Origin of the sequence: Streptomyces paludis, from assembly GCF_003344965.1 — a bacterium.
GTDB classification, from domain to species: Bacteria; Actinomycetota; Actinomycetes; order Streptomycetales; family Streptomycetaceae; genus Streptomyces; species Streptomyces paludis.
Genome location: NZ_CP031194.1, coordinates 3,786,754 through 3,899,684 on the forward strand (window position 1 = coordinate 3,786,754; position 112,931 = coordinate 3,899,684).

The following is a 112,931-nucleotide window of genomic DNA, read 5'->3' on the forward strand; positions in this document are numbered from 1 at the left end:
TCGACCACCGCAGACCTGGCAGCGCTGGAGCAGCATGCACCGCCGTTGCCGTACCGGATGGACATAGGCCCACCGCGGCGCGCCCACCGGCCGCCCGTCACGATCGAGCTGCTGTGGGATACGCGCCCAGAGCACGCCGCGTACATCCCGGTCCTCCCGGCTTTCCCAGAGATACCGGATGCCGAGGCGGCCCGGCCTCACAACGAGCTGTGCTGTAGGGGCAAGCTCTTCGGAAGGCTCTTCCCCGTGGCGGAGGGTGATGTACGGGATCGTCATCCGCGAGCGCGGTAACGCCTCAGCCATGAGCGCTTTCCTCCTGGTGGGAGTCGATTCGGGCGAGCATCTCGCGGGCGGCTCCGGCGAGCCGTACGACGATTCCGTACGTAGGGGGGATCACCTCACAGCGGCGGAGCAGATCCGTTGCCGCCAGGGAGAGTTCGTACGCGGTCGGCCATCCGTGGACGGCGGGGGACTGCACGAACGGAATGAGGTGCTGCACGTACCGGCGCATCGTGAGGAAAAGGGTCTCCAGCTCCTCCGGGTCCACCGCGAGCGCCTTGCCCCCAAGGACCACGCTGCTGGCGTGCCGGATCTCGTCAAGCGTCGGCTCCGGCTCCGGCTCGGTGAGGAGAACACGACGGAGCCCCTCCAGCAGCCGCCGGAGCAGTACCTCATCGTCCGCCGCCCGGGACGTCCGGTGGGGCGGCCTCAGGTTGAGCATCGTCGGCAAGCCGTCGTCGGGAAGGCTGCGCGCCCGTTGCGCGCCGGCGAGAGCGTCGGTTACGGGCATCAGGCTGCCGCCGGCCGTACCGGGAGTTCACACCATGTGGCCGTCCCGTCCTTGGTGACACCCCACTGGCCGCCGCACTCGCCGACGAGGTAGTCCACGATCAGGAGTCCGCGGCCCGACGTGGCGCCCCAGCCGGGATCACCCGTCCGGGGAAGGTCCGCCGAGCCGTCCCAGACCTCCAGCCATATGGAGCCCCAGGTACGCCACATCCGCAGCCGAACCTCGTTGCCCGCCCCGTACTTGACGGCGTTCGTCACCAGCTCGCTGACCAGGATCCCCACGGCATCCGTCAGGTGGGACAGTCCCCACTGGGCGATCTGCTGCGTGCACGTCCGCCGCATGTCGCCCGGAAGCTGGGCGTCCTCCGCCGTCATGCCCTCGCTGCCAACGTGAGCCGTTCCACAGACCAGGTCGCACCCCCGAAGAACCCCCGTGCGGGCGGCCTGTTCGCGCAGGTGCGCCCTGTAATGGTGGGTCAGGGACATGGTGGTCCTCCGCAGAAAATGGGGGTACGGCAGACAGCCGGCATCCCTCATCCGGGGCCGGTCTCGCATCGGAGTCCGCTTTTCGCGTTGACTCAACTACCCTCATGCATGTGCGACTTACTGTGCAAGCGCATCGGCTGGCGCACAGAAATTGGCAATTGCCTGAGTACCAACAGGGTCTTGTCCGAGGGGGTACAGAGGGTGGGACACTCGGGGACACGACCCGCGCCAACACCACACAGAAGGCTTGTTGAACACCCACAGGAAGGAACCGCAAGGTGGCAGCGCGGAGAGGGCCGACGTACCGTCGGCGAGAACTGGGCAAGGAACTTCGCAAGCTCAGGGAGAAGCGCGGACTGACGATCCAGGAAGCCGCGGCCCATCTGGGGTTCTCGCACACGAAGCTGGCGCGCGTGGAAATAGGAGAGAACGATCTACCGAGGGTGAGCGACCTCGAAGGATTGATGGATCTCTACGGGCTCGATGCCAAGGACGACCGGGAGACCCTGCTCCAGCTGCACCGCGAGTCGCTGAGCAAGGAGCCGTGGACTCCGTACAAGCACTTCATGCCATCGAAGATGCCGACGTACCGAGGACTTGAGCTGGACTCCAACGTCATGCGGTCGTTTCAACCCCACGTCGTCTTCGGGCTCTTGCAGACCGAAAATTACTCGCGCGCTCTGTATCTGAGTGCTAAGCCAGTGGATGAGACCACCACCGAGTATGTGGAGACGAATGTCCAGCTGCGGATGGAGCGCAAGGAGCTGATCACCCGAACCGACAACCCGCTGGAGCTGCGTGTGATCATGGATGAGGCGGCCGTGCGGTGCATGGTCGGCGGGCCTGATGTGATGCGCGAGCAGTACGACGAGATCATCGACCTGGCCCGTCTGGAGAACGTGACCGTCCAGATCCTCCCGCACCGAGTGCTGAGCTACAGGGCCGAAAGTAACTTCGCGATCCTCGGATTTCCCGACGACCTGGCACCGATCGTTCAGGTGGACATGCCCAACACGATCTCCGTCTCGGACGACACCCGCGATGTGCAGGCATACACCCGCCGTTTCGACGCCATGCGGGAGAGCGCTTCGGCGCCGGCCGAGACAGCCAGTCTCCTGAACCAACTAGCAAGAGAGTGGACATAGCCATCAACACACACCCGGCTGCGTCAGCCGAAGCAGCAATCTGGTTCAAGTCCTCCTACAGCAACGCCACGGGCGGATCGTGCGTGGAAGTCGCGGACCTCACAGCCGCGGTCGGCATCCGAGACTCGAAGGACACGTCCAGAACCCCTGTGGTGGTTCCCATGGCCGCATGGGCCGCCTTCGTGGATCTGGTCGCCGCAGACTGATCCGTACAAACCGAGCGGGGCCCTCCTCACCCTTAGAGAGGAGGGCCCCGTTCCGTCATTCCTGCCACACCAGCCTCGCGCATAATCATCCGAGTGGCCAGAGCCCGCCGTGACGGCGGTGAGCAAGGCCATGGTGAGCATGCGCATGGTGGTGTGCCGGTGCCACGTCCACCACTTGCGTACTTCCTGCTCGTTCAATCCGGCAGCGGCTGGGGGCAACATCATCGAGACCGGCGCCGACTTTTACCGCCTCGCCACCACCTGCGCCCGCGCCGAGCAGCAAGTCGCTGCTGGCTGATCACCGAGGTGGGGCCGTTCGCTGGTGCCGCCCTCAGCTCTAGCTCTTGCCGAGGTTCCCGAAGACGCGCGACACCCACTGATCGAGCTGGGTGCCGAAGGCCGCTGCGGATGTGATGTCGAACGCCGGTATCGGTCCGCCGTCGTCGAGGCCGTCGAAGTAGTCCACGTCAGCCCAGCCGCCCCGGAACAGCACCACGGACAGCCCGGCGTCCCCCAGGTCGGAGACGAGCACGCCGACGGAGTCAGGATCACGCACGAGAGTTCTGTCAATCTCAAACCGCTGAGGCCACGGCGCAGTTTCGTCCCGCCATGTCACCTGCCCCACCTTGAGACCGGCCGCCAGCCATCGAGCAGCCCGCTCAGCGATTACTGCGGCTGCCTGATCAAGATCGATGACGCGCTCCATGAGCGGATCATGCCCCACTCCCACGCACCGTTCCACTGACTTCCACACGCCCTCCGGTCGGACCGCACACCACCGAGCCGACTCCGGTGCTCTCAATTCTCAGCGACATCTTCAGAGGGTCCTGCCATCAACCGCTCTCGGAAGCTGTCCGTTGGCATCGAACCCAGTCGTTTTGCCATCGAACCGAGCCCTGCCGAATCCGGCATGCCCCGCCCGCCAAGAGCTGACGATCTATAGACCGCTACGTCGTTGCTATAGACAACCCAGATCTCAGTCCGCAACGCTACCTATAGCAATCGATAGAGACCACATAGAGTGCTGTGGAAGGTTCTTGTGCGAATCACCATTGAAGGCGCGAGCGAGGAGTTCGAGCGCAAACTGCTCGACCTGCTCGCCGAGCATCGAAACGAACTGGCCGTCTCCATCGACACCGCATGGGACGTCGACAGGGCGATGGGCTTCCTGAACACACTCAATGAGGATGCCCGCCTGTTCGTGCGTCTGGTCGTAGAGTCCGACGGCCATCTGGAAGCCACCGTGCTGCGCGAGGCATTCCCGCGCGGGCTACGCGGCCCCACCGTGGCCCTGACCTACGCCCTCAAGCGCGGCGTCAAGCACGGTTGGTGGCCCGAAGGCACCGAGGCGCCGGTCACTGTGGTCTACGGCGGCGGCCCACAGGACGGATGGCGGCAGGCATCGGCCTACGGGATGTCCGGTGAGGTTCTGCCCGTCTTCCGCGCCGCCCTCGCCCGCTACAACGCCACCACATCCCGGCCCCCTTGGGACGAGGAGGCACCGTCCGCGTTCGCCTTGCATCCAGGCTGGGCAGCCGACGCTGACGCACCGAGGGCGCTGTACGACGATCCGCCGACCGCACCCAACTTCCCGGACGAAAGAGCAAGATGAACGGGGGTTGCGCGGCTAACCCCCACCTGCCGCATAGTCGGCGCGGCCCGTCGCAGCGGCGGGCCGTACCCGACTCGCAGGAGTGATGCCGCCATGTCCGCGCTCTTCGACAAGTTCCTGATTCCGACTGCAGTGGGTCTGATCGTCACCACTCTCGCCACCGCAGTCGGCTGGCTCTATCGGCGTCGCCGGACCGCCCCGACACCTCCCCGCGTGCTGCGCCGCTTCAGTCTGCTGGGCACCATCGGCGCCGACGGCACTCCTCTGCACTTCGAGACCACCCGGGCCCCCGGCAGCGTCATCACCCGCCGGGTCGGCAGCCTGTCCCAACGCTTCGAGCTGACCGATGCCCCGCTCGGCGACGGCACGTACGCCGCCGAACCCCTCGACCATCTGTAGGACGACCAGAGCATGGAGTGTGTGACCGCAAGCGCCCTCGGGCTGGGCCGCCCACCAGCACTTTCACCGCACGCGACTAGGTCCACAACCACAGCCAGCCGGAACGGCTGTGTTCGCTGTCAAACGACTGGATTGGATGTCAGAGGACAGAAGCCACTGACAAACGCTCTCCGGTCTCACCCACGCAGGCATTCAATCCGACCTGGCAGCGGACGAGTTCGCCGGTCATCGCGTGGCCCCTGGGGGCCGAACCTCACCAGCGGTCAGGACGAAACTCAGACTCGCGGAGCTGTGCCGCTCCCGGGGCGGTTCGGGGCGTTACGGGGATGTGGCCCTGCCGGGCTCAGCGGACGGCGACCAGGACGCTGTCGTCGCCGCACTGCCAAACGGTGGTGGCGGTGGTGAAGCCGGCTTCGTACAGGAGGCGGATCTGTTCGGCGGTGGTCAGGTCGTGGGGCTCGGTGAAGGTGCGGTCCGCGATCGGGGAACGGGAGCGGGCTTGAGCAAGGGGTGCCAGTTCCGGGGCGGACAGGACGGTCCTCCACCAGTTGTCCCAGTCCTCGCAGCCGTGGCGCCCCGTGCGGTGCGCGCGCCGCGCGCGCAACTGGCGGGCGAGTTGGAGCAGAGCGGGGTCAGCGGTGGGAGCGCGGTTGTCGGCGTCGACCAGGATCCCTCCGGGGCGCAGGCGCTCGGCCAGGGTGCGGTAGAGCGCGCTGAGTTCGTCGGGAGTCAGCCAGTGCAGGGCGGTGGAGGAGACCGCCGCGTCCCAGGACGCGTGTGGGCCCACCTCGTCGGCCCACACGGGCGTGGTGAGGTCGCGGTACAGGAGCCGCGCGGTGGTGCCGGTGACGGCCTCCTCGGCGAGGCCCAGGAGGAGTGGATCGGCGTCCACGCCGACGACGTCGGCGTGCGGGAAGGCGTGGGCGAGGCGGGCGGTGAGTGATCCGGTGCCGCAGCCCAGGTCCACCAGGCGAGGCTTGGGCGCTTGGGGCTGTTCGAGGTGCCAGCCAACGGTGTCGACGACGACCTGGAAGCGCTCCTCCCGGTCGGGGCTGTAGCGCTCCTGCTGACGGTCCCACCGCCGGAGCCAGGTACGGGCGGTCTCACCGAGCATGTTCGCCTCTTCCCATTCGTGGGCGTGCGGTCCGGCTGTTCACCGCGGCCAGACACATGACTCACCGGCGCATGCGAAGGAAAGGGTCGCAGACCGTACGCGGCCCTGAGTAGTAGGCAGTAGGCGACGAGTTTCGAACGGGTCAGATGCGACTGCCTCGTGAACATGTATGCCCGTGGCCACCCGAGTCCCCGACGCGTCAGCCAACGTTCGTCCCGTCACGACGCCTGGCGCGCACTCCCGGCGCGCCGGCCGAAACCCAGGTACATCCAGTACGAGGGCCCGGGCCGGCACGCCGAGAGCACACACCGTACGCCGCTCCCTATCGGGAAAGCGCTGCCTGACGCGGGACTAGATCGCCGGAGGCTCGGAGCTAATGAGATCCGTGCATCGTGAAACGTGCAGGTGAGGTGGGCTGGTGTGCGGGCGAGTTGCCGTGCTCGTGCCGGTCGGCGGCGGGTGTCCATAGTGAAGATCGTCTGCCCTGTCGGCTGAGGCGGTTCTCGGGTTCCGCTGCGCTCGTCTCGGGACCGCTCCTACGATCCGTGACCGGAGCGGTACGCGGTGAGATCGCGGGAGGGTGCAGGGTATGGGAGACCTGGAGCGGATCACCGCTCGCCGGAGCGAACTGGACTCGCTCGCCGAGGAGTTGGCCAGGCAGCAGCATGAAGTCCAGGCCGAGCGGGAGGAACTGCTGGTCGCCGAGCGGGTCCTGAACCGGCTGGCCGAGCAGGACCGGGCCGAAGCGGAAAGCGCCGTGGCCTCCTCCCCGGCGCCCGCCCGGGTGGCGGGAAGGGCGGTCCTGCTGATCCCGCACCGCGGCGAGGGCCTCGACGAGGCCGCACTGCCCGGCGATTACTGCAAGATCCTGGCGATCGTACGGGCCGCGGACCGGCCGGTGCAGGTCAGGACGGTGGGCGAGGAACTGGGACTTGATACGGCAGTGCGCGGGAAGCTGGAACCGCTGCGCGCGAAGATGACCAGGCTCGCCGATCGCGGCTGGCTGCACAAACGGCCCGACGGACGGTTCACCGCACGCCGGTAGCCACACCGGGACGGAGAGTCGGGGCGTAACCGGCGTGCCCCGACGGCAGTTGACGTGTTTCGTGAAGAACAACACCAGCCCCGTCGAGGGCCCTGACGGCCTTGTCTACACCGCCCGCCTGCCGCTGTCGAGCGCCACCCTGAACTACCTCGCCACCGTGATACGCGGCCACTTGAAGAAGATCGGTTCGCGGTGGCGGGCCCTGCCCGCGGGGAAGATCGCCGGCATCGTGCTGGCGGTGCTGCGCTGTGACCAGCGGCCCGGTGACCTCGCCGGCGGGAACGCAGTGCACCGCACCACCATCACCCGGTGGGTGCGGGAGGCCGTCGGCCTGCTCGCCGCCCGCGCCCCGCGCCTGGACCGCGCACTCAAGAAGATCGCCCGAACGGGTGGCGGGGTGGTTCTGCTCGACGGCACCCTGATACGGACCCGGCGGCGCACCGGCACGGCGAACCGGAAGAACTACTCCGGCAAGCACAAATGCCATGGCCTGCTGGTGATCGCGCTCACCGACGACCGGGGCCGCCTGCTGTGGCTCTCGGCGGCCCGCCCCGAACGATCTTCGGAGATCACCGCCTGCCGCCACGACCAGCTCACCGCGAAACTGCGGGCGGCCGGGCTCGGCGCCATCGCCGACCTGGGCTTCGTCGGCCTCGACGACAGCGGCCCGGACACCGACCCGACGGTGATCACCGGCTACAAGGCCGCCCGTAACCGGCCCCTGACCCGAGGGCAGAAACTGTCCAACAAGGCACTGGCCGCTGTCCGGGCGCCGGTCGAGCACGGCTTCGCCCATCTCAAGAACTGGCGGGTCCTCGGCAAGGTCCGCACCGACCCGAAGTGGGCGACCATCCTGGTCAGGGCCCTGCTGGTCCTGACGAACCGCGAAGTCTCCCGATGACCGACGATCTTCACCGAAGTCATCCACCCGCGACCGGCACGAGTATCGCGAACCCCGCGCACACCAGACCCGCGACCTGCAACTTCACGATGCACACTGCTCAATGGTGACGGGCTCCGTTCCGTACGTGGCCATCGCGTCACGGTGGGTCGGCCGTCGCGGTTCTGCCTTTGCATAGTTCGGATCGTCCGTGAAAGGCGCCCACTCGGATAGATTCTGTCCTGTGTGCTCCGCGAAAATCTCCTCCGCGCGAGCCACGGGCAGAGGCATCGTGCCGTACGGCTGTACCGAGAACCCGGTACGGACTTGACCGTACAGGTGCAGCTGATCGACAGCAGCCACTCCGGCGTCGAAGTCCGGCACATCGTCTGGAGGCAGGAGGCCGAACGCGTCGTCCGACCATTCCCAACCGAGGTCGAGCAGGACGGTCTGTGCCTCTGTCTGTTGCCAATCGCTTCGGGCGACCAGTCCGTGATCGGGGTCCATCGAGAAGACCATGTTGGGGTTCTTCATCATCGAGCGCCCCCCTCGACTCGTCCCGCCGGCCCCGGCACTGTGGCGTGTTGCTGAGCAGTAGTGGGCCAGGCTGCGAGCTGGAAGCGCGCAGGACGGTCCTCGTGCTTGCCGACGCGGCATTCGTCGCCCGCCTTGCCCAGGGTCTTGTTCATCCGGGTCAGGAACCGGTCGTACTGCTCGTGCCAGATCACGGACGAGCCCGCCTCCGTATACGCGTCTCCTCTGGCGAAGGCCAAGGCAGAGATTTCATACGCCAGGCCCTCGTGCTGAGACCAGCAAGGCGGAATGACGTCCTGCGGTTGCCAGGCGTACCGCCCGTTCAGCCATCGGCACACGGAGTCCAGCCACGCTGGCATCGGCTCGGTCAGCTCCGCAGTCAGGGCTCCCAGGTCCCATGGGGCGGGGCCGTCCATTACGGCTGTCTTCGTGCTCCGTGCCGCGATGTATTCCAGGATCAGTGCGGGTGGCTCGGGAAACGGCTCGAAGGCGGAAAGGGTGTTATTCATGCGGTAGTTGCTCCTTCGCGCTTTGCCCACGCGGCGGCGTGGGCCTCGATCTGGTTTCTCCTGTCCGCGGTTTGCCGGGCTCGCTCCGCTTCGTTGGCGACTCGCAGCTCGCGAACGTGGCCCTCGATCTCGGTCCACGACTCCCACGTCCACATGCCGTCGAGTCTGGTGACGATCGGCGGGAGGTTGTCGGCGAGGACGAGGGCGTGGCCCTCGGGCAGGCCCCTGATCTCGTCTCCTCGAAGGACGGGTTCGAGCGCCATGTGCGTAGCCGTCGAGTGGCCACCGCGGTCCCCGCCGGACGTGGTTTTCGTCGTGCGCTCCCGTTCGACCTGACCGCACAGGTCGGACATGCCCTTCAGGAAGTCGGGGTCCTTGTCCCCGGGCAGGACGATGACGTTGTTGGTGAAGGCCGCCAGCTCCTTGGCGGTGTCCTCACCGAAGCGGGCACGAGCCGACGCCCACGCCTGGAGGCCGTAGACGACCGTGATGCCACGGCCCCGGCCGTCGGCCACGCGCTGGCGGAGGCTGGGAATCGGCGCGATGTTCGGCGCCTCGTCCAGGGCCGCGAGGAGAGGCGGGTCGAGTCGGCCGGCCGGGGAGGCGAGGGCGTGTGCCTCCGCGAGGTCCAGAAGGTCTTCGGCTATCGCGGTGGTCAGCGGCGCGACGCTGTTCACCTCCGAGTCCTTGCCGAGCAGGTAGAGGGTGCCCCCGGAGTCGAGGAACGCGCCGAAGTCCGTGGGGTCCTCTCCGTCTCCCTGGAGGGCGTTGATCACCGACTGGTGCATGAAGGGTTCGAGAGCGGCATCGAGGGTGCTGGCCGTGTTGCCGACGGTGCGGCTGTCGCCGGTGGTGGCCGTGCGAAGCGTGTCCGCCCAGCCGGGGCCGGCGCCCGGATGAGCGTTGAGGATGCCGAGAGGAGCCGGGTCGGTCAGCTTGCGGGCCCACCGCAGCACCCAGTCGAGAGACGCTCCGTCGAGGGCCGCGGCGTGGAAGAAGGCAGCGAGGATCTTGGAAGCCTGCCCCTTGTAGAAGGCGCTGCCCTCACTGGACTGAGCCGCACCGTTGGGGGTGCGCGAGCCCGCGACGAACGCTTTGGCCCTCATCATCGCGACTTCCGTTTCGGATGCGCCGTTGATCGGCGTCCACCGGAAACGCGGGAGGCTCGGAGCGATGTGCTGCGGGTCGAAGACCGCGACGGGACGGCCGTCCCGTCGGCGCGCGTCGAGGGTCAGTGCGACCAGATCGGGCTTGGTCGAGGTGGCGAGGACCGGTCCGGCCCAGTTGCGGACGAGCGGGGCGAAGAACCGCAGGGTTTTTCCGCTGCCCATGGGGCCGATGACCCGGCATGCCTAGTCGGCACGGGACCACAGCTCGACGCCCTTGGGGCGTTGCGAGGTTCCCAGCGAATAGCCGAAGTCGTGAGGATCGAGGGGGTGGCGCATGACGTGCTCCGGAACGATGAGGGGCGAGGAAGGAGAGAGCGGAGGGGTGGGTCAGCGTTCGGCGGACCGGTTCTTCGTGAGGTCCACCGCCGGGATACGGGTGAGCTGGTCCCCGCTCTGGGTGAGGGATGGACGGATCTCCGTGGCCTTCAGGACCGCCCTGGCAGACAGATGGCGCTTGAGCTGTGCCTTGGTGGCGAATCCGGCGTTGCGGCGGGCCCGGTTGGTCAGATGCCAGACCGTGGCCAGGGCCACCGCGCACACAGCGGTCAGCGCGTACAGGACCAGGGACGTCCCGCCGGGCATGACGTCCACTACCCGGTCCTCCGGGCGACGCGGGCCGCGAGGTAGCGCATCCGCCGGCCGCAGAGCCGGGACAGCGATGCGTCCGGCCCGGCACAGCGCGGCGGGGCCGTGTGGAAGGCGCTGTGCAGGTCTTCCGCCGCGCGCCAGATGTGGGTGACGGCCGTACGGACGCGGCCACCGGCAGCCGAGTATTCGCCGTGGTCCAGCGCGGTGGCCAGCGCCTTTGTGCGGCGGGCGAGAGCGAGGGCATCCGCGTGCAGCTGGTCGATCTGCTGCCGTACCGCGCGCTCGTCGCCCTGGAGGGCGGTCTTTTCGGTGGTGGTGGCGGAGAGGCTGCGATGGTTGTTCATGCGGTGTCCGGGGAGGTGCTGGTCAGGTCGGTCATCGAGCCGGAGGAGAAGCACAGGTGCTGTTCGGCTTCGACCAGGAGGTGCTGGACGCCGGGGTAGATGACCTCTCCGACCTTCCACAGCGCGATTCCCCGTCGCAGACGCGTGATGTGCTCCGCTGTCCAGGACGGCAGGCCCAGCCGGGCCACGGTGGCTTCCGCCTCGGATTTCTTCTGGGAGTAGATGACGATGGTGTCGGCCATTTTCAGGGCTGCTTGGGTCTCCGGGCTGTCGTCGATGTCCGACAGGTGGTGGACGATGAAGATGCAGCTCAGCCCGTAGCCACGGGCGAACTTCAGGAACTTCTCCAGCAGGCTGGCCAGTTGGGGAGTTCCGAGGACGTGCCATGCCTCTTCGCAGACGAGGATGCGCTTGCGCTGGGTGTAGCGGCGGCAGCCCGATGACGGATTCGGGCCCAGCTCCCAGGCGCCGGAGTTCGCGTCGACCACGATGCGTTCGTGCAGGCTCGGCTCCGTACCGCACTCGCACAGCGGGCGCAGCCAGACCTCTTCGAGGAAGACGCTGATGACGGCCACGAGGATGGTCATTGCGACGCCGCCGGACGGGACTTTGGTCAGGTCGAAGACGATCATGTCGGCGTCCAGGTCGACACCGAGGCTGGTCGGTCCGTCGAGCATGCCGGTGAGGTCGCCGGTCGCGTCCTGTTCGCTTCCGCAGAGCCGGTCCAGTACGTACGACGCCTCCAGGCCGTCGCCGAGGAGTTCGTCCCGCGTCCGCTGCTTCGCTGTCGCGTCGGATTCCTCCGGTGACCGGAGCGCGGCGGCGACGTCCGCGAGGACCGGCGTACGGCCGAGACCGCTCGCCCGCCGGTGGGCCCGGCGGATGGCGATACGCAGGGCGGAGCCGGCGAACTCGTCCAGGGGCTTGTCGAGGCCGAGTTCTACGATCGTCCGTACCAGCTCGATCTGGCGCTTGCCCGCGATGGCGGGGTCCATCGGGTTGATGCAGGAGGCTGCGGGTCCGCCGCCCGGGGTGAACTTCACCGGGGCCTTGCCGGTCAGCGAGCGGCCGAGCGCGGCCCACTCGCCCTCTTCCCGTTCCTTCTGCTCCTTGGTGTCGAGCACGACGACCTGACGGCCGAGGCGGATCTGCCGGGCGGTGTAGGTCTTGGTGAGCGCCGATTTTCCCCGGCCGGTGTCGCCCATCACGATCATGTTTCCGCCGGGCAGGCCGTCGCCGAAGGCCGAGAACGGGCAGTAGATGAACGCCTTCCCGCTGTACAGCTCCCGGCCGATGATCGCGCCCGCGGTGCCGAGAGTCGGCGGCGCGATGGGCAGGTAGAGGGCCTGGCTGGTGGTGGTTTCGGTGTGGAGGGGGCGCCGTACGGTCTCGTGCACCGGTGTGAGCGGCGTGAGCGGGGTGAAGTCGAGCAGGTTGGTCGTCGTCACTTGATGCCTCCGGCGAAGGGGAGTGTGGTGGCGAAGGCCCGCGCGTGTTCGAGGTCGAGCCACTCGATGCGCAGGTGGGCGTTGCGGGCGCGGGAGGCGGTCGTACGTTTCGTACGGTCCAAAGCCTCCCGGCTGCGCGCCGAGACGGTGAGGTAGCCGACGACGGCGGAGCCGGCCGCGCCCGAGGTGGCCAGGGCCATGCCGCGCGAGCCGGTGGCGGTGGCGGCGATCATGTCGCGCGGGTCGACGTTCTTGCCGCGGCGGCGGTCGCGCAGCAGCTCGGCCTGGTTGTTGGTGTCCTCGGCGAGCATGCGTTCCACGGCCTTGTCGTTCGGCTCCAGGGCCTGGGTGATCGCGATCGTCCTGATGACGTCGGGCATTCCGATCAGCAGCGGGGAGAGGAAGTCGGGTCCGACGGGGGTGGTCGGCCAAGCGGTGACGGCGGCCGTCGCGTGGTACCAGCTCTCGGTGGATCCGGCGGCGCGCGTCGCGACGTACTCCCCGTTCCGGACGTCGACGTTGCGCGGGAACGCGTGCGCCTGCGGGAGGCCGGTGTCCCAGATGGCGTGGTCGGGGTCGTACGTGTTGCGGATGAACGCGGTCATCCGGCCCTCGTCCAGCGGGGCGATCACGGAGAGGTCGGCGTCCTCGCAGCGGGCCCACAGCTCTTCCAGGTACGCGGCCATCGCGGCGGCGATACCGTCGTCACCGGCGCCCCGGGCCGCGCCGTCCGCCGCGAGGTCGCGGGTGAACTTGGCGTGGATGGTGACGTAGTAGCGGTGTTCCTCGGCCGAGGTGGAGATGGCGTTGGCGAGTGTGTCGTACGAGTCCTTGAGCCATGGCGGGACGTCGGCCGTGGCCGCGGACTCGTCGCGCTGGGCGATGAACCGCTGGTGGGCGTGCGGGTCGCTCTTCATCTGGCGGGCGAGGACCTGGATCCGCTTGACGGGGTGCTCTTCGACGTTGCCGAAGGCGTCGAGCAGTTCGCCCCACCGCTCCAGCGCGACGACCTGCTCGCCAACTTCCTTGCCGCCGAGGCCGGGTGAGGCGATTTCCAGGGTGGCGGTGACGCAGCGGGCTTCGGGCTGGAGTACGACGACGGCGTGCCGGCCGCGTACGGTCACCGGCACCCACGTCATCCCGGCGATGCCCTCCGGCGCGGTGAGGGCGCCGTCCGGCGGCGTACCGTCGCGGCGCACACCGGCCTCGACGGCGGGGGACACCCACACGCCGCCGGTACGGGCGAGCGCGCGGCGGTGGTAGCGCTTGATCCGCCACCAGCGGTAGACGGTACGGCGCTGGGACGTGCCGCGCGGGCGGTACGGGGCGTAGACGACGAGGAGCGCGAGGACGACGGGCAGGACGAGGCCGGCGGTGGCGAGCGCCGTGGCGCCGCTGAAGGCGTAGCCGAGCAGGATGCCGGTGGCCGCGCCGCCGCCGAGGAGGACTTGTTCGCCGAGGTCGCGGCGGCCGACCAGGCCGGTGGGGCGGTGCTTTCCGAACTGGTATGTGCGAGCGGACATGGGCGGGTCACTGGTCCTTGCTGGGGTTCGGCGGTGATGGCGGGCCCGGCGCGATCGATGGCCCTGAGCTGGGAGGGGAAGTGGGGCTGTTACCGCCGACGACCGGACCCGATCCGGCGCCTTGGCCGCGAGCTACGGTCGGTGCCGCGGTGTCCCCGCCCTGCTTCGGCTCGGGACCGCCGGTCGCGGCGTCGGGACCCTGGGCTCCGGGGGCGCTCGTGGCCTTGTCCTTCGCCAGGTCGACACCCGCCTTGACGGCGGCGGTGACCGGTTCGGCCGCAGCGACGGCACCGCTTCCGGCGGCTCCCGCACCAGCGCCTGCACCAGCTCCGGCTCCGGTTCCTGCTCCGGCTGCCTTGGTGCTCGCCGTACCGGCCTGCCCACCGACGGTGGCGGACGGCGACGCCGCCTTGCCACCCGCCGAGGGAGCCACCCCCGTACCGCCGGCCGACCTTCCGCCGCCCACCAACGCGTCCTGTACGTGCATGCCGAGAGCGCGGTTCGTGTGTGCGGCCGGGCCGTCGACCACGGAGGCCGGGCCGGAGGACTGGGCGCTCTTCCGGTCGTGGTGGAGCTGCGCCATCTCATCCCCGAAGGCGGGGACCCACTTGTAGAGCGTGGCGGAGGCGAACACCGCGAGCAGCAGGATCAGCGCCCCGACGAGCGTCTGCGAGACGGCGTCGGACATGCTGCCCGTCGAGTCGCTGAGGATCGCGCCACCCAGGCCGAGCAGGGCGAACAGGACGGGTTTGGTGAGTCCGATCGCGAAGATCGCCCCGATCCACTTCTTGCTCTTGCCCCACAGGTCCTTGTCGACCAGCCCCGCGTTCACGAGCGGCCCGAGCGCGACGGCCACGTAGATCGCGGCGCTGCGGATCAGCAGCTCGATCCACATCAGCAGCGCACCGCACAGCATGATCAGGTTGACGACCAGGAGCTGGCCGACGCCGTCCTTCGGATTGGCGGCCAGGACCTTGAGCAGGTTCTCCAGGAAGGGTCTGAAGTTGTCGGTCGCGTACGGCTCGAAGACGGCGGTGACCTCGTCGATCGCCTGCATCAGCAGGGCGATGGCCCCCGGCGTCAGCGCGTTGACCACGAACTGGAGGACCAGGAAACCGACCGCCTCACCCACCGCCGTCGTCAGCGCGACCCCGCGCACCGCCCGCTTGGCCACGGCGATCAGCCACAGAGCCACCGTGATCAGCGAGGAGGCCGCGAAGATGAGCGCGTACTGCTTGAGGAAGGCGCCGCTGGTCAGGTCGATCTTCGTCGTGCCCTGCATCAGCTCCAGCATCTTCCGCAGGAACCAGATGTTCGCCTCGGTGAGCTTCTGGAGCAGGAACCCCAACGGGTCCGTGGCGAAGTCGACGGCCGCCTTCGCCTCGCACACCATGGGGATGTAGCAGAACGGATTGGCCGAGGCGGACGGTACGAAGACGAACCCGAAGAACACGACGACCCCGACCACACTCCCGAGGCGCCGCCCCCACCGATAACCGGTGTCGTTACGGAAGCGCGGGCGCATCGCCGGCACCTCCCACGGACGCGAAGCTCGCAGCCGACGCCGCCTGCTCCTCCGCGGGCGGGGCGGGCACCAAGGGCTCCGACGGTGTGACCGCGAGCGTCTTCCAAGTCCCGTCTGCCCGGGTGAGTTCCACCGTCATACGGAGGAAGGCGACCTGCGGGCGTTGCGTCTCGTCCGTACCCGCGACGCCACCGACGGACGCCGTCCACAGCTCGACGCTCGCGGCCCGGCCGGAGTACGACACGGACCGCGTCGCCAGGACAGCGGTCCGCGTGACGAGCACGCCACCGTCCACGGTCCGGCCGTCCGCGCCGAGCGCACGGTTCTCAACGACCAACCGCGCGGTCGCGTCGGCTTCGGACGTGACCGTCCCCAGCACACTGCGGGCGGCCGTGGCATTCAGCATCCGGTGCCGCCAGCCGCTGTCCGTAAAGAAGCGCGGATCGCCGTAGAGCATCGCGGCGCTGGTCGCCGCTGCGCGCGCTCCCCGCTCAGTGTGTACGTACGCGGCGGGGAAACCATCCGTGCCCACCGAGCCGCTCAGGACCGGGTCAGCGGCACCGGCCGGTACGTAGTCGACGAAGTCCCGCGCGACGTTGGACGCCTGCCGGGTATCGATCGGAGCGACTAGCCCGCCGGTAGCCGAACTACCCTGCATCTTCCAGTCGTTGTCCTCCCAGGTCAGGGTGAGTGTGACCGTCTGGAAGGCCGCGCGCGGTGTCGCGTGCCCGGCCGCACTGCCACGTACGGTGGTTATCCACAGACGGACTGTGGCCTTGTGGATATCGAATCCCAGCACCCGCGCGGAGAGCACACCGGTACGCGCGATCGCCCGCTGGAGATCGACCTTGGCGTTGTCACCGCGCAGCTCACCGAGCACCCGGCCAGCCCTGCGATCGGCCTCCCTGGCCGCTGCCGAGGCGACACTGCTCACGCCCATGACCGCCACCGCGCGATGCCGGAAGCTTCTGTCACTGAGGAAGCGCGAACTCCCCATAATGACCGCGTAATTCGCCGCAGCGGCCTTGGCGCCGGCCTCCGTACGGGGATAGCCGACAGGCACGCCGTGGACGAGACGGCCCCGGCTTTCAACGGCCTTCGGCGCCACGTGTCCTGGGGAGGAGACGGCGGAAGGTGGTGTCACCGTGTCGTGGTGGGAGAGGCTCAGGATCAGCCCGGTCGCGGTCGCGGCGGCGACCGCGCCGGCCGCGAGGCCCCAGAGCTTCGCTCGGAATCGACCAGGCATGGGTCACACCCCCATGCCGTAGGTGATGCCGACGATCGTGCCGAGGGAGGCCACGAGGAAGATGCAGGCCAGACCGCCGACCATCATGCCCTTGCCCCGCGAGCTGTCCATGGTGGAGTGCCCTTCGCCGAACCACCCCTTGCTCTTCCCGATCCCGGCGAGGAAGGCGCCGACCCCGATGGCGAGAACGATGGCGGCGAGCACACCGAGTAGGACCTTCGCGGTGTTCCCGAGCTTCCCGAACGGGCCCCAGTCCGGCTTGACGCCGGTGACGACGTCTGCGCCTGCCGCGAGAGTGGTGTGAAGGGATGGATCGGCAGCAGCAGAGATGAGGGCGTGCATGAAGGTTCCTTCGTTGTGAAATGAGGAGAAACGGACTACGGGCGAGGGGGCGCGCTCAGCCGACGTGGCGCATCGCGACGATCTGCGGCGTCCAGTAACTGAGGGGCTTGATCCGTACGACGGCCCCGGTGTGCGGTGCGTCGATGACCTCGCCGTTGCCGATGTACATCCCGACGTGCTCGGGGCCGGCACTGCCCAGGCCGCTTCTGCGCAAGGACATCCACCAGCCCACCAGCGGCGAACCCCGCCGCCCGAGCACCGGCATCCACGTATGCCCGATCCCGGCCATCCCGAGCGTCGTGCTCCGCGTACGCCGAGGTGAACGAACGCGCCGCACGGTCAACGGCGTCAGGCAGGGTGTTTTTCGGACCCGAACCTCTCGCTGAAGCTCCGGCAGTTGATGAACCGGTTTGCGGTGGGTGACGGGCACGCGAGTCCGTGGCGGCCGTGGTGCCAGCAGTTGGGTTGGCACAGCCGGTGGCCATCACGAACTGGGCAGCCAGAGCGCCAGCCGTGATTGACATGCGGATGAAGCGGGTGCAGCGGGGCATGCGGAAACCACGACCTTGGTGCAGGGGGAAACGAATAAGTGCGTAGCCGGCTACGAGGCGCGAAATCAAAGGTCGCTGCGGCTGGCATCGGCGCATCGCCGGATGGCCTGAGTGGGAATGATGGGCTTCTTGGGTGTACTACTCTCAGATGAGGGCGTCACCCCACGGTTAAGCGCGCATTGCTGTCGCCGATTTACTGCGTAGGTAGGTATTTTCGTGTGTCGAGTTGTCGATGCTGAGAATATTCTGGGTTGAGCTGAGAGTGACAACGTTGGATCGCCGAAGGTGTTCGACGTGTTGAAATCTTGGCACGAGGCTGCGGACAACTCGAATCAACGCGAATTTGGGAACTTCTTTCCAGAATGGAAGGTTTTCCTGGATTCGCGATCGGGAGAGCCGGGCGCTTAGCGATGGCGTGTCGTGATACGGGCTGCTTCCGGGCAGTGGCCCGTGCGCAGGCGAGCCGTAGTTGCCATTTAACTAGGGCTGATGAGGATCGGCGGGTCTTGAGCGGATGGTCAGTCCTGGAAGTTGCAGATAGCGGTCCAGTCGACCGTGCCGTCCCCAGCGTTCTTGTACTTCTCCTGGCACGCCCGCTTGTCGTTGCTGCCTACGGGCTCATCGTCGGTGAGCGAGCCGATAAACACGCTGATTACGACAGCGGCGGCCAGCAGAATTCCGCACACCGCCTTCACTGACCAGACCCTCGGTGGTCGTACATGCGGTGGCGTCGTCTTCTTTACCGGCCGCTGCCCTGTGGGCTTCACTGCGGTGGGCTCGGATGCCTCCACGACGGTCACTGTCGGCTGCTCTCCGGGAGCGCGCAGTGTGATGGTGACGGCCTGGCCCTCCAGGCGGAACATCTTCGCGATGCCGTCCCGCTGCTTCACTGCCTGGCTTACTGTTCTGTACCGCCATTCGCGCATCTTCTTGCCCGGTACGTAGCAACGGACCACGTAGTCGTCGTTGTCCATGGGCTCCCCCTGCGTTCTGGGTGATGCTGAAACAACCGCCCGCTGGGGCTGGGCTAAAGAAGGCCGCCCGTGATCAGTCCCAGCCAGGGGGCCGCCTCGCGACCGCCGAAGATCGGTGGCATTTTGACCTTGGGCTGAGGAATCGGCTTGTTGATCTCTGCGATGCTCGCCAGTACGCGCTCGCCGGCGGCGCGGCGTTCCGCTGTGGTGAGCGGTGAGAAGCGCCCCTGCGGGTCGTTCCGCGTGAGATGCCTTGACCGCGATGCCACGTGTCCCCCTGCGCGCTGAAGTGTGGCGGCAGGCTACTGGCCGGGCCGCGTGCCGGTCGATAGCATCAACGTGTCCTCGGCTGATCTGGTATGAAGCGTCGGCCCGCCCGCACTCCCCGGGTCGGTAACGGACTCGTCACTCTTCTGCCGTTGTCGAAGCCCCGGTGCGAGGGTGTAGCGATGCGATCACGCTCGGCACTGGCGGCCACGGCCGCGCTCATGGCAGCTCTCGCTCTGGCCAGCTGCGGCGGCTCTCCGGAGGCGAAGCCGACCGACGACTATACGTACGTCCCGCCCGACGAGGAGTACGTCACCGACGATGTGGAGGAACCCGTCGTGGATGAGAACGACGAGGAGGAACTCGTCGTGGACGTGCCGGACGAAGAAGAGCCGGACTTCGAGGGTGGCGGCGAAGGCGGGCCGACCGAGGATGTCTTCCCGAAGCGTCCTGTACGGCAGACCGATGCGGGCGTCATCGCGACCAAGGAGGCTTGGGGCGAGGGCTGGCCGTGGAAGGCATCCGACGTCGTGATGGGGTGCAGTGACGCGATCAGCGGCGGTGCCTATCTGGACGCCGGCGGGAAGAAGTACCTGCTGTCCGGCACTATCGCCCGACCCGGATTCGTAGACGGGAACGCGCTAGGCGACCTGTGGAATCAGGGCGACACGGATGTGCTGGTTGAGTGGCAGGACGCGGCGGACAGGCTCTGCCCGGATGGCGCGTGATGGCCGTGCTGCGGTGGGGCGCGGCCGAACCGCTACGCCGCACCCGGTGGTCCGCCGCATCGAGCGTACGCCCCAGCTCCACCAGCTGCGCCCCCGGCCAGGTTCGCCGGCCATCCGTCACCGGGACGGGCGCGGCGTAGTCGGCGAGACCATGCTCGCAGGTGACGAACCCGCCTCGTCTCCGACGTGGTGGAGCGTCAGTATGCCGCCGTACCAAGGGCATCGGCGCGGCCTCACGCCGTGGCGGTGCTCGGCACCGAGGACGCGGGCAACGCGCCATGCGGCTTCGGCGGCGACGTCGGCGATCTGCTGCCGGTGGTGGGCGCGCAGCTGCGGGTTCGTAAATGACCCAAGGGTATGAACTCGATGCCTTCCTAGCTTTGTATGTTCATATTCGGGCGATGTGCTCTATTGCGACTCTCAGCCATGGAGCCGCAGGTCCAGCCAAGAGGATTGGAGCGCACACGTTGTATGACAGCACTACCTCAAGAACGCCTGATCGAAAGGAAACGTTGTTCAGGAGTGCGTGGTCGAACGGCAGCCAGCGGGGTGGCGAGCCCTCGGGGTGGATGCGAAGCCCGTCGGAGGTTAGTACGACTCGGGCCGGTGCGTGGTCGCGCCAGCGTTCCTGAGCTTCGGCCTCGGCTTCGTGGCGGCGCCGGTTGTTGAGTCGGTGGTTGGGGACCCAGCGGCGGCCAAAGGTCGGGTGGTCCTTGAAGTAGCCGGCGGGCGCGTGCGGGTAGACGATCTCGGTGCCGTAGTAGCGGGCCGTGGTGCACAGGACGTCCGCGTAAGCCGTCTCGCCGTCGTCGAGGGCCAGATCGGGTACGTGGATCGGGGTGAGCTCGCCGCCGGTCTGGAGGTGGTGTTGGAGTTGGGACGCCGCCTGTTCCGCTTCGGAGTGGGCGGCTTCGGCCATCCGCTTCTTGTTCTGTCGGCGGAGCCGCACAGTCGTTCCTTCCGTACTGACCAAAGACCTCCTCACGGCCGCGCCCAGTACGCACAAAGCGACGCGGCGGCCGTGAGGGACAGGTACACGATGTGATCACCAGAGCGAGTTGGCAGCGGTGCCGGTGGGGGCTGGTCTCCGCCCCCCTTTCTCCTCCTCTTTGAGACGTGCGAGCAGCTCGCCCAGGCGGTCGTTGCTGATGGGCTGGCGGGCGCGGACCGCTTCCTGGACAGCGGATCTGCTGATCCGTCCGGCCCGCTGGGACGCCGCCCGTGTGATGGGCAGCAGCTCCCGTAGCCAGTCGTCGTCGGTCTGCCGGTCCGAGGGACCGTCCCCGCTGTCCGAGACGGGTGTCTCGACCTTGTCCGCAAGGAAGTCGTTGTCCGCGTCGCGTGGTTCGAGCGTGCCGTTCGCTCTCCTCTCCAGAGGGGGAAGCGGGGAGTTGTCCGTGTCCTCCCGGACCGGTCCCGGACCGATGGCGGACCGGTCCTGGACGGACGACTCGGCCGTCCGTGCCATCAGGATGTAGAGGTGTACGGAGCCCGCCAGCGCCAGTGGCGCGAGCGTCGAGAGGACGCCGACGACGCCGTCCCCGAGGTGCAGTGCGGACCGTCCGGCGTCCGGTCCGCGGTTCAGGGTGATCGCGTGGAGCGCGTTCGCCCAGAGGCTGGCACCGGTGGCCGTCAGGAAGAGGAACCAGGCGTACAGGCGTGCGCCGAAGTGGCGGTTCCGTAGCAGTACGAGTGCCCGCACTCCGTATGCGATGAACCCATCGATGAAGACCGGGAAGAGGTACGAGAGCGATTCGCGCGCGTGGATGGCGACGGCGATCTGGCGGAGCGCGTCGTACGAGAAGGCGAAGCCGGCGGAGCCGAGCAGGATGATCGCGGCGCCGTCCCACAGGGTCATGCCGCGGAGGCTGCTCCGGTCCTGCTGGCCCTCCCGATCCTCCCCGTGCTCCACGCGCGGCGAAGGCGCCGTCCGTATGTGGGCGCGGGACATCAGAGGACACCGCCGTTGCGCGGGTTGATGAACTGCCAGGCGGGCGTCTGGGAGAGGAGCTGTCCGAGCTGTTCCAGTGACGTCACGTCGTGCATGTGCTGGCTGGGGCAGCTCACGCACGACACGCGCAGTACGAGCCGCTCCGTGCCGCCCTGGTCCGTGAAGTACAGCTCCAGGTGCTGGCCGCCCACTGTGTCGAGAGACGCGACCGCTTGCAGGTGTTCCTCGAAGGAGAGGAGCCCCAGAACCTCCCAGCCGAGCGTCGTCGCCTCGGCGCCGAGGACGTGGCGTGCGTACCGGGAAGCGGCGGCCACCGACCTTGGCCCCCAGGTACGGAAGGCGTCCTCGCGCGCGGCGGTGCGCCGTTCCTCGGCGGTGGTGAGCTGCTCGGCCGCGGCGAGCATGAGGGGGTGGGGCATCGGGGGGCCTTCCGGGTAGCAAGTGGTGCGGTGTACGTCGCCGTCGGCGGGGTCGGGCGGTTGGCCAGGCGCATGAGGACATCGGCGTGGCACGGCGCGTCGAGGGGGCAGGGGCATACGAGGTCGAGGCCGCGAAGGGCGCGGGCGAAGAGGTCGGCGTAGTGGCGACCGACCGGGCCCCGGAGCGTGGCGGCGTAGAGGTCGACGGTCTCCGCCTCGTCCATTGGGCCGCCGAGCAGGGAGGGGCCGGTGTCGCCGGGCCGGAACGGGTTCGCGTACAGGCTGCGGGGCCCACGTACGCGCAGGGCGTCGGCAGGTCGGCGGCATTGCGTGCCGAACCGTGTCGTCGTACGGGCATCATGCCGCCCTCCCGCCGCGCCGCCGGTCGCCGCCGATCATCGGGACGAGGGCGGTCAGCATCTCGGCCAGCCGGCTTGCCACGCGGGCGCCGACGAAATCGGTCAGGTCCGGGCCTTCGGCGTTACGGGCGGGCAGATTGGACGTGATGATCGTCGGAAGGCAGTGGTTGTAGCGGTAGTTGATGAGCCGGTAAGTGACCTCTTCCGTCCACTCGGACGTCTTCGCGGTCCCCAAGTCGTCCAGCAGGAGGAACCGCACCTCGCTGAGCCGCCGCAGCTCCCGCTCGGCGGCGCCCATGACCTGGGACGGCCGCAGGCTTCCGTACATGTCGGCGCTGTTCACGGTGATCACCTCGAAGCGGTCCGGGCCTCCCGCCGCGATACGGCGGAGTGCTCCGTACGCCTGATGGGTCTTGCCGGTGCCCGTGAGGCCGGTGAGCAGCAGCGCTCCTGCGGACGCGGTGTCGGCGAGGGCGCGGTCCGCCCACGCGGTGACCTCCGGCAGCGTCGCTTCGGCGGTGCGGAAGCGGGGCGGTGTGGCGGTCTGCCAGCGGTTCAGGGCGTACTCGGCGCGGGCGCGGCGGTGCCAGTCCGGGTCTCCGGGGTTCTCCTCCCGGGGGTGATCGCCGTCGGGTGCGAGCGGGATCCCCTTCGAGGCGAGGATGCGTTCGAGGGCGCGCATTGATCGGGCGCCGCCCACGCGTTCGGGCTTGGCCATGATCAGAATCCGTTCTCGTACGCGCTTGGCTTTGCCGTGTTCTGAAAGGGCGCCCACCCGCCGGACTGGCGGCGCAGGGGGACGACGTTGTCCTTCCCCGGCAGGTTGGAACCGGCAGCGGGAGTAGGACTCTGGGCCGGGAGATCGGCCCAGATACGCAGCAGATAGCGGGCGGACTGGGGCGGCCGAGCCGTATTCCAGCGACGGGCGACCAACTCGACCAGCCGATCGTGTCCCCAAGTCGCGGCGAGAGCTGTTACCCGGGCCCATTCGGATTCGGTGAGGCGCCATCCGACGAGCAGTCCGGCGCTCGTTATCGCCTTGACGAGGCCGCTGGCGCCTTCCGGTACGTCAACCGGATCCAGGTCGGACAAGCTTGCTTGCTTTTTGGTGGTGGTAGTACTCCCGTAGGGAGTACTACCACCACGCGTACGCGAGGAAGAAACTTCCTGATCTCGCCGCCGTGAGTTCCCACTTGAAGCCGGGTGAGGGTCGTTCTGGGAAGAAGATTCCCGGACCTCTGTTCCGTCTTCGTGGCCTGCGACGAGCAGAATGGTGTAGCTGTTGGGGTTGTCGCTACCTCCGCCTCGCTCGTAGCTGATTTCACCGAGAGCGGTCAGATCTCCGAGGCACTTGGTTATGGCGCGCGTTGTAAGCCGGGTGCTCTCTGATATGTCGTCCAGGGTCAAGCTGACCTTGCCCCGGTGATCTGCTTTCCGGGCGAGGGCGAGCATCACCAGGCGTGATCCCCTGCGTGATTTCGAGGACGACCAGACCAGATCCGTTGCTGTGTCGCTCATGAGTCGGCCCTGCCGGATGAGGCGATGTAGCGGGCCGACGCCATACCGAAGGAGGAGTCGTCCTCCGGCACATAGCCGTTCTGGGACGGCTCAGGAGTGCGGTAGAGGGCTCTGCTGGGGAGATGGAAGTCATGAGCCCGACGCCAGTCGGCCGTACGCGAGAAGCACCGCCGAATCAGGTGTGCGGCACCTTCCTCGGACTCCCGATCCACCAGAACGCGATGGAAATCCGGCCCGTAGAAATGGGTAACAGCTTGCTCTGCCGGAAAGACGCGTACCAGGACTGCCGTCGGCGCGATCGCTCTGATGGCATCGCTGAGATCGGCGCATGGCGAAGCCGCCGAAGGATTCTGAGACATGGGAGAACTCCCGTGAAGCGCAAGGAATTCCTTGCGTGAAGAATGGTTGCCCAGATCGGGCAGGAGATTCAGGCGGCGTCAGCAGCGGGCGAGGCGGGCGCGCCGGACGCGGAGGCCGAGGAGGAAGCCGGCGCGGAGCGCTTCCGGTGTCGCCGGGCGAGCTTCAGCAGGTAGGCGTGCGTGACACCGAGCCCCCGGGCCACGAGGGCCGGGTCCAGCGACGGATCGGCCGCGAAGCGCGCCACCACCGCTTCCCGCTCGACCTTGCCGAGGGCCGCGGTCGCACCGCCAAGGGCACGGGATACGGCATCGTCATCCACGCGTTGCTGCCACGCGGACCTCAGCGCCGAACGCTCGGAGGCCAGCAGCCCCGCCCGAATGCCGAACTCCTCGTCGTGCTGGAGCGAATCGACCAGGCACCGGGCGGCCACGGCCAGAGGGCAGGCCGCGCACAGGTTGAGCGGGCGGTTCAGCGACACGCCCAGCTTGGCCCTCACCTCGCCAGGCTCTTCGTACGGGCCGTCTCCCGGCGGGACGAACATTTCCGTATCGTGCCCGTCGCATTGAGCTTCTTCCGCCCAGTGCTTTCCGGGAATCTGTCTCGCCGTCTTGATAAGGGGCGACCAGTTGCCTTGGCTCGCGTCCTGAATCAGGCTGTATATGTCTGTTCTCATTTTGGCTCACGATGTGCGGCACTCAGACAAGATGTGCTTGCTTACGAGCGCGGAAGGAGGAATCAGAGACGCGTCCGCGAACGCTTGGAGGGCTGTAGCGGCATAATCGCTGTCTGCCCCTCCTTCGCGTCGGTCCTGCCCGGCTGCACGAAATGCATATCGGAAATGGACCGAAGGTCGTCCTCGGTGAACTGAACGAACTTCCCGAGCTTCCGGTGAGGAAGCGTGGAGATCCGTTCGCGCAGCCACTTCTCCGGGATATTCAGCCGCTCGGCCGCTTCGCCGTACCCGATGTGAAGGCGGTTGTCCCGAGGCTCCGGGCTCCGGCCCAGCAGGGCGTCGAAGTCACCGGCCCGCGCGAGCAGGCTCGCCACGGCGGCGAGCCCCTGCCATGCGGCGGGTCCCAGGTCGGCCGGGGGTACGTCCGCCGGGGCTATCGCCGTCGCCGCCATCACGCTTCCAGCCCGTGGAGCTTGGCCGTCCGCAGGTCGAACGCGTGGCCGCCAGAAGCCGCCCAACCGGCATGCGGGAACGAACGGATGATCCAGCGCGCGATGGTCAGGACCTTGGCCCGGGGGATACGAAGGACGAGCCCGCGCTCGTTCACGGCAGTGAGCCGCAGATGCGGCCACAGGGTCCGCGGACCCAAGAGGCGCACCTGAACGATGGCGGCATCCGGGAGCATCGACGCCAGCTGTTCGGCCAGCCGCTCCGCTGGGGCACAAACGGGCGGTACGGAAGTGCGCGGCGTGGAAGCGCGCGGTGCGGGTGTGGGCCGCGTGGCAGCCTTCGGGTTGCAGTCCGCAATGGGGGACATGCGACACTCCTCTACGTGGTACGCCACTCCACCAGTGCCCTGCAAGGACCGTGGAATGGCTGTTCAAGTGACGTCCGCGCCCCCTGCAAGGGGTCGGACATCGCGAGCTGTCCGGCGTCCGGGAGGTGCGAACTCTCGGACGCCGATGGCGTTTTAGGGGTTCTCCGAGCCCGAGGCCCAGAGGTGGCGAAGCCACAGAAGCGTGCGAAGCCCCTGTCTTTTCGCTAAAATGAAACTATCGCAAGCAGTAGAAAAAATCAACAGATCGATGTTTCTTCGGTTCGCATAAAAAACGAGGGTCCTGATGCCTGCTCGACGCTTCGACAGAAGCCGCGTGCGCTCGGTACGACGAGCCGCCGAGATCGCGCAGACCGACGTGGCCGCAGCCGTTGGAGTGGGCGACTCGACGGTTGCTGGCTGGGAACTCGGATCATCGGCACCGGATCAGGAGAAACTGCCCGCTCTGGCCCGGGTGCTCGGACACGACCTGGACGACCTCTTCCCGCGCGCCGGCCTTCCTGACCTCACCGATCTCCGGTGCGACGCCGGCCTCTACCGGTACGAGATGTCCAAGGTGATCGGGACGAAGAGCGACGGCCCGGTAGCGGGCGCGGAGCGAGGGGAACGGCCGCTCAGAGACCGGTACGTCTTCGCCGTGGCGAGCGCCTACGGCGTGACCGAGGACGAGCTGAAACGCGCGCAGGAACGGTCTCTCGCCAAGGCACGGAACGAGCAGCCGGCGGAAGCGGAGCAGGGGGAAGAAGCGCAGGCGGCCGAGGCACCTCCCCGCACCCTCGCCGAGAAGATCACGCTGATCCTGGAACGCTCGTACCCGGGGCAGAAATCACCGGGCGACACGGAGATCGCCGAGGCGATCAACGCCCACGCCGGCTCGCGGGTCATCTCCGCGCAGGGCGTGGCGGATCTTCGTACCGGTGCCGAGGAAGAAGCGGCGCCGGTCGTGCTTGAGGGCCTGGCCGCCTTCTTCGGCCTGTCCCCTCTCTACTTCCAGCCGAACGACGCCGTGGCGCGGCAGGTCTATGAGGGACTTCTGCTCATGTCGGCGGCGAAGAAGGGGACAGTCGGACGGGTCAGGGCCCGCGGCGTGGGTACGGAGGGGCTGCCGCCGAACGTCCTGTCCATCCTCAACGACCTCGCGACAGAGCTGGCCAAGGTAGAGCCAGAGACGAGTGACTGAAAGAGCTATCGGCCTGGACAGCTTCCTTTCGATCGCGCGCCAAGAGAGTGTTGAGCTGCTCCCTCCGGCTGATGTGCCCGGATCGTGGCGGCTGCTCTGTGGACCGGCGAGGAGTCGCCGACGGATCTGATCCCTCTCATGCCGTCGCAGAGTCGGGTACGGTGTCTGCCCCAGACCCGACTCTGCGTCACCCGGCGGGTGGTCGACGGTGCTCGCGCAGTTGTGCCGGACGAGGGCATCGCGTCACGCGCACCGGCGTTGAAGCGCTGCGAGCCAGCCGGGTTGGTTGATCACGCGCCACGCGGCCATCCGCTCGGCGATCGCGGTTCAGTCCGTCTCGGGTTTCCATCGGTCGGTGACGCGGATGGCCGAGATGGAGCCGACGAGCCAGACGGCGAAGGCGATCACGGCAATGGTGAGGGTCAGGGAGGCGAGGACGGAGGTGGAGAGAGTGGCCCCGACGATGGGGTTGGTGAGTGGGGTGGCGAGCCATGCGTTGGTCAGCAGGCCGAGACCGGCTGCGAGGAGGAGCGGTAGCAGCAGAGTCCAGGCGGCGGTGGCCAGGAAGATGCGGCGTCGGCCCGTGAGTACCCCGAGAGGTGCGATGGAGCGGCTGAAGCGCTGGAATTCGGCGAGGCTGTTGAGGCTCAGGGCAAGGGCCATTGCCGCGATACCGGCCATGCCGAAGAGGGCGACCCAGGCGCCGCGGCTGGCCCGGTTCACGGTTCCGTTGAGCCAGCTCCCTCCCGGGATCTCAGCGTTCGGGGTCGGTGAAAGTTGGGTGAAGGCGGCCCGGCGGATCTGGTCCACGGGCAGCGGTTTTCCGCGCGCGTCGAGCAGGACGAGGTAACGGCCGTCACCGGTTGCCGGAGCGGTGGCGACGGGGCCCACGCGCAGTGCGATGTCTGTCCCGCCGGAGAACCAGTTGGCGAGTTCGCTCAGCCGCGGGTCGGGGTCCATGACGCCGAACGGTGCTGGGTGATCGCATGAGCGTTTGATGGCTTTGAGTGCTGCGCAGGAAGCCTGAACGGAAACTGTGGCGCGGTTGTTGTCGTCGATCCGGCCCGTCATCGAGTAGGCCCGCACACTTGACGGGAGCTCGGCCAGGAACGCGCGGGTGCGGTCGCCGGGGTCCGGCTGAGTCAGTGTGTAGACGGTGTCGCCGAGCCGGTCGGCCGAGGCGCGGGCCGCCGCGTACTCGGAACTCAGACGGCTGCTGTGGAGCTGCACCTGGCCGACCAGGCCGATCGCGATGACCAGTCCCGCCACCAGCCGGACGGTGATGCCGGGGTTCCCGGCCATCCAGCGTCCGGCCACGAGAGTGCCGGACATCCCGGTGCGGCGACCGATCCGGCTGAGGGCCCGGCCGATCAGGCCGATGAGCAGGCCGATCACGGACGGCAGCGTGGCCATGGTCAGCGCGACACCGGCGCTGTAGATCAGCAGGAACAGGAAGGTGTTGCCGTTGGACAGCGGCTCGGGTCCCTGGACGGTGAAGAGGACCGCGAAGGGGAACACTGTCGGCCACCACCGGGGCAACCGGCCGCCGGCGGCCCGCAGGCCCGTCCCGCCGTCCCGTCGGACACGGTGCAGGACCGAGGCCGTCAGGACCACCACGCCGAACGAGGCCAGCGCCCCGATCAGCCAGGCAGCGGTGCTTCGGGCCACGTCCGCGCTCGACACGGTGTAGCCGGTGAGCGGCAGAGTTACGTTGATGTGCGAGGCCCAAAGGGCCGGAGCGACTCCCAGCGCCGTTCCGAGGAAAGCGGGCAACAGCGTCTCGCCGCAGTTGACCAGGGTCCGCGCGGTCCACGAGGCACCGAGCGCGTCGAGGAGTACGGTCCGACGCCGGCGGGCCTCCGCCCCCATCCGGACGGCGACCACCATCAGACCGATCGCGGGCAGAACCAGAAGGCCCAGCACCGTCGTTGCCAGAACCTTCAGCGATTCGACATTCAGGTTGTTCCCGAACATTGTGCCCGGCGCACCGTAACCATTGACGGTGAATGCCTTTTCCCGGTCGATGAATCGGTCGTCGGCCGGCCGGACGTACGCGAGGAGCTCGTCGGGATCAGCCAGCCCGTTCTCGGCGATCCGGCCCGAGGCCCGGCCGTAACGCGTCAGGACTCCGTGGGAGGCGCCTCGCTCGGCGAGCGCGGGGGAGAGCACCGACTGCCCCGGGCGTGGCCATGTGCGCAGGCCAGGAGGCAGAGGCGCGCTTTCCGACAGCGGCGCGATGTAGATGACGGAATACTGCTCCTGCGCGATTTCGTCGAAGGACGCCTGCCAGAGCGCGACGGCGGGCTGCGACGGGTCGCTGTCATGGACGATCGGATTGCGCGCTGTACTGCGCTGCTCACGGCCGTCGTATGCGGCGGTGGAGAGGACCAGGGCCGTCAAGGCCAGTGTGAGGGTGGCGGCGGCACAGACCAGTGCGACAAACCGGAGCCCTCCGCCACGGACCGAACGTCCCGCATGCCAGCCGACCGTCATCAACTGACGTGTCAGAGAACGTTCTTTCACGAGGCACTCACCGAAGTCTGGAGCCGCCCGGCCTCCAGCAGCAGCGTGCGGTCCGCCCGGGCGGCGACAGACGCGTCGTGCGTGACGACCAGCAGCGCGCACCGGCGCTGCTCCGGGAGTGAGAACAGCAGGTCGGCGACTGTCTCCCGGTTCACCGAGTCCAGCGCCCCGGTCGGCTCGTCCGCCAGCAGGAGGGCCGGCTCGTTGACCAGCGCGCGTGCCACCGCCGTACGTTGACGCTCACCACCCGACAAGTGGGCCGTCGGGGACCCGTCCGCCGGGACCCCCAGTTCCTGCAGCAGCCGGGCGGCCCGCTCGTAGCCCTCCCGGCGCGGCACTCCCGCCAGCAGAGCGGCCAGCGCCACGTTCTCCAACGGCGTGAGTTCGGCGAGCAGTTCGCCGAACTGAAAGACCATCCCCACGTTCGCGCGGCGGTGTTGCGCCAAGGCGCGACCTCGCATCGGGACGATGTCGCGACCCGCGATCCGGACCGTTCCCGCGTGCGGTTTGGTCAGCCCCAGCAGGCACATCAGCAGCGTGCTCTTCCCGCTTCCGCTGGCGCCCGTCACCGCGACCGACTCACCGTAGGAGACACTCAGGTTGATGTCGTCCAGAAGAGCACGGTCCGGCAACGCGTAGCTGAGCGATTCGACCGCCACGGCGCTTTCGGAAGCTGTGGCGGAGGATGGCGCAGACGGGGTCGGCGGCGGAACGGTCACAGCGGGCCTCTCGACGGCAAGTGGAGCAGAGTAAACGTGAGGCCGACCCAGCCGGGCCGGCCTCACATCGTCATACAGTCGTCACAGGGACAAGACGTCCGTGGTCAGACGTCAGGCCACCCATTTTCCGCAGGTGTCGGGGGCGGACTGCTCCTGCCGGCAGGCACGGAGCTGGTAGATGGCCGTACTACCCGTGGAACTGACCACGGTGCCGGCGCCGCTCTTGTTCCAGAGGTTCTTGGTCACGCCCGGCTCGGACTTGCGGTAGTACTCCCCCTTCGCGGCACGGCTGTCCGCCTTGGTGTCCTCAACGTTCGCCGTCAGGTTGGAATTTGAGGTGTAGGCCTTCGAGCCCTCGGTGGTCGCCGTCAGCGCGAACGCCGGGGCGCTGCCGCAGAGCGCCGCGATCCCGGCCACGGTGCAGGCGGCCTTCGTAAGAGTGCGCATTGGTGTATCCCCTCCCTGAAAAGCCCGAGCGGGCTTCCCTGGAGTCGAGCCCGGCGTTCCCCTGTGACAACCGAGCGTGATCAACCGACTCCGGTGAGATTGAAACAAAGCGATGTTCGATCAAGCAACATCATTTCGATAGCTTGGCTGAAAGGTAGATCCCTTATAATCCCCCAGCCCTCCCCGGTTGGTGTGTTTTGGGTGCATTGCAGGTATTTTTCTGCGAGGGGACGGGGCTGGGGGTTCGCTCCTTTGCTGAAATGAAGCGTGATGGGAATGGCGGCCCTTGTTAGGGTATTCATGTATTTGCAATGAATCTCTCCGGGTGGTTTGCGAAGGCTTGAAATGATCTCTCAGTACCTACGGTGTGGGGCATCCCTGCATGCAACAGCTCCCTGTTTCTGGCATTTGGCCTGCCGGGAACAGGGAGCCGTGGAGCCCTCTGTGGTGCATGTCAGGTGTGAGGAGAACCGTCGGTGAGGGCTCGCGGCACCCACCCACCTGGTGCTGATCCTGTTCGACGACTACTGCCAGGCTGACGGCTCACTTGACTCGTAGCGCCGCCCCGCCGCGAACACCGCCTCGACCGCCTTCAGCGCGTCAAGATCGGCAAGCGGATCCCCATCGACCAGGAGCAGATCTGCCCGGTAGCCGGGAGCGATCCGCCCCGCAGTCCCGCCCAGTCCCAGCGCGTCGGCCGCGTCGGCGGTCGCCATGTCGATGATCTTCGCGTTCGGCAGGCCCAGGTGGGCATAGAACGACAGGGCCGGGACCAGCCCGTCGAAGCCGGCGCGCTGGACCCCGGCGTCGGTGCCGGCGATGAGTTTGGCGCCCGCCTCCGCCATCTGCCGCACCAGATCGAACATCGCTTCCGCCCGCTCGGCGCCGAAGAGACGCGGGAGCATCTGCCAGTGCGGGCTGACGGCCGGGCAGACGGCGATGCCGCGGTCGATGATCTGCTTCAGTACGTCCTGCCGGAGGTTGAGGCCGTCGCTCGTCATCCAGGTGCAGTGTTCGAGCGTGTCCACGCCTGCTTCGACAGCCGTGGCGATGCCGTCCGTTCCGTGCGCGTGGGCGGCCACGGGGACGCCGGCCCGGTGAGCCTCGTCCACGAGGGCCGCCAGCTCCTCCCGGGAGAACTGGCTCTGCCAGCTCCTCGGCCCCTCCTTGGTCAGCCCGCCGCCGGTGACCATCGCCTTGATCACGGTGGCCCCCGCCGCGAGGTTGCGGCGGACGAGTTCGCGGACTTCGGCCTCGCCGGAGACCTCGCCGCCGAGGAAGTGGCAGTGCCCGCCGGGCGGAGTCGCGGGCGTGCCCGCCGACACGATCCGGGGGCCGGGCGTACGGCCGTCGGCGACCTCGCCGGCCAGCCGCAGCGCGAGGCCGCCGCGGTCGCCGAGGTCGCGGGCCGTCGTGACACCGCTGCGCAGTAGCTGTCCCGCGCGACGCCGCATGTCCTGGAGCAACGTTTCGTCGGTCGACTCCTGGAGCGTGGCAACGGGGTCCGCCCCACCATCGAACGCCAGGTGCACATGGGCGTCGATCAGTCCGGGCAGGACGGTTCCCGAGAACGCGAAGCGGGGCACCTCGGCGCCCGCCCGTTCCTCGATCTGGGCTCGGGGGCCAACCGCGGCGATCGAGTCGCCGTCGATGAGGACCGCGCCGTCGTCCAGATAGGTCCCGGAGCCGACAAGCACCCGGTCACCAGTGATCAGCAGCATCTCGTCTCCTTCGGTTCCTTCGGTGTCTTCGTCATCGCTGTCTACGCGGCGGGCCGGAGGGCGTCCGACACCGCGATCAGTTGCCGTACGTCCGACTTCCGGTCGCTCCCCAGAGCCATCGCCAGCGGCACCGCCCGGCGCGGCGCCGGATCCCCCTGCCCGATCCTGGCCACGGCCTCGCGGAGCCGGCCCGCCAGCTCGGCGGAGTCGAGGTCGAGGAGCGCGCCGTCCTCCTCGTCGACCACGTACGGACTGATATCGACCAGACCGTCACGACATTCCACTATCCGACGGTGATAGCGGCGGTGCACGCCACGCGCCCGCCACCGATCCCGGGTGGCAGGGGAGGCTGGCCGCAGCACGATTTCGGGGTACGCCTCGGACAGCAACCGCCACAGCGGAGCCAGTCGGCGGTGGTCACGTCGATGCCGCAGCCAGAGCCGCGTGGAGGCGATCCTCGCGCGGGCTCCGGAGTAGGTGATGCCCGCGACGAAGAGCAGGATGGACACCATCAGCAGCACCGCGACCCCCTCCATGAGCGGCTGCGGTACGGTCCGCCCGGCCCACCGGATGACGACGATCACGGCACGAACCGCGCAGGCCACCGCCATCGCGTCGAGGCCGACGGCCGCCATCCAGAGCCCCGTCGAGTGCGGGCGCCGCGACATCCGCGCGTACCGGCGCGTCCACCAACCGGCCATGCCCAGGGCGTACATGAGGTAGAGGCCGGCGCCGCCGTAGAAGAAGGCGATCTGCGGGACCGTCATGTCCGCCGTGCTGAACGAACCGGCGAACACGCTGTGCGGAACCGTCTCCGCTGCCACGGTGATCGCCACCGCCACTCCCGCGACGACCAGGGCCTCCCATCGCGCCCGCCGCCGCCCGGTCCGGCCGTCGGCCGAGTACAGGTAGAAGCACATCAAGAAGTAGACGGTGAGGAGCAGGAGCACGTTCTGGAGCAGCTTCGCCGCCCCGTGCCCAGCCACGGTGTCGACGCCGGACGCGCCGCCCGGCATGGCCAGGGGGTACGAGAGCGCGGCGCAGACCAGGCACAGGGTGACCGAACGGAGAGGTGCGTCGTGCGGGGACCGCGTCAGCTGGTAGAGCTTCCAAACGACAGCAGCCGCGAGTCCCAGGAGGAGCAGTTGCACGGATTACAGCCATCCCCGCCGGTCACCGAGGGCTGACTCGACCCGGCGGAGCGAGGGATCCTCCGACATCGGGGTGACACCGTCGAGGACCGACGACCACTCCAGGATGATCGTGGCCACCAGCTCGACCTCGCACTCCTCCCCGTCCTCGTACGAACAGCGCCGGGCGACCCGGCGGATCATCTCGGGATCGAGCACGGGGATCATGGTGGCCCAGCCCTCGACGAAGTCGTCGGCGGGCTCGTGGTCGTCAGCGACGTCTTCGCTCTCGGGCTCATCCTCGGACACGAGAATGTGCCCCACCTCGTGCAGGATGATGTGCTCCTGGTGCAGGCGTGTGGTCTCCCGCTGGTACAGGATCACGTCCATATCGGCGACGTCGACCCAGAGTCCGGAGGGCCCCGGCTTCTCCAGCGGCGCCGCCCGAAGAACAATCGGCCGGCCGCGCCTCTCACCGAGCGCCCGGCACAACTCCTCGACGTCCAGCGGGGGATGGATACCGAGGTCTTGCAGCTCCCGCCGGATCCGGCGATGCAGGTCCTTCTCCACCGTACGATTCGCGGCAGTCCGCCACCGGCCCAACCGGCCCCGGCTCACTTCGCCCCGCGCGGGAGCCTTGGGTGCAGCGGCCTCGCGGCCACTCTTCCCGGACCACATGAGAAATCCCCTTCGTACCGGCTGGTGTTCGTTCTCCCCCGAACCGGGCGACAGCCGCGCCCCGTGACGATGACGGTCAGTTCCCGCGCCGAAAGAGGAGGCGCGAGCGCAGCGTCCATATCTCCTCGCGTGCCCGAGATATTGCGGGCGCGAACGGCAATGAAGTGCCACCGAGTGGTCTCGGCAGCGCTTTCAGGAACCTCGTTGGACAGTACGTGAAGTCCCAGGACAAGGCGTGGCGGGAAAGGGATGGTAGGCCCCACGTGGCGGGTAGCCCTAACGATGCATCAAATAGCTATAAAGCGGCATCTATGTGTCTTGACCATGCCGCTGAGCTGGTGATTCTTGCCCGCGGTAGATGCGTCCGAGGGATTGAGGGGGCTGTTATCGATTTGAGATCTTCTCTCCATGTGGGACTGGATCACATGATGACTAAGCGGGCAAATCCATCTTCAGTGGGGCCCTGGTGGCGAGGTGTGGCCATGTTCGCTTGGTGACAGTTCGGGCAAATCGGCGCTTACGCTTTCGGTCATGTCCAACAAGATGCTGAACCAAGTAGATGGCTACCTGGAGTTCTGGAACGAGTACCACTTGTGCACGCTGACGACGGCTCGTCCTGATGGGCGACCTCATGTCGTGCCCGTCGGTGTGACGATCGACGCTGATGCTGGTATCGCTCGGGTTATCACCCGCAAATCCAGCAAGAAAGTCGCGAACATCCTGTCGGTGCCCCACGGTCAGGCGCATGTGGCCGTCTGTCAGGTCGACGGAGGCCGGTGGGCCACGCTGGAGGGTGTGGCGACGGTCAACCCCGAACGGGCGGCCGTTGAGGCTGCTGTGGCTCGTTACGGGGAGCGGTACCGCCGGGTTCCTGCCCCCGACCCGGAGCGTGTGGTGATCGAGATCCAGATCGAGCGGGTCATGGGGCAGACGGTTCAGGTATCGCCGGCAGGCCGCGCGGCATAGCCCGAGGAGTTCCCGGCCGGCCCCCGCCGGCCGGGCGTGCGGCGGCGGGGGAATCCGGCGGTGAGTCACCTCATGCCGCCATGGGGTTCATGCTCCATTCGATGGCCTCAATGATCTCGTCGTCGAGCATGGCGAGCAGATGCCCGTACCTGTCGACCGTGGTCGTGATCGACTCGTGGCCCAGACGGGCTTGGATGCCCGGCAGCGGCACCTTCTTGGCGATGAGCCAGGAGGCGTGGGTGTGGCGGAGGTCGTGGATGCGTGGCCTCTTTGTCAGCCCGTCGTGGGCAGCGCGTGTGAGGGCGGTCTTCCAGCGTGCGTGGTAGAAGCCGCCCGAGTCCCAGGCGCCGCCTTCCGGCGCTGTGAAGACGAAGTCGTTCGGCTGCTTCCCGGCGCAGTTGCGCTTGAAGAGCAGGACCAAGTACGGGGAGAGGACCAGGGTCCGGCGGCTGCGCTTCGTCTTGGGGGCGCCGAGTGTCTTCCCGCCGTCGATCCGCTTCCACGCCCGCTGGACGCGCAGCATCGGGCGGGAGCCGTGCAGGGTGAGATCACGCGGCTGGAGCGCGGCCATCTCGCTCCAGCGCAGCCCCGTGGCGGCGAGGGCGTCCACCAGGTCCACGGAGTCGGCGTGGACGTGTGAGCGGAGGATGGCGAACTCCTCGCGTTCCAGGAACACTTGCTCATCCGCCGTGTGTTCGTCCTCCGGCAGCCGGGTGTGGACGCAGGGGTTCGTGGACCGCAGTGGCGGCTCCGCGATGACCGCGGCTTGGAGGACGCCGTACAGCAGGCCGTGCAGGTTCCTGATCGTCTTGGGCGCGAGCGCCCGTCGCTTGGCCTGTGGCGGGTGATGAGGTCCGGGCCGGCCGGTCTGGAGGTCGTTGACCCAGGAGCTGATCTGGTCCTGGCCGATGCCGCCGGGGCCCTGGCGTACCGAGAGTTCCTTGAACCAGGGGACGAGGTGGGTGGCCAGCATCTTGCGGTAGTTGGACCGCGTCCCGTCCTGCACGCCGGTGAGGAGACCGATGTACCGCTCGGCGTACGCGGGGAACAGATCCTCTGCCGGGATGCCGGGGGCCTCTTCTTCCTCTTCGTCCACGAAGCCCTTGCCCTGTACCCAGCCGGGCGGCCATTGCTGTCCGTGACCGTTCACCAGGTCGCGGAAACGTTTCGCTGACTCCTCGTCATCGAAGTCCTCGCCCTGCTCGGGGCCGGTTCGTACGCCGCGGTCTCGCCAAGCGCCGCGGTGTACGTGCTCTCCGGTGGCCCGCTTCCGGGACCTGATGAATGCCATGGCCAAGCATCGTAGGAGAGCGCAGGTGCGGAAAAATGTGCGGAAGAAACGGTGACAAAAAAACCGCCCCCAACCTGTTTTCGCAGGTCAGGGGCGGTTCTTAAGAGCGGTAGCGGAGGGATTTGAACCCTCGGTGAGTTTCCCCACACTCGCTTTCGAGGCGAGCTCCTTCGGCCGCTCGGACACGCTACCGAGAGAGAGCTTAGCCCACGGAGGGCCGTGGTTCGAAATCGATACCGGGTGGGGGGTCAGCGGTGGCGGAAGAAGGTGGTGAGGAGGGTGGAGCATTCGTCGGCGAGTACGCCGTGGATCACTTCGGGGCGGTGGTTGAGGCGGCGGTCGCGGATGACGTCCCAGAGGGAGCCGGCGGCGCCGGCTTTTTCGTCGAGGGCGCCGAAGACCACGCGGTCGATCCGGGACTGGACGATCGCGCCCGCGCACATCGTGCACGGTTCCAGGGTCACCACCAGGGTGCAGCCCGTCAGCCGCCACGCGCCGAGGCGCGCGGCGGCCCGGCGGAGGGCCAGGACCTCCGCATGGGCCGTCGGGTCGCCGGTCGCCTCGCGTTCGTTGTGGCCCGACGCGAGCACCGTGCCGTCCGGGGACAGCACGACCGCGCCGACCGGTACGTCACCGGCCCTGCCCGCCCGTGCCGCCTGGTCCAGGGCCAGGCGCATGGACGCCCGCCAGGGGTCGCGTACGGGGTCGGGCGCGGTGTCGTGCCGCGTGGTCACTAGCGGACGGTCTCCAGTACCTCGGAGGCGCCCAGCGCGTCGGCGATCTCGGCCATCGCGTCGGACTCCAGGGCCAGCAGATCCGCCTCGGACAGTCCGAGGTCGGTGAGGATGCCGCGGTCGCCGACCGGGCCCGCGGGCGCGGTCTCCCCGGCCGTCAGGCCGCCGTCCGCGCTGTCGTGGTCGTCGTCGGCGGCGTCGTTGTCGTATCCCTCGTCTCGCTCGTCCGGCTCGCCGTCCTCCGTACCGTCGAGGTCCAGCGTGTCCAGGTCGTCGGCCGGGTCGTCGTCGTCCCCGCCGAGCAGTTCGTCAATGAGGATCTCCCCGTACGAGGAGCGGGCGGCCGCGGCCGCGTCGGAGACGTAGATCCGGGGGTCCTCCTCACCCTCCACACGGAGGATGCCGAACCAGGAGTCCTCCTGCTCGATGAAGACGAGAACCGTTTCCTCGTCCACCGAGGCTTCGCGGGCCAGGTCGGTCAGGTCCGACAAGGTCTCCACGTCGTCGAGATCTGTATCGCTCGCTTCCCATCCGTCTTCGGTGCGCGCGAGCAGTGCGGCGAAGTACACCGTGACTCTCCCACTGGTCTGAGGTGTGACGATTCAGAGATGTAGAGATCTGATGTGACGATTCGGCGGTGCGGCGCGGTGCTCCGACCCGCCCAATCGGCATCGTGACAGAAACGGGGGCTTCGCGAGAGGTCTTCCGCCGTTGCGTCGTCACGGCATTTTATTAGGCCCCTGTTCGGCCCTCGGCGGGGGATGCCCCTTCACCAACGGAATGTGCGCATCCGCATCTGCTGCCGCATCCGCGCGGCCCTCGCCCGGCGCGGCTTCACGCGCTCGCGCAGCGCCTTGGCCTCGTACAGCTCCCGCAGGAACTGCGCCCGCCGCCTCCGGCGTGCCGCTTCCGCCTCGGGGTCGGCCGGTCCCTCGGGGCTCCCGGGGCCCTCGGGGTCCTCCGGGGCGCCCGCGCTTCCGTGCTCGTTCTCCTGCTCGTACGGGTCCCGCATGGTGCCTACCTTGCCCCGTTACCGGCGGTCGGTGCCAGCGCGTAGGGCCTTGGCCCCCGGTTACTGTTGACGCCATGCGGATTCATGTCGTCGACCACCCCCTGGTCGCGCACAAACTCACCACCCTGCGCGACCGGCGCACCGACTCCCCGACCTTCCGGCGCCTCGCCGACGAGCTGGTCACCCTGCTCGCGTACGAGGCGACCCGGGACGTACGGACCGAACAGGTCGACATCCAGACCCCCGTCCAGGGCACGACCGGGGTGAAGCTCTCCCACCCGCGCCCGCTGGTCGTCCCGATCCTCCGGGCCGGGCTCGGCATGCTCGACGGCATGGTGCGGCTCCTGCCGACCGCCGAGGTGGGCTTCCTCGGGATGATCCGTAACGAGGAGACGCTCCAGGCGTCCACGTACGCCACCCGGATGCCCGAGGACCTCTCGGGCCGCCAGGTGTACGTACTCGACCCGATGCTCGCGACCGGCGGCACCCTGGTCGCGGCGATCCGGGAGCTGATCAAGCGCGGCGCGGACGATGTCACCGCGGTCGTGCTGCTCGCCGCGCCCGAGGGCGTCGAGGTGATGGAGCGCGAGCTGGCGGGCACGCCGGTGACGATCGTCACGGCGGCGGTCGACGAGCGGCTCAACGAGAACGGCTACATCGTCCCGGGGCTCGGTGACGCGGGCGATCGTATGTACGGGACTGTTGACTGAGCCGTACCGCGGCTTTCGTTCCTCAGCTTTTCTTTTTGCAGGAGGGCGTGGCCGGTGCGCTGAGCGTTGCCAGCGCCTCGTCCACGTCCTTCTGTACGTTCAGCTTCTTGAACGCCGTTCCGATGATCAGATCGACATCCTTCGTCTTCCGCGCGTCCGTCTTCTTCGTGGCGCCCGTGAGCTGGGTGCCGAGCACCGTCTTCGCGGAGTCGGACACGGCGGAGCCCAGCAGCAGTCCGGTGCCGGGCACCTTCTTGTCGTACGCCTCCGGGGCGTTGCCCACCTCGCCGATCACGAAGCCGCGCTTCTTCAGCTCGTCGGCCGTGGTCTTGGCGAGTCCGGCCGTCGGGGTCGCGTTGTAGACGTTGACCTTGATCTGCCGGGGCTTGGGCAGCGTCCCGGCGGTCTTCGACGCGGCGGCCAGGGCGGAGGCCGAGGCCGTGGGCTCGCAGGCGGGGTCCCGGCCGGCGGTGGCCGTGCCCTTCTTGCCGCCACTGCCGTCGCCGTCGCCCGAGAAGACGTCGATGAGTTGCGTCGTACCCCAGCCGGCGAGGCCGAGGGCGACCGTGGCGGCGACAGCCGCGAGCACGATCCTGCGGCGATTGCGGGGGCGGCGCATGCGGGGGTACTTGTCACCCGTGATGCGGTACTTTCCGCCCATGCCGGGGGGAGTCAGCATGCTCATGGCCGCAGCGTAGTGCGCGCCGGAGATGATTCCTACTAAATGATCAACAGGTTGCGCAGTACGGGTTCGGAAAGGGCCCGAAAGGGTTAGTCGCGGACCCGCTCCGACGCCGAGGTGCCTGGTTCAGGACCTCAGTCCAGGTCCAGTTCCAGAACGCGCGCGTGCAGTACCTGGCGCTGCTGGAGCGCGGCGCGTACGGCGCGGTGCAGTCCGTCCTCCAGGTAGAGGTCGCCCTGCCATTTCACGACGTGCGCGAACAGGTCGCCGTAGAAAGTGGAGTCCTCGGCGAGCAGCGTCTCCAGGTCGAGCTGACCCTTCGTCGTCACCAGCTGATCGAGGCGGACCGGGCGCGGCGCGACATCCGCCCACTGCCGGGTACTTTCCCGGCCATGGTCGGGATACGGCCGCCCATTACCGATGCGCTTGAAGATCACACGGAAAGCCTACCGGGCCAGCGGCGCCGGGCGCAGCCGTGGCGGCGGAGAGGGGCGGAGCGTACCGATGGGTAGTGATGTCATTCCATAGGAAAGCGGACGCCGCTCGCGCGGAAGAGTTTTCCGGCGGGTGCCGGATCGGACCCTATGCGGCGTCCGGGACTTCGATGATCTTGCCGTTCTCGTCGACGCTGTGCGTGTTCCAGTAGAGGTCCCACTTGTCGTCCACGTGCTGGGGGACCTTGCCGGCGGGGTAGCGGACGTAGCCCTTCGGGGGCTCCTCGCCGTTGGGTACGCAGTCGCCGCCCGCGCTGCCCACGTACAGCACGGGGTACTCGTCGCTTCCGCAGATGGCGTCCTCTATCGAGCACGCGGTCAGGCCCATGCTCATCACGAGACCCGCGAGGACGACGGCGGGCGCGGTGCGCATACGGCGGCTGCGGATGCGGCGGATCGTGGTGGCGGTGCGGCGTGCGTTCATGGTGTAACTCCCCTGGACTCGCGCGGACTTGGCGTCAGCTCTGCTGCTTGATGGGTCCAGTCTTGGCGAGGTCCGGCGGGAGCGTATGAGCGCAACTACTCAGATGATCTGGATGATGTGCTTACCGCGGACCCCGCCCGCCTCCAGGGCGCTGTGGGCCGCGCCGATCTCGGACAGCGGGCGCACGGTGTCCACCACGGGGCGGATGCCATCGGTCTCCACGCGTTCGGTCACCTCGGCGAGGAGCCGGCGGTCCGGATTGCCACTGAAGATACGGATCCGGCGCGGTCCATGGACGGTCGAGGCGAGGATGTAGGCGATGCTCGGGAGCGGGCGCGCCGCGTCGAACGCGATGGCCACCATCCGGCCGCCGGGCGCCAGCAGGCCCCGGTAGGCCCGCTGTTCGGTGCCGACCGTGTCCAGCACGACATCGAAGCGGCCGAGGTCGGCGGGGCGGGTCGTACGGTAGTCCAGGACCTCGTCGGCACCCAGGCCCCGGACGAAGTCCGCGCCCGCCGCGCTCGCCAGGGCGGTCACATGGGCGCCGTAGCCCTTGCCCAGTTGGACGGCCACGCTGCCGACGCCGCCCGCGCCGCCGCGTACGAGGAGACGTTCGCCGGGCCGGAGGCGGGCCTTGTCGCGCAGCGCGGTGAGCGCGGTCGTACCGCCCGCGAGCAGCGAGACGGCCTCCGCCGGGGTGAGTCCGGCGGGGGCGGGGGCGATCCTGCCGGGGCTGATGGCCACGTACTCCGCCGCGCTGCCGAGGGACGTACGGCCCATGAAGCCCCACACCCGGTCGCCCACCCGGTCGCCTGCCCGGTTGTTCGCCCGCTTTTCGTTCAGCGACGTCCCGGTCCCGACCTTCGCGATCTCGCCGACGAAGTCGATCCCCGTACGCTGCGGGAAGCGGCGCCCGGTCACGACGCGTATCTTGCCGGCCCGGCCTGCCACCTCGCCGCCGTTGACGCTCACCGCGTGGACGCGGACCAGCACCTGATCCGGCGTGATGTCCGGTACCGGCAGGCGGCCCTCGTACAGCACCTCCGGGGGGCCGTAGCGGTCGTAGAGGGCTGCGCGCATGTCGTTCATGGTCCTGTCCCGATCCTGAAGCCGATGTCGGAGTTCCCGTTCCCTCCTCACGCTACGGCCGTAACCGGACGACACCTTCCACTTGGCCTAAAGTGAGAGACATGCCTGTTCAGACCTCTCGGAAGCCCTCGTCGAAGCCGGAGCTGCGCGCCGACGCGCGGCACAATCGCGAGCGCATCCTCGACGCCGCCCGCGAGGCGTTCATGGCGCAGGGCATCGATGTGCCCCTCACGGCGATCGCCCGGCGCGCGGGCGTCGGCGTCGCGACCCTCTACCGGCGCTTCCCGACCCGCGCCTCGCTCGTCACGGCGGCTTTCGAGGAGCAGCTCGGCGTCTGCGCCGAGGTGCTCGACGAGGCGCTGGCGGACCCGGACCCCTGGCACGGGCTCTGCACCGTCGTCCACAAGGTCGCCGCCATGCAGGTCTGCGACCGGGGCTTCACCGCCGCGTTCCTCACCCAGTTCCCCGAGGGCGTCGACATCGACCTCGCCCTCGAACGCACCCGCGCGGAGGAGGGGCTGGAGCTGCTGGTCCGGCGGGCCAAGGAGACGGGGAAGCTGCGGGACGACTTCGCGCCCAGCGACCTCGTGATGCTGCTGGTCGCCAACTGCGGCCTCGTCGCGGGGCTGCCGCCGGACCCGTCGGCCGCCCACGCCGCGTCCCGGCGGCTCGTCGCGTACCTCCTCCAGTCCTTCCGGGCCGACCGCGCCGCGCCCCTGCCGCCGCCCGCGCCGCTCGGGCTGCGACAGATCACTGCCCGGAGAGCGTGAGCGGCTCTCCGGGCAGTGGTGGGCCATGCGTTACGGGCTACGCGTTACGCGTTACCGGTTACGCCTTCGGCTCGTGCTCGTGGTCGTGGTCCTGCGCCTTGGTGGCGGACTTCAGGCCCTTGGGCGCCACGGCCGGCTTCTTGACCGTGCTGACGTCGTGCGCGTACGTGCCCACCGCGTTGGCGATGACACCGATGTTGACGCCGAACGCCTTCATGCTGATGTTGCTGAGGTCGTCGCAGGCCGAGTGGTAGCACTTGTCGTACGCCACACCCGCCTCGCCGCCGTAACGCCGCTCCTGGGCCGCCGTCTTGATGCCCTCGGCGCCCGTGAACGTACCGCCCGCCGGGATGCCGACCTCGATGAACGGGCCGTAGTCGGAGCGGCCGTTGAACTCGGAGCCCTCGTGCGGGATCCGCTTCGAGTCCAGGTACTTCTGGATGGCCTTCTCGATCTGGGCCGAGCCCTCGGGACCCGGTTCGGCGGCTTCGCTGTCCGAGCCGTCGCCGTCGTACACGAACTGCGCGTAGTTCGGGCTCGCGATCATGTCGAAGTTCAGGTAGAGCGCGAGGTCGGCGCGCTGCTTGTCGGTCAGCTCCGCCACGTAGTGCTCGGAGCCCAGCAGGCCCAGCTCCTCCGCCGACCACCACGCGAAGCGGACCTTGTTCGTCGGCTTCTCGTGCGTCCTGGCGAGCTTGAGGGCGACATCGAGCAGACCGGCCGAGCCCGAGCCGTTGTCGTTGATGCCCGGCCCCTCGGTGACCGAGTCGAGGTGCGAGCCGAGCATGACCGTACGGTCCGAGCGGCCGCCCTTGGTCTCGGCGATCACGTTGCGGGTGGTGCGCTGCTCCTGGAGCTGGCGGATGTCGAAGGAGACGCTCACCGGGCCTCCGGCGACGTCGGCGGCGAGCGCCTGGCCGTCGGCCTGGCTGATGCCGCCCGTGGGGATCACACCGACGTCCGGGTCGCCGAGGGTGCCGCTCAGGGTGCCCGTCGTGTTGTTGTAGATGATCGCGCCGACCGCGCCAGCCGCGCCGGCCTCCTGCTGCTTCTGGGCGAAGGTGCAGCCGCCGCGCTGGATGAGCGCGATCTTTCCGGTGTACGCGCCGGCCGCGTAGTCGCCCGCGGCGCAGCCGGTGGCCGCGCTGACCGGGACGGCCGCGATCTCCGCCGTGATACCGCCCACCGGGGTGGACCTGGTGTACGACATGGCGTGGATGCCGATGTCGCGCGGTGCCGGCGAGGTGACGGCGAGCTTCTCGGCCAGCGTCTCGATGTAGGTGATCTCGAAGTCCTGGTACGAGACCCGGTAGCCGGCCTTCTTGAGCAGGTCGTGGACGTACGACGCGCTCTTGTCGTGGCCGGGGGTGCCGGCGGCCCGGTGGCCGCCGTTGGCCTCCGCGATCACCTGGAACTTCTGGAGGTGCTTGTACGCGTCCTTCGCGGACGAGTCGCGGACCAGCTCCTTCGCGAGCTTCGCCCCCTCTTTGGCGGGGTTGTGCCGGCTGGCCGCGGAGTGCTGCGAACCGGCCTTCGTGCCGGCCTTTGAACCGGCGACGGCGGGCGAGGAGGCGGAGAGCAGAAGGGGGGCGGCGAGCGCGGTGGCGGCTGCTACTGCCACGAATCTGCGGGACGTTGCGGTCACAGGAGTCCTCTCGTTGCGATCGAACGTGAGCGAAGTTCCAGGAAAACTAGCGACCTGCGCGGCGGTTGTGAACATATGTGGCGCAGGTCACGGAACGTTTCCGCAGATCGCGGCGTCAAAGGGGCGCTTATGCGCCGAGGTTCGGCGGGAACTTGCTCAAGTCGCTTTGCTGTGAGGTGACTTGCGAGTAGCTTTGGTGGCGGGCGCCGGCTTGGCGGTCTGTTTTGGCGTCGTCTTTTTCGTGGCCGCCGTCTTTTTCGCCGCCTTCTTTGGGGCTGCCTTTTTTGGCGCCACCTTCTTTGCCGCCGTTTTCGCCGTCTTGGCCGCCTTCTTCGCTTCCTGCTTGAACGCGCGGACCCTGGCCAGCGATTCGGGCCCCGTGATGTCCGCCGCCGAGCGGTACGACCCCTCGTCGCCGTACGCGCCCGCCGCCTTCCGCCAGCCCTCAGGGCGTACGCCGAACTGCTTGCCGAGCAGCGCCAGGAAGATCTGGGACTTCTGCGCGCCGAACCCGGGCAGCTCGTTCAGCCGGTCCCGTACCTCCGCGCCCGTGGCGGCGTCGCGCCAGATCGCGGTGGGGTCGCCGTCGTAATGCTCGACCAGGTACTGGCAGAGCTGCTGCACGCGCCCGGCCATGGACCCCGGATAGCGGTGTACGGCGGGCTTCTCGGCGAAGAGCGCGGCGAAGGCGTCGGGGTCGTGGGCGGCGATGGCGCGGGCGTCGAGGTCGTCGTGGCCCATACGGACGGCGATGGTGTACGGGCCGCTGAAGGCCCACTCCATCGGGACCTGCTGGTCGAGGAGCATGCCGACGAGCGCGGCCAGCGGGCTGCGGCCGAGCAGGGCATCGGCCTCGGGCTGCTGTGCGAGATGAAGGGTGGGGCTCATCCCACGATGATCGCCCGGGGCGGGTGGCGGGGCAGGTTGCCACACGCCATCTGTGTGTTCATATGACTATTTAATGGTCCGTATGGGGGATTCCTCGGCTGGGTAGATCACGGTGTCAGCGCAATCTCGGGAAACGCGCGTCTACGGAAAGCGCATCTTTCGGAAAGGCCGTTCCACCGTGACTCAGCCCTTCGTACTGCCGGATTTCTATATGGCGTATCCGGCCCGTCTCAATCCCCATCTGGAGGAGGCCCGGGCCCACTCCACGGAGTGGGCCAGAGGCATGGGAATGCTGGAGGGTTCAGGGGTGTGGGAGGAGTCCGACCTCGCCGCGCACGACTACGCGCTGCTCTGCGCGTACACCCACCCCGACTGCGACGGACCGGATCTTTCGCTGGTCACCGACTGGTATGTGTGGGTGTTCTTCTTCGACGACCACTTCCTTGAGGTCTACAAGCGCCCGCAGGACCGGGAGGGCGGCAAGGCGTATCTGGAGCGGCTGGCCGCCTTCATGCCGATGGATCTGGCCGACGGCTTTCCCGAGCCGACGAATCCGGTCGAGGCGGGCCTCGCCGACCTCTGGGCGCGTACGGTCCCGAGCATGTCGCCGGCCTGGCGGAAGCGGTTCGCCGAGTCGACGGAGAATCTGCTCAACGAGTCCGACTGGGAACTGTCCAACATCAACGCGGAGCGCGTGGCCAACCCCGTCGAGTACATCGAGATGCGCCGCAAGGTCGGCGGCGCGCCCTGGTCCGCCGGGCTGGTCGAGTTCGCGGCGGGTGCCGAGATCCCGGCCGCGCTGGCGGACTCCCGGCCGCTGCGGGTCCTGAAGGACACGTTCTCGGACGCGGTCCATCTGCGCAACGACCTGTTCTCGTACCAGCGGGAGATCGAGGAGGAGGGCGAGCTGAGCAATGGCGTCCTCGTGCTGGAGACCTTCCTCGGCTGTACGACACAGGAGGCGGCCGACGCCGTCAACGATCTGCTGACCTCCCGTATCCAGCAGTTCGAGAACACGGCGCTGACGGAGCTGGGGCCGCTCTTCGCGGAGACGGGCACGGGCCCGCAGGGCGCGGCGGACACGCTCGCGTATGTGAAGGGGCTCCAGGACTGGCAGTCCGGCGGGCACGAGTGGCACATGCGCTCCAGCCGGTACATGAACGGCGTGGGGGACGGCGTTGGGGACGGCGCGGGGGAGGCGGACGGGTCGGGTGCCGGGGAGGGCGCGGGCGCTCCGGTGCCGCTGTTCTCCATGACTCCGGTCGGGCTCGGCACCTCCGACTTCGCCCGGGCCATCGCGTCGTACGGCGCGGGCGCCCCCGCGCGGGCGCGCAGCCACAGCCATGTGCCGTTCCAGCGGGTCGGCCCCTCCCAACTGCCGGACTTCCAGATGCCGTTCGAGCTGAAGCTGAGCCCGCATCTGGACCACTCGCGGGAGCACACCGTCGAATGGGCCCACCGCATGGGGATCCTGGAGGCGCAGCCCGGCATCCCCGGCTCCGGCGTCTGGGACGAGGAGCGGATCCGCCGGATCGACCTGCCGCTCTGCTCCGCCGGTATCCACCCGGACGCGTCGCCCGAGGGCCTCGACCTGACCTCCGACTGGCTCGCCTGGGGGACGTACGGGGACGACTACTTCCCGGTCGTGTACGGGAACGCGCGCGATCTCGCGGGCGCGAAGGCGTGCAACGAGCGGCTGTCGCTGTTCATGCCGATCGACGATCCCACCGACCCCACCGCGACGCCCGAGCCGGCCACCGCGCTGGAACGGGGGCTGGCCGATCTGTGGGTGCGTACGGCCGGCCCGATGGAGCCGGAGGCGCGGCGTACGTTCCGGACGGCTGTCGAGGAGATGACGGCCAGCTGGCTGTGGGAGCTGGCCAATCAGGCGCAGAACCGTATCCCCGACCCCGTCGACTACATCGAGATGCGCCGCAGGACTTTCGGCTCCGACATGACGATGAGCCTGTCCCGGCTGAGCCACGGCAAGCGGGTGCCGCCCGAGATCTACCGCACGGGCCCGATGCGCTCCCTGGAGAACGCGGCGCAGGACTACGCCTGTCTGCTGAACGACGTCTTCTCGTACCAGAAGGAGATCGAGTTCGAGGGCGAGGTGCACAACGGGGTGCTCGTCGTGCAGAACTTCTTCAACTGCGACTATCCGACCGCCCTGCGGATCATCGACGACCTGATGAACGGGCGGATGCGTCAGTTCCAGCATGTCGTCGCCCATGAACTGCCCGCGCTGTACGACGATTTCGCGCTGGACGCGGACGCGCGCGCGGTGCTGGACGGCTATGTGGCCGAGCTGGAGAACTGGCTCTCCGGCATCCTCAACTGGCACCACGGCTGCAAGCGTTACAAGGAGCACGAACTGCTGGAGGACCGCGCCCGGATCAAGGGCTGGCTGCCGCCCGTGCCGAACGGGCTCGGCACCTCGGCGGCGCGGACGCGGCTGCTTGGCTGGGAGCCGACTCGGTCATCGGTACGAGAGGTGCCCCAGATGGCGCAGTAACTCGCCCGAGTGTCACGGCGTTTGGCATCCGGTCAGGGCGATTGACTACCGGATGGGGGCCGCGAGTGGCGGACGGAGACGCGCGGTACGGGCGGGGGGACGAGCAGGGCGAGCGGGGGCAGGTGCGGGGCGAGCGCGGTGATGGGCGCGACGGATCGTACGGGCGGGGCGGTGTGCGGTCGGCTGTGCGGTCGGCCGTGCTGACGGCCGTCGCCGGGTGGGTGCCGGGCGAGCCGGTGCGCAATGAGGCGCTGCCCGCCGCGTGGGACGTGGACGACGCGTGGGTGCGCAAGCGCACGGGCATCGGCAGCCGGCACCGGGCGGGCGCGGGGGTGTCGACGGGGGACCTGGCGTACGAGGCGGCGCGGCGGCTGATCGGCCGGCCGGCCGGTCCGCTCCACGAACGGCCGGACGCCGTCGTGCTGGCCACGGCCACGCCCGATCATCCCTGCCCCGCCACCGCCCCCGCGCTGGCGGCCCGGCTCGGGCTCGGCCAGGTGCCCGCGTTCGACATCGGCGCGGTGTGCAGCGGCTTCGTCTACGGACTCGCGGTCTGCCATGGGCTGATCGTGTCCGGGCTGTACGACCGGATACTGCTGGTCGGCGCGGATGTCTACTCGACCCTGCTGGACCCGATGGACCGCTCGACCGGTGTGGTCTTCGGCGACGGCGCGGGCGCCGCCCTCATCGGCGCGGGCCGGCCCGGTGACCCGGGCGAACTGCTCGCCTTCGACCTGGGCAGCGACGGTACGGAGCACGGTCTTGTCGCGGTGGACGGCGGTGGCGCGCGGGCGCGGTCGCTGCCCGGTCCCGAGGGCGAGTGGGACCCGTACTTCCGGATGCGTGGCCGGACTGTTTATCAGCACGCGGTTGAGCGAATGACCGGTTCGTGCCGATCGCTTCTGCGCACGGTGGACTGGGAAGCGGACGAGGTCGATCATTTCGTACCACATCAGGCCAATGGCCGGATCCTGCGCTCCGTCGCGGACCGGCTCGGGATCGACGCCGCGCGCTGTGTCGTCCATCTCGACCGCGTGGGCAACACGGGCGCGGCGTCGATCCCGCTGGCCCTGGCCGACGCGGCGGCGGACAAGCGGTTCCGGGCGGGTGACCGGATGCTGCTGACGGCCTTCGGCGGCGGCCTGACCTGGGGAACGGCGGCCCTGCGCTGGCCCGGGCCGGCTTCTTAGATCCGAGATCTGCCGAGACGTAATGACGGAAGGGATGGGCAGTGATGACGCGGACGACAGCTGGGCGGGACGGTGGTGGGGGCACCGGGGCGACCGGGGGGAGCAGGAGCGGGCCGGGTGAGGTCGCGGTGACCGGGGTCGGGGTTGTCACCCCGGCCGGCACCGACGAGGAGGCGTTCTGGGCCGGGCTCTGCGCCGGTCGGTCCGTAGCGCGGCGGCTGCCCGAACTGGCCGGGATGCCGGTCGACTTCGCGTGCGCGATCGGGGGGCCGCCGCCGGCCGAAGACGTCGGCAGGATCGCCGTGCCCCCGATCGCCGCGTCCCCGATCGCCGCGCCCGCGATCTCTGCGCCCGCGCTCGATCTGGATGCCGCCGTGGGCGGGCGTTCGGTGTGGCGGATGGCGCGCTTCGTGAAGCTGGCGCTGGTCGCGGCCCGGCAGGCGGTGGCGGACGCCGGGCTCTCCCCCGCGACCTGGGAGGCGGGCCGGGTGGGCGTGGTGCTCGGGGTGGGCGTCGGCGGGGTCTCCGTACTCGCCGACAACGCGTTGCGGCTGCGCGACGAGGGGCCGGAGGCCGTCTCCCCGCTGCTGGTGCCGATGATGATCCCGAACGCGGCGGCCGGGGAGGTCGCCATCGCGCTCCGCGCCCAGGGCCCGAGCCTCTCCCCGGCGACGGCCTGCGCGTCCGGGGCCACCGCGATCGCGCTGGCCCGCGATCTGCTGGCGGGCGGGCAGTGCGATGTGGTGGTGGCGGGGGGCGCCGAGTCCGTACTGACCCCGTTGGTCGTGACGGCGTTCGCGCGGATGGGCGCGCTGTCGGCGCGTACCGGCGACCCGGCCGGGGCGTCGCGGCCGTTCGCGGTGGACCGGGACGGGTTTGTGATCGGTGAGGGCGCGGCCATGGTGGTGCTGGAGCGCGTGGCGGACGCGCGGGCGCGGGGGCGCGCGCCGCGCGCGCTGCTCGCGGGCGCGGGTTCGAGCACCGACGCACACCATCCCACGGCGCCCGCGCCGCACGGCCGGGTGGCACAGGCGGCGGTCGAGACGGCGCTGCGGGAGGCGGGGTGGAGCGCGTACGACGTGGAGCATGTCAATGCGCACGGCACATCCACGCAGCTCAACGATGCTATGGAGGCCGAGCTGATCGAGCGCGTTTATCCGCGAAGGCCCTCCGTCACCGCGATCAAGGGCGTGCTGGGGCACACGCTGGCGGCGGCCGGGGCGATCGAGGCGGTGGCGACCGTACTGACGCTGGAGCGCGGGATCGTGCCGCCGATCGCCAATCTGGACGCGCCCGCTGTGGGGTTCGACCTGGACTGTGTGACGAAGGAGCCGCGACGGCAGCCGGTGGAGACCGCGGTCAGTCATTCGTTCGGTTTTGGCGGGCACAATGTCGCGCTGGCGTTCCGGAGGGCTTGACGTGGTGTGACCAGGGGCGACGGGTGCCCGGGCGGGGGCGCAATGGGGGCGCGTTGGGGGTGTACGGGGAGGCGCGCGCGTGGCGCCGTTGTGCGCCCGTCGAATGGATGTCTTGGGGCCATCTTGGGGTAGAGAGTCGTTTCTTCGTGATCGCTTGATCGTTCTACCTCTGTGACCGTATTGATCAACAGCGACGCCGTGAATCCAGTCATTCCGACGGATTCGGCGGGACCGACCGTGGACCGGTTGACGCGCGTGCTGTTCGGTACGGACTTCGGGCGCGAGCACGAGCCGTGGCGCCGGCTCGCCGCCTCGGAGCCGTTCCGCCGCCGGCCGGGCGCCACGGGGGCGCGGCGGCTCTCGCTGGCGTACGACCGGTTGCGTACCGTCAACGACTCGCTCGCGGACCCGGCGGCCCTGGTCGCCGACCCGCGCGCGCTGGCCGCGCTGCACGAGTGGCTGTGCCCGGTCGATCCGGTGTTCGCGACGGTCGCGGGGATTCACTACAACCTGTTCCTGGGGAGCCTGGCCGATCATCAGGGGTGGGGGCCCTCCGGCGGTCCCTCTGGCGGCCACTCCGGCGGGCACTCCAGCGAAGGACGGGATCTCTCCGACTTCTTGGCGCTGCGCCGTGTGGGCACCTTCCTCTGTACGGAGGTGGCGCACGGCAACGACGCGGTCGGCGTCGAGACGACCGCGACGTACGACCGCGAGCGGGACGGTTTCGTGCTGCGCACGCCGCATGCCGGGGCGCAGAAGTTCATGCCCAACACCGGTCCGGCGGGCGGCCCGAAGAGCGGGGTGGTCGCGGCGCGGCTGCTGGTGGACGGGGTGGACCACGGCGTCTTCCTGTTCCTGACGCCGCTGACGGAGTTGGCAGAGGCGGCGGAGGGGCCCGGTGAGCCGACCGCGCTGGCGGACGGTGCCTCCGTACGACCGTTGCCGGGTGTACGGGTGCGCGCGCTGCCCGCGCGGCTTGGCGCCCCGGTCGACCACTGCCTGACCTCGTTCGACGACGTCTTCGTCGGGCGCGACGCGCTGCTGGCGGGCCCGCACGGCCGGCTCGGCGCGGACGGGGTGTTCCGCAGCGAGAGCCCCAACCGCCGTCGGCGTCTGCTGCTCTCCATCGCCCGGGTCACCCCGGGCAAGCTCTCGATGAGCGCGTGCGCCGTCGGCTCGGCGCGGCTGACGCTGGCGATCGCCGTACGGTACGGCGGCCACCGGCTGATCTCCGGCGCCCGAGGTACGGGCCGGGTGCCGGTTCTCGCCCACCGCAGCCACTACGGCCCGCTGGTGGAGGGGCTGGCCATGGTCTTCGCGATGAGCCTGCTGCACCGTACGGCCGTCGACGCGTGGGAGACGCGCACGGCGGAGACCGAGGCGGCGGCGGAACGGCTGGTCGCGGTGGCCAAGGGGTGGATCACCTGGCGGGCGCGCGAGGTGATCGTGGAGTGCCGTGAACGGTGCGGCGCACAGGGCCTGTTGGAGAACAACGGCATGGCCGAGCTGCTGATCGGCATCGAGGGCGCCATCACGGCGGAGGGCGACAACCTCGCGATCCATGTGAAGGCGGCGGCGGAGATGCTGTTCGCGCCGGAGGGCGAGCCGGGCGTGGGGACGGGTGAGGGCGGCGCAGGCGATCGGGTCCTCCCCGCCGAGGCGCGCGAGCTGACGGAGCCGGACTTCCTGGACGGCCTGCTCATCGCCATCGAGGATCTGTGGCTGGACCGGGCCCGCCGCCGTATGGCCGACGCCCCCCGCGGCGATGCCCTCCTCCGCTGGAACGTTGCCTCAGGCGCCGCGCTGCGCGCTGTCGAGGCCCATGCGTACCGCCGCGCGGCCGAGGCGTACGATTCGGCGCTCGCGGCGACGGAGGGGGAGACGGGGGCCGAGACAACGACGGAAGCGGCGCGCGCCGCCGGTCTGGTGCGGTTGCTGCGGCGGCTCTTCGTGCTCCGCTGGGTGGCGCGCAACAGCGGCGATCTGCTGGCCGCCGGGCGGCTCGCCGCGCGGCATGTCGTCGAGCTGCCCGAGGCCGTCGAGGCGCTCGTCGAGCGGCTGGCGCCGCACGCGCCCCTGCTGGTGCGCGCGTTCGCGCTGCCCGAGGAGCTGCTCGCCGACCTGCCGATCGCCGGGGCGGACTACGTCGAGGCGTACGACGACCCGGAGGGGCCCTGGCAGACCGGAGCGCGTACGGACGTACGCCGGGGCGCGCGGGAGGACGACCAAGGGTCCCCGGGTGATTCGGCCGCCCCGGACATCCGGCGGAACACCGTCGTCGTCCCGTGCGGGACCGGATGAACGAGCCGGCCGGCCAAGTGGCCCCGCCACCGACTTCGACTTCGACTTCGTACGACCCGCGCGTCCCGCGAAGGCGCGCTTCCGGCATGTGCCCAGCCCATCGAGCCGTGTCCGGGTCCGTATTCGGCTACGTAGTCGTCCCACCCACCACCCCCGTGAAAGGAACCTGCCATGACCACCAGCCCGACCCCCATCCACCCGAAGATCACCGAAGTACTCACCGGAACCTTCAAGGTCCCCGAGGCGGAGATCGTCCCCGAGGCCACCATGGACAGCCTGGAGATGGACTCCCTGGCGGTCGCCGAGTTCGCCGTGATCATCAAGGAGACGCTGGGCGTCGTCGCCGACTCCGGGACGGTCCTCAAGGACGCCTCGCTGGCCGAGATCACCGCGTACCTCGACCAGGCGGCCGTGGGCGCCGGCCGATGAGCGGACCCACTGTCGCCATCACCGGCCTCGGCATGATCACGCCGGCCGGCCTGGACACCGGATCCACCTGGGACGGCGTGTGCGCCGGTGTCTCGCTCGCCCGTACCGTCCCCGAACTGCGCGGCGGCGCGCTGGACTTCGCCTGTACGGTCGGCGGCGGCCCGGGTGACGCGGCGGGCGGCGCGCGGGGCAGGGCACGGCGCGGCGCTCCCGGCAGCAGCGAACCCAGCGGCGCGCCCGGGGACGGCCGGAGCAGCGCGGTCGATCTCGACGCGGCGATCGGCGGGCGTACGGCCTTCCGGATGGGCCGGTACGTGAAGTTCGCGCTGCTCGCCGCGCGCGAGGCGGTCGCCGATGCCGGGCTCGACCCGCGCGGTTGGGACGGTACGCGGGTCGCCGTGGTCGTCGGCACCAGCAGCGGGGGCACGGCGAACCTCACGGAACAGGCCGTGGTGCTCGACCGGCGCGGTTACGACGCGACCTCGCCGTCGGCCATCCTGTTGACGATCCCCAACATGCCGGCCGCCGAGATCGCCATCCGGATGCGGGCCACCGGGCCCAGCATGGCGCCCTGCACGGCCTGTTCGTCGGGTGTCACGGCGCTGCACGTGGCGCGCGACCTGCTTGCCACCGGGCAGTGCGACATCGCGGTGGCGGGTGCGACGGAGTCGATCGTCTACCCCGTCGCGATGGCCGGGTTCGCCCGCTCCGGCGCGGCGGCGCTGGCCGGGCCCGGGGACGATCCGGCGCTGCTGTCAAGGCCGTTCGCGAAGGACCGCGCCGGGCTGGTGGTCGGCGAGGGCGCCGCGATCATGGTGCTGGAGCGCGAGCGCGACGCGCGGGCGCGCGGCGCGGCGCCCCGGGCGCTGCTGGCGGGCGCCGGTGCCACCACCGACGCGTACCACCCGACCAGCCCGCACCCCTCGGGTGTGGTGGCGCAGCGGGCGGTGGAGGCGGCGCTGCTGGACGCGGGGTGGAGCCCGTACGACATCGACCATGTCAACGCGCACGGCACCTCGACCCAGCTCAACGACGCGACCGAGGCCGCGCTGATCAGCCGGGTGTTTCCGCACCGGCCGCCGGTCACGGCGCCCAAGGGCGTGCTGGGGCACTGTATGGGGGCGTCCGGGGCGATCGAGGCGGGGCTGACCGTGCTCACCCTTCAGCACGGTGTCGTACCGCCGATCGCCAATCTGGACGCGCCCGCGGTCGAGTTCGACATCGACTGCGTGACGAAACAGCCGTTGCGGCTGCCGATGGACCGGGCGGTCACCCACTCGTTCGGCTTCGGCGGACACAACGCGGTGCTCGCACTGGAGCGCGCCTGACGCGGACCGCGCGCGCTCTCCTCCCGCACCCCTTTGGCACCCCATCGCACCCCAACACCCCACATCAAACCCATACTTGGAGATTCACCCATGTCCAGGAGCCGCCCGTCGTTCCGAGGACGCACCGTCGTCATCACCGGCGCCGCCCGTGGTGTCGGCGCGCAGCTCGCCCGTACGCTCTCGGCGCGCGGCGCCCGGCTGGCGCTCGTCGGTCTGGAGCGCGGCGAACTGGCCGCCGTAACACGGTCGTTGGTGGGTGAGGCGGACTACTGGTACGCGGATGTCGCCGACGCCGAGGACATGTTCCGTACGGCGCGGTCCGTCGCGCGGCGCTTCGGCCGGGTCGACGCGGTCGTCGCAAACGCCGGGATCGCGGTGGGCGGGCCCTTCCTGCACGCCGACCCGGCCGCGTGGCGGCGTGTCATCGAGGTCAACCTCGTCGGCGGCGCCAACACCGCCCGCGCGTTTCTGCCCGCGCTGCTCGACTCGCGCGGCTACTACCTCCAGATCGCCTCGCTCGCCGCGCTCGCGCCGACGCCGATGATGACGGCGTACTGCGCGTCCAAGTCCGGTGTCGAGGCGTTCGCCCACGCGCTGCGGGCCGAGGTCGCCCACCGGGGGGTACGGGTCGGGGTGGCGTATCTGACCTGGACGGATACGGACATGGTGCGTGGCGCGGAGCGCGAGCCGATGCTCCGCGAGCTGCGCGCGCGGCTGCCCCGGCCCGCCGGGCGTACGTACCCGCTGGCGCCGGCGGTCGACCGTATCGCCGATGGCCTCGAACGCCGCGCCCATCACATCTACGCCCAACGCTGGCTGCGCGCCGCGCAGTTCTTCCGCGCGGCCCTGCCCGCCGCGTCGGCCCGGCGCGCACCGAACTACATGCCCGCGCTGGAGTCCCTGGCCTCGCCCGCCCCCGCCTCCTTGCTCACCCCTTCGGGCGCCCCCTCATCCACCCCTTTGGCCACCCCCTTTGTCGGCCCGGGCGGTGCGGCGGACGCGGCGGCGCGGTCCGTCGGCTGGGCATCCGTATGTTCGCGAAACCCTTGAACTGGCCGGATCGGACGCTAGGGTTTCACTTTCGGCACCGTGCGTGCGTACCGCGTCACCTGAGGTGACGCGGCTGCGTGCGATGCGCCGCGATGCGAACTGATGTGACACGCGATGCGCCGATCCGCCCGTGGGGACGGGGGGTTGGCGCGGTTGGGGGGAGAGCGATGCGAGAGATGTCCAAGGGGGCCAACGTCGGGCTGATGGCCCTGAGCGAGGACGCGACATCGGTACGCGTGGGCCTGGGCTGGAGCAGCGAGACGGGCGGCGGGGACGCCGATGTGTCGGTGCTGTTCCTGGGGGAGAAGGGGAAGGTGCGCAGCGACGCCGACTTCTTCTTCTACAACAATCCGACGGCCGCCGACGGCAGTGTGCAGCTGCTCGGCAAGACACCGACGGACAGTGGCAGCGAGGACCGGATCAGCCTGGATCTCTCGGTGGTGCCCCCGGACGTGGCACAGATCATCGTGGCGGCCAGCCGTGACGAGGGGGAACGGTTCGGTGATCTCGACGGACTCCGGCTGACGGTCTGCGACGGCGCCGGTGAGGCGCTGCTCGGATTCTCGATCGAGGACGCGGGGGTGGAGAGCGCGTTCGTCTTCGCGGAGTTCTACCGGCGGGGCGACGAGTGGAAGTTCCGTGCCGTGGGACAGGGGTACGAGAGCGGACTCGCCGGGCTGGCCATGGACTTCGGGATCGACGTGGACGACTCGGTGGATGAGGTGGCGGACGAGGATCCCGCTGTCATCCCGGCTCAGCAGACGGTGAGTTCGGGGGAGGAGCGGCCCGCGGAAGCGCTCAAGGAGACGGTGGAGACGGCACAGTCCGCGGAGACCGCGCAGGCCGCCGTCCCCGTCCCCGCCGCCGAGCCCGCCGCCGAGCCCGCCGAAGAGGCGCCGCCGCAGGTGCGCAGACCCCGTACCGTACGGAAGAAGGTGACGCTGCCCAAGGTCGCCAAGAAGTCCCTCGCCGAGAACGACACCTGGCGGCAGGCCCGCCTCTTCCCGGTCCCCGCGCTCAAGAGCGACCGGGAGCGCGAGACACGGGCGACCTCCGTGCTGCTTTCGGTGATGGCGCAGATCCCGGAGTTCGGACGGCGCCTGACCGCCGGTTTCGGGGCGCCCGCCGGGCGGATGGAGACCTTCGCCGAGGTGTCGCTGCCGCACGGCGACGCCCGTAAGCGCCCGGACGGTGTGATCCGGGTGGAGCGGGCGGGCAAGCTGTGGACCGCGCTGGTCGAGACGAAGACGAACGGCAACCCGTTCAAGGACCAGCAGGTGCAGGACTATCTCGACATCGCGGCCCGGCGCGGCTACGAAGCGGTGATCACACTGGGCAATGACGTCGCGCTGGAAGGCAGCCCGCTCGTCGACGTCAAGATCGACGGCCGCCGCAAGCACAAGGTCGTCCTCTGGCATCTGTCCTGGGCCGAGGTGGCCCATCAGGCCCAACTGCTCATCCGGCACGAGGGCGTGGGCAACGCCGCGCACGCGTGGCTGTTGCAGGAGCTGCTGCACTACCTCCAGCACGAGAACTCCGGCTGCCACGGTTTCCAGAACATGGGCCCGGCCTGGGTGCCCGTCCGCAGGGGCATCGACGACGAGACCCTCAGCCAGGGCGACACCCGCGCGGTCGAGGTCGTGGAGAGCTGGGAGCGGCTCGTCCGGCAGGTCTGCCTGCGGCTGGGCGGTGAACTGGGCCAGAAGGTCCTGCCCGTCCAGCGCGTCCGGCGCGCCACGGACTCGCAGGCCCGCCGCAGGGAACTGGCCGATGTGCTCTGCCGCGACGGCCGGCTCGGCGCGGAGCTGCGTATCGAGGGCGCGCAGGGCATCCTCGCGATCACCGCGGATCTGCGCACCGGCAAGCTTCGTACGTCCATCGAGGTCCCGGCGCCCGAGCAGGGCTACCCCCTGACCTGGGCCAAGCGCCTGATCAGACAGCTCGCCGACGCCCCGGCCGACGTACACGTCCAGACCCTGCTGGCGGGCCAGGACGACGGCCCGCGCGGCACCCTGGAACGGCTGCGCCCGGAGCCCGCGGATCTGCTGCCGAGGGGCGAGGGCGAGATCACCGGCTTCCGGCTGTCCCTCTTCAAGGGCATGGGCAGCACCCGCGGCAACGCCGAATCCGGCTTCATCCGCAGCGTCGACGACGCGGTCGACCGCTTCTACGGCACGGTCGTCACCCCCCTGGAACGCGCCCCGGGCCGCGCGCGGTGACGGTGTTCCCCGTCCGGTGTGCCAGGCGTATCCGGAGTGTCAGGCGTCCCGGGCGTGGGCGTCGCGTACGTACGTTTCCGCGCTCTGTATGAACATCGCGTGGAGGGCGCGGGCGGCCTGGGTCATGGTGGCTGACAGGGGGTGCTGGATGACCATGAGGACGGCCGGGGTGTCGGTGGAGAGGGGGCGGGTGGTGATCATGCCGGTGCGTTCCAGGGGGTCGCCGATGACGCTGAAGTCGGGGAGGACCGTGGTGCCCAGGCCCTCGGCGACCATCAGTTTGCCCATTTCGGCGCCGTCCGTGGAGTACGAGAAGGTCGGGCTGCGGCCCTCCAGGAGGCGGTGTACGTAGCGGTGCATGACATAGCCGGAGCGCATCACGATCAGTGGTTCGGAGAGGAGGTCGGCCACCGTGACCGTACGGAGGGCCGCGAGGCGGCTGTCGGAGCGTACGCAGACGACCGGGCGGCCCCGGAGGAGTTCGGTGGTGTGGAAGCCGGGCGGTTTGTCGTCGCCCTGGAGGTAGTTGACCAGCCCGAGATCGAGTCCGCCCTCCAGCAACTCCCGGTGGATCACGGCCTGTTGTGCGCCGGTGACCTCGACCTGGGTCTCGGGGTGCGCGGTGCGGAACGCCTGGATGGTGGGGACCAGTAGCGGCACCGTCGCCGCGTTCACCGTGCCGAGCCTGATCATCCGGGTCGTACGGTGCTGGTCGTCGGCCGCCCGGCGCAGTGTGTCGACCGCGTCCAGCACCCCGATGATGTGCGGCAGCAGCTCGCGCCCGGCGGCGCTGATCCGGGCCCCGGAGCGGCGCCGGTCCAGGATGTCCACGCCCAGCTCGCGTTCCAGGTTCCGTACGGTCTCGCTCAGCGCGGGCTGCGAGACATGGAGCGCCTCGGCCGCGCGACGCAGCGACCCGAGCCTGGTCACGGCTTCGATGTATTCGAGCTGCTCTATTCGCATCCGGGCGTCTCGCATTCGGCGGTGGAAGGGAAACCCTATCACCGGGTCGTTTTTACCGAATCGACCGTGGATGGGGGCAGGGGTACGCTCTTGCCCGTAGGAAGCTGTCGAATTCATCTTTCACCAGCCGGAAAGGCGGTGGCGCGGCAATGAACGATCTTCGGGAACTCACCCGGCGGCGCCATGTCGACCTGGTCCGTGTCTCCAGCTCCCTGTGTCTGTAGCTCTCTGCGGCTGAGGCTTCTTTTTCTGTGTCCGCGTAACGGCTGAGTCGCTCCACGCCGCCGTAGCGCCGCAGCGCTATTCCTTTCCCGTCTCACGGGATTTCTTCGCGCCTCCGTGGAATTCATCCACTTTTCACATTCGCCTGCCTGAATCCGCACACCGGGAGTTCCCGATGTCCTCTCTCCGCTTCGCCTACTGGGTGCCCAATGTGAGTGGCGGCCTCGTCACGAGCAGGATCGAACAGCGCACCGACTGGGGGTACGACTACAACCGCGAGCTGGCCGTCCTCGCCGAGAACAGCGGCTTCGACTACGCCCTCAGCCAGGTGCGCTACATGGCCAGTTACGGCGCCGAGTACCAGCACGAGTCGACCAGCTTCAGCCTCGCCCTCCTCCTCGCGACCGAGCGGCTCAAGGTCATCGCCGCCGTACACCCCGGGCTCTGGCACCCGGGGGTGCTGGCCAAGCTCGGTGCCACCGCCGACCACCTGTCAAAGGGGCGGTTCGCGGTGAATGTCGTCAGCGGCTGGTTCAAGGACGAGTTCACCGCCCTCGGCGAACCCTGGCTGGAGCACGACGAGCGCTACCGCCGCTCGGAGGAGTTCATCCGCGCGCTGCGCTCCGTCTGGACCGAGGACCACGCCGAGCTGGCCGGGGACTTCTACCGGATCAGGGACTTCACGCTCAAGCCCAAGCCGCTCAACACCCCCGAGCGCCCCCACCCGGAGATCTTCCAGGGCGGCAACTCCACGGCCGCCCGCGCCATGGCCGGCCGGGTCTCCGACTGGTACTTCAGCAACGGCAAGGACTTCGACGGTGTCACCGAGCAGGTCCGGGACGTACGCGCCGCCGCCGAGGCCGCCGGGCGGGCCGGCCGGGTGCGGTTCGGGCTCAACGGGTTCCTCATCGCACGCGACACCGAGGCCGAGGCACGAGAGGTGCTGCGCGAGATCGTGGCCAAGGCGGACACCGAGGCGGTCGAGGGCTTCGGCTCGGCGGTGAAGCAGGCCGGCCGGTCCGCCGCCGACGGCAAGGGCATGTGGCAGGACTCGTCCTTCGAGGACCTCGTCCAGTACAACGACGGCTTCCGGACGGGGCTGATCGGTACGCCGGAGCAGATCGCCGAGCGGATCGTCGCGTACAAGCGGCTCGGTGTGGACCTGTTCCTCCTCGGCTTCCTGCACTACCTGGAGGAGGTCGAGTACTTCGGCAAGCGGGTGCTGCCGCTGGTGCGCGAGCTGGAGGCGCAACTCCCTGAGGAAGATGTGGAGTTGGGGCGTTACGTGCCGGTGGGTGACGTCTCGTCCTTGGCCGGCTGAATCTCTCCTCTCCCTCTCGCTCGCCCCTTTCCCTTCTTTCCGAGGTGATTCCGTATGGCCACCATCCTCTCCGTCTCCGGCAGTCCGTCCCCCACCTCCCGCACCGCCCGGCTCCTCCGCCACCTCGACGGCCGGCTCACCGGCCAGGGCCACCGGGTCGTCCCGCTCGACATCCGTACGCTGCCCGCCGACGCGCTGCTCGGCGCCGACTTCGGGCACCCCGCGATCGTGGCGGCGCGGCGGCTGTTCGAGGAGGCCGATGGGGTGGTGGTCGGGACGCCCGTCTACAAGGCCGCGTACTCGGGGCTGCTGAAGTCCCTGCTCGACCTGATGCCGCAGTACGCGCTGGAGGGCAAGACCGTGCTGCCGCTCGCGACGGGCGGTTCCACGGCGCATGTGCTGGCGATCGACTACGCGCTGAGGCCGGTGCTGTCGTCGATGGGCGCGGCGCACATCGTGCAGGGGTGGTTCGTGCTGGACAAGCACATCACGGTGGCGGAGGACGGGGTGTCCGTGACGGTCGATCCGGCGTCGCGGGAGGCGTTGGAGCAGGTCGTGGACCAGTTCTCGGTGGCGCTGGGTGCCGGTGGCGCCGCCCGCCTGTCGGCTGTGGCGGCCTGAGATGGCTGTACGCGCGCACGTTGTCGCGCAAGCCGTCGCGCATGTCGTCGCGGACGACGCCGAGGCGCTCGCCGTGGCCGCCGCCCTGGCCGAGGAGTTCCGTACCGGAGCCGCCGCCCGGGACGCGGGGCGGGTCCTGCCGCGCGCGGAGCTGGACCGGCTGTCGGCGTCCGGGCTGCTCGGGGTCACCGTGCCGCGCGCGTACGGGGGCGCCGAGGTGTCCGCCCGTACGCTCGCGGAGGTCTTCCGGCTGCTGGCGGCGGCCGATCCCAGCCTGGCGCAGATCCCGCAGAGCCACTTCGTGTACGTGAACGTGCTGCGCGGCCAAGGGACCGACGCGCAGCGGAAGTTCTTCTTCGGTGAGGTGCTGGCGGGGCGGCGGTTCGGCAACGCGCAGTCGGAGAAGGGGACCGCGCATGTGCGGGACATCCGGACGCGGTTGGTGCCGCGCGGGGATGGCGCGGGTGGTGACGGTGTGCTGCTGCTGAACGGGGAGAAGCACTACGCGACGGGCGCCCTGTTCGCGGACTGGATTCCGGTGCTGGCCCGGCTCGGGGGTACGGGAGACGGCAGACATGGTGACGGTGACTCCCCGCTGCATGTCGCTTACGTCCACCGTGACGCGCCCGGTGTGACCGTAGTGGACGACTGGGACGGCATGGGCCAGCGCACCACGGCCAGTGGGACCGTACGGCTGGTGGATGTCGAGGTGGCGGCGGATCGTGTCGTACCGCACCACCTCACCTTCGAGGGGCCGCAACTCCACGGCGCGCTGGCCCAGTTGCTGCACGCCGCCATCGACGCGGGCATCGCGGGCGGCGCGCTGGCGGAGGCCGCCGCGTTTGTACGTACGCACAGCAGGCCCTGGTTCGAGGCGGTCGGCGAGGGGTACGGGACGACGGCCGAGGACCCGCTGCTCGTCCAGCGCTTCGGCGAACTCGGCCTGGACGTACGGGCGTCGGACGCGGTGCTGCGCGCGGCGGCGGACGCGGTGGACGCCGCCTCCGCCGACCTCACTGACTCGTCCGCCGCCGAGGCGTCGATCGCGGTGGCGGCGGCGAAGGTCCACGCGGCGCGGGCGGCGGTGGAGACGGGCAGTGCGCTGTTCGAGGTGGCGGGGACACGGGCCGCCCTGGACGGGCTCAATCTGCACCGGTACTGGCGCGACGCGCGGACGCACACCCTGCACGACCCGGTGCGCTGGAAGGTGCAGCACATCGGCCGGTATGTGCTGAGAGGCACCAGGCCGCCGCGCCACGGTCTGCTCTGACCTCAGCAACTCCCTTATGTCGCATGTCTTTTGGAGAATTCCGTGAGCCTCACCTTCCACTGGTTCCTGCCCACCTACGGCGACAGCCGCCATGTCATCGGCGGCGGTCATGGTGTGCCGGCGGGGTCGGCCGATGGGTCTGAAGGGTCCGGAGTGTCCGGAGCCTTTGACGGGCAGCGGCCCGCCGATCTCGGCTATCTGGCCCAGATCGGCCGGGCCGCCGAACAGCTGGGCTTCGAGGGCGCGTTGACCCCCACCGGCGCCTGGTGCGAGGACGCCTGGCTGACCACGGCCATGCTGGCCCGGGAGACCGAACGGCTGAAGTTCCTGGTCGCCTTCCGGCCCGGCTTCGTGGCACCGACACTGGCCGCCCAGATGGCCGCCACCTTCCAGCGCCACGCGCCCGGACGGCTGCTGCTCAACGTGGTGACGGGCGGCGAGGGCCATGAGCAGCGCGCGTACGGCGACTTCCTCGGCAAGGACGAGCGGTACGCGCGTACTGGCGAATTCCTCGACATCGTACGGGCGTTGTGGCGCGGTGAGACGGTCACCCGGCACGGCGCACACCTCCGGGTCGAGGAGGCGAGGCTGGCCCGCGTCCCGGATCCGGTGCCGCCGGTCTACTTCGGCGGGTCCTCCCCGGCGGCGGGCGAGGTCGCGGCCCGGCACAGCGATGTCTATCTGACGTGGGGCGAGCCGCCGGCCCAGGTCGCGGAGAAGATCGGGTGGATCCGGGCGCTCGCGGAGAAGGCGGGCCGGACCGTACGGTTCGGCATCCGGCTGCATGTGATCACCCGCGACACCGCCGACCAGGCATGGGCCGAGGCGCGCCGGCTGCTGGCCGGTTTCGCCCCGGACGCGATCGCCGCCGTACAGGCCGGGCTGGCGCGCAGCGAGTCGGAGGGTCAGCGGCGGATGCTGGCGCTGCACGGCGGCTCGGCGGACGGGCTGGAGGTCTCGCCGAACCTGTGGGCCGGGATCGGGCTGGTGCGCGGCGGCGCGGGGACGGCGCTGGTGGGCAGCCACGCGGAGGTGGCGGCGCGGATCGAGGAGTACCACCGGCTGGGGATCGACGAGTTCGTGATGTCGGGGCATCCGCATCTGGAGGAGGCGTACTGGTTCGGTGAGGGCGTCCTGCCGAGGCTGGCGGCCACGGGCCTGTGGACACACCCGGCGGGCGCTGCCCGTGGTGCGGGCGGTGTCTCCGCCGGGGTGCCGTTCGCGGCGGAGGTACGGCGGTGAGGGCGCCTTCCGGCACGGTGTGACGGGCGCCTTCCCCCACGGCGCGACCGCGCAGTGTGCATGAGCCAGTACCCCGATTCCCGGATCCCACCCGGCGGACTTCTAGGCTGGCCTGAGGATCCGAGCGAGGAGTTGGGCAGTGCGAATAGAGCGTCACCAGGTACGCGGGACCGCCGTGTCAGCGGCACGTGAGGACTTCGCCAACCGCATCGGGGGCCAGGTGCACTCCATGTCCCGCGGCGGCCGTATGACCACGTACGAGTGGCAGTTCATCGCCGGGGAGTTCCTCGACTACCTGGGGGCGCTCTCCGTCGAGACGCCCGACCTCGGTACGGCGGAGGCCCAGGCCGCGCTGAAGGACGCCTCGGAGGCCGCCGCCGGAGCCGTCGCCTACGCGGCGTACCACCCGCACTGTGGCTTCCAGATCTTCCTGAACTACGTGAATTTCGGCATGAGTTACGACCGCGGTGACGATGCCCCCGCGGAGCGGGTCACTCCCGGGGAGTGGATCGACGCGCTCTGCCTGGCGGTCCTCAGGGACAAGGCGAAATTCCACGGCGAGGCATTCCACTTCGCCCGGGGAAAGTTCGCCGAGCAGGCGCAGGGCACACCCACCGGCGAGCTGGCCACGGGACTGATGGCCGTGGCCTTGGACGACACCGGCGACGACGAGGAGTATCCGCCGAGCGCGCAGGCCAAACTCGCCGCCGTCGACGCTGCCCTGGCCCGTGTCCGTACCCGTGCGCAGGGAACCACGGACCACCAGCCCCTCCCGGACCAAGCGGATCTCCCGGACCACCAGCCCCTCCCAGGCCAAGCGGATCTCCCGGACCACCCGGACAGCGCCGCGCTGCGCGCCCTGCGCGCCCTCGCCGCCGAGGACCGGCCGGCCTTCGACACCGCGCTGGCCGGCCTCCTGACCACGTACGCCGCCGCGCACGGCCAGACGTCCTCCCCCAGGACTCTGCTGCCGCTCGTCCCCCTCGCCCTCTCCGCGCTGGCCTATCGGACGCTGGGCTGGGCGCCCGTCGTCCACACCGCGTATCTGCCGCACGCGCTGGTCACGGGCTTCGAGACGGCGGGCCCCCGCGTCGGGGCGTTCGGCTCGGGCCGGCGGCCGGACGCGGTCGCCGCGCTCGCCGCGGGCCCGCTGGTGGTGGAGCGGCCGGCTCGGCCGGCCCGCGAGCAGGCCGTGCTTCCGGAGGTCGCGGCCAGGTACGAGGAAGACGTCCGGAAGGCGCTCAATCCCACCGACGGGAAGCCGCCCGCCCTCTGGGAGCTGGAGGACGTCATGGGTGACCAGGAGCGCCTCTTCAAGTGGCGTGCCGCGGACCCCGGCAGTGACATCGACACGCAGCTCGCGACCCTGAAGCTGGCCTCCCAGATGGGCGCGGCCCTGTTCCGGGTCCGCCTCGCGAAGCCGGGCACCCAGGTCGAGGTGAGTATCGACGGACGTACGCTCCACTACCGGGCGGACGACGGGGACGAGGCGATCGGCGCCGGCAACTGGCAGCGGGCCGTCGCGTTCGCCCTGATCACCGGCGCGCGCGAGGACCTCGCGCCCCTCGTTCTCACCGGCCCCGCCTCCGCCGGTACGGACGATTCCGCCTTCAGCGCGTACCGCGTCGCCCTTCACGCCTACCTGAAGGGCACCGATCCCGAAGCGGCCGTGCAGCAGGCGCTCTACCAGGCCGAGCGGGCCAAGGACTGGGGTTTCGCCATGCCGCCCGTCATGCTGCTGTCGCAGTTGGTGGAGGGCGACGAGGAGAGCTTCAACCTCGCCCTCGCCGACGCGCTCGAAGCCCACCGCGACTACTACCGGGTCGCGGACCGCGCCGACGATCCGGACGCCTCCGGCAGCCTCGACATCCTCGCCCTGGCCTGCCACGCCCGTCGTCGCGGCTGGTCGATCAGGGTCGAATCCGCCTACCTTCCGCGGTACCTCCTGCGGGCGGTCGTCCCCTTCTAGCCGGGGGTCTTCGTACGGTCACGGAGTCGCGTGGCCGATCGTGATGCCGCCTTCCTCGTGCGGCACGTCATCGTGCGGTACGTCGTCGAGCGTCACGACGTCCGTCAGCTGGTGCACACCGGGCGGCAACGCGGGCGCGGCATGGGCGGCCAGGGCGGCCAGGAGGGCGCTGGCCCGGGACTGCGACCGGCCCCGCGCCCACACCGTACGGCCGGTTCCGGCGTGGGTGGCTGACGCCAACCAGCCGTCGCTGCCCGGCAGATGGAGGCCGCGCGGGGTCGCCCGCCGTGCGCCGGGCAGCCAGGTCAGCAGCGCGAGCGCGGCGGTGGCGGCCCGGGAGTCGGTGCCGAAGTAGGTGCGTACGGGCACGCCCAGGGTGCGGGTGAGGGTGTGCTGATCGGAGAAGTCGGCGCGGTAGAGGCGGCGCCGGCCGAGGTGGGGCAGGTCGAAGGCGCGCGGGCGGGAGTAGTTGCGTACGGGCGGACCGCCGTGGGTGTCGGGGAAGGTCCGGCCGAGCAGCCCGTAGCTCCAGTCCGTCGCGGCGGCGCCGTGCTTCTCGCCCGCGCCGAGGACTACGGCGAGGTCGATCGGGCCGCCGACGGGTCCGCCGGTCGGGTGCGTGGGGCCGGCCGGTCCCGGTGCCGGTCCCGGTGCCGGTGCCTGTCCCGGCACGGGTCCCGGTCCGGGTGCCTTGGCCAGCGCCGTCGCCAGCAGTCCCGTCAGCCCCGGCGCCAGTCCCACGCCCAGCAGCAGGGGCGCGGCCGGGGTGAGCCGTTCCAGCGCGGCGATGTACGGGGTGGTGGCGGAGATGTCCACGAAGGCGATGCCCCGGTCCGTCGCCGCCACCGCCAGCCCCGGATCCTCGGCGCCGGACGCGTTGACGACGACGTCGATCCCGTCCAGCGCCCGGAGGTACGCCTCGCCCGCGCCCGCCGTCAGGTCGAACGGCCGGTCGGCCCGTACGGGATCGCGCCCGGCGGCGTACGCGCGCCCGCCCCCCTCGCGCAGCCGCGCCACCACATGGGTGCCGACCGCTCCGTACCCGCCCAGGACGAGCGCACTGATCGCGCTGATCGCCTTCATGACCTGCTCCTCGGATCTACTCGATCTACTCGGATGTATTCACTGGAGTCCCGCTCTAGTGAGATTGACGTTACTAGAGTTACGCTCTAGTCATGACGGACGTCAAGGGAAAACGGGCCCTGAAGGCGCGCGAGACGCGGCGGCGGATGCTGGGCGCCGCGCTCGGGCTCTTTGTCGAGCGGGGGTACGGCGCGACGACGCTGAAGGACATCGCCGAGCGGGCCGGGGTGGCGGTGCAGACGCTGTACTTCACGTTCGGCAACAAGCGCGCGCTGCTCAAGGAGCTGGTCGACGTCACCATCGCGGGCGACGACGAGCCGGTCGCGACGATGGACCGGCCCTGGTTCCGCGCGGCCCTCGCCGCGCCGACGGCGGAGGAACAGCTGCGCCTGCATGTCGCCGGTACGGGCGCGATCCTGGCCCGGGTCGCGCCGCTGCTGGAGGTGGTGTCGGCCGCCGCGGCGACGGACGCGGAGGTCGCGGCGGAGTGGCCGCGCGGGTCCTCCGGCCCGGGATCCGGCACCGCCACCGCCGCCGCCGGCCCCGATCCGCGGTTCACCGTGCAGTCGGCCGCGGCCGGGGCGCTGGTCGGCAAGCCGGGCATCCGGGCGGGGGTCGCGGCGCCGTACGCCGCCGATGTGCTCTACGGGCTGCTCAGCACGGAGCTGTATCTGCTCCTCACTCGCGACCGGGGGTGGGCGCCGGAGGTGTGGGAGCGGTGGGTGTTCGAGACGTTGCGGGGGCAGCTCTGTGGCGGCGGCGGTCCGGAGGCTTCGCCCAGCGAAAAGCAGACGTCGGAAATATGATGAATATGTTCCATTCTGTCCCTCCCTGACGACGTACCTCGGAGCGCTGCATGACCAGGCGTCGTCCCCCCAGCAGGCCCGCCATCGAGTCCGCGAGCGCTGACGATCTGCTGACCACCCTCGGCCGGCTCACCGCGCAGGCGCGGGAGCGCGCGGAGCTTCAGCATGCGCGGGTGGAGCTGGCCGAGGCGCTGCAACGCGAGATGCTCCCCGCCGTGCTCCCGGCGGTGCCCGGACTCCGTACGGCCGCGAAGTACGCGCCCGCGCGCGTCGGGCTGGACATCGGCGGCGACTGGTACGACGGCTTCGCCCTGCCGGACGGCGCCCTGGCGTTCTGCGTGGGCGATGTGCAGGGGCACGATGTCGAGGCCGCCGCGACGATGGGCCAGGTACGGATCGGGCTGCGGGCGGTGGCGGCCACGGCCGGCGGCTGGGGGACGAGCGGCGGCACGGCCCCGAGCGTCGATCCCGGGCTGGTGCTCAGCCGGGCGAACGACGTGCTGCTCTCCGTGAACTCCAGCCTCTTCGCGACGTGCAGTTTCCTGCGGTACGACCCGGCCACCCACGAGCTGGAGAGCGCCCGGGCCGGGCATGTCGCCTCCGTCTGGGCCACGGCCGACGGGCGGTCGGGCGTCGCGGAGGACGCGGGCGGTCTGCCGCTGGGGATCCAGGAGGGGGAGGCGTATCCGGTGACGCGGCGCCGGCTGACGGTGCCGGGCGCGTTCGTGCTGCTCACGGACGGGGTGGTCGAGGGGCCGTCCTTCCCGCTGGACGAGGGGCTGACACGGGCGGCCGGGGCGCTGGCGGCGGGGGTACGGGCGGGGGAGGGGCCGGAGGCGCTGGCGGCGCGGGTGATGCGGGTCGCGGAGCTGACGGGGAACTCGGACGACGCGGCGGTGCTGGTGCTGTGCCACGACGGAGAGGCTTGACTGGGGGCCGCGTGTCACGGCGGAGCCGGGCGGTGGGCGATGTCTGATGGCGGGTGTGGTGCGCAACGAGGAAAACAGCAGCCCAGGAGAGAACCGCGGCCCGGAAGAGAACAGCGGCGGCCCGGAAGAGAACAGCGGCCGGGAAGAGAACCGCGGCTCAGGAGAGAACCGCGGCTCGGAAAAGCCCGTCCCGTCCGCCCCGTCCGCCCCCTCCGCCCCGCCCAGCCTCTGGGTGACGGTCGTCCAGAGCGTCTGCGTGGCGGTGGCGTACAACGTGGTCGGGCAGCTGGGGCTGCTGAGGCAGGTGATGACGGACGGATCCACCGCCGACGGTGTGATCATCACGCCGCTCTGGCCGCCGACCGGGGTCGCGCTGAGCTGTCTGCTCCTCCTCGGGCTGCGGATCTGGCCGGGCATCACCCTGGGCGTCTTCCTCAGCATCGTGACGATCGGTCCGTTCCGGGCCACTGATGTCGGCATCCTCGCGGGGAACACCCTCGCTCCCGTCTGCGCGTATCTGCTGCTGCGCCGCGTGGGCTTCCGTATCGCCCTGGACCGGCTGCGGGACGGGGTGGCGCTGGTGTTCCTGGGCGCGCTGACCGGGATGCTGATCAGCGCGAGCGTGGGTACGGCGGTGCTGACGCTCAGTGGCCGGCTGCCCGCGGGCAGCGTCTGGCCGACCTGGTCGGCGTGGTGGACGGGCGACGCGATGGGCGTCCTGGTCGTCACACCGCTGATCCTCGTACTGCGCCGGGCCAGGCTCCCGCTGCCGCGCGACCCCCGGCGCTGGGCGGAGGCGGGCGCGCTGACGGTCACGGCGTTCGTTGTCGTGCCCGTGGCCACGCGCAGCCCGCTCTGTCTGCTCTTCCTCGTCTTCCCGCTGCTGATCTGGGCCGCTCTGCGCTTCCAGCTCGCCGGCGCGGCGCCGTGCGCGCTGTACGTCTCCGTACTCGCCATCACGGCGGCGATCGACCGCGTCGGGCCCTTCGCCCACCACAGCTTTGTCGAGGTCATGATCGGCCTCCAGGCCCTCAACGGCTCCGCCGCGCTGACGGCGCTGCTGCTGGCCGCGATCGTCACCGAGCAGCGCAATATCCGCCACAAGATCGAACAGGCATGCCTCGAACTGGCCGAGGTGGTCACCCACTTGGCACCACCGCGGCACGGACACCACACGCGCGAGTGAATCGCTCGGCAATGGGCCTTGGCGGGACGGTGGTTCGGGCCATGATGCGGCCCCTGGGAAGTGAAGGGGTGAGGGGTGTGCGGAGATGGCGTGGATCTGTCCCGGCTGCAATCGGCCCGACGCGATCGCCCACATCGAGAACGAGGACGGATTGCACCCGTTCCCCTGCCACTTCTGCAACTACTCGGTTCTGGACAGCGGCGGGCGCTCGGCGGTGTGGGCCTCGTACGCGTGCGACCTCAAGGAGTGCGCGGGAGTCATCCGGGATCTGTACCACTACTCGCCCCGCGCCGGGCTGACGGAGGTGGTGCGGTTGCCGTGCAACGAGTGCGGCTCGGGGAAGCCGCGCCAGGGGGTGCGCCACGTGCCGAATCCAGGACGGCGAACGAGTTAAGCGTGATCGGCTGTTCGGTGGATTGATCGATGAAGATCGTTTTTCATATTTACGACACGGCATAACCCCTGCATGTCGTCTCTCTGTGGCTTCAGCCGCGTGGCCGCCGCCGGCGCGCTCGCGCTCACGCTCTGCGGATTCGCCAGTACGGGGCCGGGTGCGGAGAGCGGCGCGTCGGTCTCCCCGCTGGCGGAACCGTCGATTCCGGTCTCTGACCAGGCGTCGGGTTCGGGTCCGGCGTCAGGTCCGGTGTCAGGTTCGGCGCCGGAATCGGCCTCCGTACCGGCATTGCCATCGCCGTCGCCCTTGCCGTCACCCGGCATCTCCGCCGTACCCGCAGCCGGTGCGCCCGCCGCGCCCGCAGGCGCCGATCTGTCCGTCACCTCGGCCCCGGCTCGCACCGGACCCGCCGCCACCGGCCTCCGTACCGGCCCCGACGACACCTACCGTTACACCATCACCGTCCACAACCACGGCCCCTCGCAGGCCACCGACGTCAAGGTGACGGACCTGCTGCCCGACTCGCTGGTCTTCGTCTCCGGGCAGCAGGGGTGCGCCGCGCAGGGGCAGGAGGTGACCTGCGGGCCGCTGGCCACGCTCGGGGTCGGTGACTCGTACTCCTGGGTCATCACGGTCCGGCTGGCCGACGGCTACGACGGCGACGGCTCCGACATCGTCAACGAGGCCGCCGTCACCGCCACGACCCACGACCCGGTGCCGGACAACAACACCGCCTCCGTCACTGGCCTGCCCGTGCGGCCCGGCCCGCACGGGGTCGCGGATCTGAAGCTGTTCAAGCGCGCGGAGCTGCCCCCGGGCAAGCGCTTCGTCTCGCCGGGCGACACGTTCGCCTACGTCATCACCGTACGGAACCTCGGGCCCGGGACGGCTCGCGGCGTACAGGTGACCGATCCGCTGCCGCACGAGCTGCGGTTCGTGTCCTCGCCCGACGGGTGCGCGCCGGAGGGCGCACGGACCGGGCAGAAGGTCGTCTGTCCGCTGCTGGACCAGCTGCCGGCCGGCGAGACCGCCGTGTTCCGGATGGTCGTCCGGGTGCCCGACCACCGGGCGCTGCTGCGCACCGGCGTCCAGCTCGACAACATCGCCTCCGTCACCTCCACGACGAAGGACCCCGACCTCGGCAACAACCGGAACCGGCCGGGCACCACGGGCCCCGACGGCGGCCCGCTCTACCTCAAGCCCGGACACGGCGGCGGTACGAGCGGCGGTACGGACAGCGGTGGTACGGACGGCGGCGGTCACCACTCCGGCGGTACGAGCGGAGGCACGGACGGCGGCGGTACGGACGGCGGCGGTCACCACTCCGGCGGCTCGCACTCCGGTGGTCACAACGGCGGCCACCACGGCGGGCAGCTCCCCGACACCGGCTCCGACGTGCCCTCCTGGCTGATCTGGCTGGCCGCCTCGACCCTGGCCGCCGGTTCCGGGCTCGTCGTCCTGGCCCGGCGGAACTTCTCCCCGCGCGTCTCCCCGCGTGCCTCCAAGGCGGAGGGGCCCCTCGTATGAGAATCCCGCTCCTCCGAGCCCTGCTCGTCGCGCTCTGCGCGACCCTCGCCCTGGGTGCCGCTCCCGCGCCCGTCCCCGCCCACCAGCCCCGCGCCCTCTCCTTCCCCGTCCACGAGACCTTCGACGCCACCCCCAACCTCGGCACCACCACCGGCAACGCCAGCTATCCCGGCGGCGGCTGGCTGCGCCTCACCAGCGCGGCCACCGGGCAGGCCGGCTCGTGGGAGATGAACGACTCGTTCTCCACGAACCTCGGCATCGTCGCCGAGTTCACCTACGCCTCCTACGGCGGCTCCGCCTTCGACGGCAAGCGCGGCGACGGCCTCGCGTTCTTCCTTGCCGACGGTTCCGCCGCCAACGGCACGGGCGCCTCCGGCGGCGGCCTCGGCTACGCCTGCGCCGGATCGGCCAACTCCTGCAACCGCAGCGGCGTGCCGGGGGCGTTCCTCGGCATCGGGCTGGACGAGTTCGGCAACTTCTCCTCGCCCGACGTCGGCAACGGCGGCCCCGGCGCCCGCCCCAACGCCATCGCCCTGCGCGGCGGCGGCAACGGCACCAGCGGCTACCGGTACGGTACGGCGGTCAACGGCCCCGGCGGTACGGTCGAGACCGGCAGCCGGGCCAACTACCGCACCGTACGGGTCCAAGTCCTGCCCCGTGGCGGGCGGTTGCTGGTCTCCGTCTGGTCGGACTCCGGGCCCGGCACCGCGCTGACCAAGGTCATCAGCGACTACGACGTGTCCGCCATCGCCAATCAGCCCGCCCTGCCCGCCACCCTCAAGGTCGGTTTCTCCGGCAGCACCGGCGGGGCGACCAACATCCACGAGATCGGCGATCTCACCATCAATGTCCCGGCCAACCTCTCGATCACCAAGAGCGGTACGGCCACCATCCCGGCGAGCTACGGCCCGGCGACCTACACCGTCACCGTCACCAACAGCGACATCAACGACGTCGAGGGCGCCGTCATCCGGGACACCGTCCCGGCGCTCACCGGGGTGACCTGGACCTGCACCGCCACCACCGGCAGCGCCTGCCGGCCCGCGTCCGGCAGTGGCAACACCATCAACACGCTCGCCGACCTCAGACGCAACGGCTCGGTCACCTACACTATTCTCGGCAACGCGCCCAACCAGCCCGTCACCTTCACCAACACCGCGACCGTGACCGCGCCGGGCAACCGCGTCGACACCGACCCCGCCGACAACACCGCCTCGGTCACCACGACGGTCACCGCGCTGGCCGATGTGGCGGTGACCAAGGCGGGCGTCGGCAGCGGGCCCGTACGCCCAGGGGACCAGTTCGACTACCGGATCACCGCCACCGACCGGGGCCCCTCGGACACCACCAACGTCCGGGTGACCGACACCCTCCCCGCCGGGCTCACCTTCGTGTCCTCCCCCGACGGCTGTACGGCGTCGGGCCAGACGGTGACCTGCCCCACCAGGGCTGCTCTGGCGGCCGGGAGTTCGGCCGGCTGGACGATCCGGGTGAAGCTGGACCCCGCGTACACCGGCAACGGCTCCGACCTCGGCAACAGGGCCGTGGTCAGCCACGACATCACGGACCCCGACACCGCCAACAACACCAGCCCTGCCGCCCCGCCGCCCGGCGGTGTCACCGCTCCGCAGGCCGATCTGCGGACCACGAAGGTGACCGTGACGAACACCCCGGTGGCACCGGGGGAGTCGTACGAATACACCGTGACCGTCACCAACCAGGGCCCCTCCGTGGCCCGTCAGGTTCGCGCCACCGATGTGCTGCCGCCGGCCCTCCGGTTCGTCTCGTCCAGCAGCGGGTGTACGGCGGTGACCGCCACCCGGACCGTGACCTGCGGCCCGGTCGCCACGCTCACCGTGGGCGCGGCCGTGACCTGGACGTTCCGGGTCGCGCTCGACGCGGCGTACAGCGGCGACGGCACGGACCTGCGGAACACGGCGACCGCCGACGCGGACACGGCGGATCCCGACCGGACCAACAACAGCGGCACGGCCGCGCCGCCCGGCGGGAAGGTCAAGTCCCCCACCGCCGACCTGGAGTTCGACAAGAAGTCCGCGAGCTGATGGCCGACCGGCCGACCGGCTCATCGGTTGGCCCGCCGCGCCCACTGACCGGCCGCGCCCACTGACCGGCCGACCACCTCTCTTGACATGAACGGAATCGATGCGATGAGAAGGACAGCAACCGGTACGCCCCGGCGGCGCGGCGGCTTCGCGCTGTGGTCCGCGCTGGCCGCGCTCGTGTGCGTGGTGCCGCTGTGGTCGTCCGGAGGGGGCGCCGCCTCGGCGGCCACCGCCGCCGAGCGGTCCGCGCGGCCCTCGATGACCTTCGCGGCCCACCACCGCAGCGCCGCCGCCGTGGCCGCCGTACCGCCCGGCGGGACCTTCACATACACCCTCACCGCCAAGAACAACGGCCCCTCGGTGGCCCGCAATGTGATCGCGAAGGACACCCTGCCCAACGGCATCGAGTTCGTCTCGTCCGTCGACGGCTGCACCGCCTCGGGCCGTACGGTGACCTGCGGGCCCGAGCCGCAGCTGTCGGTGGGCCAGACCAAGAGCTGGACGATCCTCGTCCGGCTCAGCGCGTCCTACCAGGGCGACGGCTCGGACCTCGGGAACACCGTCACCGGCTCCTCCGACGCCACGGACCCGACCCCCGGCAACAACCAGAACCCCACGCCCGTGAAGCCGCCGGGCAGCTTCGAGCCGGTGTCGGACCTGTCGACCGTGAAGGAGGCGCTGGGTACGGGACCGACGGTCCCCGGCCAGGAGTACGAGTACCGGATCACCACCTCGAACGCCGGCCCCTCGGACGCCCGTAACGTCAAGGCGACCGACACGCTCCCCGCCGGGCTGACCTATGTCTCGTCGGCCGACCCGTGCACGGCGTCCGGCGGCCGTACGGTCACCTGCGGCCCGCGCGCGCGGCTGGCGCCGGGGGCGTCCGTGAGCTGGACGTTCCGGGTGAAGCTGAGCGCCGCGTACACCGGTGACGGCACGGATCTGCGGAACACCGCCGCCTCCACCTCCGACTCGCGCGACCCCAACCCGTCGGACAACACCAGCCCGCCCGTGTCACCGCCCGGCGGTGTCAGCGAGCCGCAGGCCGACCTGTGGACGGCGAAGGCCACGACGACCAGCACCCCGGTCGCCCCCGGCGAGAACTTCTCGTACGCCGTCACCGTCACCAACGACGGCCCGTCGCGCGCGGTCAACGTCAAGGCCACCGACGCCCTCCCCAGCCAGCTGCGCTTCGTGTCGTCGGCGGACGGCTGCACGGCCGGCGGTACGGGCGGCGGCGCCACGGTGAGCTGCGGACCGCAGGCCGTACTGGAGCCCGGCGCCTCCAAGACCTGGACGTTCACGGTGCAGTTGGACCCGAACTACCGGGGCGACGGCTCGGACATCCGCAACACGGCCACCTCGTCCTCCGACACCAAGGACCCCAGCCCGAACAACAACACCAGCCCGCCCGTCGGCCCGCCCGGCTCCGCCGTCAACCGCCCCAACGCGGACCTGTCGGTCACCAAGCAGGCCGTCGGCACCACCCAGCCGGTGCCCGGGACGACGTTCGACTACCGGATCACCGTCAAGAACAACGGTCCCTCGGCGGACGCCTACAACGTCACCCTCACCGACGACCTGCCGCAGGGCCTGTCGTACGTGGCGTCCACGCCCGACGGCTGTACGGTCTCGGGCCGCGCGGTCTCCTGCAAGCGCGCGACCCCGCTCAAGGTGGGCGAGACCACCGAGTACATCCTCACCGTCAAGGTCGACCCGGCGTACGCGGGCGACGGCAGCGACATGAAGAACACCGCCCGGGTCACCGCCGACAACATCGACCCGAACAGCGACAACGACAGCAATACGGCCGTTCCGCCGGGCGGTGGCATCGCGCCGCCGGCCGCCGACCTGGGGATCGTGAAGAAGACCGTCACGGACACCCCGGTCGCCCCGGGCGAGACGTTCGAGTACGCGGTCACGGTCACCAACAACGGCCCGTCGCAGGCCCAGCAGGTACGGGTCACGGACGCGCTGCCGGCGGCGCTGAGCTTCGTCTCGTCGGACGACCCGTGTGTCTCGGGCCGTACGGTGGTCTGCGGCCCGCTGGACACACTGGCGCCGGGCGCGTCCGTGTCGTACGTGTTCAAGGTGAAGCTGGCCGCCGACTACACGGGCGACGGCAGTGACATCGGGAACCGGGCGTCGGTCACCTCCCCGACGGCCGACCCGAACAGCGGGAACAACACCAGCGCGGTGACGGGCCCGCCGGGCGGCAGGGTGAAGACGCCGACGGCGGACCTGGAGGTGACGAAGGAGACGCCGTAGCCGTAGCGGCAGCCGTATCGGTTAACGGTACGAGGGTGGCCGGGCCGGCCGATGAGCCTGGGGGGAATCAGGGTTCATCGGCCGGCCCGGCCGGTTCATGAGGGGTATTTCCGGAGGGGGTTCGGGGAGGGGCTTCCGGGGTCAGGCCGCCAGCGCCGTGGGCAGGGCCGTCGTCGCGTACGTCCGGTCCCGCAGGATGTCCAGGAACAGCGCGCCCGCCAGCAGATGGGCGCTGCCCCGGGGCCGCAGCCCGTCGGCGCGCAGGGTGCTGTCGAGGTCGCGCAGCGCCCGGCCGCCCGCGTCGCTGCCGGCGCCGCCCGCCTCCAGCACGGCGTGGGCGCCGTTCTGGACCTGGCGCAGACCGTGCGGTCCGGCGGCGTGGAGGAGGCCGGTGTCCTGGAGGGTGCACATGATGGTGAGCAGCGCGTCGAGGCGGGCCTCGGGCTCGCGGGCGCCGGCGGATCGTGCCGTACCCAGGGCCGTCAACGCCCTTCGTATGTGCGGGAATCCGGCCCGCGCCTCGCCGCGCGCACCGGCCGCGCCGTAACGGGACGCCACCGTGGCACCGGGGGAGGGGACCCGGGGCGCCGACGGGTCGGGGAGGGCGGCGAGGCGTCTGGCGGCGGCGGGGAGCTGGTCGGGGGCGGTGGCCGGCTCCAGCGCGGCGGCGGCCACGAGCAGCCCGAGGGGCCAGACCGCGCCGTGGTGCAGGGCCGTACCGGTGTTGGCGCGGGCCATGGTCCGCTCGGTGTGACGGCCGATCGCGCCGAGTTCGCGGCGGAGTTCACGAGGCGGTGTGTCGCCGGCCGTACGTCCGGGGTGCCCGGGGGTGCCGCCGCCCGAGCGGCGGGCGGCGGCGGCCATGGCCGCGAGGCCGGGTGCCAGCGAGCGCGCGGACCAGCGCAGCGCGCCGAAGTCCGCCTCCCGCCGGTCGGGGAGGCCGGGCTTGGGGGTCAGCTCGGCCTCGGCCAGCAGGGCGTCGATCGCCGCTTCGGCGAGCACCTCGTCCTCGCGGTTCATGGGCATGGGGGTCCCCTAACGAGTGGTCGGTCGTACGGGCGGTGTGGGGCGGACGAGCGGTTGGAGGGGCGGGCGGGGTGGTGAGGGGTGTACCCGTAACCGGGCCGGATTACGGGTACACCCCGAGCCGCGCTCGCGCTCGCGTTACGAGGTGGGCGGCTCCCCGGTGGGCGGCGTACCGGTCGGAGGCTCGCCTCCCTCGCCACCGCCACCGCCCGCGCCGCCACCCGCGCCGGTGTTCTCGGCGTCCGGGTCGATGCCGAGGATGATCGTGCCCTTGTAGCCCTTCGACGGGTCCTTCTTGTGGACGGGGGTGAGCGTCAGCAGCCCGCCGGCCGCGCCGTTGCCCTCGTACACCATGTCGTCGTCCAGCTTGGTGTAGCTGCCGGAGTGCTTGGAGTACGGCTCCAGGGTGAAGATCTGCTCGGCGATGTCGTCGTCGAAGAAGAGCTGGCCGGTGAAGTTGACCTTGCCGCCCTCGTATGTCCCGTCGGCCTTCTGGCCGCCCGTGTGGACCTTGACGTGGATGTGGCAGGTGCGCGGGGTGTACCAACCGGGCACGATCGTCGTGAACTTGACGACCCCGTTGGCGTTGGCGACCTGGTAACCACGAAGGTACGTCTGGTCGTTGGCGGTGGAGCCGTCCTCGTCCTCCGCCGGGGCGCTGCCGCCGGGGTTGGCGGTGGTGTAGCCGGAGTAGTAGCCCCAGGCGTCGCAGTGCCAGATCTCCACGGCCGCGCCGGCGACCGGGCCGCACGACTCGGTGGTGTCCTGGACGGTGATGCGCAGGCTCAGCGGGACGCCGGACTTGCCCTCGGTGATGTCCTTGCGTACGAGCGCGCCGTCCAGGTAGTACGGGCCCTCGGTGACACTCGACATCAGGACACACTGCCCGGTCGAGGCGGTGGTGGAGCCAGTGGCGGACGAGGTGGTGGCGTCGGTGCCGGCGCCGGCGGTGTCCGTCTCGTCCGAGGCGAAGGCGTTGATGCCGACCACGGCCACCGCGCCGGCACCGGCCACGGCACCGCCGCCGATGGCGAGGGCGCGCCTTCTGCTGACCTTCTTGTCCAGGTGTTTCTCTGTCATGTACTGGACGGTAGTGATCGATGCTGGCAGGAACCCCGCCCTGGCCTGTGAGCGCCCTGTGAGGCGTACGCGCAACCGAAAACCGGCCGGGGGCGTCTTGGGGATTACATACTCAGTATGTTCCCTCCGTCCCCGCGTAAGGAATGAAGGAACGAATCACGTGAACCTCGTACACGACGCCGTTCCCCAGCCGCAGGACCCGCAGGACCCCCAGCGGCAGGCCCCCCAGCCGCATGCCCCTCCGCGGTGGTCCACCCAGCCGGAGGGCGACCCCCGGCCGCGTGCCTTCCGGGCCGCGCTGCCCGTGCTGGCCTGGTCGCTGCTCGGCGGGCTGCTCTTCGGTGTGCTCACCAACATCGGCCAGGGCTGGCTGCCCGGCGCCTGGAACAGCATCGTCAACTCCGGCGCCGTCTGGTCCGTCGCCGCCTTCGTGGCCGGCGCCCTGGTCGCGGCCCGGAGACCGTTCGCGGTCGCCCCCGTCGCCGGGCTGCTGGCCGAGGCCGGACTGGTCGTCGGCTACTACGCGTACGCCGAGTTCGGCTTCAACCGTCAGGGCATGGGGATGCTCTTCTACCCGCTGCTCTGGCTGGGCATGGCGTTCCTGGCCGGACCGCTCTTCGGCGTCGCGGGCGCCTGGTGGCGGCGGAACGAGGACTGGCGCCGCCGCGCTGTCGCGGTGGCCGGGCTCGCGGGGGTCTTCGGCATGGAGAGCGTCCACTACGCGTGGACCCTGCACTACGCGCCCCAGGCGTGGGCCTGCCTCGCGCTCGCGGTGCTGCTGCCGCTGGTGATGCCCCGTACGCACAAGGAACGCGGAGTGGCGCTGCTGTGCACCGCCGCGTTCTCGTTCGTCGCGTACGTCGTCGTCTACCGCGGGCTGCTGAGCGGGGCGTGAGACGGCGGGCGGTCCGGGGGACGTGCCGGGGGTACGTGCCGGGGCGGTCGAACGCCCCGGCACGACACCGGTGTTGGGTCTACGCGGGGTGCAGGGTGTAGCCGTACGTGTACGTGCGGCCCGCGCGGAGCAGGTAGGCGGCGAGCGGGGCCGCGCCCCAGGAGTTGATGCCGCCCACGCCGGTCTGGCGGTGGTTGACACCGAGGACGGTCTCGTCGCGCCGTTTCAGATTGTGCGGATGGCGGGTGCCTTCGAGGTCGAACGGGGAGTAGTGCAGCGCGCTGATCTCCAGGAGGCTCCCGGGCGCCGGGGCGCCTTCCTGGGCGTCGGCGGTGACTTTCAGGCCGGTGCCCGTACGGTCGGTGAGCGAGAAGCGGCGTACGTCCGTCATGTTGCCCATCTGCTGGGGGCGGATGTACGGAGCGACCTGGGCGTCCACCGTGGAGCGGTAACGGCCCACGAGCGCACCGGTGTTGCGATCCCAGTAGTTCTCGTGCGGCCCGCGCCCGAACCAGTCGAGCCGCTCCAGCCCCGCCGGCACGGTCAGCAGCGCGCCCACCACGGGCAGGTCCGGGAGACCGGCGGCCGCGGTGAGCGTGTGCCGTACGCGTACCTCACCGCTGCCGAGGATCCGGAAGACGGTGTGCCAGGTGGAGGCGGTGGGCGCGGTGGGGAGCGTCGCCGTCACCTCGATCACCACCTCGCCGGGTGACGGCTGCTCGACGGCCACGGACGTCACCGTACGGTTGGCGCCCGCGTCGCGCCAGGTGCGGGCCGTCGTCTGGAAGCGGCGGCCGATGTCGTTGTCCGTGGGCCCGCGCCAGAAGTTGGGCACGGGCCCGCCGGCCAGCAGCAGCCGGCCGCGGTGGTGGTACGAGGCGAGGGTGCCGGTCCCCCGGTCGAGGACGACCTCGCTGTTCCGGCCGGTGACGCGGATGTCGGCGGCGGTCTCCACGAGGGTGAGGGCGGGGGACTCCGACGACGATCCGGAGGACGGCGTGGTGAGTGGTGTGTGCCACGGCAGCGCGATCTGGTCCGCCGCCACGGTGTGTCCCGCGTCCGCCCAGCTCGTGGCCTTCCGCAGCACGAACGAGACGTTCAGCCAGTACTCGCCGCCGGGCGCGGGCTTGTCCGGCCGGCGGCAGGGGATCCGTACCGTCTCCGTCGCGCCGGGCGCGACCTGCGGCCCGGGGAGGGTGCCGCGCTGGACGGGGTCGCCGTCGCGGGTGACCGTCCAGACGAGGTGGTACGCGTCCAGACCGCTGAAGAGGTTTTTGTTGTGGATGCGGACGTCGGTGCCGGTGGCATCCGTGCCGGTGGCGTCTGCGGCGGTGATGCCGATCGGCTCGTACACCTTCTTCAGCTCCAGCAGGCCCGGGTGGATCTGCCGGTCCGCCGCGACCAGCCCGTTGGCGCAGAAGTTGCCGTCCGACGGATAGCCGGGCCGCCAGTCGCCGCCGTACGACAGATAGGTGCGCCGGGGTTCGCCGGGGGCCTGGTCGGGGATCGGGAGGCGGACGGACTGGTCGGCCCAGTCCCAGATGAAGGCGCCGTGCAGATTGGGGTAGCGCTCGAAGGCGTCCCAGTACTCGCGCAGATTGCCGCCGCTGTTGCCCATGGAGTGGGTGTACTCGCAGAGGACGTACGGCTTCGGGTTGCCGGATCGGCCGTACGACTCGACGCCCGCCGGACTGGTGTACATCTCGCTGTGGATGTCGGTCACGGCGTTCATGCCCTCGTAGTGGACGGGGCGTGAGTTGTCGCGGGCGTGTGTCCAGTCCGCCATGGCACGGAAGTTGCTGCCCTGGCCGGCCTCGTTGCCGAGGGACCAGACGATGACGCTCGCGTGGTTCTTGTCGCGCTCGACGAGCGAGCGCATCCGGTCCAGACAGGCGGGCGTCCACTCGGGGCGCGAGGCGGGGAGGCGGTCGCGGATGGCGTGCGTCTCCAGATTGGCCTCGTCGATGACGTACAGGCCGTACTCGTCGCAGAGTTCGAGCCAGCGGGGATGGTTGGGGTAGTGGGAGGTGCGGACGGCGTTGATGTTGTGCCGCTTCATCAGCAGGACGTCCTGGACCATCCCCGACTCGGAGACGGCCTGGCCGAGTTCGGGGTCGTTCTCGTGGCGGTTGGTGCCGCGCAGCATGAGGGGCCGGCCGTTGATGGTGAACCTGCCCGGACCGTAGTCGATTTGGCGGAAACCGACGCGGGTGCGGTGGATGTCGACGGCGGCGCCGGAGGCGTCCTTGAGGGTGACGACAAGGGTGTAGAGGTGCGGCGCCTCGGCGGACCAGAGGGCCGGGGCGGGGACGTCGGCGGTCAGGGTGACGCTGGTGTCGGCCGCGCCGGGGGCGGATGGGGAGGGCTGGAGGGTGGCGGTGAGGGCCTGGGGCAGGACGCGGCGCCCCTTGGCGTCGTACAGGACGGCTTCGATCAGGACGGGCCCGGGCTGGTCGGGTGGAGTGGAGGCGGCTCCCCGGTTCCGTACGGCCGCCGAGACGGTGAGTGTCGCGTCCCGGTACGCGGAGTCCAACTTCGTCCGTACGAAGAGGTCGTGGAGGTGCACCGGTGGGATGGCGTACAGATACACGTCCCGGAAGATGCCGGACAGATCGATCAGGTCCTGGTCCTCCAGCCAGCTCCCGTCCGACCACCGGTAGACCTCAACAGCAAGGGTGTTGCGCCCGGGCCGGAGATACGGGGTGATGTCGAACTCGGCCGGTGTGTAGCTGTCCTCGCTGTAGCCGACGCGCTCGCCGTTCACCCACACGAAGAAGGCGGACTTCACCCCCTGGAACGAGATGAGCGTGTGCCGGCCCGCCCAGTCCGAGGGCAGGGTGAAGGCGCGGCGGTACGAGCCCACGGGGTTGAACTTGCGCGGGACATTGGGCGGTTCGGGTGTCTCGTAACCGATCCAGGGATACGGGATGTTGAGGTAGATCGGCTCCCGGTATCCCTCCATCTCCCAGTTGGACGGGACCGGAATGCGGTCCCAGTCGCTGTCGTCGTACTCCGGCGCATGGAAGCCGATGGGCCGCGCGTCCGGGTTCTCGGACCAGTGGAAACGCCAACTGCCGTTGAGGGAACGGTAGTACGGCGACCGCTCGTGCCGCCCGCGTAAGGCGTCGGCAGCGGTCGCGTACGGTACGAGCCGGGTCCGCGCGTCCTCGCGGTTGACCTGGAACACCTCTGGCTGCGCTTCCCACTCGGGCGTGGCGGCGGCGCCGCTGTCAGCCCCGCCGCTGACGCCACTGCCACCGCCACTGCTGCTCGCCGCGAACGCCTGCTTCTGCCCGGCGAAGGCCGCCCATCCCGCGAGGGCGGCGCCGGAGACCAGCAGGGAACGACGGCGTGGATGTTGGTTATTGCTCGGACTTTCGACACTCATGTGCGACTCCGAACGGAAGACAACAAGAACAACCGCCCCAGCATCAGACGTACCCGCGCACCACACAAGACCGCTGCCGCAACGGGCGTGCCGGACCTGTCCGTTCAGGTCAGTCGGTGTGGAGGTAGGTGCCGGGCGTATGGCCGGTGACACGGCGGAAGGCGCTGATGAAGGCGCTGGGTTTGCGGTAGCCGACGGCCCGGGCCGTGGCGTTGACCGATGCCCCGTCGGCGAGCAGCTGGATCGCCGCCCGAATACGGACCTGGGTGCGCCAGCGGGCGAAACTGAGCCCGGTCTCCCTGGGGAAGAGCCGTGAGAGCGTTCTGACGCTGGCGTGGACATGGTCGGACCAGGCGGCGAGTTCACGCTGGTCCGACGGGTCCGCGACAAGCCGTTCCGCGATGGCCCGCACGCGGGGGTCTGTCGGCACGGCCACATGGATGTCATGGGTGGGCAGCGCGACGAGCAGGGCGAACATGAGGGCTTCGGCGTGCGGTCGGCTCGGATCCTGGTGGCTCGCGAGATACAGATGCGCGAAGAGTTCGCGCAGCAGCGGCCCGACCGCGACGCCGGTCGGCCGGGTCCAGGTAATCGGGCAGCTGTCCGGGGAGAAGGCGACGGCGGACCCCTCGCCGGCGCGCAGCACCGCCCCGCCGTGTGCCACCCCGCCGGGGATCCACAGTCCGTAACCGGGCGGGATGAGCCAGTCGCGTGCCGCGGCGTGGACCGTGGCCGTCGCGCTCACGGACCAGATCAGCTTGGGTTCGGGATGGGCGTGTGTCTCGATGACGGTGTCGTACTGATCCGAGCTGCCGCGGTCGATGCTCAGGATCGGTGACACGGGAGCGCCCACCGGGCTGGCCGTTGTGGGGTATTGATTGACCGCCATACGCATGAACGCCATCCTACGGTCGAGCACATGGCAACTCTTCTCTATCGTCTCGGCAGAACCGCGTACCGCCGCTGGCCGGTCTTTCTGGCCGGGTGGCTGATCGCCCTGGTGGCTGCCGGTGCCGTCGCCGGTGCCTTCTCCAAGCCGATGACGAGCAGTTTCACTATTCCGGGCATCCCCTCCATGCGGGCCGCCGAACTTCAGCGGGAACTCTTCCCCGGCGCGCGGGACGTCGAGGCACCGACGGTGACGGTCGTCGTCGCCGCGCCCAAGGGCGCGAAGCTGGCCGAGGAGCCGTACGCGAGCGCCATCGCCCGGCTGGTGAGCGAGATCGGCGCTCTGGAGCATGTGCCGGGCCCGGTCGCCGGCCCGGTCGAGGCCGCCGACGCCCTCCGCCGGACGGCGGGAGACGCGCCGGAGCTGCTCGCCGCGACCCTGCCGCTCTCGGCCGATGGCCGGGTGGGCACGGTCGACTTCGCCTTCGACGTTCCCGAAGTGGCGGACGTGACACCGGAGATGAAGACCGAGGTCATGGACATCCTGGGCGACGCACGCGGTGCCGGGCTCCAAGTAGAGGTCTCGGGGCCGGGGATGGAGACCATGGCCGCCCCGGGCAGCACCGCCGAGATCATCGGCATCGGTGTGGCACTGGTCGTCCTCGCCCTGACCTTCGGCTCGCTGGTCTCGGCCGGCATGCCGGTCCTCTCGGCAGGTGTCGGTGTGGGGCTGGGCGTCCTGGGCATCACCGCGCTGACCGCGTTCGTCGACGTACCGGACACCACCACGATCCTGGCGACGATGCTCGGCCTCGCTGTGGGCATCGACTACGCGTTGTTCATCCTCGCCCGCTACCGCGGTGAACTCCAGCACACCGAGGACCGCGAGGAAGCCATGGGCATCGCGGTGGGCACGGCGGGCTCGGCGGTCGTGTTCGCCGGCCTGACCGTCATCATCGCGCTGGTCGCGCTCAGCGTCGTGGGCATCGGGTTTCTCACCGCCATGGGCCTGGGCGCCGCCGTGACCGTCGCCATCTCGATCCTGGTCGCCCTGACCCTGATACCGGCCCTCGGCGGCATGCTGAAGTCGAAGATCTTCGGCGGGCGGTTCCGTCGTTACGTACCGGCCCGTGACGAGTCCGGCGAGGTCCTCAACCACGGTGTGCGCTGGGCACGTGTCGTGGCCAGGGCGCCGTTCGTGTGGATCCTGGTCGTGGTGATCGGCCTCGGCGCGATGGCGCTGCCCTTCAAGGACATCCATATGGGACTGCCGGGCGACTCCACCGCTCCCACGGACACCACCGCGCGCAAGGCGTCCGACCTGATCACCGAGTCGTTCGGGCCCGGCAGGCTCTCTCCGCTGCTGGTCGTCGTCGACGGCCGTAACGTCACACCCGCGCAGCGGCAGCGCGCGTACGAGCAGGTCACCGCGTGGGCCGCCGGACAGGACAACGTCGCCCACGCGGCCCTGGCCGGTACGAGCGAGAACGGCGCGATGGTGCTGGTCGAGCCCGCCGCCGGACCGGAGTCGGTCGCGGCCGAGGAGCTGCTGAGCGATCTGCGCGACACCGCGGTGATCGAGAAGCGGACCGGGGTCACCCTCGGTGTCACCGGAATCTCGGCGGTGCAGGCCGATATCTCGGACAGGCTCAGTGGTGCGCTGGTGCCCTACCTCGCCATTGTCATCGGGCTGGCGTTTCTGCTGCTGGTCCTGGTGTTCCGCTCGATCCTGGTGCCGTTGACCGCGACCTTCGGGTTCCTGCTCTCGATCCTGGCCACGCTCGGCGCCATGGTCGCCGTATTCCAGAAGAGCGCCTTCGGGTGGTTCCCCGGCGAGCCGATCGTCAGTTTCCTGCCGATCTTCCTCGTCGGTGTGGTGTTCGGTCTGGCGATGGACTACCAGGTCTTCCTGGTGACCCGTATCCGCGAGGCCCATGTCCGCGGCGCCTCCCCGCAGGAGGCGGTGAGGGATGGATTCCGCAGCTCGGCGCGGGTGGTGACCGCCGCGGCGCTGATCATGACGGCGGTGTTCTCCGGCTTTGTCTTCATGGCGGACACGATGATCAAGTCGATGGGCTTCGGCCTGGCGGTGGCGGTGATCTTCGACGCCTTCGCCGTACGGATGTGCCTCATCCCCGCGCTCCTGTATCTCATGGGTGACAAGGCGTGGTGGCTGCCGAAGTGGCTCGACCGCGTCCTGCCCAACGTCGACATCGAGGGAGAGAACGCCATGACGGACTCCGGTGACCAGCGGTTGGCCGGTGACCAGCGGCTGGACAAGGCGGGCGCACGATGAACCACGACCCCTCGTCCGGCGGCGGCCGGTTCGATCTGAGCCGACGGCTGCTGCGCGGCGGCCACATCGAGGAGATCGAGGAACTCACCCCCACCTCCCTGCGGATGCGGCTGGCCGGCCCCAAGCTGGCCGGGCTGAACTGGCAGCCCGGCGACCACATCCGGGTGCGGATCGGAAGCCTGCTCACCCTGCGCACCTACAGCGTCTGGGACGCCGACCCCGGCCAGGGGTGGATCGACCTCGTCCTGTTCGACCACGGCACCCCCGACAGCATCGGCCTCCGGTGGGCCGAAGCCGCCCGCCCCGGGCAGTACGTGGCGTTCATGCGCGACCCCCGGGCGATCCGCCTCAGGCCCGACGCCCACTGGCACCTCTTCGCGGGCGAGGAGAGCGCGGCGGCCGGCTTCGGCTCACTGCTGCGCGCCGTGCCCGCCGACGTTCCCGTCCTCGGCGTCCACCAGGCCGCCACCGAGGCCGACCACATCGACCTGCCCCGGCCCCTGACCCGGATCGCACGACAGGGAGCCGCCGCGGCCTCCTCCGGGCAGCTCGTCGACGCCGTCGCCGCCCTCGACCTGCCCGGCACTCAGGGCGCCGCCTACCTGGCCGGTGAGGCCCGTACGGTCCAGCTGATCCGCGGTTATCTCGTCAACGACCGGGGCTGGAACCGCCGCGACATCGTCACCAAGCCCTTCTGGACGCCCGGAAAGCGCGGAATGGACTGAGGGGGGCTCGGTGCGGGCCGCGCCGTATCGCGGTATCGCTTTCTCGCCGTATCGCTGTCTCTACGACACGCAGACGTTGGTCAGGGCGCCGGCCGCGTCGTTGATCGCGCCGGGGTCCGGGTGGGTGTCGCCGTTCAGGATGGCCTTGTTGTAGTCCGCGATCGCGTCGCGGAGGTCCTTGAGCGCCTTGTTGACCTTGGAGTTGTCCGTCGTGCCACCGATCTTGTCGAGGTTCTTGTCGATGGTGTCGATGGACTCGTCGGTCCGCGCGGGGTCCTGCGCCGCGTCCAGTCCGGCGTCGTGGATCGCCTTGAGGCTGCCGGTGAGGGAGCCGGCGTCGCGGAGGCAGTCCAGCGAGTCACCGATGCTGCTGATGCGCTCGGCGTGGGTGTCGGTGTCGTCGCAGGCCGTGACCAGTCCGGCGGCCAGGGTGACGGCGGCCAGGCTGGTGGCGACGGTGACGGTACGGCGGCCGGGGCGGCGGGGTCGGCGGTTCGTGTTCAGGGGCATGGCGGGGGCCTTTTCGTCGGGCGGGCGTGATGGGGCGCGTACGGGCGTACGGGTGTACGGGAGAGGCCCTAGGCCCCGGCAGGGTTGGTGGCCGGCGGCGCGGGCTGCTTCCGGCGGCCCGCTACGAGGCCGCCCGCCGCGCCGAGCGAGACCAGGCCCATACCGGCGGCGGCCATGATCCCCTGCGCGCCGTCCATGGTGAAGCAGCAGATCGCGGCCACGCCGCCGTTGAACAGGAACAGGAACCAGAGCACCGGCGGGGTCGACAGAAACGCCCTGATCCTCGGCTTCTTCGCGATCCGCGAGCCCGCCAGCAGCGACACACCGATACCGGCGTACGTGGCGACGCTCTTCGCCGTGCCGTCGAGCACGGCGCCCGAGGCGGTGCCCGCGGCGAGGCCGCAGACGAAGAGCGACCAGAGGAGCACATGGGCGGCGGACGACTTCGCGGTGGCGGACGACTTCGCGGTGGCGAGCGGTGACTTCATGGCAGTGACTTTCTGGGTGGGTGGCGTGGCGGCACCGGCGGGAACCCGCGAGCCTCCGGGACCCGTGGATCAGTTGCTGTATCTGCCGACAACGATCCCGTCGCGCGCTTGCCACCGCGAGGGAGCGCCCTCCCAAAACCGTGGTGTAGCCCGCTACACCCCATCGCCCGGGAGGACCCCATCGCCCACGTCCGCGCCCCGCCCCCTACCCCCGGTTCAGATACGCCAGCACCGCCAGCACCCGCCGGTGCCCGCTGTCGCTCGGCGGCAGCCCCAGCTTCAGGAAGACGTTTCCGATGTGCTTGCTCACCGCCCGCTCCGACACCACCAGCGCCGAGGCGATCGTCGCGTTGTCCCGCCCCTCCGCCATCAGGTGCAGCACCTCCCGCTCGCGCGGGGTCAGCTCGTCCAGCGGATCGTTCCGGCGCCGGGCCAGCAGTTCCTTCACCACCTCGGGGTCGAGCGCCGTACCGCCGGCGGCGACCCGCTCCAGCGCGTCCAGGAACTCGTCGACGCGGCCGACCCGGTCCTTGAGCAGATAGCCGACCCCGCTCGCGCCCCCGGCCAGCAGCTCGGCCGCGTACGTCTCCTCGACGTACTGCGACAGTACGAGCACGGGCAGCCCGGGGATCCGCTCCCGCGCCGCCAGCGCCGCGCGGAGGCCCTCGTCGCGGAAGCCGGGCGGCATCCGGACGTCGAGCACGGCGATGTCCGGACGGTGTGCCAGCAGCGCGGGCAGCACCTCGGGGCCGCTGGACGCGACCGCCACCACCTCGTGCCCCGCGGAGGTCAGTAGCATGACGATCCCCTCCCGCAGCAGGGCGTTGTCCTCGGCCATCACCACACGCACGGCAGCTCCACTCCACTCCGCTCGCGGTCGGCCCCCCGACGGGGCTCGTCCCGTACAAGGGCTCCTCAACCTACCGGCCGGGCGGCCGAGTTCCCGTCGCCGCGATCACGAGTCCGACGCCCGGTTTCGGCGGCGGCGCAGGGCTGCCGCCGAGGAGGGGCGGAACATAGGGTGAGGCCATGACTGTGGACGTAGCCGTACTCCGATACGCGGCCTTCACGACCGATCCGGCCGGGGGCAATCCGGCAGGCGTCGTACTCGACGCCACCGGCATGGACGAGGCCGTCATGGCGCGGACCGCGGCGGAGGTGGGCTACTCCGAGACCGCCTTCGTCGTGCCGCGAGCTGAGGCCGACGAGAACACCGGCGGCGGTGTTCTCGATGTCCGGTACTTCAGCCCGCTCGCCGAGGTGCCCTTCTGCGGGCACGCGACCATCGCGACGGCGGTCGCCTACGCGCGGGTGCACGGCGTCGGTGAGCTGACGTTCCACACCGCCGCCGGCGAGGTGCCCGTCGCCACCCGGATCGCCCCGGACGGCTCCGTCGTCGCGGCGCTGGTCAGCGTGGCGCCTCGGACCGTACCGCTCACCGATCCCCAACTCGACGCGCTGCTGGGGGCGTTGAGGTGGTCGTGCGACGATCTGGACCCGGCCCTGCCGCCGCGCGTCGCGTACGCGGGAGCCTGGCACCCGGTGATCGCCGCCGCGAGCCGGGAGCGGCTGGCCGACCTGGATTACGACATGGACGCGCTCGGCGGGCTGATGGCCGAGCACGACTGGACGACGGTCGACCTGGTGTGGCGCGAGTCGCCCACCCGCTACCACGCGCGAAACCCCTTTCCCCCGGGCGGTGTGGTGGAGGACCCCGCCACCGGGGCGGCCGCCGCGGCGCTGGGGGGCTATCTGCGCGGACAGGGGCTGACGGGGCCGCCCGGGACCGGGCGGTTCACGGTGTTGCAGGGGTACGACATGGGGCGCCCGAGCAGCATCGAGGTCATGGTGCCGGAGGGGGCGGACAGCGGGGTGACGGTCACGGGGACGGCGGTCCCGATCGCCTGAGGCCGAAACTGAGGCAGCAGCCACCCCACCCACCCCACCCCCCCCCACAGAAGTAATACACAGCAAACCGCCCCTTTCCCCAGCTTTCCCTAGCCGGTCAGGGGGAAAGCGCTGTCATAGCTCTCGACAATCCCGCGAAGGCCCCCGATTCTCGAAGTGTTTGTCATGGACGCGACTTTTATTGGGTGTCACGTGAGGAGTCCGATGATCAGACGCAGAACGCTGCTCGCCGCGGCGGCGGGCGGCACACTGCTCGGGGGCGCCCTGGCCACCGGCACCGCACGGGCGGACGACACCGTGGCGGTGAACCCAGGTACGACGTACGGGAGTTGGGAGGGCTGGGGGACGTCGCTGGCCTGGTGGGCCAATGTCTTCGGCGCGCGCGACGACTTCGCCGACCTCTTCTTCACCACCAAGTCCGTCACGTACAACGGCCGTGTCCTGCCCGGCCTGGGCCTGAACATCGCCCGCTACAACCTCGGCGCGTGCAGCTGGAACAGTGTCAACGGGGAGACGATGGTGGCCTCCCCCAACATCCCCGCGTTCAAGCAGATCGAGGGGTTCTGGCAGGATTGGCGCAACGAGGATCCCACGTCCTCCGCGTGGAACTGGAGTGTGGACGCCGCCCAGCGGGCCGCGCTGGTCAAGGCCACCCAACGGGGCGCGGTGAGCGAGCTGTTCGCGAACTCGCCGATGTGGTGGATGTGCCTCAACCACAACCCGTCCGGCGCGGCCGGCGGCGGTAACAACCTCCAGTCCTGGAACTACCGCCAGCACGCCTCCCACCTCGCCGCCGTCGCCCTCCAGGCCAAGAACAACTGGGGCGTGAACTTCGCGACAGTGGACCCCTTCAACGAGCCGGCGTCCAGCTGGTGGACGGCCACCGGCACCCAGGAGGGCTGCCACTTCGACGCCTCCGTCCAGGCCGCCGTCCTCCCGTACATGCGCAGCGAACTCGACCGGCGCGGGCTGACCGCCACCCGTATCTCCGCCTCCGACGAGACAAGCTACGACCTGGCCCGTACCACCTGGAACTCCTTTGGATCCGCGACAAAGGCGCTGGTCAGCCAGGTCAACGTACATGGCTACCAGGGCTCCGGCGGCCGTCGCGACCTGCTCTACACGGATGTCGTCACCACGGCGGGCAAGAAGCTCTGGAATTCCGAGACCGGCCAGAACGACGCGACCGGCCTCTCCCTCGCCACCAACCTCTGCCTCGACTTCCGCTGGCTGCACCCCACCGCCTACTGCTACTGGCAGGTGATGGACCCGTCCCCCGGCTGGGCGATGATCGCGTACGACGCCAACACACTCCAGGCCGGCGCCGTACAGACCAAGTACTACGTGATGGCCCAGTTCAGCCGGCATATCCGCCCCGGGATGACCATCCTGGACACCGGCGTCGGCTACGCGGCCGCGGCGTACGACCCGGCGCTCCGGCGCCTGGTGCTCGTCGCCGTCAACGCGGGCGCCGCCCAGACCCTCACCTTCGACCTCTCCCGCTTCACCACGGTCACCGGCGGCACCGCCGGCCTCGTACGCCGCTGGAACACCCTGACCTCCGGCACCGGCGACCTGTACACCGAGCGAGCCGACACCTACCTCAACGGCAAACAACTCAGCGCACCGTTCGCGGCGGCCTCGGTGCAGACATTCCAGATCGACAACGTGGTCATCTGACCCACCACGCGCACGGCGTACGCCCCGGGCTCAGGGCGTCGGCCGCCAGCCGAGTGCCGGTCCGAGGTGGGTGGCGATGTCGGTGAGGATCTGTACGTAGTCCTCGTGGTCGAAGGTGAACGGCAGCGCGAACGCGACCTCGTCGATCTCCCTGAACGCGGCGTGTTCGTGCAGCCGTTCGGCGAGTTCGGCGGAGTCGCCGACGAGGTCGGGCGCGAACATCAGACGGGCGGGCCCCTGCGGGGAGGCGGTACGCGGCAGCCGCTCGCGGGCGTACGCCTCGTACTTGGCGCGCTGGCGGGGGGTGGCGGAGTCGGTGGGGATGACGACGAGCCCGTGGGAGACACGGGCGCGGTCGCCGTCGGGGTGGTGGGCGCGGAAGGCGCGGATGTGCGAACGCTGAACAGAGGCAAACCCAAGGTCCCCTTCCCCGTCCCCCTCCACCCCTTCCGCCTTGACGACACTGCTGGTGAGGAAGTTCATGCCCTGCTCACCGGCCCAACGCGCGGAGCGCAGACTGCCGCCGCCGTACCACATCCGGCCGGCCAGCCCGGGGGAGTGGGGCTGAACGCGCTCGGAGAACGCCTCGAACCCCTCCGTACCACTGAACCCGCTGGCCGGCTCCCCGCGTACGAGCGCCATGAGCCGGCGCACGCGCTCGTAGCTGAAGTCCTCGGCGTCGGCGGTGTCCGGGTACAGCGCGTCCCGTACCCGCTCGTAGTGCATCGGCGGCCCGACACTGACCCCGGGGTTGAGCCGGCCGCCGGAGAGGATGTCCACGGTCGCCAGATCCTCGGCCAGCCGCAGCGGATTCTCCCAGCCCAGCGGGGTGACCGCGGTGCCGAGCTGGATCCGGCTGGTGCGCTGGGACGCCGCCGCGAGGACGACGACGGGGGAGGAGATCCCGTACTGCAAATGCCGGTGCCGCACCCACGCACTGTCGAACCCCAGCCGCTCACCCAGCTCGATGATCGACAACGTCGACTCATGCCCACGCGCCGGATCGGCCGCGTCGAACAGCCCAATGGTCAGAAACCCCAGCTTCCGCAACGGCTTGAATTCCAACACCACAGACCCTCCACCCACATCGACACCACCCATCAACAACACCCCCCCAGTGTCGCAGCCACCCCCCAAAACTGGCCCGCGGCCCGCGCGGATCCCACGGTCTGGTCCCTCCTGCACGGTTCCTCCTATGGTCGTCGCATGAGTGATCGCGTGGAGAATCCGTCGGACGCGCAGGATGATGCTCCGGACGCGGCGGGCCGGACGCTGCGGCGCCTTGTGGGGGAGTCGGTCTGGGCAGAACTCCTGGCCCTCTGCTATCAGCGCCACCATGTCGCCGGCAGCACTCTGTTACGGCAGGGAGAACGCGGAACCCATGTCCTGGCCGTACACAGCGGCGTGGCCAAGGTGATCCGGCGGGAGCGCAACGGTGATCTCAAACTGCTGGCGTTCCGCGGTCCCGGCGAGATACTCGGTGAAGTGGCGGTACTGGACGACGGGATGCGTTCGGCGAGCGTTCAGACGATCTCGGACTGTGTGGTCGGGGTGATGGGCAAGAAGGATTTCCTTCAATTCGTCACCACGCACGACCTGTTTCCCGTGCTTGTCCGTTACGCCCTCACCAGACTGCGGGAGTCGGATCTCGCCCGGAGCGGGGGCGATGTGCTGGGCCGTCTGGCGGCCGTACTCGTAGATCTGGCCGTCAGTTCGGGAAATCCGGCGACGGAACCGACGAATTCGACGGAGTCGGGGCGGAGCGTTGAGCTGGACCTGACCCGCAGTGAGTTGGCTCAGTACCTCGGAACGTCCCGCAACACGGTCACGGCCGCCCTCGCCGATCTTGAGTACGCCGAAGTCCGGGCTGCTCGCAAGCGCATCGTCATCAGCGACCTGTCCGCGCTCCGCCGCGCCGCCGTGAATCTGCGCGACTGATTCACCGCGACTGAACTCACGGGGATGAGTCCCTATGAGTGATTCCCCCTGCCCGGCGTGTGGTGCTCGTCACGTCATCTCGGCACTGGGCGTGCACTTGGGAATGCCGTATCCCGCGATGCTCGAACGACCGCGGTCGCGACCGCGACCGCGACCTTTGAACGAGACCGAGGAGCCTCATGCAGCCGTCCCACCATGATCTTCCCGAAGCCACCGCCCGCCCCAACTCCCGAAGCCGCAGGCTCCCGCCGTACCGCGGAATCCTCGCTGTCGATGCCAAGGACTTCACCGGCTATCCGGCCATTGAGCACGGAAAGATCAGCCAGGCCATTCCTCAGCTTCTCCAGTCGTCGATCGAGCGTGCCGGACTGGCGGAGGTCTGGAAGGACAGAAAGTTTCCCAATTCCACCGGTGACGGTTATGTGTTCGGGTTCGACCCGGCGGCCATGCCCTTTGTCATCCACCCATGGCTACAGACCCTTCAAGAAGTGCTCACGGAGTTCAATGTGCACTCGTATGGATTTGTGCGCATTCGGCTCAGGGTCAGTCTTCATATTGGTCCCCTTCCGGACTCGGACGAGGAATTTGACGGGAACGGGACACCGCGCAACGACACTCATCGGCTGCTCGACTCCCGCCCGGTGAAGGCCATGCTGGCCGCTTCGAGCGAGAACATCACACAGGTGGCGGCCATTCTCTCCGATTGTCGGCCTGGTAGGTCACCGGCTGCGCCGGCACCGTCCCGGCGGACACACGCGGGGCGCCGCCCTGCTCCGTACCTCCCGTCTCCTGGTCGTCGACCACCCGGTCGCCCAGGATGCGGCGGTCGTACAGGTTTCCCGAGGGGGCGGGTACATAGAGCCAGGCCCGCTGGTCGAACCTCTTGCCCTCGACCGTCGCCGGTACCTCGATGAGTGGTCGAGGTGCCGCCCGGTGTATCCGCTCGCCACCGCGTCCTGATAGCAGCGAGGAAACCTCAACCTGGGCACGGTGCGTGGAGGCCAGAGCGTCAGCAACGTCGACGGCGGTGGTGACTACGTCGCGGGCAACAAGGCGGGCACGGTCCACGGCACCATGGGGGACACGGTCCACGGTGACAAGAACGTGGGCCGCCGGTGAGCGCCGAGCGGCCATCGGGCGACTCGCCGGCGGCCTCGGGGCGCGACCCCGAGCCGAAGGCAGGGCAGCACCCCGAACCGGAGGCGGGGCAGACGCCGGAGGTGACACAGGCGCCCGAGGACTCCGCGAAACAGGACTTCGGTGAGGAAGAGTTCGATGATCGGCCGGCCGGCTCCTCAGGTGCGTTTGGTTTTCCATGGGACGGTCGCGGCTCTTTTGTCTACGCCCCCGGCGGCAACGTCAACGCGGGCTCCGTCCACGGCGGTCAGCGTGTGGAGAACGCCGGCGGTCAGCCCGGCGGACGTGTCCGCCCCGTAGAGGCGCACGAGGGCCCCATCTCGGCGTTGGAAATCATGGAGGCCGGAACGGGGTTTGCGGAGCCCGACTGGTTCCCGGCGGCTCTGGAGGAACTCGACAGCGGTGTTCTGTTCCTCACCGGGGAGCCGGGCACCGGTCGCCGCACGGCGGCCCTCAACCTGCTGCACCGGCACAGCGGCCACAGCATGGATCTGAGGGCGGTCGACAGCGATGTGAACCTCGGCACATGGCAGCCCTCTCGCGAGCAGGCCCGTGGCTACCTTGTGGACGGTCTGCTTCCCCGCCACCCGCTGAAGCGTGGGCTGATCAGCGCATTACGGCGGCTGCTGGGGGAGGCGAAGGCCCGTATGGTGATCGTCCTTCCGAACGATCCGGGACTCGTCCGCGGCCTGACCCGCGATCTGCATGTCAGACCCATCGTGTGCACACCGCCCCCGGCCCGGGCCGTGTTCGACGCGCGGCTGGAGGCGGCCGTGGCCAACCCGGCGCAGCGCCGGGACATGCTGGCGGCGCTGCCACCGGGCGCGCTGGACGAGCTGTTGTCCCCGGGGCTCCATCCGGCCCAGGTGGCGGAGCTGGTGGCGATGATGGCCGAAGCCGTCGAGAAGGAAGTGGCGCCCAGCCTCGCCGGAATCCGTGAGCGGCTGAGCTTCCTTGCCGAGGAAGAGGTGCCCGACCTGCTCAAGCGGCTGCGCGACGACTCCGACGGACTGGCTTTTCTGCTGGCCGCCTGTGTTTTCGAGGGACTTGACCACCGGATCGTCAGGGAGGAGGCCGAACGGCTTCTGGTACTGGCCGAGGGGCGGCTGGACTCCGTACGCGCGGAGAACGGGGAACACACGGGCGGGGGCGGCGGTCCGGGCACGTCGGAAGGGGCGCGGCCGACACCGGGGCCCAATCCGCAGTTCGTCTTCCGCCGCTCGCTGGACGAGCTTTTAGGGGTGGTCGGTGCGCGGCGCGACGCCAAGGAACTGCACACGGGCGGCGGTTTTCCCTACGCCGTGGAACCGGTGCGCTTCACCCGTCACGGGCAGAGCGAAGCCGTCCTGGGCCATGTCTGGCGGCAGTACGGGCATCTCTCCGGTCTGCTGACGGACTGGATGGACAGCATCCCGCCGAATGAGCGAGACCTGGCGTGGCCAGTGGGCCGTGTCATGGGCAGGGCGGCGAGCTGGGGAGGCGGCCGCCGCGCGCTGGTGCATATCCGCAAGCTCGCTGAGTCCGAGCGCCGGACGAGCCGGACCATCGCGGCGACCGCCCTGGGCATGGCGGCCGAGGACCCGGTTCTGGCCGGGGAGGTCAAGTACCGCCTCAGGCAGTGGAGTTGGCAGGTCCAGAGCCGGTGGCTGCGTTCTACGGTGGCGTACACCTGCGAGACCGGTTTCGGAGCCTCCCGTCCGGACCTGGCGCTGAGTCTGCTGCATGGCGCGTATCGGGGGATGGAAGGGGAGGAGCGCGAGGTGGGAATGGCCGTGCGACGTGCGCTGGGGTTCCTGTTCGCCTCCGGTAGCCAGGACACCGTCTTCCGGCAACTCTCCGAGTGGTCCGGGCGCGGGGGCCTGGACGCGGGGCTGGCGCTCGGCACTCTCCCGTTGCTGCTCCACGAAGATGCCCCGTGGTTCGCCGCACGGCTGCTGGAGAACGGGGAGGTCGGGGACGATGTGATCCGGCTTGTCCGTCGTGCGCTCGACGACAAGGAACTGTTCGATCCGACATCCCGCGCTCTTGTCTCGTGGTGCCGGAGCGCCGCTTGGAGCGAGGACCAACGGCGCGCCGTGGACGTGGTGTTGAGCGCGCTGGCCCAGGACATGCGGCACGGCGTCCTGCGTCTCTTCGTCGACATCGACCGGCACGAGGACAAGGCGCTGGCCGGACGGAACATCGCGGGCGCGGCGCTCGACAACTGGCGGAACGGCGTCCCGCGGCAGACCGATTCCGCGCACTCGTACGGGAGGACACCATGACATCCGAGACTCCGGAGCCCGTCTATTCCCGCGCCACACAGGCCCCGTGGCGTGAAATCGTGCGGCAGCGCTGGTCGGGCCGGCTGGACCGCGCCCTGGTGCTGCACGCCCAGGACGGTGCCTACAGCGAACTACGGTCTCGTAACCGGCGCGGTTCGCGATCGGAGACGTATGCCGATACATATTCCGATGCGCACACCGACACATACACCGAGACGTACCCGGATCCGGTCGCTGTCGCCCGGTCGGCGGTTCGGCCCAAACTGCTGGGCAGATACGACGACGCCTTCATTGTCCGACTCGAAGAGCAGACCGGGACTCAAGGCGTCGCGCTGCCGACCCGGTACGGGGCCGAGTCGGTGGACGTGCAGGTGCTGTGGTGGGTGCGCGATCCGGTGCAGGTCGTGCGTACGCGCACCAAGACCGGCTGGGACGCGGTACGCAGGGATCTCCGACGCCGGCTGCGGCATCTTGAGGACCAGTACTCCTCCGCCGGACAGGGCCTGGGCGCAACGGAGTTGATGCGGCACCTCTCCACCCCGCAGACGCTGCTGGAGTGCGGCCTCGCCTACCACGTCACGGATGTGCGGGGGCGTGAGGAGGACAGTGAGCTGAGACTCGGGCAGACCGGGGAGGCGGACGCGCCCTACTCGTGGACGCCCGATCGCCGGGAGGAGTACGAGTTCTGCATGCAGGCGGTGAGCAAGGGCCCGGCCTCACTCGCGGCTCTCTGGCTGCTCAGACACCCGGACCAGGTCAGCCAGGTGTTGGACTGGTCGGTGGGACACGCCGACCTGCTGCGCGGAGAGACCACCTGGCAGGACGGAATGGCCGGCCTGCTCGGCAGCCTGTCCGAGCAGGAGCGGCAGGAACTCTCCGAACTGCTGCGTGACCGGCTCGTCAGGCTGGGACGTCGGGTACCGGCGCAGCCGCCGCGAGAGGCACCCGCTGGACAGCGCGGCGTCGCGAACGGACACCCGCGATGACACGGCCGGCAGTCGCCGGCCGGATTCGCCGGACGCGCCGGACGCGCCGAATACGCCGGACGACCCCTGAGCCGTACGTCAGGACCACGCCACGCGGGCGCGAGACGCTGGCGGCGATGCACCGGCTTCTGACCGCCAACGGAGCGGAGATCACGAGAGCGGACACCAAAGCCGCCGTCCTGCTGGGCTTTATGGGCGCGGTCCTGGGGGCGTTCGTCACCCTCACCCGCGACAACGCCACCGCTCGCGGCCCGGTATCCGCGACAGAAGAGGCACTGTGGTGGAGCGCCACCCTCACCGCCCTGCTGGCCGTCGTCTGCTTCGTGTGCGCCCTCACTCCGAGACGACGGGACCGGACGAACGGTCTCTCCGCCACCCCCTTCTACTTCCAGCACGTGACCCCGGAACTGGACAACGAACGCCTGACCCGCGCTTTCGAGCGCACCGCCCACGATCCGACGGGCCCGCTGCTGGCGGCCGTACAACGGACCAGCGCGATCGTCAGAACCAAATACCGCTGGATAGAGGCGGGCGTGGCGCTCCTGCTGATAGCGCTCCCCTTACTGACAACAGCGCTGCACCCAACCTGAGACGACGAAGCGGCCGCCGTCGGCACTCGCCGCACGACTGAGTCAAGATCAGTACGACCACCCCAGCCGGCAGGCGAACGCCACGGCCCACCGACAGCCGCCGCCGACGGAACGTCGAAGGCCCCCGCTGCGAGCAGCGGGGGCCTTCGACGTATTGCCCGGTGAGAGCAATGGCGGAGGATACGAGATTCGAACTCGTGAGGGGTTGCCCCCAACACGCTTTCCAAGCGTGCGCCCTAGGCCACTAGGCGAATCCTCCGCGGCAAACAATACAAGACTCGGGGGAGTGCTCGCGAACTCGTTCGTGGGGGTGGGGATCGGGTACTGTGTGCGGAGCCCCTCACGTGGCGCTATCTGACTGAACTCCCCCAGGGCCGGAAGGCAGCAAGGGTAGGTTGGCTCTGGCGGGTGCGTGGGGGGCGCTTGCGTGTGGGGTGGTCTTACGGGCGCGATGTCCGAGGGGGCCGATATCGTCGTAGGTGTGTCGTCCCTTGCGCTGTACCGCCGTTATCGCCCCGAGTCATTCGCCGAGGTCATCGGGCAGGAGCATGTCACTGACCCGTTGCAGCAGGCCCTGCGGAACAACCGGGTCAATCACGCGTACCTGTTCAGCGGGCCGCGCGGCTGCGGGAAGACGACCAGCGCGCGCATCCTCGCCCGCTGTCTGAACTGTGAGCAGGGGCCGACGCCGACGCCGTGCGGGACGTGCCAGTCCTGTCAGGACCTGGCGCGGAACGGGCCGGGGTCGATCGATGTCATCGAGATCGACGCCGCTTCGCACGGTGGCGTGGACGACGCGCGTGATCTTCGGGAGAAGGCGTTCTTCGGGCCGGCGAGCAGTCGTTACAAGATCTACATCATCGACGAGGCCCACATGGTCACCTCGGCGGGGTTCAACGCCCTGCTGAAGGTGGTCGAGGAGCCGCCGGAGCATCTGAAGTTCATCTTCGCGACGACCGAGCCCGAGAAGGTCATCGGCACGATCCGGTCGCGTACGCACCACTATCCGTTCCGCCTGGTGCCGCCCGGGACGCTGCGGGAGTATCTCGCCGAGGTGTGCGCCAAGGAGGGGACCTCGGTCGAGGACGGGGTGCTGCCGCTGGTCGTACGGGCCGGCGCGGGGTCCGTACGTGACTCGATGTCCGTCATGGACCAGCTCCTCGCCAGTACGGCCGACGCGGGTGTGACGTACGCCATGGCGACGTCCTTGCTCGGTTATACGGACGGATCGCTGCTCGACGCCGTGGTGGACGCGTTCGCGGCGGGTGACGGGGCCGCCGCGTTCGATGTGGTGGACCAGGTCATCGAGGGCGGGAACGACCCCCGGCGGTTCGTCGCCGACCTGCTGGAGCGCCTGCGCGACCTGGTTATTCTCGCCGCCGTACCGGACGCCGGGGAGAAGGGGCTCATCGACGCGCCCGCCGATGTCGTCGAGCGGATGACCGCCCAGGCGTCGGTCTTCGGCGCGGCCGAGCTGAGCCGGGCGGCCGATCTCGTCAACACGGGGCTGACGGAGATGCGTGGCGCCACCTCGCCCCGGCTCCAGCTGGAGCTGATCTGCGCGCGCGTGCTGCTGCCCGCCGCCTTCGACGACGAGCGCTCCGTCCAGGCGCGGCTCGACCGGCTGGAGCGGGGGGCGGCGGCAGCCGCCACGACCGCCGGGGCCGTGTTCTCCGGCGGGCCGGTGGTAGGGCCGCATCCCGGGCCCGCAGCCGGGGCTGGGTACGCGCCCGCGCCTCCGCCCGGGCTCGCCATGGCGTACGTACCCGAGCCCGGAGCGCACGGGCCTGTGCACGGGCCCCCGGTGCACGAAGCTCCTGTCCGCGAGCCCGTCGCGGCCGCGGCCCCTCCGGTCGCCGCCCCCGCGCCCGTGCACGCCCCCGCTCCCGCTCCCGTCGAGCCCCAGCGGCAGCCCGGTGCCTGGCCCGGCGCCGCGGCGCCCGGAGAAGGAGGCGCCGCCCGGCGGCCCGGTGGCTGGCCGACCGCCGTGGCGCCCGGTCAGGGCGCGGCGCCGGCGCCCGCGCCCGTACAGGCCGCACCGGCTTCGGCCGCGCCCGCCGCCCCACCCGCCGCCGGGCCCGCGCCCGCCGCGCCCGGTGGGCCGGCGATGGCCCAGGGCGCCGGGCAGGTGCGGCACATGTGGCCCGACATCCTGGAGGCCGTCAAGAACCGCCGGCGCTTCACCTGGATCCTGCTCAGCCAGAACGCGCAGGTGGCGGGGTTCGACGGGACGACGCTCCAGGTCGGCTTCATCAACGCCGGCGCCCGCGACAACTTCACGAGCAGCGGCAGCGAGGCGGTGCTCAAGCAGGCGCTCTCCGAGCAGTTCCACGTGCAGTGGAAGATCGAGGCGATCGTCGACCCCTCGGGCGGCACCCCGCCGCCCGCCACCCCCGGCGGCCCCGGAAACGGCGGCCCCGGTGGCGGCGGGTACGGCAGTGGCGGCGGGTACGGCGGCGGCACCAGCGGCGGCGGATACGGGACCGGGAACGGCGGAGGTTACGGCGGCGCTCCCGCCACCCCGGCCGCCCCCGCCACCCCCGGCTTCGCGCCGAACTCCGCCCCGGCCCCCGCCCAAGCGCCCCGGCCCGCCGGCCTCGGCGGCCCCGCCGGAGCCGGGCAGCGCCCGTCGGCCCCCTCCGCCGGTCCCGGCCCCGGGGGCCGCTCCGACGCGCCCGGCGGCGGTAGCGGTAGCGGGGGAGGCGGCGGGGGAGGCGGCGGTGGCGGCAGGACCGACGCGCACGTCCCGCCGCACACCGTGGCCCCGGAGGACGACACCCCGGAGGAGGACGATCCGGATCTCGTCGACTCCGCGCTCTCCGGCCACGAACTCATCGTCCGAGAGCTGGGAGCCACGGTTGTGGAGGAATACACGAACGAGTAGCCGGCCCCTTTTCGGAGTCCCGTCCAAGGCCCGGCCATGGCCCGTACGCGGACGGCCGCCCCGTCCGGGCTAGGCTGCCTCCCGTGAAGGTCCTTGTCATCGGCGGCGGCGCCCGCGAACACGCCCTGTGCCGCTCTCTGTCCCTCGACCCCCAGGTCACCGCTCTGCACTGCGCCCCCGGCAACGCCGGGATCGCCGAGGTGGCCGAGCTGCACCCGGTGGACGCGCTGGACGGCGCGGCCGTGGCCCGGCTCGCCACCGAGCTGGAGGCCGGTCTCGTCGTCGTCGGACCCGAGGCGCCGCTGGTCGCGGGGGTCGCCGACGCCGTACGGGCCGCGGGCATCCCCTGCTTCGGCCCGTCCCGCGAGGCGGCGGAGCTGGAGGGCTCCAAGGCGTTCGCGAAGGACGTGATGGCCGGGGCGAACGTCCCGACGGCCCGCAGTTACGTCTGCACCACGCCCGAGCAGATCGACGACGCGCTCGACGCCTTCGGCCCGCCCTACGTCGTCAAGGACGACGGGCTCGCCGCCGGCAAGGGCGTCGTCGTCACCCCCGACCTCGCCGCCGCCCGCGCGCACGCCCTCGCCTGCGGCGGCCGTGTTGTCATCGAGGAGTTCCTCGACGGCCCCGAGGTCTCCCTCTTCGCCATCACCGACGGCGAGACCGTCCTCCCGCTCCAGCCCGCGCAGGACTTCAAGCGCGCGCTCGACAACGACGAGGGCCCCAACACCGGCGGCATGGGCGCGTACTCCCCGCTGCCGTGGGCCGATCCCAAGCTGGTCGACGAGGTCATGGAGACCGTCCTCCAGCCGACGGTGGACGAACTGCGCCGCCGCGGCACGCCCTTCTCCGGGCTGCTGTACGCGGGCCTCGCGATCACCGGCCGGGGCGTACGGGTCATCGAGTTCAACGCGCGCTTCGGCGACCCCGAGACCCAGGTCGTCCTGGCCCGGCTCAAGACCCCGCTGGCCGGTGTCCTGCTGGCCGCCGCCGAGGGCGACCTCGCCGCGCTGCCCCCGCTGACCTGGCGCGACGACGCCGCGGTCACCGTCGTCATCGCCTCGTACAACTACCCGGACACGCCGCGTACCGGCGACCCGATCGAGGGGCTCGACGCGGTCGCGGCACAGGATGGACCCGACGCGTACGTCCTGCACGCCGGCACCCGCCTGGACGGCGGGACCGGTGCCGACGGCGGCGGTACGGTCCTGAGCGCGGGCGGCCGTGTGCTGTCCGTGACGGCGACCGGCAAGGACCTGACACAGGCCCGCGAGCGCGCCTACACCGCGCTCGGCCGTATCCGGCTGGACGGCTCCCAGCACCGTACGGACATCGCCCGGGCGGCGGCGGAGGCCGCGGGCGCGGCGGGGGCCTGACGTACGCGGACACGACCCGCGGACACGACCCACGGACACGAAGACAGGCACCACATGGCACTGGGCCGGGCGTTGATCGCCCGGCCCGGTGCCATGTCCGGTTACGGGTGGGACCATCCCGGCCCGCCGCGTCAGCAGCTTTGACCAGAGCCATTCCATCGGGTGACGGTTGGGCCATCCGGATGACGGGTCTCCAGGGCCCAACTAGGGTGCGGCGCAAGCGTTCCGGCACTTGGCCCACCGGCATTGCGATGTCAGTGGCGGGTGCCACAGTGGGGGAGTGAGCAACACAGCCGCACGGCAGAGGGGGTGAGGTCCACATGTCCGGTTCCAGCTCTGGTTCCAGCTCCAGTACGGGTTTCAGCTCGGGCGCCGGCCCGGATTCGGGCTCCGGCTTCGGGCCCGGCTCCGGTCCGGGCTCCGGGCCCGGTCCCGGCATGGGCGACGGGATGGGGGCCCAGGGGGCCCGCGTCCGGGCGCTCGCCGTGCTGCGCGTACGGGGCAGGGCGCTGGCCGTGGCCCTGCTGCCCGCCGCCGTCGCCGTCGTGCTCCTGGCCGGTGGGGTCACCGGCCATCTCCGGGGCGGGGGCTGGGACGCGGCGCGCTGGGGAGTGACGGCCCTCGCGGTGGTCGTGCTGTTGCTGGCCGCCGCCGTCGCCGCCGTGGTGACCCGCGCCGAGCCGGCCCTCAGTCCGACCGTCCCGGTGGTGGAGAAGTCCGCGCCGGATCTCTACCGGCTGGTGCGCGACCTCGCGGAGCGCCTCGATGTGCCCGCGCCCTCCGCGATAGCCCTGACGCCGGACTGCGACAGCTGGCTGGAGGACCGCACCCACCCGGCACATGCGCAGGGGCAGTCGCAGGCACAGGGGCACGCACAAGGACTGCGAAAGACGCACAGCCACGGCCCGGCCGCACGCGCGGGCGGCGCCGCCACCGCGCCCGTCCTCGTGATCGGATCGCCTTTCCTGTGGTGGATGCGCGTCGCCGAGTTGCGCGCCGTGCTCGCTCCGGTCGTCGCCGGTACGGGGGCCGCCGCGCACCCGGACATAGCCGCGGCCCGGCGTTTCGTACGGGGGCTCGACGCGGCGGTCGCCGTCGCGGCGCGTCCCGGGCAGGGCTGGATACGGGCCGGCGCGCTCGGCGCGGTCGGCCGGGTGGCCCGCGTCCTGCTGCGCGCGTGCGGTGAGCACGCCGCGCTGATGGAGCGCGGGGTGGCGGCGGCGGCGTCCGAGCGCGCGCAGACGGTGGACTACGGCCTGCGGATCGTCGCGCAGGAGCAGGTGGGCCTGGCGTACGCGGGCTGGGACCGGCTGCTCACCCGGGTCGCGCTGCCCGCCTGGCGGATGGGCCGCTGGCCGGCCCGCCTGGACGCCGGGGTGGTCTCGGCGCTGACCGAGCTGTCCCGCCGAGACCGCCTCGCCGAGGGCTTCGCCACCCGGCTTGGTGAGCGTCCGGCCTGCGATCTGCTCGAAGAGCCCGGCGCGGTCGACGAGGCGGCCTCCCTGCTGGCCGCCCGCCTCTTCCACGGCGGCCCGGCCGCCGCCGGCCCCGACTGGTCGCCGGTGGACTGGCAGCAGTATCCGGAGGAGGTCGTGGACCGCAAGTGGCGTACGGAAGCGGCCCGGCTGCACCGCGTCCTGGACGGCATGGGGGTACGACGCGGAGCCGGCCCCGCCCCGGGCCCCGACGGCGCCGCCCCGGACACGCACCCCGACCCCGGCCCCGACCCCGGACCGAACCTGGCCCGCGTCCTGGACCACCTCGCCGCACCCAGCGGCAGCGATGGCGGCACAGGAGGCACAGGCGGCAGCGGTGGTGGTGGCGCCGGTGACATCGGTGACGCGCTGGCCGCCGCGATCAGCGCCGAGCTGGCCCGCGAGGCGGCGGCGGCCCCACGGGCCCCGGCGGAGGCGGCGGGCGATGCCCGCGCGCTCTGGGGCGGCGACCCGCTGCCCCTCTTCCCGCTCCAGCCGCCCCGTACCGGCCGGGAACTGCTCGCGGACCATGTCACGGCCATGGTCTGCTGCTCCGCCGTGGACACGGCGGGCGCCGCGCCCGGCCTCGACTGGCTGGACGGCCCCGCCCTCCTGGTCGACGGCGAACGCCGCGCCGAGCTGGGGGGTCGGGTCCTCAGCCTGGTCGAGGACGGCGACGCGGAGCCCCTCCGCGCCTGGCTCACCACGCTGGGAGTCCGCCCGGAGAAGCCGGTACGCCTGGTCTGACCCGGTAGGGCGCGACCCGGCGGCACCGCCCTGGCAGCACCCCGACCCGGCAGCCCCCGCCACCCGCCTGCCCGCCACCCGGCCACCGCCACCCGCCTGCCCGCCACCCGTCCGCCCGCCACCCGGCCACCCCGACCGCCGGCCCCACGATCGGGTGACCGCCGTAACCCCGGACCCCCGCCATGTGAATCCCGCCACACCCCACCCCCTCTCCCGGGCGCTCTCGCCGGTCCTCGCCGCCCGGTATGACACCCGGCATCCGGATAGGGAGTCTTCCGTTTACTTCAATTCGCGACGAACGGTGACGGATCGCGCGCGTTGTGTGATGTGCTGGAGTTCGGCGCCGGAATCAGGGTGCGTCGGCGGGCGGCCAAACGGTCGTATCACCGGCGCGTCGGCGCGTGAATCGACCGTTGCATCAAGGGCCGTGCCACCCGGGGGCGCGGGGGCTCGGAGGAGGGGCGCAGCATGGGGGCGGACCAGATCCGGCGGTGGGAGTCGGGCGCGCTCGCGCACGCGGTGAGCGACCCCTTCGGGCAGGGCCCACTGCCCTGGCTGCGCGGCAACGAGAACTACTTCGACGACACCGGCCATCTCGTGCCCTGGTACGCCGACCCCTACCTCGGCACCGGCGGCAGCACCGGCAGCACCAGGACCTCCCGCACAGGAACCAGCAGCAGCGGCAGCGGCGGCGGTGGTCTCCGTAACGCCGACGACGTGCGCCGTCAGATCAAGGGCTTCTCCTCCACCGGCGCCGCCGCGCCCGGCGAGGCCATCGACTTCCACATCACCGTCGACCCGCCCCAGCAGTTCTCCGTCGACATCTACCGGATCGGCCACTACGGCGGCGAGGGCGCCCGCAAGATCAGCACCGGCCCCCGGATCTCCGGCATCGTGCAGCCGCCGCCGCTCACCGCCGACCGTACGGTCTCGTGCCACAACTGGTGGCAGTCCTGGCGGCTCCAGATCCCCGAGCACTGGAAGCTCGGCGCCCATGTCGCCGTCCTCACCACCGTCGACGGCTACCGCTCGCACGTCCCCTTCACCATCCGCGACAGCCGCCCCGCCGATCTGCTGCTCCTGCTCCCCGACATCACCTGGCAGGCGTACAACCTCTACCCCGAGGACGGCCACACCGGCGCCAGCCTCTACCACGCCTGGGACGACGAGGGCCGGCTCCTCGGCGAGCAGGACGCCGCGTCGACCGTCTCCTTCGACCGCCCGTACGCGGGCGCCGGTCTGCCCCTCCACGTCGGCCACGCGTACGACTTCATCCGCTGGGCCGAGCGGTACGGCTACGACCTCGCCTACGCCGACGCCCGCGATCTGCACGCCGGCCGCGTCGACCCCACCCGCTACCGCGGCCTGATCTTCCCCGGCCACGACGAGTACTGGTCCGTCCCCATGCGCCGTACGGTCGAGCAGGCGCGCGACCGCGGCACCTCCCTCGTCTTTCTCTCCGCCAACACCATGTACTGGCAAGTGGAGTTGGGCCCCTCCGCCTCCGGCGTCCCCGACCGGCTCCTCACCTGCCGCAAGCGCCGCCCGCCGCCCCGCGCGCCGCGGGCACCTCGTACGCCCCGGGCACCCCGCGCCCGCAGCGGTACGTACGGCAGCGGCGGCCGGCCCGCCCTCTGGCGCGAGGTCGACCGGCCCGAGCAGCAGCTCCTCGGCATCCAGTACGCGGGCCGCGTCCCCGAGCCCAGCCCGATGGTCGTACGGAACGTCGGCCACTGGCTCTGGGAGGCCACCGGCGCCGCCGAGGGGGACGAGATCGACGGACTGGTCGCCGGTGAGGCGGACCGTTACTTCCCGCGTACGGCGCTGCCCGAGCACGAGGAGCGCATCCTCCTCGCCCACTCCCCGTACCGCGACGGCGAGGGCGTCCGGCGCCACCAGGAGACCTCCCTCTACCGCGCCCCCTCCGGCGCGCTCGTCTTCGCGTCCGGCACCTTCGCCTGGTCCCCGGCGCTGGACCGCCCCGGCCATGTCGACGCCCGGATCCAGCGCGCCACCGCCAACCTCCTCGACCGGATCTGCAAACGCGACTGAGCGCCATCGGCAGGAGGCCGCCCCACCCCTGGCCACCGGTACTTCCGGCATACGGGAGAATCAACGCGATCTCTCAGATCGGACAGAACCACGGGGAGGAACCGTGTCCGGATTCGTAGAAAAGCCCGAGCCCCTTCAGGTGCCGGGTCTGGTGCACATCCACACCGGCAAGGTGCGCGATCTGTACCGCAACGAGGCGGGCGACCTCGTGATGGTCGCCAGCGACCGCTTGTCCGCGTACGACTGGGTACTGCCCAGCGAAATCCCCGACAAGGGCCGTGTCCTCACGCAGCTCTCGCTCTGGTGGTTCGACCAGCTCACCGACCTCGTGCCGAACCACGTCATCTCCACCGACCTGCCCGCCGGCGCCCCCGCCGACTGGGCGGGCCGTACGCTCGTCTGCCGTTCGCTGCGGATGGTCCCGGTCGAGTGCGTCGCCCGCGGCTATCTCACCGGCTCGGGGCTCGTGGAGTACGAGAAGTCCCGCACCGTCTGCGGTCTCGCGCTCCCCGAGGGCCTCACGGACGGCTCCGAGCTGCCCGGCCCGATCTTCACCCCCGCCACCAAGGCGGCCGTCGGTGAGCACGACGAGAACGTGTCGTACGAGGAAGTGGCCCGCCAGGTCGGCGTGGAGGAGGCCGCGCTGCTGCGCCGGACGACCCTCGACGTGTACGCGAGGGCCCGCGACATCGCCCGTGAGCGCGGGATCATCCTCGCCGACACGAAGTTCGAGTTCGGCTTCGACCACGCTGCGGACGGCGAGGGCGACGGCAGCGGTGAAGGCACCGACCGGCTGGTGATCGCGGACGAGGTGCTGACGCCCGACTCCTCGCGCTTCTGGCCCGCCGCCACCTGGGAGCCCGGCCACGCACAGCCGTCGCACGACAAGCAGTACGTACGCGACTGGCTGACCTCCCCGGCCTCCGGCTGGGACCGCCGGAGCGAGCAGCCGCCGCCCGCGCTGCCGCAGGAGATCGTGGACGCGACGCGCGCGAAGTACATCGAGGCGTACGAACTCCTCACCGGCACCACCTGGCGATAACGCGCCCGCGCAGGCACAGGCGCACGCGCACGAAGAAGCCCCCGGCCGGAACTTCCGTTCCGACCGGGGGCTTTCTCGCTCTGAGCGGACGACCAGGTTCGAACTGGCGACCTCAACCTTGGCAAGGTTGCGCTCTACCAACTGAGCTACGTCCGCGCTGCGCCGTGGCGCGAGGCCAACTATACCCAACCCCGCCGCTGCGCGAGACGCACCGCCGTATGCCGGTTCTCGGCCCCCAGCTTGGCGGCGGCGGACGACAGATAGTTCCGTACGGTCCCCTGCGACAGCGACGCGCGCTCCGCGATCTCCGCGATCGGCGCGCCGTCCGCCGCCAGCTCCAGCACCTCGGCCTCGCGCGCGGTGAGCGGCGAGTCTCCGGCGGAGATCGCGTCGGCCGCCAACTCGGGGTCGATGAAACGGCTTCCGGCGTGCACGGTACGGATGATCTCCGCGAGCCGCCGCGCGGAGACCGTCTTCGGCACGAACGCCCGCACCCCCGCCGCCAGCGCCCGCTTCAGATGGCCGGGCCTGCCGTGACTCGTCACGATCATCGTCCGGCAGCCGGGCAATTCGTTACGGAGCGATGTGGCGACTTTCACACCATCCGCGCCCGGCATCTGGAGATCGAGCACAGCGACGTCCGGCCGATGCGCCAGGGCCATCGCCAGGGCCTCGGGTCCTGAGGCCGCCTCGGCGACCACAAGTAGATCGTCTTCGAGCGCGAGCAGCGCGGCGAGCGCGCCCCGGATCAGATGCTCGTCGTCGGCGAGCAGGACCCGTACGGGTGGTGTGGTCATAGCGCCATCTCATCGTCGAGCGCGGATACGGAGGGGGAGGGGGAGGGAAGAGGCGCGGACGGGGACACAACCCCGGGAACCGGCGAGGTGACCGCCCCCGCGCCCGCCCCAGCGCCCGTCCCCGCGCCGGCCGCAGCACCGGCCTTCGGCAGCGGCACCCGTACCGTCAGCCGGAAGCAGCCGCCCGCCACGGCCCCCGCTTCCAGCGTCCCGTCCAGCGCCACCAGCCGCTCCCGCAGCCCGGCGAGGCCGGTGCCGGGGCGTGTCGGCTCGCCGGCCGCCGCGTCGGCGGCCGGGTCCGGCACGCCGTCGTTCTCCACGGTCAGCAGGGCCTCGGAGCCGCGCTCCCTGACCGACAGCCGTACGGTGCAGCGCCGCGCGTCCCCGTGCCGCAGCACGTTCGTCGTCGCCTCGCGCACCACCCAGCCCAGGGCCGACTGCACCTCGGCGGGGAGCGCGGCGCCGGTGGCCGCCTCCTCGATCCGGCAGTCGATGCCGGCCGCCGCGAGCACGCTCCGGGCGCCGTCCAGCTCCGTGTGGAGGTTCGCCTCCCGGTAGCCGCGTACGACGTCCCGTACCTCCCGCTGGGACTCCCGGGCGATCCGCTGCACCTCGGTCATCTGGGCGATGGCCTCCGGTCGGCCCCGCTCGGCGAGCTGTACCGCCAGCTCGCTCTTCAGCGCGATCACCGCGAGGTTGCGGCCCATGACGTCGTGCATGTCGCGGCCGAAGCGCAGCCGTTCCTCGGCGACCGCGAGCCGGGTCTGCGCCTCGCGCGCCGCGTCCAGCTCCCAGACGACGGAGACCATCCAGGCCGAGAGCAGATACGCGCAGGTGAACAGGGAGCCCATGGCGGTGACCCCGGCGGCGCAGAGCAGGGCCACGGCCCAGCCCTTCCCGGCCAGCAGGGCCACGACCACCGTCCCGCCCACGGTGCCCAGCACCGCGCGCACCCCGTGCCGTGCCGTCCGCAGCCCCATCGCGACGGCGCCCAGGCCGAAGCCGGAGACGGCCAGCAGCAGCACACCGAAGTCCTCGTCGCGTACGGCGGTCCCGCGCAGCGCCAGCAGGGTGGCGAGCGCGGCGGCGGAGTAGCCGGCCACGGCCAGCAGCAGCCGTACGGGCCGCTCGGCCTGGCCGAGCCGCCAGTCCAGCGCCCGGCTCGACAGCTGTACGCAGAGCCAGGCGTGGACGACGATCATCAGGAACAACGCCGGCTTCACAGGCCCGGCGCCGAAGGGCAGCAGGGTGCCGACGTTCATACCGACCTCGGCGCCGCCGAGGGAGGCGAACGTCCAGCGGGTGTACAGATGGACCTTCGCCGTGTCGCTCTTGGGCGCCTTGGCCATGGCCAGGCTGCTCCTGCGCTGCCACCAGCCCGCCAGCCCGTGCCCGGACGTCTCAGTCACTTCACTCACTCCTCTCTCACTCCTCTCCATGGGCCGTGTGCGTCCTGGTATCGGTACCGGTACCGGCTATCGCCGGGGCTCCCAGCGGAACCACTTCCGTACAGCAAACAGCGCCAGCCCGATCCAGACCAGGGCCGTCAGACCCGCGCGCAGCGCGTCGCCGCCGTCGATCCCGCCCAGCCAGCCCGCCCGGACCAGGGTCATCACGCCGGTCATCGGCAGCAGCTCGCAGATCCTGGCGAGGGTGTCGGGGAAGACGTCCAGCGGGACGAAGAGGCCCGAGCCCATCACCGAGAGCAGGAACAGCGGCATGGTGGTGAGCTGGGCGCTCTCCACGGTACGGGTGACCGCCGAGGTCGCCGCCGCGAGCGTGGTGAGCAGGACGACCCCGGCCAGCAGCCCGCCGAGCAGCAGCAGCGGCTGCCGGGGCGCGCGGACGTCGAGGAGCGCGACGGCGCCCGCGATCATCACCAGGGACTGCGCGAGGGCGAGCCCGACCGCGGGCAGCGCGGTCCCGGCGAGGATCTCGTGGTCGGCGGCCTCGACCGTACGGAGCCGCTTGAGGACGAGGTCCTCGCGCCGGGAGGTGTACGCGGCGGTGAGGTTGGCGTAGACGGCCATGACCAGCACCATGCCGAGGCTGCCGACCATCGCCACCTCGATGGCGCTGAGGCCGGTGCCGGCGAGGTCGACCTGCTTGAGCGACGCCTTGATGGCGGCGATCATCGTGACGGGCACGACCAGCGCGGCGAACAGCGCCGTCCTGTTCCTGATCAGCAGCGTGTACTCGGCCCGCCCGAGCGCCTTCAGCCGGCCGACGGGGGTGGTGGTCCCGCCGGTGCTTCCGCTGGTGCTTCCGCCGGTGCCCCTGCCCGTGGTCCCGCCGGTGCTTCCGCTGACGCGGGTCTCTGCCGTACTCATCGGGCACTCACCGTCTCCGCCATCTCCTCGCCGCGCGCGGCGATGTCGAGGAACGCCTCTTCGAGCGTCGCCGCCCGCGCGTCCAGCGCCTCCAGCTGTACGTTCGACTCCTCGGCCCAGCGCAGGAGTTCACCCAGGTCGTGCTGGATCCGCCGGGTCCGGATCTCGATCCGCCGGCCGTCGGCCGCGGCCTCCAGCGACAGCGGCAGCCGGCCGGCCGGGACGGCCTCGGGCAGGGTGAAGCGGATCCGGCCGGGCCGGGCCGCCGTCACCTCGGCCGGGGTCCCCGTGACCACGATCCGGCCCTGGTGCATGATCGCGAGCCGGTCGGCGAGCGACTCGGCCTCCTCCAGATAGTGCGTGGTCAGCAGCACCGTGGTCCCCTCGTTCCGCAGTTCGCGCACCAACTCCCAGGTGTCGCGGCGTCCTTCGGCGTCCAGCCCGGTCGACGGCTCGTCGAGGAAGAGCACCTCGGGCCGGCCGAGCAGCGCGAGCGCCAGATCGAGGCGCCGCCGCTCGCCGCCGGAGAGCTGCTTGACCCGTACGCCGGCCCGCTTGGCGAGCCCGACCAGGGCCAGCGCCTCATCGGTCGGCCGGGCGCCGCTGGTGCACCCCGCGCACATCCGTACGGTCTCGGCGACCGTCAGGTCGGAGGGGAAGCCGCCCTCCTGGAGCATCACGCCGACCCGGGGCCGTACGGCGGCCCGCTCGGTGTACGGATCGTGGCCCAGCACCCGCACCGTGCCGTCGTCGGGCCGGGCGAGGCCCTCCAGCAGCTCCATGGTGGAGGTCTTGCCCGCGCCGTTCGTACCGAGGAGCGCGAACAGCTCGCCGCGTGCCACGGAGAAGGAGATGCCGTCGACCGCCGTGTAGCCGCCGGCGTAGGTGCGCCGCAGATCGGCGACGTCGATCGCCTGCGCGCCGTGGTGGCCGTGTCCGTCCTGTCGGCCGTGTCCGCCCGTTGGTTGAGTCATGTCTTCAGCCTGCGGCCGGTCGCGGGCGACGGGCAGTGCGGGCTGTCATGGCCCCCGATGACAAATGTCATCTGCCATCTGTCATCGGCGGGACGGAGAGACGCACACGAAGAAGCCCCTGGTCGGAACTTCCGTCCCGACCAGGGGCTTCTCACACTGAGCGGACGACCAGGTTCGAACTGGCGACCTCAACCTTGGCAAGGTTGCGCTCTACCAACTGAGCTACGTCCGCAGTGCACCGGGCGACCGGTGCGGCCACCACTCTACCTGATCGACCGGGCCGGAATGACCACGGCGATCTGACGGAAGAGCGATGTAGAGCGGGTGACAGGAATTGCACACTGCGCCTCCCCCTTGGAAAGGGGGCGTTCTACTACTGAACTACACCCGCACGCTGCCGGGGTTCCGGCTTTTCGGCCTCGCCCCTCGGCGTGATCCAGACTCTAGCGGATCAAGGGGGGTGCTTGGCAACTCGGTGCGCGGGGCACCCCCCGGGGGTTCCGCGCCGCTCAACTCGCCGCGTGGAACGCCTCGTAGACCCTCTTGGGGATCCGCCCCCTGGCCGGCACCGCCAGCTTGTGCGCCTGGGCCCAGGCGCGCACCGCCGCCGCGTCGGGGGCGAGGGAGGTGTGCCGGTAGGTCACCCGCGTTTTGCCGTTCTTACTGGCGTTTGTCTGCTTTCGGCCGGCCGCCATGAAGGGCGCCAGGGCCTTGCGCAGTTTCTTCGCGTTGGCGGGATTGAGGTCGATCTCGTACGACTTCCCGTCCAGGCCGAAGATGACCGTTTCCGACGCCTCTCCGCCCTCGATGTCGTCGGAGAGCGTGACCACTACGCGCTGCGCCACGGATGTCGGTCCTTTCCTGCGGTACCGCACTGACCGCGCCTGCGGTGTGCGGCGATACCGGCCTTCCGGCTGTTATGGGGCAATACTGTTTTCCGCTGTATTCCTTTGTACAGCGGCGGACGGCATATTGTGAAGCCCAGTCAATTGCGTCAGCGTGTCATGCGGCAATGGGGTGCGCCAATTTTTTTCCCGGATTTTCCCCGGTGTGCGCCCGAAGATATCTACTCGCGTAGATTTTCCGGGCGGGTACGCTGAGGTACCTCGGGGGGTCTGGGGGATTCCCCGATCGCAGCAGCGAGAACCAGCCGCACCACACCACCGGGAGTGCCAGTGGCACGCGTCGTAGTCGACGTCATGCTCAAGCCGGAGATCCTCGACCCGCAGGGCCAGGCCGTGCAGCGCGCGCTGCCTCGCCTGGGTTTCGAGGGCATCGCCGACGTCCGTCAGGGAAAGCGCTTCGAGCTGGAGGTGGCGGAGCCGGTCGACGAGGCCGCTCTCGCCCGTATCCATGAGATGGCCGAAACTTTTCTCGCCAACACCGTGATCGAAGACTTCGTGATCAAGGTCGAGGAGTCCAAGTGACTGCTCGTATCGGAGTCGTCACCTTCCCCGGCACCCTCGATGACCAGGACAGTCTGCGGGCGGTTCGCATCGCCGGCGCCGAGCCTGTATCGCTGTGGCACCGCGACAAGGACCTCAAGCAGGTCGACGCGGTGGTCCTGGCCGGCGGTTTCAGTTATGGGGATTATCTGCGGGCCGGCGCCATCTCGCGCTTCTCGCCGGTGATGGAAACGATCATCGAGCAGGCGAAGGCCGGTCTGCCGGTCCTCGGTATCTGCAACGGTTTCCAGATCCTCACCGAGTCGCATCTCCTGCCCGGCGCGATGCTGCGGAACAACCATCTGCACTTCATCTGCCGCGATCAGAAACTCCGGGTGGAGACGGCGGACACCGCCTGGACGGCCGATTACTCGGCCGGCCAGGAAATCTCCGTCCCCCTCAAGAACATCGACGGCCGGTACGTGGCCGACGAGCGCACGCTCGACGAGCTGGAGGCCGAGGGCCGGGTCGCTTTCCGTTATCTCGACGGAAACCCCAACGGCTCGCTGCGCGACATCGCCGGTGTCACCAACGCGGCCGGCAATGTCGTCGGCCTGATGCCGCACCCCGAACACGCCGTGGAGCCGCTGATCGGTACGGGCCGTACCGACGGCCTCGGATTCTTCACCTCGATCCTGAAGAAGCTGGTAAGCGCCTCATGACCATCAAGAACCTCGACACGGTCAAGCACGCGGCCGGTACGCCGGACAGCGACCAGCCCTGGAAGGAACTCGGCCTCAAGGAGGACGAGTACGCCCGGATCCGCGAGATCCTGGGCCGCCGTCCCACCGGCGCCGAGCTGGCGATGTACTCGGTCATGTGGTCCGAGCACTGCTCGTACAAGAGCAGCAAGGTCCATCTGCGGCAGTTCGGCGAGAAGGCCCCGGCCAACGACGCCATGCTCGTCGGCATCGGTGAGAACGCGGGCGTCGTGGACGTCGGCCAGGGGTACGCGGTCACCTTCAAGGTCGAGTCGCACAACCACCCCTCGTACATCGAGCCCTACCAGGGCGCGGCCACCGGCGTCGGCGGCATCGTCCGCGACATCCTCGCG

At 70.2% G+C, this 112,931-nt stretch carries 106 protein-coding genes, 5 tRNA genes, 1 other RNA gene and 3 pseudogenes (2 of these 115 only partly in view); 52 read left to right on the forward strand and 63 right to left on the reverse strand.

Features of this window, described 5'->3' with window-relative positions; genetic code table 11:
• The 3 genes from DVK44_RS36395 to DVK44_RS16645 form a co-directional block, all read right to left on the reverse strand.
• Positions 1-36: the 5' portion of a hypothetical protein gene (locus DVK44_RS36395; protein WP_162793877.1), read on the reverse strand. Its footprint begins 387 nt before the window's first position; 36 of the gene's 423 nt are visible here — the first part of the coding sequence; the start codon lies at positions 34-36; its stop codon lies beyond the left edge, outside the window.
• A 259-nt stretch (positions 37-295) separates the two neighbouring features.
• Complete coding sequence (locus DVK44_RS16640) at positions 296-790, reverse strand: hypothetical protein (RefSeq protein ID WP_114660382.1); 495 nt, start codon at positions 788-790, stop codon at positions 296-298.
• Positions 790-1,164, reverse strand: coding sequence for an ATP-binding protein (locus DVK44_RS16645; protein ID WP_162793879.1), 375 nt, complete (start codon positions 1,162-1,164; stop codon positions 790-792). The genes DVK44_RS16640 and DVK44_RS16645 overlap by 1 nt, the downstream gene beginning before the upstream one ends.
• A gap of 389 nt (positions 1,165-1,553) precedes the next feature.
• Between DVK44_RS16645 and DVK44_RS16650 the strand changes: the two genes are divergently transcribed.
• From DVK44_RS16650 to DVK44_RS16660, 3 genes are all read left to right on the forward strand, one after another.
• Entirely contained in the window at positions 1,554-2,420 is an 867-nt protein-coding gene (locus DVK44_RS16650; RefSeq protein WP_114660384.1) for a helix-turn-helix domain-containing protein, read from the forward strand.
• On the forward strand, positions 2,411-2,626 hold the full coding sequence (locus tag DVK44_RS16655) for a DUF397 domain-containing protein (protein ID WP_331461605.1): 216 nt from the start codon (positions 2,411-2,413) through the stop codon (positions 2,624-2,626). Before DVK44_RS16650 ends, DVK44_RS16655 begins: the two co-directional genes overlap by 10 nt.
• 118 nt (positions 2,627-2,744) lie before the next feature.
• Positions 2,745-2,924 carry a hypothetical protein gene (locus tag DVK44_RS16660; RefSeq protein ID WP_162793578.1) on the forward strand — a complete coding sequence of 60 codons (180 nt, stop codon included), beginning with the start codon at positions 2,745-2,747 and terminating at the stop codon, positions 2,922-2,924.
• Between the two features lie 39 nt (positions 2,925-2,963).
• On the opposite strand, the gene DVK44_RS37120 is transcribed toward DVK44_RS16660, so the two are convergent.
• Complete coding sequence (locus DVK44_RS37120) at positions 2,964-3,182, reverse strand: hypothetical protein (protein WP_228447190.1); 219 nt, start codon at positions 3,180-3,182, stop codon at positions 2,964-2,966.
• 483 nt (positions 3,183-3,665) lie between these two features.
• On the opposite strand from DVK44_RS37120, the gene DVK44_RS16670 reads away from it, so the two are divergent.
• Positions 3,666-4,238 carry a hypothetical protein gene (locus tag DVK44_RS16670; protein ID WP_181957471.1) on the forward strand — a complete coding sequence of 191 codons (573 nt, stop codon included), beginning with the start codon at positions 3,666-3,668 and terminating at the stop codon, positions 4,236-4,238.
• A gap of 93 nt (positions 4,239-4,331) precedes the next feature.
• Positions 4,332-4,637 carry a hypothetical protein gene (locus DVK44_RS16675; RefSeq protein WP_114660387.1) on the forward strand — a complete coding sequence of 102 codons (306 nt, stop codon included), beginning with the start codon at positions 4,332-4,334 and terminating at the stop codon, positions 4,635-4,637.
• A gap of 343 nt (positions 4,638-4,980) precedes the next feature.
• Here DVK44_RS16675 and DVK44_RS16680 read toward each other — a convergent pair whose 3' ends face one another.
• Positions 4,981-5,751, reverse strand: a complete 771-nt coding sequence (locus DVK44_RS16680) for a class I SAM-dependent methyltransferase (protein WP_114660388.1) — start codon at positions 5,749-5,751, stop codon at positions 4,981-4,983.
• 589 nt (positions 5,752-6,340) lie between these two features.
• On the opposite strand from DVK44_RS16680, the gene DVK44_RS36745 reads away from it, so the two are divergent.
• Together DVK44_RS36745 and DVK44_RS16690 are read left to right on the forward strand one after the other, a co-directional pair.
• On the forward strand, positions 6,341-6,796 hold the full coding sequence (locus DVK44_RS36745) for a hypothetical protein (protein WP_181957472.1): 456 nt from the start codon (positions 6,341-6,343) through the stop codon (positions 6,794-6,796).
• Positions 6,797-6,857: 61 nt separating this feature from the next.
• Positions 6,858-7,697 (forward strand): transposase family protein, encoded by an 840-nt coding sequence (locus DVK44_RS16690; RefSeq protein WP_114665184.1) that lies wholly within the window; start codon positions 6,858-6,860, stop codon positions 7,695-7,697.
• An 84-nt stretch (positions 7,698-7,781) separates the two neighbouring features.
• Here DVK44_RS16690 and DVK44_RS16695 read toward each other — a convergent pair whose 3' ends face one another.
• The 12 genes from DVK44_RS16695 to DVK44_RS16750 form a co-directional block, all read right to left on the reverse strand.
• Positions 7,782-8,213 carry a hypothetical protein gene (locus DVK44_RS16695; RefSeq protein ID WP_114660389.1) on the reverse strand — a complete coding sequence of 144 codons (432 nt, stop codon included), beginning with the start codon at positions 8,211-8,213 and terminating at the stop codon, positions 7,782-7,784.
• On the reverse strand, positions 8,210-8,719 hold the full coding sequence (locus DVK44_RS16700) for a hypothetical protein (protein WP_228447191.1): 510 nt from the start codon (positions 8,717-8,719) through the stop codon (positions 8,210-8,212). The genes DVK44_RS16695 and DVK44_RS16700 overlap by 4 nt, the downstream gene beginning before the upstream one ends.
• Positions 8,716-10,050, reverse strand: a complete 1,335-nt coding sequence (locus tag DVK44_RS16705; protein WP_228447192.1) for a type IV secretory system conjugative DNA transfer family protein — start codon at positions 10,048-10,050, stop codon at positions 8,716-8,718. Before DVK44_RS16705 ends, DVK44_RS16700 begins: the two co-directional genes overlap by 4 nt.
• A gap of 165 nt (positions 10,051-10,215) precedes the next feature.
• Positions 10,216-10,479 (reverse strand): hypothetical protein, encoded by a 264-nt coding sequence (locus DVK44_RS16710; protein ID WP_114660390.1) that lies wholly within the window; start codon positions 10,477-10,479, stop codon positions 10,216-10,218.
• On the reverse strand, positions 10,479-10,820 hold the full coding sequence (locus DVK44_RS16715) for a DUF6238 family protein (protein WP_114660391.1): 342 nt from the start codon (positions 10,818-10,820) through the stop codon (positions 10,479-10,481). Before DVK44_RS16715 ends, DVK44_RS16710 begins: the two co-directional genes overlap by 1 nt.
• Entirely contained in the window at positions 10,817-12,268 is a 1,452-nt protein-coding gene (locus DVK44_RS16720; protein WP_114660392.1) for an ATP/GTP-binding protein, read from the reverse strand. Before DVK44_RS16720 ends, DVK44_RS16715 begins: the two co-directional genes overlap by 4 nt.
• Positions 12,265-13,791, reverse strand: a complete 1,527-nt coding sequence (locus tag DVK44_RS16725; protein WP_114660393.1) for an SCO6880 family protein — start codon at positions 13,789-13,791, stop codon at positions 12,265-12,267. Before DVK44_RS16725 ends, DVK44_RS16720 begins: the two co-directional genes overlap by 4 nt.
• Before the next feature lie 7 nt (positions 13,792-13,798).
• Entirely contained in the window at positions 13,799-15,316 is a 1,518-nt protein-coding gene (locus tag DVK44_RS36400; RefSeq protein WP_228447193.1) for a hypothetical protein, read from the reverse strand.
• The gene (locus tag DVK44_RS16735; protein WP_228447194.1) at positions 15,297-16,562 is read right to left on the reverse strand and encodes a hypothetical protein; all 1,266 of its coding nucleotides are present in this window, start codon (positions 16,560-16,562) and stop codon (positions 15,297-15,299) included. The genes DVK44_RS36400 and DVK44_RS16735 overlap by 20 nt, the downstream gene beginning before the upstream one ends.
• 3 nt (positions 16,563-16,565) lie before the next feature.
• Positions 16,566-16,904, reverse strand: coding sequence for a hypothetical protein (locus tag DVK44_RS16740; protein WP_114660395.1), 339 nt, complete (start codon positions 16,902-16,904; stop codon positions 16,566-16,568).
• 55 nt (positions 16,905-16,959) lie between these two features.
• Entirely contained in the window at positions 16,960-17,124 is a 165-nt protein-coding gene (locus DVK44_RS16745; protein WP_408055326.1) for an NlpC/P60 family protein, read from the reverse strand.
• A gap of 849 nt (positions 17,125-17,973) precedes the next feature.
• Positions 17,974-18,429, reverse strand: coding sequence for a hypothetical protein (locus DVK44_RS16750; RefSeq protein WP_114660396.1), 456 nt, complete (start codon positions 18,427-18,429; stop codon positions 17,974-17,976).
• A 488-nt stretch (positions 18,430-18,917) separates the two neighbouring features.
• Here DVK44_RS16750 and DVK44_RS36405 point away from each other — a divergent pair, with 488 nt between their 5' ends.
• Positions 18,918-19,424 (forward strand): hypothetical protein, encoded by a 507-nt coding sequence (locus DVK44_RS36405; protein ID WP_162793881.1) that lies wholly within the window; start codon positions 18,918-18,920, stop codon positions 19,422-19,424.
• Positions 19,425-19,812: 388 nt separating this feature from the next.
• Here DVK44_RS36405 and DVK44_RS16765 read toward each other — a convergent pair whose 3' ends face one another.
• The 10 genes and pseudogenes from DVK44_RS16765 to DVK44_RS37125 all read right to left on the reverse strand — a co-directional run bounded on the left by DVK44_RS16765 (position 19,813) and on the right by DVK44_RS37125 (position 25,521).
• Complete coding sequence (locus tag DVK44_RS16765; protein WP_114665185.1) at positions 19,813-20,343, reverse strand: hypothetical protein; 531 nt, start codon at positions 20,341-20,343, stop codon at positions 19,813-19,815.
• Between the two features lie 126 nt (positions 20,344-20,469).
• Positions 20,470-21,282: a DUF2637 domain-containing protein gene (locus DVK44_RS16770; RefSeq protein WP_114665186.1), complete on the reverse strand. Its 813-nt coding sequence runs from the start codon at positions 21,280-21,282 to the stop codon at positions 20,470-20,472.
• 92 nt (positions 21,283-21,374) lie between these two features.
• On the reverse strand, positions 21,375-21,794 hold the full coding sequence (locus DVK44_RS16775; protein ID WP_114660398.1) for a DUF6195 family protein: 420 nt from the start codon (positions 21,792-21,794) through the stop codon (positions 21,375-21,377).
• An 83-nt stretch (positions 21,795-21,877) separates the two neighbouring features.
• A pseudogene (locus DVK44_RS37630) lies at positions 21,878-22,111 on the reverse strand (DUF4326 domain-containing protein); the annotation flags it as partial.
• A 40-nt stretch (positions 22,112-22,151) separates the two neighbouring features.
• On the reverse strand, positions 22,152-22,871 hold the full coding sequence (locus DVK44_RS16785) for an ATP-binding protein (protein ID WP_114660399.1): 720 nt from the start codon (positions 22,869-22,871) through the stop codon (positions 22,152-22,154).
• A gap of 2 nt (positions 22,872-22,873) precedes the next feature.
• Positions 22,874-23,671, reverse strand: a complete 798-nt coding sequence (locus DVK44_RS36410; protein ID WP_162793883.1) for a hypothetical protein — start codon at positions 23,669-23,671, stop codon at positions 22,874-22,876.
• Positions 23,668-24,030: a hypothetical protein gene (locus DVK44_RS36415; RefSeq protein WP_162793885.1), complete on the reverse strand. Its 363-nt coding sequence runs from the start codon at positions 24,028-24,030 to the stop codon at positions 23,668-23,670. Before DVK44_RS36415 ends, DVK44_RS36410 begins: the two co-directional genes overlap by 4 nt.
• Before the next feature lie 68 nt (positions 24,031-24,098).
• Positions 24,099-24,704 (reverse strand): WhiB family transcriptional regulator, encoded by a 606-nt coding sequence (locus DVK44_RS16790; RefSeq protein WP_114660400.1) that lies wholly within the window; start codon positions 24,702-24,704, stop codon positions 24,099-24,101.
• A gap of 62 nt (positions 24,705-24,766) precedes the next feature.
• Positions 24,767-25,156 carry a helix-turn-helix domain-containing protein gene (locus DVK44_RS16795; protein WP_228447196.1) on the reverse strand — a complete coding sequence of 130 codons (390 nt, stop codon included), beginning with the start codon at positions 25,154-25,156 and terminating at the stop codon, positions 24,767-24,769.
• The gene (locus DVK44_RS37125) at positions 25,156-25,521 is read right to left on the reverse strand and encodes a transcriptional regulator (protein WP_228447197.1); all 366 of its coding nucleotides are present in this window, start codon (positions 25,519-25,521) and stop codon (positions 25,156-25,158) included. Before DVK44_RS37125 ends, DVK44_RS16795 begins: the two co-directional genes overlap by 1 nt.
• Before the next feature lie 334 nt (positions 25,522-25,855).
• Here DVK44_RS37125 and DVK44_RS16805 point away from each other — a divergent pair, with 334 nt between their 5' ends.
• Complete coding sequence (locus DVK44_RS16805) at positions 25,856-26,719, forward strand: helix-turn-helix domain-containing protein (protein WP_231717287.1); 864 nt, start codon at positions 25,856-25,858, stop codon at positions 26,717-26,719.
• 327 nt (positions 26,720-27,046) lie between these two features.
• Here the strand turns inward: DVK44_RS16805 and DVK44_RS16810 are convergent, their stop codons facing one another.
• The 6 genes from DVK44_RS16810 to DVK44_RS16835 form a co-directional block, all read right to left on the reverse strand.
• Positions 27,047-29,344, reverse strand: a complete 2,298-nt coding sequence (locus tag DVK44_RS16810; RefSeq protein WP_162793887.1) for an FtsX-like permease family protein — start codon at positions 29,342-29,344, stop codon at positions 27,047-27,049.
• Positions 29,239-29,901, reverse strand: a complete 663-nt coding sequence (locus DVK44_RS16815; RefSeq protein ID WP_114660404.1) for an ABC transporter ATP-binding protein — start codon at positions 29,899-29,901, stop codon at positions 29,239-29,241. Before DVK44_RS16815 ends, DVK44_RS16810 begins: the two co-directional genes overlap by 106 nt.
• A 171-nt stretch (positions 29,902-30,072) precedes the next feature.
• Positions 30,073-30,408 carry a hypothetical protein gene (locus tag DVK44_RS16820; RefSeq protein ID WP_114660405.1) on the reverse strand — a complete coding sequence of 112 codons (336 nt, stop codon included), beginning with the start codon at positions 30,406-30,408 and terminating at the stop codon, positions 30,073-30,075.
• Positions 30,409-30,932: 524 nt separating this feature from the next.
• Entirely contained in the window at positions 30,933-32,126 is a 1,194-nt protein-coding gene (locus tag DVK44_RS16825; RefSeq protein ID WP_181957643.1) for an amidohydrolase family protein, read from the reverse strand.
• A 44-nt stretch (positions 32,127-32,170) separates the two neighbouring features.
• Positions 32,171-33,280 carry an MAB_1171c family putative transporter gene (locus DVK44_RS16830; protein WP_114660406.1) on the reverse strand — a complete coding sequence of 370 codons (1,110 nt, stop codon included), beginning with the start codon at positions 33,278-33,280 and terminating at the stop codon, positions 32,171-32,173.
• A gap of 3 nt (positions 33,281-33,283) precedes the next feature.
• A complete protein-coding gene (locus DVK44_RS16835; RefSeq protein WP_114660407.1) occupies positions 33,284-33,829 on the reverse strand; it encodes a hypothetical protein in 546 nt (181 codons plus the stop codon).
• A gap of 639 nt (positions 33,830-34,468) precedes the next feature.
• Here DVK44_RS16835 and DVK44_RS16840 point away from each other — a divergent pair.
• Complete coding sequence (locus tag DVK44_RS16840; RefSeq protein WP_114660408.1) at positions 34,469-34,903, forward strand: pyridoxamine 5'-phosphate oxidase family protein; 435 nt, start codon at positions 34,469-34,471, stop codon at positions 34,901-34,903.
• A 70-nt stretch (positions 34,904-34,973) separates the two neighbouring features.
• On the opposite strand, the gene DVK44_RS16845 is transcribed toward DVK44_RS16840, so the two are convergent.
• From DVK44_RS16845 to DVK44_RS16865, 5 genes are all read right to left on the reverse strand, one after another.
• The gene (locus DVK44_RS16845; RefSeq protein WP_114660409.1) at positions 34,974-36,194 is read right to left on the reverse strand and encodes a tyrosine-type recombinase/integrase; all 1,221 of its coding nucleotides are present in this window, start codon (positions 36,192-36,194) and stop codon (positions 34,974-34,976) included.
• Between the two features lie 107 nt (positions 36,195-36,301).
• Positions 36,302-36,386, reverse strand: a tRNA-Ser gene (locus DVK44_RS16850).
• Positions 36,387-36,442: 56 nt separating this feature from the next.
• Complete coding sequence (tadA, locus tag DVK44_RS16855) at positions 36,443-36,871, reverse strand: tRNA adenosine(34) deaminase TadA (protein WP_114665189.1); 429 nt, start codon at positions 36,869-36,871, stop codon at positions 36,443-36,445.
• A 56-nt stretch (positions 36,872-36,927) separates the two neighbouring features.
• Entirely contained in the window at positions 36,928-37,497 is a 570-nt protein-coding gene (locus tag DVK44_RS16860; RefSeq protein WP_114660410.1) for a tRNA adenosine deaminase-associated protein, read from the reverse strand.
• 200 nt (positions 37,498-37,697) lie between these two features.
• Positions 37,698-37,940: a hypothetical protein gene (locus DVK44_RS16865; RefSeq protein ID WP_114660411.1), complete on the reverse strand. Its 243-nt coding sequence runs from the start codon at positions 37,938-37,940 to the stop codon at positions 37,698-37,700.
• Between the two features lie 74 nt (positions 37,941-38,014).
• On the opposite strand from DVK44_RS16865, the gene upp reads away from it, so the two are divergent.
• The gene (gene upp / locus DVK44_RS16870; RefSeq protein WP_114660412.1) at positions 38,015-38,650 is read left to right on the forward strand and encodes a uracil phosphoribosyltransferase; all 636 of its coding nucleotides are present in this window, start codon (positions 38,015-38,017) and stop codon (positions 38,648-38,650) included.
• Between the two features lie 22 nt (positions 38,651-38,672).
• On the opposite strand, the gene DVK44_RS16875 is transcribed toward upp, so the two are convergent.
• From DVK44_RS16875 to DVK44_RS16890, 4 genes are all read right to left on the reverse strand, one after another.
• Positions 38,673-39,335, reverse strand: a complete 663-nt coding sequence (locus tag DVK44_RS16875; RefSeq protein ID WP_114660413.1) for a LytR C-terminal domain-containing protein — start codon at positions 39,333-39,335, stop codon at positions 38,673-38,675.
• A 131-nt stretch (positions 39,336-39,466) separates the two neighbouring features.
• Positions 39,467-39,769, reverse strand: a complete 303-nt coding sequence (locus DVK44_RS16880; protein ID WP_114660414.1) for a type II toxin-antitoxin system VapB family antitoxin — start codon at positions 39,767-39,769, stop codon at positions 39,467-39,469.
• Between the two features lie 145 nt (positions 39,770-39,914).
• On the reverse strand, positions 39,915-40,250 hold the full coding sequence (locus DVK44_RS16885) for an SCO0607 family lipoprotein (protein WP_114660415.1): 336 nt from the start codon (positions 40,248-40,250) through the stop codon (positions 39,915-39,917).
• A 99-nt stretch (positions 40,251-40,349) separates the two neighbouring features.
• Complete coding sequence (locus DVK44_RS16890; protein ID WP_114660416.1) at positions 40,350-41,339, reverse strand: NAD(P)-dependent alcohol dehydrogenase; 990 nt, start codon at positions 41,337-41,339, stop codon at positions 40,350-40,352.
• A gap of 101 nt (positions 41,340-41,440) precedes the next feature.
• Between DVK44_RS16890 and DVK44_RS16895 the strand changes: the two genes are divergently transcribed.
• Positions 41,441-42,109 carry a TetR/AcrR family transcriptional regulator gene (locus DVK44_RS16895; protein ID WP_114660417.1) on the forward strand — a complete coding sequence of 223 codons (669 nt, stop codon included), beginning with the start codon at positions 41,441-41,443 and terminating at the stop codon, positions 42,107-42,109.
• Between the two features lie 58 nt (positions 42,110-42,167).
• Here the strand turns inward: DVK44_RS16895 and DVK44_RS16900 are convergent, their stop codons facing one another.
• Both DVK44_RS16900 and DVK44_RS16905 read right to left on the reverse strand, forming a co-directional pair.
• Positions 42,168-43,754 (reverse strand): M28 family metallopeptidase, encoded by a 1,587-nt coding sequence (locus DVK44_RS16900; RefSeq protein WP_228447198.1) that lies wholly within the window; start codon positions 43,752-43,754, stop codon positions 42,168-42,170.
• A gap of 300 nt (positions 43,755-44,054) precedes the next feature.
• A pseudogene (locus DVK44_RS16905) lies at positions 44,055-44,642 on the reverse strand (HhH-GPD-type base excision DNA repair protein); the annotation flags it as partial.
• A 178-nt stretch (positions 44,643-44,820) separates the two neighbouring features.
• On the opposite strand from DVK44_RS16905, the gene DVK44_RS16910 reads away from it, so the two are divergent.
• The 8 genes from DVK44_RS16910 to DVK44_RS16945 all read left to right on the forward strand — a co-directional run bounded on the left by DVK44_RS16910 (position 44,821) and on the right by DVK44_RS16945 (position 57,092).
• A complete protein-coding gene (locus DVK44_RS16910) occupies positions 44,821-47,157 on the forward strand; it encodes a family 2 encapsulin nanocompartment cargo protein terpene cyclase (RefSeq protein ID WP_181957473.1) in 2,337 nt (778 codons plus the stop codon).
• A 197-nt stretch (positions 47,158-47,354) separates the two neighbouring features.
• Positions 47,355-48,347, forward strand: coding sequence for a beta-ketoacyl-ACP synthase 3 (locus DVK44_RS16915; RefSeq protein WP_114665190.1), 993 nt, complete (start codon positions 47,355-47,357; stop codon positions 48,345-48,347).
• Positions 48,348-48,391: 44 nt separating this feature from the next.
• Complete coding sequence (locus tag DVK44_RS16920) at positions 48,392-49,765, forward strand: beta-ketoacyl-[acyl-carrier-protein] synthase family protein (protein ID WP_114660421.1); 1,374 nt, start codon at positions 48,392-48,394, stop codon at positions 49,763-49,765.
• 237 nt (positions 49,766-50,002) lie between these two features.
• A complete protein-coding gene (locus DVK44_RS16925) occupies positions 50,003-52,066 on the forward strand; it encodes an acyl-CoA dehydrogenase family protein (protein ID WP_269439622.1) in 2,064 nt (687 codons plus the stop codon).
• A 171-nt stretch (positions 52,067-52,237) separates the two neighbouring features.
• On the forward strand, positions 52,238-52,495 hold the full coding sequence (locus DVK44_RS16930; protein ID WP_114660422.1) for an acyl carrier protein: 258 nt from the start codon (positions 52,238-52,240) through the stop codon (positions 52,493-52,495).
• A complete protein-coding gene (locus DVK44_RS16935) occupies positions 52,492-53,823 on the forward strand; it encodes a beta-ketoacyl-[acyl-carrier-protein] synthase family protein (RefSeq protein ID WP_228447199.1) in 1,332 nt (443 codons plus the stop codon). The genes DVK44_RS16930 and DVK44_RS16935 overlap by 4 nt, the downstream gene beginning before the upstream one ends.
• A gap of 90 nt (positions 53,824-53,913) precedes the next feature.
• Positions 53,914-54,873, forward strand: coding sequence for an SDR family oxidoreductase (locus DVK44_RS16940; protein ID WP_114660423.1), 960 nt, complete (start codon positions 53,914-53,916; stop codon positions 54,871-54,873).
• A 176-nt stretch (positions 54,874-55,049) separates the two neighbouring features.
• The gene (locus DVK44_RS16945) at positions 55,050-57,092 is read left to right on the forward strand and encodes a TerD family protein (protein WP_114660424.1); all 2,043 of its coding nucleotides are present in this window, start codon (positions 55,050-55,052) and stop codon (positions 57,090-57,092) included.
• A 39-nt stretch (positions 57,093-57,131) separates the two neighbouring features.
• On the opposite strand, the gene DVK44_RS16950 is transcribed toward DVK44_RS16945, so the two are convergent.
• Complete coding sequence (locus tag DVK44_RS16950) at positions 57,132-58,055, reverse strand: LysR family transcriptional regulator (protein ID WP_114660425.1); 924 nt, start codon at positions 58,053-58,055, stop codon at positions 57,132-57,134.
• Positions 58,056-58,204: 149 nt separating this feature from the next.
• On the opposite strand from DVK44_RS16950, the gene DVK44_RS37900 reads away from it, so the two are divergent.
• From DVK44_RS37900 to DVK44_RS16975, 6 genes are all read left to right on the forward strand, one after another.
• Positions 58,205-58,279 carry a putative leader peptide gene (locus tag DVK44_RS37900; RefSeq protein ID WP_408055402.1) on the forward strand — a complete coding sequence of 25 codons (75 nt, stop codon included), beginning with the start codon at positions 58,205-58,207 and terminating at the stop codon, positions 58,277-58,279.
• A gap of 173 nt (positions 58,280-58,452) precedes the next feature.
• Entirely contained in the window at positions 58,453-59,598 is a 1,146-nt protein-coding gene (gene sfnG, locus DVK44_RS16955; protein WP_114660426.1) for a dimethylsulfone monooxygenase SfnG, read from the forward strand.
• A 54-nt stretch (positions 59,599-59,652) separates the two neighbouring features.
• A complete protein-coding gene (ssuE, locus tag DVK44_RS16960; protein WP_114660427.1) occupies positions 59,653-60,219 on the forward strand; it encodes an NADPH-dependent FMN reductase in 567 nt (188 codons plus the stop codon).
• 1 nt (position 60,220) lies between these two features.
• Positions 60,221-61,489, forward strand: a complete 1,269-nt coding sequence (locus DVK44_RS16965) for an SfnB family sulfur acquisition oxidoreductase (protein ID WP_114660428.1) — start codon at positions 60,221-60,223, stop codon at positions 61,487-61,489.
• 42 nt (positions 61,490-61,531) lie between these two features.
• Entirely contained in the window at positions 61,532-62,731 is a 1,200-nt protein-coding gene (locus DVK44_RS16970; RefSeq protein ID WP_114660429.1) for an LLM class flavin-dependent oxidoreductase, read from the forward strand.
• Positions 62,732-62,906: 175 nt separating this feature from the next.
• A complete protein-coding gene (locus DVK44_RS16975; protein ID WP_331461606.1) occupies positions 62,907-64,700 on the forward strand; it encodes an immunity 49 family protein in 1,794 nt (597 codons plus the stop codon).
• A gap of 18 nt (positions 64,701-64,718) precedes the next feature.
• Here DVK44_RS16975 and DVK44_RS16980 read toward each other — a convergent pair whose 3' ends face one another.
• Positions 64,719-65,783 (reverse strand): saccharopine dehydrogenase family protein, encoded by a 1,065-nt coding sequence (locus DVK44_RS16980; RefSeq protein WP_228447202.1) that lies wholly within the window; start codon positions 65,781-65,783, stop codon positions 64,719-64,721.
• Positions 65,784-65,875: 92 nt separating this feature from the next.
• On the opposite strand from DVK44_RS16980, the gene DVK44_RS16985 reads away from it, so the two are divergent.
• The 7 genes from DVK44_RS16985 (at position 65,876) to DVK44_RS17015 (ending at position 74,956) form a co-directional block, all read left to right on the forward strand.
• The gene (locus tag DVK44_RS16985; protein WP_114660430.1) at positions 65,876-66,589 is read left to right on the forward strand and encodes a TetR/AcrR family transcriptional regulator; all 714 of its coding nucleotides are present in this window, start codon (positions 65,876-65,878) and stop codon (positions 66,587-66,589) included.
• Between the two features lie 50 nt (positions 66,590-66,639).
• A complete protein-coding gene (locus DVK44_RS16990) occupies positions 66,640-67,518 on the forward strand; it encodes a PP2C family protein-serine/threonine phosphatase (RefSeq protein ID WP_114660431.1) in 879 nt (292 codons plus the stop codon).
• Positions 67,519-67,750: 232 nt separating this feature from the next.
• A complete protein-coding gene (locus DVK44_RS16995; protein WP_228447628.1) occupies positions 67,751-68,704 on the forward strand; it encodes an MASE1 domain-containing protein in 954 nt (317 codons plus the stop codon).
• 85 nt (positions 68,705-68,789) lie between these two features.
• On the forward strand, positions 68,790-69,098 hold the full coding sequence (locus tag DVK44_RS17000) for a hypothetical protein (RefSeq protein WP_114660432.1): 309 nt from the start codon (positions 68,790-68,792) through the stop codon (positions 69,096-69,098).
• 306 nt (positions 69,099-69,404) lie between these two features.
• On the forward strand, positions 69,405-70,625 hold the full coding sequence (locus DVK44_RS17005) for a DUF11 domain-containing protein (RefSeq protein WP_162793889.1): 1,221 nt from the start codon (positions 69,405-69,407) through the stop codon (positions 70,623-70,625).
• Entirely contained in the window at positions 70,622-72,688 is a 2,067-nt protein-coding gene (locus DVK44_RS17010) for a DUF11 domain-containing protein (RefSeq protein ID WP_114660434.1), read from the forward strand. The genes DVK44_RS17005 and DVK44_RS17010 overlap by 4 nt, the downstream gene beginning before the upstream one ends.
• A gap of 105 nt (positions 72,689-72,793) precedes the next feature.
• The gene (locus tag DVK44_RS17015; RefSeq protein ID WP_114660435.1) at positions 72,794-74,956 is read left to right on the forward strand and encodes a DUF11 domain-containing protein; all 2,163 of its coding nucleotides are present in this window, start codon (positions 72,794-72,796) and stop codon (positions 74,954-74,956) included.
• Positions 74,957-75,097: 141 nt separating this feature from the next.
• On the opposite strand, the gene DVK44_RS17020 is transcribed toward DVK44_RS17015, so the two are convergent.
• Both DVK44_RS17020 and DVK44_RS17025 read right to left on the reverse strand, forming a co-directional pair.
• Entirely contained in the window at positions 75,098-75,982 is an 885-nt protein-coding gene (locus DVK44_RS17020; protein WP_114660436.1) for a triphosphoribosyl-dephospho-CoA synthase, read from the reverse strand.
• A 138-nt stretch (positions 75,983-76,120) separates the two neighbouring features.
• Positions 76,121-77,062, reverse strand: a complete 942-nt coding sequence (locus DVK44_RS17025) for an intradiol ring-cleavage dioxygenase (protein WP_181957474.1) — start codon at positions 77,060-77,062, stop codon at positions 76,121-76,123.
• Positions 77,063-77,222: 160 nt separating this feature from the next.
• Between DVK44_RS17025 and DVK44_RS37130 the strand changes: the two genes are divergently transcribed.
• Positions 77,223-77,957 (forward strand): DUF6518 family protein, encoded by a 735-nt coding sequence (locus DVK44_RS37130; RefSeq protein ID WP_228447204.1) that lies wholly within the window; start codon positions 77,223-77,225, stop codon positions 77,955-77,957.
• Positions 77,958-78,036: 79 nt separating this feature from the next.
• Here the strand turns inward: DVK44_RS37130 and DVK44_RS17035 are convergent, their stop codons facing one another.
• Positions 78,037-81,345, reverse strand: coding sequence for a glycoside hydrolase family 2 TIM barrel-domain containing protein (locus DVK44_RS17035; protein WP_114660437.1), 3,309 nt, complete (start codon positions 81,343-81,345; stop codon positions 78,037-78,039).
• A gap of 109 nt (positions 81,346-81,454) precedes the next feature.
• Positions 81,455-82,186, reverse strand: coding sequence for a helix-turn-helix transcriptional regulator (locus DVK44_RS17040; RefSeq protein ID WP_228447205.1), 732 nt, complete (start codon positions 82,184-82,186; stop codon positions 81,455-81,457).
• A 78-nt stretch (positions 82,187-82,264) separates the two neighbouring features.
• Between DVK44_RS17040 and DVK44_RS17045 the strand changes: the two genes are divergently transcribed.
• Together DVK44_RS17045 and DVK44_RS17050 are read left to right on the forward strand one after the other, a co-directional pair.
• On the forward strand, positions 82,265-84,529 hold the full coding sequence (locus DVK44_RS17045; protein ID WP_114660438.1) for an MMPL family transporter: 2,265 nt from the start codon (positions 82,265-82,267) through the stop codon (positions 84,527-84,529).
• Entirely contained in the window at positions 84,526-85,254 is a 729-nt protein-coding gene (locus DVK44_RS17050) for a siderophore-interacting protein (RefSeq protein WP_114660439.1), read from the forward strand. Before DVK44_RS17045 ends, DVK44_RS17050 begins: the two co-directional genes overlap by 4 nt.
• Positions 85,255-85,314: 60 nt before the next feature.
• On the opposite strand, the gene DVK44_RS17055 is transcribed toward DVK44_RS17050, so the two are convergent.
• The 3 genes from DVK44_RS17055 to DVK44_RS17065 all read right to left on the reverse strand — a co-directional run bounded on the left by DVK44_RS17055 (position 85,315) and on the right by DVK44_RS17065 (position 87,102).
• Positions 85,315-85,764, reverse strand: a complete 450-nt coding sequence (locus tag DVK44_RS17055) for a hypothetical protein (RefSeq protein WP_114660440.1) — start codon at positions 85,762-85,764, stop codon at positions 85,315-85,317.
• A gap of 68 nt (positions 85,765-85,832) precedes the next feature.
• Complete coding sequence (locus DVK44_RS37135) at positions 85,833-86,252, reverse strand: hypothetical protein (protein WP_114660441.1); 420 nt, start codon at positions 86,250-86,252, stop codon at positions 85,833-85,835.
• Between the two features lie 205 nt (positions 86,253-86,457).
• Entirely contained in the window at positions 86,458-87,102 is a 645-nt protein-coding gene (locus tag DVK44_RS17065) for a LuxR C-terminal-related transcriptional regulator (protein WP_114660442.1), read from the reverse strand.
• A gap of 179 nt (positions 87,103-87,281) precedes the next feature.
• Between DVK44_RS17065 and DVK44_RS17070 the strand changes: the two genes are divergently transcribed.
• On the forward strand, positions 87,282-88,160 hold the full coding sequence (locus DVK44_RS17070; protein WP_114660443.1) for a PhzF family phenazine biosynthesis protein: 879 nt from the start codon (positions 87,282-87,284) through the stop codon (positions 88,158-88,160).
• A 204-nt stretch (positions 88,161-88,364) separates the two neighbouring features.
• Positions 88,365-89,840 (forward strand): glycoside hydrolase, encoded by a 1,476-nt coding sequence (locus tag DVK44_RS17075; protein WP_114660444.1) that lies wholly within the window; start codon positions 88,365-88,367, stop codon positions 89,838-89,840.
• A gap of 30 nt (positions 89,841-89,870) precedes the next feature.
• Here the strand turns inward: DVK44_RS17075 and DVK44_RS17080 are convergent, their stop codons facing one another.
• Positions 89,871-90,941 (reverse strand): LLM class flavin-dependent oxidoreductase, encoded by a 1,071-nt coding sequence (locus tag DVK44_RS17080; RefSeq protein WP_114660445.1) that lies wholly within the window; start codon positions 90,939-90,941, stop codon positions 89,871-89,873.
• 105 nt (positions 90,942-91,046) lie between these two features.
• Between DVK44_RS17080 and DVK44_RS17085 the strand changes: the two genes are divergently transcribed.
• From DVK44_RS17085 to DVK44_RS17105, 5 genes and pseudogenes are all read left to right on the forward strand, one after another.
• Positions 91,047-91,778: a Crp/Fnr family transcriptional regulator gene (locus DVK44_RS17085; protein WP_228447206.1), complete on the forward strand. Its 732-nt coding sequence runs from the start codon at positions 91,047-91,049 to the stop codon at positions 91,776-91,778.
• Positions 91,779-91,957: 179 nt separating this feature from the next.
• Positions 91,958-92,897 (forward strand): annotated as a pseudogene (locus DVK44_RS37905) (hypothetical protein).
• Between the two features lie 353 nt (positions 92,898-93,250).
• Entirely contained in the window at positions 93,251-95,179 is a 1,929-nt protein-coding gene (locus tag DVK44_RS17095) for a hypothetical protein (RefSeq protein WP_228447207.1), read from the forward strand.
• Positions 95,176-96,165 carry a hypothetical protein gene (locus DVK44_RS17100; RefSeq protein ID WP_114660446.1) on the forward strand — a complete coding sequence of 330 codons (990 nt, stop codon included), beginning with the start codon at positions 95,176-95,178 and terminating at the stop codon, positions 96,163-96,165. The genes DVK44_RS17095 and DVK44_RS17100 overlap by 4 nt, the downstream gene beginning before the upstream one ends.
• 116 nt (positions 96,166-96,281) lie before the next feature.
• Positions 96,282-96,755, forward strand: a complete 474-nt coding sequence (locus tag DVK44_RS17105; RefSeq protein WP_114660447.1) for a Pycsar system effector family protein — start codon at positions 96,282-96,284, stop codon at positions 96,753-96,755.
• 171 nt (positions 96,756-96,926) lie between these two features.
• On the opposite strand, the gene DVK44_RS17110 is transcribed toward DVK44_RS17105, so the two are convergent.
• Positions 96,927-97,014: transfer RNA gene (locus DVK44_RS17110), tRNA-Ser, on the reverse strand.
• Positions 97,015-97,087: 73 nt separating this feature from the next.
• On the opposite strand from DVK44_RS17110, the gene ffs reads away from it, so the two are divergent.
• From ffs to DVK44_RS17140, 6 genes are all read left to right on the forward strand, one after another.
• Positions 97,088-97,182, forward strand: an RNA gene (gene ffs / locus DVK44_RS17115) — signal recognition particle sRNA small type.
• A 54-nt stretch (positions 97,183-97,236) separates the two neighbouring features.
• On the forward strand, positions 97,237-99,639 hold the full coding sequence (locus DVK44_RS17120; RefSeq protein WP_114665201.1) for a DNA polymerase III subunit gamma and tau: 2,403 nt from the start codon (positions 97,237-97,239) through the stop codon (positions 99,637-99,639).
• A gap of 83 nt (positions 99,640-99,722) precedes the next feature.
• The gene (gene purD / locus DVK44_RS17125; RefSeq protein WP_114660448.1) at positions 99,723-101,015 is read left to right on the forward strand and encodes a phosphoribosylamine--glycine ligase; all 1,293 of its coding nucleotides are present in this window, start codon (positions 99,723-99,725) and stop codon (positions 101,013-101,015) included.
• A 437-nt stretch (positions 101,016-101,452) separates the two neighbouring features.
• Complete coding sequence (locus DVK44_RS17130; RefSeq protein WP_114665202.1) at positions 101,453-103,237, forward strand: hypothetical protein; 1,785 nt, start codon at positions 101,453-101,455, stop codon at positions 103,235-103,237.
• A gap of 468 nt (positions 103,238-103,705) precedes the next feature.
• A complete protein-coding gene (locus DVK44_RS17135) occupies positions 103,706-105,289 on the forward strand; it encodes a N,N-dimethylformamidase beta subunit family domain-containing protein (RefSeq protein WP_114660449.1) in 1,584 nt (527 codons plus the stop codon).
• Between the two features lie 103 nt (positions 105,290-105,392).
• Complete coding sequence (locus DVK44_RS17140) at positions 105,393-106,331, forward strand: phosphoribosylaminoimidazolesuccinocarboxamide synthase (RefSeq protein WP_114660450.1); 939 nt, start codon at positions 105,393-105,395, stop codon at positions 106,329-106,331.
• A gap of 83 nt (positions 106,332-106,414) precedes the next feature.
• Here the strand turns inward: DVK44_RS17140 and DVK44_RS17145 are convergent.
• The 8 genes from DVK44_RS17145 to DVK44_RS17180 form a co-directional block, all read right to left on the reverse strand.
• Positions 106,415-106,487: transfer RNA gene (locus tag DVK44_RS17145), tRNA-Gly, on the reverse strand.
• Positions 106,488-106,510: 23 nt separating this feature from the next.
• On the reverse strand, positions 106,511-107,128 hold the full coding sequence (locus DVK44_RS17150) for a response regulator transcription factor (protein ID WP_114660451.1): 618 nt from the start codon (positions 107,126-107,128) through the stop codon (positions 106,511-106,513).
• The gene (locus DVK44_RS17155) at positions 107,125-108,537 is read right to left on the reverse strand and encodes a sensor histidine kinase (protein WP_228447208.1); all 1,413 of its coding nucleotides are present in this window, start codon (positions 108,535-108,537) and stop codon (positions 107,125-107,127) included. Before DVK44_RS17155 ends, DVK44_RS17150 begins: the two co-directional genes overlap by 4 nt.
• Positions 108,538-108,603: 66 nt before the next feature.
• Positions 108,604-109,458: an ABC transporter permease gene (locus DVK44_RS17160; protein WP_114660452.1), complete on the reverse strand. Its 855-nt coding sequence runs from the start codon at positions 109,456-109,458 to the stop codon at positions 108,604-108,606.
• On the reverse strand, positions 109,455-110,432 hold the full coding sequence (locus DVK44_RS17165; RefSeq protein WP_114660453.1) for an ABC transporter ATP-binding protein: 978 nt from the start codon (positions 110,430-110,432) through the stop codon (positions 109,455-109,457). Before DVK44_RS17165 ends, DVK44_RS17160 begins: the two co-directional genes overlap by 4 nt.
• Before the next feature lie 159 nt (positions 110,433-110,591).
• A tRNA-Gly gene (locus DVK44_RS17170) sits at positions 110,592-110,664 on the reverse strand.
• An 87-nt stretch (positions 110,665-110,751) separates the two neighbouring features.
• Positions 110,752-110,823: transfer RNA gene (locus tag DVK44_RS17175), tRNA-Gly, on the reverse strand.
• A gap of 118 nt (positions 110,824-110,941) precedes the next feature.
• Positions 110,942-111,277 carry a histone-like nucleoid-structuring protein Lsr2 gene (locus DVK44_RS17180; protein WP_114660454.1) on the reverse strand — a complete coding sequence of 112 codons (336 nt, stop codon included), beginning with the start codon at positions 111,275-111,277 and terminating at the stop codon, positions 110,942-110,944.
• 330 nt (positions 111,278-111,607) lie between these two features.
• Between DVK44_RS17180 and purS the strand changes: the two genes are divergently transcribed.
• The 3 genes in view from purS to purL are tightly spaced (each overlapping or abutting the next) and all read left to right on the forward strand, a layout consistent with a single transcriptional unit that may run on beyond the window.
• On the forward strand, positions 111,608-111,859 hold the full coding sequence (gene purS / locus DVK44_RS17185; RefSeq protein ID WP_114660455.1) for a phosphoribosylformylglycinamidine synthase subunit PurS: 252 nt from the start codon (positions 111,608-111,610) through the stop codon (positions 111,857-111,859).
• Positions 111,856-112,539 (forward strand): phosphoribosylformylglycinamidine synthase subunit PurQ, encoded by a 684-nt coding sequence (purQ, locus tag DVK44_RS17190; protein WP_114660456.1) that lies wholly within the window; start codon positions 111,856-111,858, stop codon positions 112,537-112,539. Before purS ends, purQ begins: the two co-directional genes overlap by 4 nt.
• Positions 112,536-112,931 carry the beginning of a phosphoribosylformylglycinamidine synthase subunit PurL gene (gene purL, locus DVK44_RS17195; RefSeq protein WP_114660457.1) on the forward strand. The gene runs 1,863 nt beyond the window's last position, so 396 of the gene's 2,259 nt are visible here — the first part of the coding sequence; the start codon lies at positions 112,536-112,538; its stop codon lies off the right edge, out of view. The genes purQ and purL overlap by 4 nt, the downstream gene beginning before the upstream one ends.

Bases quoted from the DNA above. Each gene is read 5' to 3' on its own strand.
- DVK44_RS16640 (WP_114660382.1), bottom strand. From the start codon at position 790: ATGCCCGTAACCGACGCTCTCGCCGGCGCGCAACGGGCGCGCAGCCTT.
- DVK44_RS16645 (WP_162793879.1), bottom strand. From the start codon at position 1,164: ATGACGGCGGAGGACGCCCAGCTTCCGGGCGACATGCGGCGGACGTGC.
- DVK44_RS16675 (WP_114660387.1), top strand. From the start codon at position 4,332: ATGTCCGCGCTCTTCGACAAGTTCCTGATTCCGACTGCAGTGGGTCTG.
- DVK44_RS16680 (WP_114660388.1), bottom strand. From the start codon at position 5,751: ATGCTCGGTGAGACCGCCCGTACCTGGCTCCGGCGGTGGGACCGTCAG.
- DVK44_RS36745 (WP_181957472.1), top strand. From the start codon at position 6,341: ATGGGAGACCTGGAGCGGATCACCGCTCGCCGGAGCGAACTGGACTCG.
- DVK44_RS16695 (WP_114660389.1), bottom strand. From the start codon at position 8,213: ATGATGAAGAACCCCAACATGGTCTTCTCGATGGACCCCGATCACGGA.
- DVK44_RS16700 (WP_228447191.1), bottom strand. From the start codon at position 8,719: ATGAATAACACCCTTTCCGCCTTCGAGCCGTTTCCCGAGCCACCCGCA.
- DVK44_RS16705 (WP_228447192.1), bottom strand. From the start codon at position 10,050: ATGGGCAGCGGAAAAACCCTGCGGTTCTTCGCCCCGCTCGTCCGCAAC.
- DVK44_RS16715 (WP_114660391.1), bottom strand. From the start codon at position 10,820: ATGAACAACCATCGCAGCCTCTCCGCCACCACCACCGAAAAGACCGCC.
- DVK44_RS16725 (WP_114660393.1), bottom strand. From the start codon at position 13,791: ATGTCCGCTCGCACATACCAGTTCGGAAAGCACCGCCCCACCGGCCTG.
- DVK44_RS36400 (WP_228447193.1), bottom strand. From the start codon at position 15,316: ATGCGCCCGCGCTTCCGTAACGACACCGGTTATCGGTGGGGGCGGCGC.
- DVK44_RS16735 (WP_228447194.1), bottom strand. From the start codon at position 16,562: ATGCCTGGTCGATTCCGAGCGAAGCTCTGGGGCCTCGCGGCCGGCGCG.
- DVK44_RS16740 (WP_114660395.1), bottom strand. From the start codon at position 16,904: ATGCACGCCCTCATCTCTGCTGCTGCCGATCCATCCCTTCACACCACT.
- DVK44_RS16745 (WP_408055326.1), bottom strand. From the start codon at position 17,124: ATGTCCTTGCGCAGAAGCGGCCTGGGCAGTGCCGGCCCCGAGCACGTC.
- DVK44_RS16750 (WP_114660396.1), bottom strand. From the start codon at position 18,429: ATGGACAACGACGACTACGTGGTCCGTTGCTACGTACCGGGCAAGAAG.
- DVK44_RS36405 (WP_162793881.1), top strand. From the start codon at position 18,918: ATGGCAGCTCTCGCTCTGGCCAGCTGCGGCGGCTCTCCGGAGGCGAAG.
- DVK44_RS16765 (WP_114665185.1), bottom strand. From the start codon at position 20,343: ATGGCCGAAGCCGCCCACTCCGAAGCGGAACAGGCGGCGTCCCAACTC.
- DVK44_RS16770 (WP_114665186.1), bottom strand. From the start codon at position 21,282: ATGACCCTGTGGGACGGCGCCGCGATCATCCTGCTCGGCTCCGCCGGC.
- DVK44_RS16775 (WP_114660398.1), bottom strand. From the start codon at position 21,794: ATGCCCCACCCCCTCATGCTCGCCGCGGCCGAGCAGCTCACCACCGCC.
- DVK44_RS16785 (WP_114660399.1), bottom strand. From the start codon at position 22,871: ATGGCCAAGCCCGAACGCGTGGGCGGCGCCCGATCAATGCGCGCCCTC.
- DVK44_RS36410 (WP_162793883.1), bottom strand. From the start codon at position 23,671: ATGAGCGACACAGCAACGGATCTGGTCTGGTCGTCCTCGAAATCACGC.
- DVK44_RS36415 (WP_162793885.1), bottom strand. From the start codon at position 24,030: ATGTCTCAGAATCCTTCGGCGGCTTCGCCATGCGCCGATCTCAGCGAT.
- DVK44_RS16790 (WP_114660400.1), bottom strand. From the start codon at position 24,704: ATGAGAACAGACATATACAGCCTGATTCAGGACGCGAGCCAAGGCAAC.
- DVK44_RS16795 (WP_228447196.1), bottom strand. From the start codon at position 25,156: ATGGCGGCGACGGCGATAGCCCCGGCGGACGTACCCCCGGCCGACCTG.
- DVK44_RS37125 (WP_228447197.1), bottom strand. From the start codon at position 25,521: ATGTCCCCCATTGCGGACTGCAACCCGAAGGCTGCCACGCGGCCCACA.
- DVK44_RS16820 (WP_114660405.1), bottom strand. From the start codon at position 30,408: ATGCGCACTCTTACGAAGGCCGCCTGCACCGTGGCCGGGATCGCGGCG.
- DVK44_RS16840 (WP_114660408.1), top strand. From the start codon at position 34,469: ATGTCCAACAAGATGCTGAACCAAGTAGATGGCTACCTGGAGTTCTGG.
- DVK44_RS16845 (WP_114660409.1), bottom strand. From the start codon at position 36,194: ATGGCATTCATCAGGTCCCGGAAGCGGGCCACCGGAGAGCACGTACAC.
- tadA (WP_114665189.1), bottom strand. From the start codon at position 36,871: ATGCGCCTGGCCCTGGACCAGGCGGCACGGGCGGGCAGGGCCGGTGAC.
- DVK44_RS16865 (WP_114660411.1), bottom strand. From the start codon at position 37,940: ATGCGGGACCCGTACGAGCAGGAGAACGAGCACGGAAGCGCGGGCGCC.
- upp (WP_114660412.1), top strand. From the start codon at position 38,015: ATGCGGATTCATGTCGTCGACCACCCCCTGGTCGCGCACAAACTCACC.
- DVK44_RS16875 (WP_114660413.1), bottom strand. From the start codon at position 39,335: ATGAGCATGCTGACTCCCCCCGGCATGGGCGGAAAGTACCGCATCACG.
- DVK44_RS16885 (WP_114660415.1), bottom strand. From the start codon at position 40,250: ATGAACGCACGCCGCACCGCCACCACGATCCGCCGCATCCGCAGCCGC.
- DVK44_RS16890 (WP_114660416.1), bottom strand. From the start codon at position 41,339: ATGAACGACATGCGCGCAGCCCTCTACGACCGCTACGGCCCCCCGGAG.
- DVK44_RS16895 (WP_114660417.1), top strand. From the start codon at position 41,441: ATGCCTGTTCAGACCTCTCGGAAGCCCTCGTCGAAGCCGGAGCTGCGC.
- DVK44_RS16920 (WP_114660421.1), top strand. From the start codon at position 48,392: ATGACGCGGACGACAGCTGGGCGGGACGGTGGTGGGGGCACCGGGGCG.
- DVK44_RS16930 (WP_114660422.1), top strand. From the start codon at position 52,238: ATGACCACCAGCCCGACCCCCATCCACCCGAAGATCACCGAAGTACTC.
- DVK44_RS16935 (WP_228447199.1), top strand. From the start codon at position 52,492: ATGAGCGGACCCACTGTCGCCATCACCGGCCTCGGCATGATCACGCCG.
- DVK44_RS16940 (WP_114660423.1), top strand. From the start codon at position 53,914: ATGTCCAGGAGCCGCCCGTCGTTCCGAGGACGCACCGTCGTCATCACC.
- DVK44_RS16945 (WP_114660424.1), top strand. From the start codon at position 55,050: ATGTCCAAGGGGGCCAACGTCGGGCTGATGGCCCTGAGCGAGGACGCG.
- DVK44_RS16950 (WP_114660425.1), bottom strand. From the start codon at position 58,055: ATGCGAATAGAGCAGCTCGAATACATCGAAGCCGTGACCAGGCTCGGG.
- sfnG (WP_114660426.1), top strand. From the start codon at position 58,453: ATGTCCTCTCTCCGCTTCGCCTACTGGGTGCCCAATGTGAGTGGCGGC.
- ssuE (WP_114660427.1), top strand. From the start codon at position 59,653: ATGGCCACCATCCTCTCCGTCTCCGGCAGTCCGTCCCCCACCTCCCGC.
- DVK44_RS16965 (WP_114660428.1), top strand. From the start codon at position 60,221: ATGGCTGTACGCGCGCACGTTGTCGCGCAAGCCGTCGCGCATGTCGTC.
- DVK44_RS16980 (WP_228447202.1), bottom strand. From the start codon at position 65,783: ATGAAGGCGATCAGCGCGATCAGTGCGCTCGTCCTGGGCGGGTACGGA.
- DVK44_RS16985 (WP_114660430.1), top strand. From the start codon at position 65,876: ATGACGGACGTCAAGGGAAAACGGGCCCTGAAGGCGCGCGAGACGCGG.
- DVK44_RS16990 (WP_114660431.1), top strand. From the start codon at position 66,640: ATGACCAGGCGTCGTCCCCCCAGCAGGCCCGCCATCGAGTCCGCGAGC.
- DVK44_RS17000 (WP_114660432.1), top strand. From the start codon at position 68,790: ATGGCGTGGATCTGTCCCGGCTGCAATCGGCCCGACGCGATCGCCCAC.
- DVK44_RS17010 (WP_114660434.1), top strand. From the start codon at position 70,622: ATGAGAATCCCGCTCCTCCGAGCCCTGCTCGTCGCGCTCTGCGCGACC.
- DVK44_RS17015 (WP_114660435.1), top strand. From the start codon at position 72,794: ATGAGAAGGACAGCAACCGGTACGCCCCGGCGGCGCGGCGGCTTCGCG.
- DVK44_RS17020 (WP_114660436.1), bottom strand. From the start codon at position 75,982: ATGCCCATGAACCGCGAGGACGAGGTGCTCGCCGAAGCGGCGATCGAC.
- DVK44_RS17025 (WP_181957474.1), bottom strand. From the start codon at position 77,062: ATGACAGAGAAACACCTGGACAAGAAGGTCAGCAGAAGGCGCGCCCTC.
- DVK44_RS17035 (WP_114660437.1), bottom strand. From the start codon at position 81,345: ATGAGTGTCGAAAGTCCGAGCAATAACCAACATCCACGCCGTCGTTCC.
- DVK44_RS17045 (WP_114660438.1), top strand. From the start codon at position 82,265: ATGGCAACTCTTCTCTATCGTCTCGGCAGAACCGCGTACCGCCGCTGG.
- DVK44_RS17050 (WP_114660439.1), top strand. From the start codon at position 84,526: ATGAACCACGACCCCTCGTCCGGCGGCGGCCGGTTCGATCTGAGCCGA.
- DVK44_RS17055 (WP_114660440.1), bottom strand. From the start codon at position 85,764: ATGCCCCTGAACACGAACCGCCGACCCCGCCGCCCCGGCCGCCGTACC.
- DVK44_RS37135 (WP_114660441.1), bottom strand. From the start codon at position 86,252: ATGAAGTCACCGCTCGCCACCGCGAAGTCGTCCGCCACCGCGAAGTCG.
- DVK44_RS17070 (WP_114660443.1), top strand. From the start codon at position 87,282: ATGACTGTGGACGTAGCCGTACTCCGATACGCGGCCTTCACGACCGAT.
- DVK44_RS17075 (WP_114660444.1), top strand. From the start codon at position 88,365: ATGATCAGACGCAGAACGCTGCTCGCCGCGGCGGCGGGCGGCACACTG.
- DVK44_RS17080 (WP_114660445.1), bottom strand. From the start codon at position 90,941: ATGGGTGGTGTCGATGTGGGTGGAGGGTCTGTGGTGTTGGAATTCAAG.
- DVK44_RS17085 (WP_228447206.1), top strand. From the start codon at position 91,047: ATGAGTGATCGCGTGGAGAATCCGTCGGACGCGCAGGATGATGCTCCG.
- DVK44_RS17095 (WP_228447207.1), top strand. From the start codon at position 93,251: ATGGAGGCCGGAACGGGGTTTGCGGAGCCCGACTGGTTCCCGGCGGCT.
- DVK44_RS17100 (WP_114660446.1), top strand. From the start codon at position 95,176: ATGACATCCGAGACTCCGGAGCCCGTCTATTCCCGCGCCACACAGGCC.
- DVK44_RS17105 (WP_114660447.1), top strand. From the start codon at position 96,282: ATGCACCGGCTTCTGACCGCCAACGGAGCGGAGATCACGAGAGCGGAC.
- DVK44_RS17130 (WP_114665202.1), top strand. From the start codon at position 101,453: ATGGGCGACGGGATGGGGGCCCAGGGGGCCCGCGTCCGGGCGCTCGCC.
- DVK44_RS17135 (WP_114660449.1), top strand. From the start codon at position 103,706: ATGGGGGCGGACCAGATCCGGCGGTGGGAGTCGGGCGCGCTCGCGCAC.
- DVK44_RS17150 (WP_114660451.1), bottom strand. From the start codon at position 107,128: ATGACCACACCACCCGTACGGGTCCTGCTCGCCGACGACGAGCATCTG.
- DVK44_RS17160 (WP_114660452.1), bottom strand. From the start codon at position 109,458: ATGAGTACGGCAGAGACCCGCGTCAGCGGAAGCACCGGCGGGACCACG.
- DVK44_RS17165 (WP_114660453.1), bottom strand. From the start codon at position 110,432: ATGACTCAACCAACGGGCGGACACGGCCGACAGGACGGACACGGCCAC.